Here is a 113020-nt window from a genome sequence, read left to right as displayed (position 1 = left end):
ATTTTGATACGGGTGCGTGGCATGCAATGTTTCCTTGTTAGAACCAGGGTAAGGCGCTGGTCGCTTCCAGCGGCAGTTCCCATTTGGGATCGTAGTCTATTTTAGCCAGATACAGGCCATCCGGCATGAACGTGGGCGCGGCGGCATGGCGGTCCTTGGTTTCCAGCAACTGGCCCAGCCATTCCGGCTTTTCGCGCCCGGTGCCGATGTAGACCAGCGAGCCGACCAGGTTGCGCACCATGTGGTGCAGGAAGGCGTTGGCGGTGATGGTGAACACCACCAGTTCGCCGACGCGCTTGATCTGGATGTCGTGCATTAGTTTGACCGGCGACTTGGCCTGGCACTGCGCGGCGCGGAAGGCGGTGAAGTCGTGCCAGCCGATCAGCGGCTGCACGGCTTGCTGCATCAGTGCCACGTCAAGCGGGCGGAAGCAGAAGCCGGCGCGGCCCTCCAGCAACGGCGAACGGGTCGGATTGTTGTACAGCACATAGTGATAGGTCCGGGCGCGGGCGCTGAAGCGGGCATGGAAGAAATCATCCACGGCCGGATCGCCGGGCAGCTCCTTGGCCCAGCGCACGGCGATCGACGGCGGCAGGAAGGCGTTGACGCCGCGCACCCAGGAATGGGCGTCGCGGGTCAGGTCGGTGTCGAAGTGGACCACTTGTTCAAGCGCATGCACGCCGGTGTCGGTGCGGCCGGCGCAGGTGGTTGCCAGGCGCACCGTGGCGAATTTTTCCAGCGCCTGTTCCAGCTTGTCCTGAACCGTGTGGCCGTCTTCCTGTTTCTGGTAGCCGTGCCAGGCGGTGCCGTCGTACTGGACGCCGATTGCTATCCGTTTCAATTGCTGCCCGAGGTGATGTTTAAGGCTGGCATTATATCGGACAACCAGACAGCGCTTACCCCAGCTGCGCTTTCATCGCGTTGGCCTTGACGATCTGGTCGTCGCTGCCGCCGCGCAGCACTTCGTCGAGCAGCTCGCGCGCGCCTTCCTTGTCGCCAATTTCCTGGTACGCGATCGCCAGGTCGAGCTTGGTGTCCATTTCCATGTGGTGCGCCGACAGCGTGTCGTCGCGGCCGGGCGTCGCCGCCGGCTCAGCTGCCGCTGCGCCGGCGCCTGCGCCAACTTCCGCGCCGGTGAACTTATCATCCAGATCGAGATTGATGTCCGACAGGTCGAACTCGGGAACCGGCGCCGGGGCGGCCGTGATCGATTCTGCGTCCTCCGGCAACTCCAGCGGCTCGTCGAAGTCCTCGGCCTGCGGCTCGACCTTAGGCGGCTCGGTCAGGGCCGGCACTTCCGGAATGTCGAAGCCGGTGATGTCCATGTCCAGCGGATCGCTGCTGGCCGTCGGCAACCGCTCCGCCGGTTTGGCGGCCTCGGCCGTGTCTTCCGGCAGATCCAGGCTGAAGTCCATGCTCGGATCGTCGGCCGGCGTCGGCGCCGCTTTCGATGCCGCAGGCGCGTCGAAGGCCAGATCGAACGGATCGTCGGCCGCCTCATCGCGGGACGGCGCCGGCATTTCGATCGCCGCCTTGTCGCTGGCGACCGGCTCGAAGTTCATGTCGCCGAGGTCGAAGTCCATCAGGTTGTCCGATTGCGCGGCCACCGAGGCCGGCGACACCGACGCGTCGGCCGGTTGCGGCAACGCCGTTTCCATATCGGTCAGATCGCTGTCGAAGTCCATGGCGTTATTGCGCGCGACCGACGTGGCCGGTGCCGGATCCTGACCCAGGTCGAAATCGAGGCTGCCGGCGCCAGGCGCGGCTGCCGGGCGCTCGGCGCCGAAATCATCGCCGGTGCCGAAGTCGTTGCCGAAATCGTTAGCCGAATACGCCGAGGCGGCTGCGGCGGCGGCCACCGCGCCGGCCGCGACCGGCACTGCGGCGGCCGACATGGCCACGCCGCCGGCACCATCCGGCGCCGCCGAATACAGCGGATTGGTCGGGTCGATGGACTGGCCCAAAGCGGCGGCTTGCGCCCACTCGTCGCCTTGGCCGCGCGTCAGCGAATACAGTTCCGAGGCCTGGCTTTCGAACGCGCGCGGGTCCTTGCGCGTGGCATAGATTTCCAGCAGCTTCAGGCGCACAGGATGGCGCTCCGGATGGGTGCGCAGCGCTTCCTTGAGGATGTCCTCGGCCTGCGCGTCGCGGCCATAGGCGATGTAGACGTCGGCTTCGGCGACCGGATCGACCTCATTGGTGTCGAGCTGGCTGGCCGATGGCGCGAAATTGGAATTGAATACGCTGTTGCTGGTGTCGACGTTCTGGCCGCCGGCGTCGGCGATGAACGGTTGCACCGGCGTGGTCGGGTCGGGCGGCAGCACGATCTCGCCCGGCACCACGACGAATTTCTTGCGGCGGCGCGTGACGATGATGCCGTAGACCAGCGCCAGCAAGGCGGCGACGCCCAGGCCGACCAACTGGATGTTCTCCATCATCACTTCGTACCAGCTCGGCTCGACAGGTTTCCTCGGCGGCACGGCCAGCGTGCGCTTCGGCTTGGGCGCGTCGGCCGTAGCAGCCGGAGCCGGCGTTGTTGCCGCCACCGGCGGCGTGACAGGCGCAGGCGTCGCAGGGGCCGCAGCGACGGGCGGCTTTTCGGCGACCGTCTTGTTCTTCACCGCCATCAACTTTTCAAGGTCGTTGACGTTCTTTTCCAGTTCCTTGACGCGGGCGGCGGCTTCGTCCACCTGCTTTTGCTTGGCGATGTTTTCTTCCGCAGCCACGCCCGTCTTGCCCGCGACCGGCGCGGTGGCGGTCGATTTGGACAAGGTCAGCTTGTCCTTGGCCTCGTTGACGGCGTTCGGCTTTTCCTCGACCTTGGCGGTGATCTTGCCCTTGACGTTTTGCGTCGTCTCCGCTTCCTTGGCCGGCGTGCTGTTGGCGACCTGGCCGGCCAGCTTGGCGCGGTAGGCGTTGAAATCGAGCGCATGCGCGACCACCACGCCGCGCGCCTCGCCGTCGGGCACGATGGAACGCGCCGCGCCCGAATCCGGCACTTTCAGGATCTGGCCGGACTTCAGGCGGTTCATGTTATTGCCCGAGAACGCCTCCGGGTTGGCGCGGTACAGCGCCACCAGCATCATGTCGAGCGAAATGTCGCCGGGTTTGAGCTGGGTGGCGATGCCGCTGAGCGTGTCGCCTTTTTTAACGGTGTATTGATCGGCGGACTTTTTGGCCGGCTGCGGCCGGGTTGGCGCGCCGCCCGAGGGCGCCTGATTCGCGCCCGCTGCCTGATTGGCGCCCGAAGCGGCCGGCGCGGTGGCCAGCGGCGCGTTCGGCGAGGCTGCGGCCGGGGCCGTGGCTTGGCGGCTCAGGTCGACCGGCGCGGCCACCTGCGGCGAATTGGCCGAGCGCACGTCCGGCGGGTCGAGCAGGAAGGTGTATTCGCGCACCATGCGGCCACCGTTCCACTTCAGCTCCAGCAGCATGTCCACGAAGGGTTCGTTGACCGGCTGGCTCGACGATACGCGGATCAGCTGCCGGCCGTTGCGCTGCTCGACCTCGAAACGCAGCGACGTCAGCGCCGGATTGAAATCGATATTGGCGGTGCGGAAGGCGTCGGCCGACGCCAGCTGGGCGACCAGCCCGCTGGCCTCCTCGGCGCTCACGGCGGTCAGTTCGATCTCCGCCCGCAGCGGCTGGCCCAGCGACGACAGGACGGTCAGCTTGCCAAGTCCGGCGGCGTTTGCGGTGGCGGACAACAGCACAGCACCGGCAACCGCGCTGGTGAGTGTTTTCAACGCGAACGAAACGATGCTGGTGCGATTGGTCAGGGGCATAGTGGGCTGCAGTAGGTTATCAGAGGGAAAATGTTACTTTCCCGGATATATCAACATATCATCATGCACATGAGCATGCAAGCTTTGCACGCGGTTTCTCAAGTGATACATGAGGAGTTGTCCGGTCTAACGTCACTTTAAACCAAAAAAAGGGGTTCTCCCTATGAAAGCTCATAGAGAAAACCCCTTCTGCTACCACGATTGCGTGGCCGGTTTTACTTGTCCAGCACGATGCGCAGCATGCGGCGCAGCGGTTCGGCCGCGCCCCACAGCAGCTGGTCGCCGACGGTGAACGCCGACAGGTAATCGTCGCCCATGCTCATCTTGCGCAGACGGCCGACCGGAATCGTCAGGCTGCCGGTGGCGGCCGCCGGCGACAGGTCCTTGACCGACGCTTCGCGCGTGTTCGGCACCACTTTGACCCACTGGTTGTTGGCGGCGATGATGTCGTGGATCTCGTCGATCGGCACGTCCTTCTTCAGCTTGATGGTGAGCGCCTGCGAGTGGCTGCGCATGGCGCCGATGCGCACGCACAGGCCGTCCACCGGAATCGCCTTCGAGCCGAAGTCCGCGCCCAGGCCGAGGATCTTGTTGGTCTCGGCGCCGCCCTTCCACTCTTCCTTCGACTGGCCGTTGCCCAGGTCCTTGTCGATCCACGGGATCAGGTTGCCGGCCAGCGGCGCGCCGAACTGCTTGGTTTCCTCGGCCGACAGGCCGTGTTGCGTCGCCAGCACCTGGCGGTCGATTTCCAGAATCGCGGAAGCCGGATTGTCCAGCAGCGCCTTGACCGACGAGTTGATCGTGCCGAACTGGGTCAGCAGCTCGCGCATGTGCTGCGCGCCGCCGCCCGATGCCGCCTGGTAGGTCATGGAGGTCATCCACTCGACCAGGTTGTGCTGGAACAGGCCGCCCAGGCCCATCAACATGCACGAGACGGTGCAATTGCCGCCGATGTAGTTCTTCACGCCCTTGCCCAGCGCGTCCTTGATGACGTGCAGGTTGACCGGGTCCAGCACGATGACGGCGTCCTTCTCCATGCGCAAGGTCGACGCGGCGTCGATCCAGTAGCCGTTCCAGCCGGCCGCGCGCAGCTTCGGGAAAACCTCGGTGGTGTAGTCGCCGCCCTGGCACGAGATGATGATCTCGCACTTTTTCAGTTCGTCGATGTCGGTCGCGCTTTTCAGTTTGGTTTCATTCTTCGCCATCTTCGGGGCGTCGCCGCCCGGGTTCGACGTCGTGAAGAACACCGGTTCGATGTGGGCGAAATCGCCCTCTTCCTGCATGCGCTGCATCAGGACCGAACCGACCATACCGCGCCAACCTACCAAGCCTACGAGTTTCATTTTTAATCCTTGTCTTGAGTTTTTATGCCAGAGCCTTGACGACCGCGTTGCCCATCTCCTCGGTGCCCACCTTGGTGGTGCCCGGCTCGAAGATGTCGGCGGTGCGCAGGCCCTGCGCCAGTACGGACTTGACGGCGGTTTCGATGCGGTCGGCCTGTTCGTTCTTGTTGAACGTGTAGCGCAGCATCATCGCGGCCGACAAAATCGTCGCCAGCGGATTGGCGATGCCCTGGCCGGCGATGTCCGGCGCCGAACCGTGCGACGGCTCGTACAGGCCCTTGTTGTTGGCGTCGAGCGAGGCCGACGGCAGCATGCCGATCGAGCCGGTCAGCATCGCCGCGCAATCGCTGAGGATGTCACCGAACATATTGCCGGTGACGATGACGTCGAATTTCTTCGGCGCGCGCACCAGTTGCATGGCGGCGTTGTCGACGTACATGTGGTCGAGCGCGACGTCCGGATATTCCTTGTGGACGTCGGTGACGATGTCCTTCCAGAACTGGAACGTCTCCAGCACGTTGGCCTTGTCGACGCTGGTCAGGCGCTTGTCGCGCTTTTGCGCGGCCTGGAACGCCACGTGGGCGATGCGGCGGATCTCGCCTTCGGCATAGCGCATGGTGTCGAAACCTTCGCGCTGCCCCTTGAACGGACCGTCCGGGCATTCGCGCACGCCGCGCGGCTGGCCGAAGTAGATGTCGCCGGTCAGTTCGCGCACGATCAGGATGTCGAGGCCGGAGACGACTTCAGGCTTCAGGGTCGATGCGCCGGCCAGTTCCGGATACAGGATCGCCGGACGCAGGTTGCCGAACAGGCCCAGGTTCTTGCGCAGGCCGAGGATGGCCTGCTCGGGACGCAGCGCGCGCTCCAGCTTGTCGTACTGGTAGTCGCCGACGGCGCCGAACAGCACCGCGTCGGCCGACTTGGCCAGCGCCAAGGTGGCTTCCGGCAGCGGATGGCCATGGGCCGCGTAGCCGGCGCCGCCGACGGGGGCGGTCTCCAGTTCGAACGATTCACCCAGCACATTGAGGACCTTGACGGCTTGGGCGATGATTTCCGGGCCGATACCGTCGCCCGGGAGGATTGCGATTTTCATGTGATTTTTCGAGATTAGATGACGTTAGCCAACCAGGGTTGGTTTGCCAGATGGCGCTCTTCGAATTCGCGGATGGTGTCGGCGTGGCGCAGGGTCAGGCCGATATCGTCGAGCCCGTTCATCAGGCAGTATTTGCGGAAGGCGTCGATCTCGAAGGGATAGGAGACGCTGCCATTGCTGGTGGAAATACGCTGCTGCTCAAGATCGACCACCAGACGGTATCCGGGGAAGGCCTTGACTTCGTTGAACAGATGATCGATCTGCGCTTCAGGAATCACGATGGGCAGCAAGCCGCTTTTGTAGCAGTTGTTGAAGAAGATGTCGGCAAACGACGGCGCGATGATGGCGCGGAAGCCGTATTGGTCCAGCGCCCACGGCGCGTGCTCGCGCGAGGAGCCGCAGCCGAAGTTTTTACGGGTCAGCAGGATCGAGGCGCCCTGGTAGCGCGGCTCGTTGAGGACGAAATCCGGATTGAGCGGACGCACGCTGTTGTCCATGCCGGGCTCGCCGTGGTCGAGATAACGCCACTCGTCGAACAGGTTGGGGCCGAAGCCGGTGCGATGGATGGACTTCAGGAATTGCTTCGGAATGATGGCGTCGGTGTCGACGTTGGCGCGGTCGAGCGGGGCCACCAGGCCTTCGTATATCGTAAATTTATCCATGATCTCGTTCGGGTTGTGCGACGGCGGACCGTCGCGGCCCGCCGTACTGCGGTTATTTTTTGGTCGAAGCGCCTTCCAGCGACTCACCGACTTTTTTCACGTCCTTGCCGAAGCCGTTGACTGTGTTGCAGCCGGTCAGGATCAGCGCAATGATGGACAAGGCGAATAGTTTTTTCATGTTGGTGTACTCGTGGTATCAAACAAAAAAATTAGCGCAGCGTGCGCACGTCGACGAAGTGGCCGGCGATACCGGCGGCGGCGGCCATCGCGGGCGACACCAGATGGGTGCGTCCGCCTTGTCCTTGGCGTCCTTCGAAATTACGGTTGGAGGTCGAAGCGCAGCGCTCGCCCGGTTCCAGGCGGTCGGCGTTCATCGCCAGGCACATCGAGCAACCCGGCTCGCGCCATTCGAAACCGGCGTCCTTGAAGATGCGGTCGAGGCCTTCGCGCTCGGCCTGGTCCTTGACCAGTCCGGAACCCGGCACCACCATCGCCAGCTTGACGTTCGAGGCGCGCTGCTTGCCGCGCACCACGGCCGCTGCCGCGCGCAAATCCTCGATGCGCGAATTGGTGCACGAACCGATAAAGACCTTGTCGATGCGGATGTCCTCGATGGCCGTGTTCGGCTTGAGGTTCATGTACACCAGCGCCTTTTCCATCGCGTCGCGCTTGACGCTGTCCTTTTCCTGGTCCGGATCGGGCACGCGGCCGTCGATCGACGTCACCATTTCGGGCGAGGTGCCCCAGGTCACCTGCGGCTTGACGTCGGCCGCGTCGAGCGTGACGACCAGGTCGAACCTGGCGCCGGCGTCCGAATGCAGCGTGCGCCAGTAGTCGACCGCGCGGTCCCAGTGCGGGCCCACGGGCGAGAACGGACGGCCCTTGACGTAGTTGATCGTGGTGTCGTCGACGCCGATGATGCCGGCGCGCGCGCCCGCCTCGATCGCCATGTTACAGACCGTCATGCGGCCTTCCATCGACAGCGCGCGGATGGTCGAGCCGCCGAACTCGATACAGTAGCCGGTGCCGCCGGCCGTGCCGATCTTGCCGATGATGGCCAGCACGATGTCCTTGGCGGTGACGCCGACCGGCAGCGGGCCGTCGACCTGCACCAGCATCGATTTGGATTTTTTTTGCAGCAGCGTTTGCGTGGCCAGCACGTGCTCGACCTCGGAGGTGCCGATGCCGTGCGCCAGCGCGCCGAACGCGCCGTGGGTCGACGTGTGGGAGTCGCCGCAGACGACCGTCATGCCCGGCAGGGTGGCGCCCTGCTCCGGCCCGATCACGTGGACGATGCCCTGGCGCTTGTCGTTCATGTTGAAATAGGTCAGGCCGTAGGACCTGGCGTTGTTGTCCAGGGTTTCAACCTGCAGCCGCGAGACCGGATCGGCGATGCCGTCGGCGCGCGAGGTGGTCGGCACGTTGTGGTCGGCCACGGCCAGGTTGGCCGACAGGCGCCACGGCTGGCGGTTGGCGGCGCGCAGGCCGTCGAAAGCCTGCGGGCTGGTCACTTCGTGCACCAGATGGCGGTCGATATAGAGGATGGTGGTGCCGTCTTCCTCGGCCTTGACCACGTGCGATTCCCAGAGTTTGTCGTAAAGCGTCTTCATCATGATGTGTGCTGACTGCTGCTGCCTGTGTGAGTGATCCACTTCGATTATGCCATATTGTGCAATGCGATAGCGACCGCCGCCATCTGGCCTCGTGAGCCGATGCGGTTCCGCCTACCGATACACGTTTTATGACTCCTTTAAAAATTCGGTACTGCAAATACGATTCGAACAAAACAACGCGCGAAAAAAAAGCCTGCGTGAACGCAGGCTTTTGGTGTCTGTGGCTTGGTCTGTCGACTAGGCCGCCATGCGTACACTTCCCCTGCATCCGTCCATCAGGAACGATAGGCCCACCACTAGCACCAGTTCGCCCTCGGCCGAGCGCGCGGTACCGGTGATGCCCTCGACGGTAATCGCGGTCATCGGCTTGATGACCAGGTCGGCGGTGCCGTCGACCGCTTCCACCGCCAGAATATACGGCTGTGGCGCTGCGACAACAATACCCACCTTCTCGCGGCAGCTCTCGTAGCCAAGCGCATCGGCCAGCGAACGCACCGGCAACGGACGGCCCTGGTCCTTGAGGACCGGGGCGCCGCCCACTTCCAGGAACACCTCCGGCAACTCGACCACGCGCTGCACCACGGCCATCGGCAGCGCCAGCGCGGCGCCCGAGGTCGACACCAGCATGGTCGGCACGATCGACAGTTCGATCGGCAGGCGGATGGCGAACTTGGTGCCCTTGCCCAGCGCCGATTCGATGTGGATGGCGCCGCGGTTCTTCTCCACGGCGGTCTTGACCACGTCCATGCCGACGCCGCGGCCGGATACGCTCGAGGCCACTTCCTTGGTCGAGAAGCCCGGCAGGAACACCAGCTGGAAGCACTCGTCGTTGGTCAGATTGGCCGACTCGCTGATCAACCCCTTCTGCTGGGCCTTGGCGCGCAACACCACCGGGTCCATACCCTTGCCGTCGTCCTGCAGCACGATCATGACGCTGTTGGCTTCCTGCCATGCCTTGAGCGAGATGAACGACTTGGCCGGCTTGCCCGCCGCCAGGCGGTCTTCCGGCGACTCGACGCCATGGTCCAGCGAGTTGCGCAGCATGTGCACCAGCGGATCGTACAGGCTGTCGACGACCACGCGGTCCACTTCGGTCTCGGCGCCCTCGATGGTCAGCTCGACGTCCTTGCCCAGGTCCTTGGCCAGCTCGCGCACCAGGCGCGGGAACTTCTGGAACAGGCGGCCGACCGGTTGCATGCGCGTCGCCAACGTGGCGCGCTGCAGTTCGGTCGAATAGCGCGACGCCCGCTCCAGCGTTTCCGCCAGGGTGGCCATCAGGGTCTGGGCCTGGCCCTCGAATTTGAACTGCAACAGGCGCTCGAGCAGCACGGCGGCCTGGTTGGCGGCCTGCACCGATTCGCCCGCCACTTCCAGCAAGGCATCCAGTTTAACAGCATCGACGCGGATCGACTCTTCTTTGGCCGGGGCCGCATGCGGACGCTCTTCGCGCTTTTCGGGCGCGTCGCGCCTGGCCGGGGTGGCCACGGCGGTGCCGGCGACGGGCGCGGCGGCGGCAGGGGCTGGCGCGGCGGCAGCAGCAGCAGCAGCAGCAGGCGCGGCGACCGCCGCAGCGGCGACCGGCGCTGCCGAGACGGCCGGACGGGTGTAGCTGCCGGCCGGCATCACGGTTTCATACATGCCTTCCCAGTCGAGGCCATCCTCGGACGTGATCGACACGGCGGCGACGGCGGCAGGCGCTGCGGCGGCGGCAGCGGCCGGGGCGGCGGCGACTGGCGACGGCGCAGCTGCGGGGGCGGGCGCGGCGGCGCCGGTCTTGCCCTCGATGGCGTCGGTCAGGATCACTTCCAGGTCGTGCGGCATCGGCGCCAGGCTGTGCGGCTCGGCACCGTTGTTCAGTTCGGCGAGCTGGTCGGCCACGAAGCCGGACGCCTGCAGCGCCGCTTCGATCGCGATCGGCGTCACCGGCGCGGCGCCGGTGCGCAGCGCGTCGAACAGGTTCTCGGTCAGGTGGCAGGCCGCGACCATCGCCGGCAGGCCCATGAAACCGGCGCCGCCCTTGATGGTATGGAAGGAGCGGAACACGGCGTTCAGCGTCTCTTTGTTGTCGGGGTCGCGTTCGAGCCGCAGCAAGTGCTCTTCAACGTTGACCGCCAGATCCATCGCCTCGACGACGAAATCCTTCAGCATATCGTCCATTAGAATCCCAGATCAGCAAGCAGGTCGTCGACATTGTCCTGGTTCAGCGCCACGGCCGGAGCCGACGGACCTGACATCAGGGACACTTCTTTTTGCGCGATTTTCTCGCGTACCGCCGGCGGCGCGTTGTCGCGCAGCAGTTCTGCCAGTTCGTGCTCCACCGTTTTGGTGATGTTCACGACCTTCTTGATCAGTTGACCGGTGATGTCCTGGAAGTCCTGGGCCATCATAATTTCCAGCAAGCGGGCTTTTTCGGCCTCGGTGGCGGCCGACACGGCCACGGCGAAGGCCTGCGAATCGCCGGCGAGTTGCTTGAACTGGTCAAGGCTGAGCTTGCCCGCGAACAGGTCGGCCCAGCGGTTTTCCATTTCCTTCGATTTCTTCGACAAGGTGTCCTGTTCGGGCATGCCCTCGTCGAGCGTGTTGAGCACCTTGTTGGCAGCCTGTTCGGTCAAGGTGGCGACATACTCCAGGCGGTCCTGGGCGTCGTTGATCTGCGACGAGGCCTCGGTGAGCGCCTTGTCGTAGCCCAGTTCGCGCAGCGAATCGTGCAACAGGCGCACGATGCCGCCCAGGCGCTCGAACATCGGCTTGTCGCCGCCCTCCTCGGCCTCGGCGCCGTCGGCGGCCGGGGCAGCCGCTGCCGGCGCCGCTACCGCAGCGGGCGCGGGCGCCGGCGCGGCGGCGGCCGGGCGCGACGAGGAGACCTCGTCGAACAGGCTCTCGAGGTCGTCTTCGGCGGCTGGTGCGGGGGCAGGCGCTGGAGCGGGCGCTGCGGTCTTGCTCTGAGCGGACACTTCTTCAAATAATGCGTCGAAATCATCAGCGGCGTTGGTCATAATCCCTGCTTCTCCATAATTTGTAAAATTGCTGCCCTCAACCCTGCGTAGTGATGACGCTCGGCAATAAAAAGCACTTATGCGAGTGTAGCAGGGCAACATGGAATTATTCAATCCCGGCGTCGGTCGACTGCCCTGTTCTCCGTCTCAAAGCCGCGTTTCGTTGTATTTGGAGATACTATCATCGGATACATGAGCAAAGGAGGCATTAAAGACACAAAGTGATGCCCATGTGCAAAAAAGCCGCAGAGCAACTGTGAACAAGTGTTACAGCGGCTGGCGGCCGGCGCGGAAACCGCGTTTATTCGCAGTTTTATTTGATAAACATCAAGTCTTTCCTTACTAACAATACCGCCAATCGCGACTACAATAAGAGGTAGGCCGCGTTGACAGAGGAGGCTCGCCATGTACCGCAAAATCCTGATCACCACCGATGGCTCCGCCGTGTCGAGCAAGACCGCCTGCGCCGGGGTGGCGCTGGCCGAGCAGCTCGGCGCCGAGGTGCTGGCCCTGTTTGTCGCGCCCGAGTACCAATATCCGATCTACGTGGAAATCATCCCGCCCAGCTACCCAAGCGAGGACGAGTACCGCGCGGCGATGCTGCGCGCCGGCAAGGAGCACACCAAGGACGTGGTCGAGTCGTGCGCGCGCCGCAACGTCCGCTGCGAGGCATTGACAACGTTCTCCGAAAGCGCGGCGCTGAAAATCGTCGATGTCGCGGAAAACCACGCGTGCGACCTGATCTTCATGGGCTCGCACGGGCGCAGCGGCTGGGGCCAACTATTGCTTGGCAGCGTGACCAACAAGGTCTTGTCGCACTCGCGCATTCCGGTGCTGGTGCATCGCTTGATCAAAGAGCCGGACCACAAATAAAATGCGGGCGGACCGCGATTTCTGTAGTAAGCTCACAAGGTTAATTCAAAAACAACAGTATTTACTTCAGGTCACTTGAGATAGCGTCTTTATGATTCGAATAGTTATTGCCGACGACCACACCATCATGCGCGAGGGTCTCAAGCGCATCCTCGACGGCGCCCCCGACATCGATATCGTGGGCGAGGCGATCGACGGCTTCGAAGTGCTCGGCCATGTGCGCCAGGGCGGCTTCGACCTGCTGCTGCTGGACCTGTCGATGCCGGGGCGCAGCGGCGTCGACCTGATCCGCCAGATCAAGGCCGAGGCGCCCAAGCTCGCCATCCTGATCCTCACCATGCACGAGGAGGAGCAATACGCCGTGCGCGCCATCCGCGCCGGCGCCCAGGGCTACCTGACCAAGGAGAGCGCCGGCACCCAGCTGGTCGGCGCGATCCGCAAGGTCGCCTCCGGCCGGCCTTACATCAGCACCGAGGTGGCCGAGCAATTGGCCCTCAACATCATGATGCCCAACGAGAGCCTGTTGCATAAACAGCTGTCGGACCGCGAGTTCGAGGTCTTTTCTTTGTTGGTCGCCGGAAAATCCATTACCGAGATCGCCAACAGCCTGCACCTGAGCGTGAAGACCGTCAGCACCCATAAAACCCGCATCATGCAGAAAATGGGCATGAACTCGCTCTCGGAGATGGTCCAATATGCCGTGGCGCATCGACTGTTGTCTCCCTTCAAGACCTGACGACCATACTGATCAGTAGGAGTCCTCCTACACCCGTGCGCTGACGCCTACTCCCATATTCAGCCATTGCTGATATCTATCTGCTCCCTCTGTTGGCATACTGAAACCACACGATTGATGCTGCAAGGCTACACGCAATGTTACGAGATGCCATACGGAACATTTGCTGTACAAGATGTCATGCAATCAAGCGTCCCCTGCCTAACGTACAGAGTCACCCGATCAGGAGATCAACATGCTGTCAACGCAAGCGTCTGAAATTCGCCCAGTCACCACCGCGACGGTGCAATCCTCGTCGATGGAAGCAGGCCGCCAGCGTCAGGGACGGCTCTGGTCGAACCTGAAAGAGGTCTGCGACCTGCTGCACATCCCGGCGGCCGTCTCGGTCTCGACCGAAGAACTGCTGTTCCAGCACGTGCAGTTCAAGACGGGCCAGCGCATCCACACGATCGGCCAGCCGTTCGACACGCTGTACATCGTCAACTCCGGCTTCCTCAAAACCGTGCTGATCGACGAGTTCGGCAACGAACAAGTACTCAGCTTCCCGATGAAGGGCGACATGCTCGGCGTCGACGGCATCCATACCCGCCACTACTCGTCGGAGGCGGTGGCGCTGTCGGACTGCGACCTGATTTTGCTGCCGTTCAAGAAGCTCACCGCGCTCGGCCGCGTGCACCTGGAGCTGGAAAACATGATGTACGGCGTCATGAGCCGCGAACTGGTGCGCGAACAGGCGATGATCGGCATGCTGGGCGCGCTCAGCGCCGAGGCCCGCGTGGCGCGTTTCCTGGTCTCGCTGGCGGACCGTTTCGCGCAGATGGGTTATTCCAGCAAGCTGTTCAACCTGCGCATGACGCGCCACGAGATCGGCAGCTACCTGGGCCTGACCTTGGAAACGGTCAGCCGCACGTTGTCGGCCTTTAACGAAATCGGCCTCATCAGCGTCGACCAGCGCACGATCGGCATCAAGGACCCGGAGGCGCTCAAAACCTTGCGGCGCCTGCCGCCGTCGCGCACCCGCGCCAAACAACTGGCCGCGGCCAAAAGCAAGGCGGGCGAGACGGTCACGCCCGGCCAGCTGCTGGCCGCGCTGTAGGCCCCGGCCGTTATCGGGCAATCACCCAGCCTTGGGCCCGGCCTCCCCGCCGGGCTTTTTTTCGTGCGTCACCCCGCAGTGGCACTCGGCAGTGTCACCCGCTTTCATTTCAAATAACGCTTGCATTCCATCCCGCCTTCCACAATAATGAATGCAAATACGAATCATTCTTATTTAAAGGAGAAACGACGATGACCACCACCCTGCCCATGCCCGTCTCGCAGCAAGCCCGCCCTTCCCCCGCCGTGGTGTCTTCGGCGGTGTCGCCCGTCAAGCGCATTAGCAGCGCCGGCCTGATGGAAGGCGGCCGCGAACTCGAAATCGAACACGCAGGCCGCGTCTACCGCCTGCGCGTCACCCAGCTCAACAAGCTGATTTTGACCGCCTGATCCGGCCCGATCACCGTCCTTTAACCTTGCTTGTCCCGGGCGCCGCCGCGCCCACTCCCCCCCGAGTCGCCAGTCACACCGCCAGCCGCACTCCCAACCGACCAGGAGCGTTTGATGGCCATAGACCGTAGCAACCCGATTTTTCTCGCCCCGCCGCAGGGACAGGGCGGACACAATCCAGAACTGATGCTGTCCGCCGTGCTGCATCTGATGTCGCACTACACGGCCGGCGGCGACGCGGCCGGCGGCTGCGTCAAGCTGGCCTCGGTGATCGAACGCCACCTGAAGGCGCTGGCCAGCCTGCCGGACCTGGCGCCGGTGCTCAGCGCTACCTGCCAGCAGTTGTCCGAGCAGTGGGCCACGGTGGTCGAACGCAATATGCACGAGCAGGAGAAGTCCAACTTTCTCAGCCGCATCATGGCACGCGCGCGCAACACGCCGGCCACCGCCTGAGGAGACCACCCGATGTGCGAGAAACACGATCCGCTGGCGGCCATCGTCGCCGCCGTCATGCCGCAACTGGGCACCGCCAACCCGGCGCCCGCCCAGTCCCAGGCCCCGATGCGGTTTGACGCCGACCAGCCGGCCCGGCAAGTCGTCAAACCGGTCATCAGCAACGTTGCGGCGATACTCGCCGGCGATCCGGAGGCGCAAACCTCGCGCCGCCGCCGCTTGTGGGAACTGGGCCACGCCTGCCACTGCCCGCTGGTCGGCGTCGGCTTCCCGCTGGGCGTGCTGCGCAAGCTGGTCGACAAGGTCACCAGCGGCAAGGTCGTGGCCGATGATTACGAGGTGCACGTGGGCGCGGTCACCGAATGCGCCAACCGCAACCGCCTGTCCGAAGCGCTGCAAAAGGAACTGGAACGCCGTTACGCGGCCGTGCTGCTGCGCTTTCGCGGCGCCAAAACGACCGAACAGGTCGGCGAGCTGTGGCGCACCGCCGTGGCCAATGGCGACGTCGCCGGCGCCTTTTGGGCCGGGCTGACGCATCCGCGCTGCAGCAGCGAGCTGGAGGAACAGATGTGCCGCGACCTGCACATGGTGCAGCACCAGGCCGGCGCCTGCGTGCGCGCCGACATCGGCAAGTTCAACGCCACCCTGGCCGAGAATGTGCGCCTGACGCACGACCTCGCCAAGGCCCAGCAGCGCGCCGCCGCGCTGCTGGCCGACAAGAGCGCCGACGCCGAGCGCCACGCGACGCAAGTGATGCAGCTGCGCGCGCAACTGGTGGGCAAGGACAGCATGATCGATTCGCTGCGTACCGAGCTGGAACAGTTGAAGGAGTCGATCCCCGGCCTGGAAACGCGCGCCAAGCTGGCCGAGCGGCTGGCCCAGATGGACGAGCGCGAGCGCGCGCTGCGCCAGCAGATCGCCGAGCTCAAGACCGAGGCGCTGCGCGCGGTCGAGCCGCCGGCGCCGATCCATGAGGAAACGCGTCAGGTGGTCGAGCATGTCATGAAGATGCCGCTGCGCCTGAGCGACCGGGCCGTGCTGTGCGTGGGCGGACGCTCGGGCAACGTTGCCACCTACCGCGAGCTCATCGAGCAACAGGGCGCGCAGTTCGCCCACCACGACGGCGGGCTGGAGGACAACGCCAACCGCCTCGACGCCAGCCTGGCGGCGGCCGACCTGGTGATCTGCCAGACCGGCTGCATCAGCCACAGCGCCTACTGGCGGGTCAAGGATTATTGCAAGCGCACGGGTACGCGTTGCGTGTTCATCGACAATCCCAGCATCTCGAGCCTGGCGCGCGGCCTGGAGCAGGCCGGCGCCGAACCGTAAAGGCCGGCATAAAAAAAGCCCCCACCCGCCTGAAACACGGTTTTGACCGTGTTCAGGTTGGTGGGGGCTTTTGCTTGCTAAGCGCTGAAGCGGCTTAGAAGGTGTAGTTGCCGGTCAGGTAGAACGTCCGGCCGATAGGATCGGCGTAACGTGCGTCGTAGCCGATCTGGTGGCCGGACGAAGCGCGCAGCGACAGCGGCGGATTGCGGTCGGCGATGTTTTTCACGCCGGCGCGCAGGCCGATAGCCTTGGTCGCCTGCCACTTACCCTGCCAGTCGAAGGTCAGGTGCGACGGCACTTCGATACGGAACGTTTCGTTCTTGTTCGTACCCAGGTTGTACGAGGTCGCCGAGGCGTCCGTGTAACCGTTGCGGAAGTTGGCGATGACCGAGTTCGAGAACGCGCCGGTGTCGAGCGTGGTGGCCAGACGGATCACATGGCGGAACGATACGGAATCATTGATACCGAAGAAGTTCATGCTGTTGACCCAGTCGTTGCTGGTGCCCGGACGGGTGTAGTCCGACTTGAGCAGGTAGGTGCCGTTCAGCGTGGTGCTCAGGTTGCCGAAACCGAAGCGGTGACGGTAGGTCGTTTCCCAGTCGATACCTTGGTTGTGGGTCTGGCCGATGTTAACCGACAGCGTTTTCTTGGCCCACAGCGTCTGGCCGCTGCCTGGTTCCACGAAGGTGGTGAACAGGTCGCGGAACTGCACCGGATCGGCGAAGATCTGCGCTTCCGACACGGCGGAAACCGCGTCACGGATCTTCACGTCCCACAGGTCGGCCTGGACGTAGAACGACGAGGTCGGCTCGAAACGGAAGCCCACGGTGAACTGCTTCGACTTCTCAGGCTTGAGGTTCTCGTTGCCGCCGGACAGCACGTTGTACTGGCTCTTGCCAACGCGGCAGTAGGCCGAGTTCTCGGCGGCCAGGTTGGCCGGGCATTCCCATGGCGAGGCGGTGAAGCCGGCCGCCACCAGTGGCTGGCCGATGTCGAGCATCGACGGCGCCTTGAAGCCGGTGCCGTACGAGCCGCGCACCAGGAACGACTGGGTCGGCTGCCAACGGGCCGAAACCTTGTAGGTGCTGGCCGATTCCTTGCTGCCCATTTCGCGGTTGGCGACGTGGTTCTTGACCGCTTCGATGGTGTCGTAACGCGCAGCGGCGGTCACTTCGATGCTCTTGATCACAGGGATGTTCAACTCGGCAAACGCGCCGTAGTTGTCGCGTTCCATGTCGTACTCAGGCGAAGCGCTGAAGCCGTAGATGTCCGACGAGCTCGCGTTCGGGGTCTGCTTGTAGTGGTAGTTGCGGTAGTCGCCGCCCAGGGCGACGTTGGCCGCGCCCGCCGGCAGCTGGATCAGTTCGCGCGAACCGCGGAAGTCGATACCCTTGAGCGTGGTCGACGCCTCGCGGATCGAACCGTGGAACACCGAGTTGGCGATCAGTTGCTTGGTCGAGGCGCTTTGCTCGCCGGCGGCCAGGAACGGGTTGAACTGGTTGTTCGACAGCATGCTGCGGAACTCGGCGTTCTTGACATAGCCGCCCACATAGCGCTCGTCGATCGCGTTCTCGGACCAGGTCAGGCCGGCGCCGACGCTCCATGCGCCGATCTCGCCCTCGGTACCCAGCACCAGGTGTTTCGCTTCGGTGATGGTCTGGCTGTCGCGGGTACCCCAGTCGTAGGTACGGTAGGTGGCGGTGGCGCTCGACAGGTTGGCGTCCTGCGCGGCGGTCAGGTATGGACGCACGTAGTTGTTGTACAGCTGCGAGCCTTTGGCCAGCGCGATCGACGCGGTGTTCGGCGCGATGCGGGCGGTCAGGTCCATGCGCGAATACGCGGCCTCGGCAAACACTTCGAAGGTCTCGCCGACCTTGACGGTACCCTTGGCGAATACGGTGTCGCGCTTGCTGGACGGCACGATCTCAACGGTGGAGGCCGAATCGAAGCCGCAGTTCTGCACGGTGGCCGTGTTGTTCTTGGACGGCTGGTTCATCGGGCCGCATTGGCCGTTGATGTTGCGGTACGGATTGAAGCCGATCGACGAGGTCGACGTTGGCGTACGGCCGTCGCGGTAGGCGACGGCGACGTTGGCCGGCACGGCCGAGGTGCTCGAACGGTCGTGGATGTAGTTCTGGCCGTTGTAGCTGAATGGCAGGAACGAGCTGTTGGCGAAGTCGCGGTCGGTGGCCTTGATGCGGCTGTTTTCGTCGTGGCGGGCCGACAGCAACACGTTGTAGCGGTTGGTGTCCAGATCGCCGAAGCCGTAGGTGCCGCTGAAATTGCTGGACTGGCCGGCGCGGCTTTGGCCGGGCTGGCTGGCGGTCGCTTCGAAGCTGCCGCCTTGCAGGTTTTTCTTCAGGATGAAGTTGATCACGCCGGCGATGGCGTCCGAACCGTACAGGGCCGAAGCGCCGTCGGTCAGGATCTCGACGCGTTCAACCGCGCTCATCGGGATGGCGTTCAGGTTGATTGCGGAGCCCGAGCCTTGCGGGGCGATGCGGCGGCCGTTCAGCAGCACCAGGGTATAGCTTTCGCCGATATCGTGGATGGACGCGGACACGCGGCCACCGGAGTTGGTGCCGGCCGCGATGGCGGCGATGGTGAAACCTTGCATCGAAGGCAGGGCCTGGATCAGTTCGGCAACCGAAGTAGCGCCGGTCTTGGCGATCTGTTCCGAGCTCAGGCGCTGCACTGGCAGTGCGCCTTCAACGTTGATGCGTTTGATCGCCGAGCCGGTGATTTCGACTTTCTGGATGGCTTGCTCTTGTGCCGAAGCTTGACCTGCGAACATCGTGGTGCCGGCCAGGACTGCGAGTGCCAGACGCACCGAACGGGCGCCGACTTTCTCTTGCAAAATCATTCACTACTCCCTGTAATGTGGTTATATAAACTACATGAGCAAGGTGGATGCGTGCGCTTCGCGCTCTGGCGGCCAAGACAGGCCTGGCGCGGAAATCGGCCACCGGGGGCCGCAACGCAGGACGGAAAAGGATCAGGCTAGGCGACGAGTACGTAGGAACTATCCTTGCTCATCAGCGGGGGATTATGTAACGGCTTTGTCACAAAATGGGGATGTTTTATGGCAATTTTACGAAACAATAAGATGAAGTAGCGATATATGTGGATTGTTCAGTAACGAACCACCGTGAATAAACTTTATTTTGCGAAATCCTCGTCCTGCCGTATGCAAGCGTGGCATTTTTACCACATCGTTATATATGTCCCACGGCCAATATGACGATTTTGGTCAATAAACATCGCGCTGGTAACGCTTTTCAGTCACCAATGTATCCAATTGTAGCCGTCCCAGTATCTGTTCCAGCGCATCGTCGACGCCGGCTGCCATGCCCGCCAGACTGCCGCAGACATAGATCGCGGCGCCGTCCGCCACCCAGGCCCGCAACTTGTCGGCGCGCGCCGGCAGCAGATCCTGGACGTAGCGCGGCGCGCCGTTGGCGGCATCGCGCGACCAGGCCAGGTCCAGCTCGAGCCACCCGGCCCGTTGCAGCGCCTCCAGCTCGTCGCGGTAATGGAAGTCGTGGGCGCTGTTGCGCTCGCCGAACAGCAACCAGTTGCGCCCCTGCCCGGCCAGCGCGCGCGCCCTGAGGTGGCCGCGCAGGCCGGCGATGCCGCTGCCGTTGCCGATCAGGATCAACGGCCGCGCGGCGTTGCCCTCGAGCCGGAAACGCCGGTGCTGGCGCAAGCGCAGCCGCACCGTCTGGCCGATGTCGGCCTGGCGCGTCAGCCAGCCGGAGGCCACGCCATGGCTGCCGTCGTCGTGCCGGTGCAAGCGCACCAGCAGGTGCACGCCGCCATCGGCCGGGATCGAGGCGATCGAGTATTCGCGCGGCCGCGCCGGTTCGCCCGGCGCGGCAATCTGCACCAGGTCGCCCGACTGCCAATCCGGCAACAGGCCGCCCAACGGCGTCAGCTCCAGATGGTAGACCGGCGCCCCGGCGCTGCCCGGGTTGAGCTCGGCGCGCGCGCGCAATTGCCAGTCCTCGAACGACGGCGCGCTCCAGTCCGGCGCGTCGCTGGTGCCGGCCAGGTGGCTCAGTTGCTGGCGCCATAGCGCGATGGCGGCGTCGGCGCTGCGGTCGACCTCGATGCGGGGGAACAGGCTGTGCGCGCCGCGCGCGGCCAACCAGGCGTCCAGCGCCCGGCCGAACCCGCAGAATTGCGCGTAGGCGCTGTCGCCCAGCGCCAGCACCGCGTAGTGCAGGTGCGCCAGCGGCAATGCGCTGGTCATCAGGCGGCCGGCGAAGGCGGCGGCGGCGTCCGGCGCGTCGCCTTCGCCATAGGTGCTGACCAGGAACAGAATGCGCTCGGCGCGGCGCAGATCGTCGGCTTGCAGTTCGGACAGCTCGCTCAGTTGGGCGGCAATGCCGGCCAGCCGCAACGTCGCCAGGGTTTGCTGCGCCAGCGCCTCGGCGTTGCCGGTCTGGCTGGCGTAGGCGACGATCCAGCCGGGCGACGGCGACGCGGCGGCCTCGGCCTTGGCGCGCAGCGCGGCCTGGCGCTTGCGGCGATGGCGCAGATACGGCAACAGGCACACCAGGCCATAGCTGGCGCCCAGTCCTGCCACCAGCATCAATCGGGTAGGGTCGTCGGTCCAGATCATTCGAATTATTCGTCCAGCATGCCGCGTAAATGGGAACTCATGTGTTCGGTGAAGCCGCCGTCGGCGTCGCGGACCACGAAGCGCGCCGCCAGCCCCTGGCGTTCGGCCAGCGCCAGCCCCTGTTCGGCGCCCAGCACCGTCAGCGCGGTCGACCAGGCGTCGGCCGCCATGCACTGGCCGTGCACAACGGTGACGGACGCCAGGTCGTTGGCGATCGGCATGCCGCTGCGCGGGTCGATGGTGTGCGAATAGCGCCGTCCGTCGAGCTCGAAGTAGCGGCGGTAGTCGCCCGACGTGGCCACCGCCAGACCGTGCAGCGCCAGCACCAGCGACGCGGGCTCCTCCGTGCCCTGGGCATCACCGACCTCCTCCAGCGCCACCCACCACGGCTGGCCGTCCGGCTTGACGCCGGCGCCGCGCAGCTCGCCGCCGACCTCGACCAGGTAATGATCGATGCCCTGGGTTTTCAGATAATAAGCCAGCCGGTCGACGCTGTAGCCCTTGGCCACGGCCGACAAATCGAGCTGCACGCCGCCCGGCTGCAAGGCCTTGCGCCCTTCGCGCTCGAGCCGCACGCCGGCGGCGGCCAGCTGGGTGCGCGCGACGGCGATCTCGTCGGCTGCGGGCGGAACGAATTCGGGCTGGTCGAAGCGGCCGTAAGGGCCGAAGCCCCACAGGTTGACCAGGGAGCCGGCGCATGGATCGTAGGCGCCGCCGGAATCGCGCGCCACGCCCATCGCAAACGCCAGCACGTCAAAAAACGCCGGCGGCAAAGCCTGCCAGCTGCCCGCCTCGGCGCGGTTGAAACGGCCCAGGTCGGAATCGGCTTCCCAATGGCTCATCTCGGCCACGATGGCATCGAGCTGCTGTTGCAAGCCGTACTGTAAATCGTCGAACAGGTCCGCCGGCGCCGCCACCAGCCGCACCGACCAGCTGGTGCCCATGCTGCGGCCAACGAAATCGCGGATGACGCCGCCCGCCGGCGCCGGGTCGTCGGAAATATGATGAGGCAGGAGAACCCGGCGCATGCGGACCTTGTCGATGTCGAGCGTGAAACAGCGGACCGGATTACTCCGGCAGGATTTCCACGGTCGCCGCGTAGCTGGCGCGGCGCGGCGCCATCTGCGGCGGCTGGCCCTGCACCTGCGGCGCGGCCGCCGGCCAGCTGCTGCTGACCATGTACATGCCGGCCGCCGGCAAGGTGAACGTCAGCTCGCCCTTGGCGTCGGTGTTCTGGCGGATCTCGCCCAAAGTGCCGCGATAACGCACGCCGCCCGGGATCAGGCTCACGCCCTGGTTGGCGGCCGGCTTGCCATCGAGCAGGAAACGCCAGGTCGCCTTCTCGCCCGCGCGCAGGTCGTTCGGATGGGTGACCGGCACCATCTCCAGGCCCACGCCGGTGGTCTTGAAGACCGCCATGTCCGGGTCGCCGGTGGTGACGAAGGTTTCCAGGCGGCTGTCGGTGCGGGTCAGCTTGACCTCGGTCGCGTCGGCCGGCACGTCCTTGGCCAGGGTTTCCTCGGTGCCACGGAAGCGCTTCATCTCGCCGGCCGCGTTCTTGTAGCTGCCGAACACGTTCTTCGACACCAGCTCGATTTTATAGGTGCCCGGCTTGGGCAGCTTGAGGTCGAAACTGTTGCGCATCTTGCCGTTGGCGACGTTCTGCTTCTCCAGCTTGGCGCCGTCCGGACCGGTGATGACGACGGTGTCGACTTTGAGCGGCTGGTGGTCGACGTCGAACAGGCCTTCGGAGATGGCGGCGTCGATCGTGACCCAGGCTTCCTTGCCCTCGACGATGGTCGAGGTCGGCAGCAGCCAAGGCTTGTGCGCGTGCGCGGTCAACGCGATGCCGGCCAGCGCCAGCGCGACCAGTGATTTGTTTAATGTAGACATGTCCCCTGCTTTCTTATGGTTTCAGTTGTACAACCACGGCGCCCAGTTCTTCCTTGCCCTGGCCTTTGAGGTCCTGCTTGGCCTTCGGCGGCCACTGCAACGGCACCTTGACCACTTCGCGTCCACCCGCTTCGCGCGCCGCTTCCACCAGCAAGGTGTAATTACCGGCCGGCAGCTTGTCCAGCGCAGCCTTGGCGCCCGGGAACGTCAGCGACACTTCGCCCGGCGCCTTGGTCGCGCCGCTGACGCCGTCCATCGGCATCTCGACGTCGCGCCCGCTCTTGCGCCACCACTGGCGCATGTCCTTGAGCCACTTGGTGCCGGCGTTGTCCTTCTTCTTGGTGTCGTACAGCACGGCCAGGTTGGTCACCACTTTCTGGTCGGCGTTCTCCAGCCAGGCGGCGATGTAGGGGCGGTGGTATTCGGCAACGTTCAATTGCGGCACGTCGAGTTTGAGGGCCAGATCGGCGCCCATGGCCGAGGCGCTGGCCAGCGGCAGGCTCAACGCGATGGAATAACGTAATTTCATGGAGTACCCGGAAGAGAAAGTTAATGGATGAACAGCAAAGCGATGACAAACGGAATCAAAATACCCAGACCGACCATCGGCCAGGTGAACGGACGGTTGGCGGCGTGGAACTTCAGGATCAGCAAGCCGGTGATACAAAACACCAGGCAAGCGCCGGCGAAAATGTCGATGAACCAGTTCCACGCGGCGCCGGTGTTGCGGCCCTTGTGGACGTCGTTGAGCCACGAAATCCAGCCACGGTCGGTCTTCTCGAATTCGGCCGCGCCATCCTCGAGCGCGATGCGCACCCAGGCGTCGCCGCCGGCCTTGGGCATCGGCAGGTAGACCTCGTCGGCGGCCCATTCGGCCGCGCGGCCGCCGGCCTGCACTTTCCACGTATCGCTCAACCATTGTTCGGCGGCGGCCGGCAACGGCTCCTTCGCGCCGTCGTGCTCGGCCGCGTAGGCGCGCAACTGCGCCGTCAGCGCCGCCGGCGCGGTGGCCTGCTGGCGCACCACGGTCGGCTTGGCCTCGATTTGCGAGGCGTGATTCAGGGTGATGCCGGTAATGCTGAACAAAAACATGCCGAGCAGGCATAAAGCCGAGCTGATCCAGTGCCACTGGTGCAGGTTCTTCAGCCACACCGCGCGGCTGGCATTGCTGGCTTGTTGAGCGCTCAATTCATGTCCTCTAATCCGTGAAATAGTCGCCTTTGAGCCAGGCACAAACACAAATGATAATTATTATCATTTACGTTGTCAACCTGTCCAATGTAACGCCTGTGTAAAGTTACCCGTGTAAGCTGGCTTGACCACCTTAGCGTGAGACCGCGTACAGAGTCCGAGCCCGGCGGCGGGTATGCTGGCCCGACATCATCCTTTTCGTCATGGAGGCGCATCATGCCGCTGTATTCGCAAGACCAGATCAACACCATCTCCGCCAAGATCAAGGATGTGCGCTTTGGCATGTTCACCACGTTCGACTCGGACCACGTGCTCACCAGCCGTCCGCTGACGACGCAGCAGATCGACAACGAGGGCAACCTGTGGTTCTTCGCCTCCGACGAGGCGGGCTTCGTGCTCGACCTGCCGAAGCACTCGGGCGTCAATATCAGCTACTCCGACCCGGAGCGCAACCTTTATCTGTCCATCTCCGGACGCGCTTACGTGCTCAAGGACCGCGCCAAGGCGCGCGAGCTGTGGAACGCGGCCGCGCGCAGCTGGTTCCCCGAGGGCGTCGACGATCCGCACCTGACGTTGATCCGCGTGCGCATCGAATCGGCCGAGTACTGGGACGCCGGCTCGACCAAGATGACACAGCTGGTGCAGATTGCCAAGGCGGCCATCACCGGCCGCTCGCCGATGCCGATCGGCCGCCACACCACCATCTGCCTGTAAGCGCCCGCGCAAACCGGACGCGCAAAAAAAAGGATCTGCGGACATGACATCCGCAGATCTTAAAACAGCTGGGTTCAGAGGAAAGCGCCCCAGCCGCACATCAACCGTATATCAGGACCTGGAGCCGGAACGGTTGCCACGGCCGGCCCTGCCGGTACCGCCGCCGCCTTCATCGTTCTGGTTCTCGTCACCGCCACCGCTCCGGTTGCCGCCACCGGAACCACCACGCGAACCGCTGCTGCTGCTTTGGCTGTTCTGATCGTTCTTGTGGCTCATCGCACCGGCGCGGCGCGCTTCTTCCGAAGTGAATTCGTGGGCCGTACCTTTTTGGTGGGCGGCACGGCCGCCCTGCGCAGCGATCATGCGCTGCTGTTCCGGGTCCATCGAAGCGAAGCCGCGTTTTTTCGGTGCGCTTTGCTCGTTGCCGGATGTGCCGCCCTGTTTGCTTCCTCGACTGCCGCCCTGATTACCGCTCCTACCGTTAGTGGCCATGTTGATCTCCTTGGATGAGTGTCTCGTTCCCGCTTGCTTCACAGGTGAGACCATCGTAGAGCACCGCCAAGTGACGCAATATAGGACTTGCGCAGTTGATAATGTAGGAGCATTCCCTGTACAGCCAGTCACGGACGACTTACTTGACTAGTTCGGCACAGGCTGCGGTTTGACCGGCACCTCGACCACCGTATCGCCGCTGGTGACGAAAAGGCGCTCGCCCGGCTCGGGCAGTACCGGGTGGCCGCCGGTGAAAGCGCCGAACGCGGGCAGCACCACCCGCCCCTGGCCGACCAGAAAGCACGGCAGCAGCAGCGAATCCCAGCCGGCGCGCAAGCGGTACACCGGATGCACGTGGCCGGCCATCAGATAGCCCGACACCAGCAGGTCGGGATGGTGGCAGAACGCGAACGGCGCCTGTTGCAGCGGCTCGTCGACCATGTCGATCGCCAGCCGTGCCGGCGGATCGCCTGCGTGGGCGTCGTGGTTGCCGCGCACCACCGTCAGCTTCAGCGCCGGCCGCGCCAGGCGCCAGCCGTGCAGCGCCGTCATCGTGGCCTCGGCGTGCGCCGCCTTCGCGTGCAGGAAGTCGCCCAGGAACAGGATTTCGCGCACCGCGTGGCGCGCCAGCAAACCGTCGAGCGCGCGCAGATTGGCCGCCGTCGTCCCGCCCGGCACCGGCACGCCCAGCGCGCGGAACGAGGCGGCCTTGCCGAAGTGGATATCGGCGATGATCAGCATTTTTTCGCGCGGCCAGTACATCGCTTTCTCCGGCAACAGCAGCACCTGCTCGCCGGCCAGGTCGATGGTCAGCGTGCCCGCCATGCCAGCGACGCCGGCTTCCTCCATCTGTTGCGCCTTGCTGATAGTGATCGTCATGGTCCGGCCGCCTTTTCAAGTTCGCGCACCAGCCTGGCGACGCGATCCGACAGTTTTTCGGTACTGAGCTTTTCGCGGAAGCGCTCGACCATCAGCGCGAAGCCGAACGGCGTGGCCCGCTTGGTTCCATGATAACTGACTTGGCGCGCTTGCAACGCCTCTAATGTGGCGCGCAGCCGGTTCAATTCCAGTTCCTGCTCGAGCACCTCGCGCTGGGCCTGGGTGAGTAGCATATTGCCAGCGTCGTGCTGACGGAACACGGCGAAAAACAGCTGCGACGACGCTTGCAGCTGGCGCGCGCTTTTGGGCTGGCCGGGATAGCCCTGGAACACCAGCCCGGCGATGCGGGCGATCTCGCGGAAGCGCCGCTGCGACAGCTCGGTCGCGTTCAGGCTGGCCAGCACGTCCTCGAGCAAGTGCTCGGTACTGAACAGGCCCACGTCCGCGCCGCTGCCGCCTTTGGTGCCGAGCAGCGCCGCCCAGTCGATCTCCTGCGGCGCCAGCAGCTCGAAACCGTAGTCGTTGACGGCGATCGAAAACGTCACCGGCGTCATGCGGCCGACCCGCCACGCCAGCAATGACGCCAGCCCGATGTGCACCGAGCGCCCGACGAACGGAAACATGAACAGGTGGCGGCCCTCGCGGCTCTGCATGCTCTCGACCACCGTGGTGTCCGGCGTGGGCAGCGCCGACCAGCGCTGCTGGATTTCCAGCAGCGGCTTGAGCGCCTGCATCTCCGGCCCCTCGTAGCGGTCCAGCGTGGCCAGGCGCAGCTGCTCGAGCGCCGCGTGCGCCAGCTCGGACGACATCGGCATCTTGCCGCCCTGCCAGCGCGGCACCGCGCCTTTCTTGACGCCGGTGGCGCGTCGGACGTAGGCGGTCATCTCGTGCAAGCGGACGAATTCGAGGATGCGCCCGCCGAACAGGAAATGGTCGCCCTTGCTCAGCCGCGAGATGAACGATTCCTCGACGCTGCCGATGCGGCCGCCGGTGAGGAACTTGACCTGCAGCGAACTGTCCGACACGATGGTGCCGATGCCCATGCGGTGGCGCCGTCCCAGCGCGACGTCCGGCACGCGGTAGACGCCCTCTTCGTCCGGCAGCACGCGCCGGTATTCCGGATACACGGCCAGGGTCTGGCCGCCGCGCGCGACGAAGTCCAGCGCCCACTGCCATTCGTCCGGCCCCAGGTCGCGGTACGACCACGCGGTGCGCACCTCGCGGTACAGCTCCTCCGAACGGAAGCCGCCGCCCAGCGCCATCGTCACCAGATGCTGCACCAGCACGTCGAGCGGCTTGTCCGGCACCGGACGCGCCTCGATGTCGCGCGCCGCCACCGCCTGGCGCGCGCCGGCCGCCTCCAGCAGCTCCATGCTTTGCGTCGGCACCAGGGTCAGGCGCGACACCCGGCCCGGCGCATGGCCGCTGCGGCCGGCCCGCTGCAGCAGCCGCGCGATGCCCTTGGCGCTGCCGATCTGCAGCACGCGCTCGACCGGCAGGAAGTCCACACCCAGGTCCAGGCTGGAGGTGCACACCACCGCCTTGAGCTGTCCCTGTTTCAAGCCCTGCTCGACCCAGTCGCGCACCTCCTTGTCGAGCGAGCCGTGATGCAGCGCGATCAGGCCGGCCCAATCAGGACGCGCCTCGAGCATATGCTGATACCACAGCTCCGCCTGCGAACGGGTGTTGGTGAACACCAGCGTGGTGGCGTGTTTTTCGATCTCCGCGATCACCGGTCCGAGCATCTGGATGCCCAGGTGTCCGCCCCACGGAAAGCGCGACGGATTGGCCGGGATCAGCGTGTCGACCTGGATCTCCTTGGCCACGTGGCCTTCGACGGTGACGCCGTCCGGCATCAACGCCTGTTTGGCCTGCTCCAGGTTGCCGAGCGTGGCCGACAGGCCCCACACCAGCAACGCCGGATTCCACATGCGCAGGCGCGCCAGCGCCAGCTGCGTCTGCACGCCGCGCTTGTTGCCCATCAACTCGTGCCACTCGTCGATGATGATCATGTCGAGCTGGGCGAACTGGGTGGCCGCCTCCGCCTTGCTGAGCAGCAGGGTCAGGCTCTCGGGCGTGGTGATCAGGGTGTCGGGCAGCTTCTTGTTTTGCCGCGCGCGCTGCGCCGAGCCGGTGTCGCCGGTGCGCGCCTCGACCTGCCACGCGGGCGCGAGCGCCACGGCCGACTCCTGCAAGGCGCGTAGGGTGTCGGCGGCCAACGCCCGCATCGGCGTGATCCACAGCACCTTGATGCCGGCCTTGGCACGACCCGGTTTCTCCACGGCGGCGCGCTGCAAGGCGGCGAACCATACCGCGTAAGTCTTGCCGGCGCCGGTGCTGGCGTGCAGCAGCCCGGAATAGCCGGCCGCCGCCGCCGCCCACACCTCGCGCTGGAACGGGAACACGCTCCAGCCGCGCGCCGCGAACCAGGCTTCCGCTGGCGTGGCCGGAGCCGGAGTTGGGGCTGGGACTGCGGCTGGGGCTGCGGCGGCTTTCCGTCTGGCCGGCGGGCGGCCTTCGCGGGCGTTCATGAGGTCGCCAACAGGCTTTTCAGCGTGTCGAGCGTGTCCGCTTCGTCGATCGATTTATCGTCGCGCTGGCGCAGGATGCGGGGAAAACGCACGGCGATGCCGGATTTGTGGCGCGGCGAGCTGGCGATGCCCTCAAAGCCGATCTCGAACACCATGCTGGGCGTGACGCTGCGCACCGGCCCGAATTTTTCCACCGTGGTCTTGCGGATGGCCTGGTCGACCTTGGCGATCTCGGCGTCGGTGAGACCCGAGTAGGCTTTGGCGAACGGCACCAGCTTGCGCTCGCCGCCCTCGCCTTCCTGTTCCCACACGGCAAAGGTGTAGTCGGTGTACAACGAGGCCCGCCGGCCATGGCCGCTTTGCGCGTAGATCAGCACCGCGTCCACGCTGTACGGATCGATCTTCCACTTCCACCAGGTGCCGACGTTCTTGGTGCGGCCGACGCCGTACTTGGCGTCGTTCGCCTTGAGCATCATGCCCTCGACGCCGCGCTCGCGCGATTCCTCGCGGATTTTCGCCAGATGCTCCCAGCTGTCGGCCACGATCAGCGGCGACAGCCGCAACTGCGGCGCCGCCTGCTGCGCGCGCAACATGCTCACCAGTTGTTCGAGCATGCGCCGGCGCTCGGACTGCGGCAGCTCGCGCAGGTCGCGGCCGTCCATTTCCAGCAAATCGTAGGCCACCAGCACGGCCGGCAATTCGCCCAGCAGGCGCGCCGACACCTGCTTGCGGCCCATGCGTTTTTGCAGGTCGGCGAAAGGCGCCGGCGCGCTGCCGCCATGCCAGATCAAGATTTCGCCGTCGATCACTACGCCGTCGGGCAGGTGCAGCGCGGCCAGCTCGGGGAAGCGTTCGGTGATCAAATCCTCGCCGCGCGACCACAGCCAGTTCTGGCCGTCGCGGCTGACCAGCTGCGCGCGCATGCCGTCGTATTTCCATTCGACCTGCCAGTCCGACAGCGGCCCCAGCGAGGCCGGCTCGCGGTCGAGCAGCGCGTGCGCCAGGAAGAACGGATACGGCTGGCCGCCGCGCTGCGCGTGTTCCTCCGGCGTGTGGGCGGCGATCAATTGCAGGAAGCCGGCCGCCGTGGGGCTGACGCTGCCGTCGGTCCAGCCCATCAGGCGCTGCGCGACCAGCTTGCTGTCAAGGTTGGCGATGGCGCTGAGCGCGCGCGTCACCAGCAGGCGCGACACGCCGACGCGGAAGCCGCCGCCGATCAGTTTTGTCAGCAGGAAGCGCTCGCGCGTGTCGAGTTGATCCCAGTACAGCAGCAGCGCCGAACGCACCGCTTCCGGCGCCGCGCCGCGCAACGGCGCTATGCCCAGCTCGATCCAGTCGGCCAGGCCGATGTCGCTCGGCTGGCTGGGCGGCGGCAGGATGTGGGCGATGGTCTCGGCCAGGTCGCCGACCGCGTGGTAGCACTCGTCGAACAACCAGTCGTCCAGGCCCGAATATTCGATCGCGAACTGGCGCAGCAGCTTGGTCGGCACCGCCTGGCGCGGCTTGCCGCCGGCCAGGAAGTACACGGCCCAGGCCGCATCCTGCGGGGCCGCGCTGGTGAAATAGGCTTGCAGCGCCGCCAGCTTGCGGCTGGTGGAGGTGGTCTCGTCGAGTTCCGCGTAAAGACGGGCGAAATCACGCATCGTCGGCTCCTTGCGTTTCCATCGCCTGGGCGGTGGCGGCGGTGGCGGCCGGGTCGGCAGCGACGCCGGCCGCTACCACTTCGTCGGCCTCGTCGTCGCCGTATTCGGTGTCGAAGCCGCTGGCCTGCAAGCCCTGCTGCTGCAACCAGCGCACCAGCACCGGGATCGAACCGTGGGTGACGATCACCCGCTCGGCGCCGGTGGCGGCAATCGCCTGCATCAGTCCCGGCCAGTCGGCATGGTCGGACAGCACGAAACCGCGATCGACGCCGCGCCGGCGGCGCGCGCCGCGCAGCTGCATCCAGCCGCTGGCGAAGGCGTCGCTGAAATCGCCGAAGCGCTTGACCCACGGAGAACCGGCGGCCGACGGCGGCGCGATAACCATGGCGCGGCCGATGTCCTGCTTGTCGACCTCGCCCACCATGACAGTCGGCGGCAACCACACGCCGCCGTCGCGGTAGACCTGGTTCAGGGTCTGCACCGCGCCATGGCAGATGATCGGGCCGATGTCCGGGTCCAGGCCGCTCAGGATGCGCTGCGCCTTGCCGAAGCTGTAGCACTGCATGACGCTGGCGCGCCCCTGCTCGGCGTTGGACCGCCACCAGTCGTTGATGTCGTCGTACACTTCCTGCTGCGGCTGCCACTGGTAAATCGGCAGGCCGAACGTCGATTCGGTGATGAAGGTATCGCAGCGCACCGGCTCGAACGGCGCGCAGGTGCTGTCCGCCTCGACCTTGTAGTCGCCGGACGCCACCCACACGCGGCCCTGGTACTCCATGCGCACCTGCGCCGACCCCAGCACGTGGCCGGCCGGGTGCAGCGAGATCGTCACACCGTTATGCACCACCCGCTCGCCGTAGGCCAGGCCCTCGATATGGATCGGTCCCAGGCGCGACTTGACCACGTTCACCCCGGTTTCGGCCGTCAGGTAGTGCTGATGGCCGCCGCGGGCGTGGTCGCCATGGGCGTGCGTGATCACGGCGCGTTCCACCGGGAGCCAGGGGTCGATGTAGAACTGGCCGGGCACGCAGTACAGGCCTTCCTTGCGGACGACCACCAGATCGGACGATGCGGACGCGGGTGTGGACATAGCGGATGTGGACATACTAGCTTTCAGAATCGGCACTCAGCCACGATGAGCCGATTCTGTCGCCGTCATATGCCCCCGTCTGTCAGGCAGCGCACCCTCATGAGGGATCGATAAACTCTGCCATAAAACAGAGGTTGTCGTCTTCCCCGGTGTCGACAACGATATGTTCGTCGCCGATCATCAGCATGGCGGCAAGGTCGAGGCTCCTGACAGTGGGGCTTGGCTGCGCAGCCCCGCCCTCGCTGCCGGTGTGTCGATGATGTTGCGATGTTTGTTGCTGTACTTGCTTGTCATTGTTTTTTGGCTTGCCCGGACGCTGTGAGTCGGCGTTCTTTTTTCTGGTCGACATAGATTTTCCGTTTGGATGGTCAAAGACGCGCCCCATGAAAGTCGTGACGCACTGCGACAAGAGTAGCCTGCATGGCAGGCGCGCGCCATCGGAGACTGCCTACATTTACCGTAGGAGGGACGTGGCCTTTGTCAGGCGTTCACGCCTTTCATGCCTTCCAGCGGATAGCGCGCGCCGGCCGCCATCCCGGCCGGCAACACCGAATCGATGCGCTCCAGCTCGGCCCGGGTCAGTTGAACCCGCAAGGCGCCGAGGTTCTCCAGCAAGTAAGCGCTACGCTTGGTGCCCGGGATCGGCACCACCGGGCAGCCGTGCGCGTCGCCCTGCGCCAGCAGCCAGGCCAGCGCCAGCTGGGCCGGTGTGCAACCTTTGTCGTCGGCGATGCGCTGCACAATATCGGCGATGCGCTGGTTGCCTGGGCGGTTCTCCTCGGCAAAGCGGGGACTGATTTTGCGGAAATCCCCATCTTGCAATTCGGCGACTTTACCGGTCAGAAAGCCGCGCCCCAGCGGGCTGTAGGCGCAAAACATGGTGCCGACATCGCGGCAGGCGCGCAACACGCCCTGCTCCGGATCGCGTGTCCACAGCGAATACTCGCTCTGCACGGCGGCGATCGGGTGGATGGCCGCCGCGCGGCGCAAGGTGTCCGGCGACACTTCGCACAGGCCGATGGCGCCGATCTTGCCTTGTCGGACCAGCTCGCCAAGCGCGCCGACCGACTCTTCCAGCGCGGTCTGCGCCAGGTTCAAACGATGCATATAGAATAAATCGATGTGCTCGACACCCAGGCGCGTCAGCGACGCCTCGCAGGCCTGGCGGATGTAGGCCGGGGAGTTGTCGACGCGCCGTTCATAGTTTCCCTTGGCGCGCACCAGGCCGAATTTGGTGGCGATGACGACCCGATCACGCTTTCCGCGCAGAAAGCGGCCCAGCAACTCCTCGTTGTGGCCGGCGCCATAGCTGTCGGCGGTATCGAACAGCGTGACGCCGTTGGCGAACGCGGTCTCCAGCGTCTGCATCGACTGCGCGTCGTCGGTGGCGCCGTAAAATTCGGACATGCCCATGCAGCCCAGTCCCATGCGCGAAGGTTGTTTCATGATGTGCTCCCGGTGGTTGATGGAAGCAGTCTAGCGACGCGGCGCGGCGGGCGGAATGTCCGAAATCGTGATACCTTTTCGGTATCATGAGACCACTCGACTCCCACGCGTTGCGGATTTTCGTTGCCGTCGCTCAATGCCTGAACTTCCGCCAGGCCGCCGAACAGCTGCACATGACGCAGCCGCCGCTCAGCCGCGCGGTGCGGCAACTCGAGCAGCGGCTGGGCGTCGAGTTGTTCGAGCGCGACACCCAGCACGTATCGCTGACGCCTGCCGCCGCCACGCTGCTGCCGCGCGCGCTGCGCATTCTGGCGCTGCTCGACGAGGCCGAGCAGGCCTTGAAGGCCGAGCGGCAAGAGCAGCGTCGTCCGTTGCGCCTGGGCCTGACCCGGTCGATGGAATCGGACCTGTTCCGCCGCTTCACCGACGCGCTGTCCGCGCAAGCCGGCGCGGCCCCGGACATCGTTGTCGACGACTCGCCACGGCTGGTTGCGCGGGTGCGCGCGCGCCGGCTGGACGCGGCCATTATCGCCTTGCCCACCAAGACCTTCGATCTGCAGGTGCAACCACTGGGCAGCCAGCCGATGCTGGTGGCCTTGTCCGCCCGCCATGCGCTGGCCAGGCGCCGGTCGCTGTCGCTGGCCGACCTGCAAGACCAGCCGGTGTACTGGTTTGAGCGGGCCCGCCAGCCGGCCTTTTTCGATCATTGCCACGCGGTGTTCCGCGCGTTCGGCTTCGCGCCGGCGTTCGTGCGCGAGCCGGCAGATCACCACGTGCTGCTGAGCGAAGTGGCGGCTGGCAACGGCATCGCACTGCTGCCGGCGTCGTTTGCCGCGATCGGCCGCCACGGCGTGGCCTACCGCAAGCTGGCCGAAGGCGAACGGCTGGCGACCGGACTGGGGCTGGTGGTGGCGGACGGCCATCCCGACGCCGCGCTGCTGGAGCGGCTGGCGGCCGAAACGCTGGCTTGAAACGGTGCGTGAGCGGCCCGCTTGGGCTACCATAGCGGCCAGGCCGAAGCCCACAAACGCTTCACATATCCTCAATCGACAAAATTGATTATCAGAATATTATGACTTTTACCCTCAGCGACACCGCCTACGGCACCGACACCCCGGAAGCTAAAATCGCCATGTTCGACGACCTGCGTTCGCAATTGACGGGTCTGGTGCACGGCGAGAGCGACTTGATCGCCAACACGGCCAACTTCAGCTCGCTGGTGTTCAACAGCATGCCGGGCCTGAACTGGGCCGGGTTCTATTTCCTCAAAGGTGACGAGCTGGTGCTCGGACCGTTCCAGGGCAAGCCGGCCTGCATCCGCATCAAGAAGGGGCGCGGGGTGTGCGGCACCACGGTGGTCGAGGGCAAGTCCATCGTCGTGCCGGATGTGCACGCGTTCCCCGGGCATATCGCCTGCGACGTCAATTCGCGCTCCGAGCTGGTGGTGCCGGTGCGCGGCGCCAACGGCGAGATCGTCGGCGTGTTCGATCTGGACAGCCCGCTGCCGAACCGCTTCGACCAGACCGACGCCGATGGCATCGAGGCGCTGGTGAAAGTGCTCGAAGCGACGCTGGCGGACGCACAGCAACCGTCACCGCAGGGATAGGTAGGGCGGACTAGCGCAGCGTAATCCGCCATGGTTGATCCGCTGGCGGCGCGCACTTTGGTGGATTACGGCGTTCCGCCTAATCCCCCCTACGTGTCTGGTGGACCGTGCGCAGTTGATTGGCTCTGGCCAGCAACAACGTCCGCTCGCGTTCATTCTGCGTCAATTGCGCGGCGCGCTCCAGCTCCGCCCTCGCCTCGTCGTTGCGCCCCAGCTTGGCCAGAAAATCCCCCCGTACGCTCGGCAGCAAATGGTAGTTCTTCAGCGCCGCCACATCCCGCAAACCGTCCACCACCTCCAGCCCCGCCTCCGGCCCGAACGCCATCGATACCGCCACCGCCCGGTTAAGCTCCACCACCGGCGACGGCGCCAGCTGCGCCAACGCGTCGTACAGCGCGGCGATCCTCCCCCAATCGGTGTCCGACGCCAGCCGCGCCCGCGCATGACACGCCGCGATCGCCGCCTGCACGCCATACGGCCCCAGCCCGCGCCCGGTGTTCTCGGCCCGCGCCAGCGCCGACAGGCCGCGCCGTATCAACAACTGATCCCACCGCGACCTGTCCTGCTCCAGCAACAATATCGGCTCGCCGCCCGGCCCGACCCTCGCGCGGGCGCGCGACGATTGGATTTCCATCAGCGCCACCAGGCCGTGCACCTCCGGCTCCTGCGGCGCCAGTTCGGCCAGGATGCGCCCCAGCCGCAGCGCATCCTCGCACAACGCCGGCCGCATCCAGTCGGCGCCGGCGCTGGCCGAGTAGCCTTCGTTATAGATCAGATAGACCACCTGCAACACCGACGCCAGACGCTCGCCCAGTTCGTGCGCGCGCGGCGCCTCGAACGGTACCTTGGCCTCCGCCAGGGTGCGCTTGGCGCGCACGATACGCTGCGCCACCGTCGCTTCCGGCACCAGGAAGGCCCGGGCGATCTCCTCGGTGCTCAGGCCGCCCAGCAGGCGCAACGTCAGCGCCACCCGGCCATCGGTCGGCAGCACCGGATGGCAGGCCACGAACACCAGCCGCAGCAGATCGTCACCGATGTCGTTTTCCAGCGCGTCGGCCACCGCCGCCTCCAGGTTCGGCGCGGCGTCCTGCAAGACGCCTTCGAGCTCGTAGCCGAGCGCGGCCTCCTTGTCCTGATGCAGCCGGCGCCGCCGCAGCGCGTCCAGCGCGCGGTTCTTGGCGACCGTGGTCAGCCAGGCAGCCGGCTGCTCGGGCACGCCGGTCTCCGGCCAGCGCTCGAGCGCCTGCACCAGCGCGTCCTGGGCCAGTTCCTCGGCCTGGCCGACGTCGCGCAACATGCGCGCAAGCACAGCGATGATCTTGGCGGACTCCATCCGCCACACCGCTTCGACGATGCGGGCGACGTCAGAGGCCACGGTTCTTCTTGTCGAACGCGCCGCGCAGGCCCGCCTCCAGTAACTCGGCGCGCAGGCGCTCCTCGGCCGCCCGCATCTCCGGCGTGAATTCCTGATGCTCGATGCGCTCGCACGCCTCGCGCAGCTCCAGGGTCAGGTCGCCCGGGTGCGGGTACGGATAGGCCTTGGCCCAGGCGATCGCCTCGTCGCGGGTGGCCGCCTGCACCATCCAGTAGCCGGCGATCAATTCCTTTACCTCCGTGAACGGGCCGTCGACCACCGTCGTCTTGGAATTGGCGAAATGCACGCGCGCGCCGGTGGCCGTGCCGCGCAGGCCGGCGCCGGCCAGCAGCACGCGCTCGCGCACGGCCGCCTCGTTGCTGTCGTTCATGCGGTCGATGACCTCGGCCGGCGGCATCAGGTCGGCCTCGGCCTCGACATCCGAACGCAGGAACACGACATAGCGCTTGAGCGCGACGTCGCGTTGCGGCATATTGCCCAGCACCGTACCGCGCTCGTCGATGCTGTGGCATCCGCCGACGCAACCGGGATCGCGGATTTCATAGACCGCGCCGCTGTCGAACAACGGCCACCAACGCACCTGCTCGATGACGTCCTCGCGCGAGGCCGCCTCCACCAACGTGAAGCCGGCGACCAGCTCCTTCGGCGAAAACGGCCCAACGCTCTGCAGCCACTCGCCGTCGCGGCGCGTCAGCCGCACCGCCTCGGTGCTGGGACGCAGAAAAACGCCCGGCTCCAACGCAGGCGGCTGCTCGCCGCGCTCCGTGCTCTGGTTGGCGCGGCGCAGTACCATGAATTCCATCGCTTGCTCCCGAAAAAGATTTAACGCAGGTATTTAGCGCTAAGGTAGCAGCTTCACAAGCGTGCGCGCAAGGCTTCTTCCCGGGCCGCGATCTCGGGTGTGGCGACCTCGCCGAAATCCTCCATCTCGAACACCTGGCGGATTTCGATCTCGGACGGGCCGTCGAACGGATTGGGACAGCGCTTCATCCACTCGATGGCTTCCTCCTTCGACTTGACCTGGATCAGCCAGAAGCCGGCGATCAGTTCCCTGGTCTCGGGGAACGGGCCGTCGATGACGGTGCGCTGGCTGCCGTCGTAGCGGATGCGCGCGCCCTTGGCGCTGGGCTGCAAACCCTCGCCGGCCAGCAACACGCCGGCGTTGACCAGTTCCTCGTTGAACTTGCCCATGGCCGTGAGCAACTCGGTGCTCGGCATCTTGCCCGCTTCCGAGTCCTCGGTGGCTTTGACGATGATCATGAACCTCATGATTGTGGCCCGATGTTGGCCTGGTCGGGCTGCATCTCTTCCATCGCCCGCACCATTTCGTCCGGCGCCATGTCCTTGACGTGCGTGGCGATCGACCAGTTGTGGCCGAACGGATCGACCACCTGCCCGTAACGGTCGCCCCAGAACTGGTCTTCAACCGGCATCCTGACGGTGGCGCCGGCGGCGACCGCCTGCTCGAACACCTGGTCGACATTCGGCACGTACACGTGCAAGGTAACCGGGCTGCCGTTGAGCTTTTTGGGGCCGACGCTGCCATAGTCCGGAAACTCGTCGACCAGCATGACGTTGGAGTCGCCGATACGCACGCTTGCGTGCGTGATCTTGCCGTCCGGCGTCTGCATGCGGGCCGTTTCCACGGCGTTGAAGGCTTTTTTATAGAATTCGATGGCGTCGGCCGCGCCGTCGCACACCAGGTGCGGGGTGACGGTGCGCATGCCTTCGGGGATGGGTTCTACTTGTGCGGTCATGGTGATCTCCTGAGTGTGGTTGAACCGAGTGAGAACGTCCCACTCTACCTCCACGACGAAGCAGCACGAACCGGATCGACACCTATTTTTAACTATTTTGCGTTTTTTCAAACGACAGGTAAAAAATCGTCTTGGCGCCCGGCACGCTATCGACCCGGATATTGCCTCTGTGTAATTCCATGATGGCGCGGACGATGGACAAGCCCAGTCCCGCCGAGTGCGCATGGTCCGAGCGCGCCGGATCCGCCCGGTAGTAGCGGTCGAAGATATGCGGCAAGTGTTCGGCGGCGATGCCGGGACCGGTGTTACTGACCGCCAATTCGACGCCGCCGGCGCCGTCCGTTTCGCGCGCGGACAAGGCCACCTCGCCACCGGCCGGCGTGTGGCGGATGGCGTTCGACACCAGGTTGCCGACCGCGCGCTGCAACAGCACCGGATCGACGTCGGCGCGCAGCGGCGGCGACTCGACCGTCAGCCGCACACCGACATCGTCAGCAAGGATCTCGAAATAATCGTGGATGCGTTGCAGCTCGGCGCGCAGGTCGACCGATTCCCGCCGCAAGCCCAGCTGGGCGTTGTCGACCCGCGCCAGGAACAGCGTGTTCTCGATCATGCGCGCCAGCCGCTCGTACTCCTCGGAATTGGAAGCCAGCAGCGTCTGGTATTCCTGCACGGTGCGCGGACGCGACAGCGCGACCTGGGTTTCCATCATCAGGGTGTTGACCGGCGTGCGCAGATCGTGCGCGAGGTCGGCGGCAAAGCCGGACAGGCGCTGTACGCCATCCTCCAGCCGGTCGAGCATGGCGTTGAAGGCCTGGCCCATCTCGCGCAATTCAACTGGCGCGTCCTCGACCGACAGGCGCGTGTTCAGGCGACTGGTGTTGATGTCGTTGGCCTTGCCAATGACCGAACGCAGGCGCCGCATGCTGTGGCGCACGATGGCATAGCCGAGCAAGGCGGCCAAGGTCGCGCCCACGCACAAGGCGACGAACAGGTCGACCGCGTAATTGCGCATGATGCGTAGCCGGTCCGAGCGCTCGCGCGCCAGCGTGATCTGCACCGGCTGGCCATCCGCGCCCACCAGCCCGACCGCGCTGACCATGCGGCCGGTGCCCATGGCAGGCGTCCAGTCGTGCACGTCGGCCAGGGTCAGCGCCTGCCTGGGCGGTACCCGCGCGACCTGCGGCAGCGGGCGGGAGGTGAGCGACGTGCGCAGCAAGGACGCGCCGTCGGCACCTTTAACGCTGAGCATGAAATCGTCGTGGCCGAACAACGCTTCGGTGAGCGGACGGGGATTTTGCACGATGGTCTGCGGCGACGGCAGCTCGGCCAGGATGCGGCGGATCTGCGCCACCTTGCCGATCAACTCGATGTCGTCGCGCTCGGCCATCTGGCTGGCCAAGGTCTGGTACAGATAGGCGCCGACCGCCAGGAAGGTCGCCACCGCCACCGCCGACAGCAGCAGCGCCACCCGCAACGTCAGCGACAGCGGACGCGGCTTGCGCGGCTTGGGAGCGTGGGGAGCCCGGGGCGGCGGCGTGGCCAGCGCTGCGTTCAAGCCCGCTCCTCGACCAGATAGCCGATGCCGCGCACCGTCTGGATCAGCTTGAGCGGATATGGATCGTCGATTTTGGCGCGCAGCCGGCGGATCGCCACGTCAACCACGTTGGTGTCCGAATCGAAGTTCATGTCCCACACCATCGAAGCGATCTGCGTGCGCGACAGCACCTCGCCCTGGCGCTTGGCCAGCAGATGCAGCAATGCGAATTCCTTGGCCGTCAGCTCGATGCGCTGGGCCTGGCGCGTGACGCGGCGGCGCAGCACGTCGATCTCCAGATCGGCCACGCGCACCACGTCGGCCTCGCGCACCGGCCCGCGCCGCAGCAAGGTTTTGATGCGGGCCAGCAGCTCGGCAAAGGCGAACGGCTTGACCAGGTAGTCGTCGGCGCCCAGCTCCAGCCCCTTGACGCGGTCGGCCACATCGTCGCGCGCGGTCAGGAACAGCACCGGCGTGTGCTTGCGCTCGCGCAGCTTGCCGAGCACCGCCCAGCCGTCCATTTGCGGCAGCATCACGTCCAGCACGATCAGGTCGTAGTCGTGCTCCAGCGCCAGCGCCAGGCCGTCGACGCCGTTGCGCGCCAGGTCCGCCACGTAGCCGGACTCCCGCAAACCCTTGATCAGGTAATCGCCCGCTTTGGGCTCGTCTTCCACCACCAGTATTTTCATGACGCCCATTGTCCGATGTCCGAAGGCGGATTTGGATTACAAATCCGTCATTTGCAGCCCTTGGCAAGGATACATCATGCCGGACCGGTCAGAACCCACGGGCCAGCGCCACGCCGTCGAGTCCGGGCGTGGCAGCGAAAACCCCGGCGATATGGTCGATGAAAACGCTGGCTCGCAGCGGCAGCAGCCGCGCCGCCGAATAGACGGCGTTGAGCGGCGAAAACGCCAGCGCCTGCCCGGCCAGCACCGGCACCAGCGTGCCGGAGCGCAGGTGGCCGACCACCATCCACATCGGCAGGTACCCGATGCCGATACCGTCGAGCGCCGCGCGGCGCACCGCCTCCACGCTGTTGACACGCAGCCGCCCGCGTACGTGGACCTCGCCATCGCTGAAGCGCCAGGCGCCGCCGCCGGTGATCAGCGTGTAGATGATGCACTCGTGTAGCGCCAGGTCGGCGGTCGTTGCCGGTACGCCATGGCGCGCGACGTAGCCGGGGCTGGCAACGCACAAGCGCTCCGAACTGCCCACGCGGCGGGCGCGCAGCGCGCTGTCCTTGAGCTCCCCGCCCCGGATGGCCACATCGACGCCCTCGGCCACCAGGTCGACAAAGGCGTCGCTCATGCGCAGCTCCAGCTCGACGTCCGGATAGCGCTCCAGGAAGGCCGGCAAGGTGCCGGCAATGATTTCCGTGCCCAGCGCGGGCGGGCAAGCCACCCGCAGCAAGCCGCGCGGATTGTGCTGGCCCAGCACGTCGGCCTCGGCCTGGGCGATCAGGTCGAGCGCCTGGCGCGCCTGCGCGTAGTAGCGCTGGCCCTCCGGCGTGACCGCCAGCTGGCGCGTCGAACGGTGCAGCAACAGCGCGCCCAGGTCCGCCTCCAGCGCGGCGATATGGCGGCTGACGTTCGGCTGGCCGATGTCGAGCTCGCGCGCGACCGCCGAAAAGCTGCCGGTCTCCACGACACGGACAAAACAGCGCATCCACAATAATTTATTCATTTGGCAAAGGCTCGATTATAGATTTATGTAATTAAAGCATAAATCATATGCGCGCGGCCTGTCTTATCGCGGACGCGTTTCGGCCGCACACTGGGTTCATGGTCTTCAGGACGATCTTCAAGACCCAACCATCGCAAAGGAAAACATCATGTCCAGGAAACTCGAAGGAAAAGTAGCGGTCGTCACCGGCGGCACCAGCGGCATCGGCCTCGCCATCGCCAAGCGTTTCGCCGCCGAGGGCGCCCGCGTCTATATCACCGGGCGCCGCCAGCCGGAACTCGATGCGGCGGCCGACGCCATCGGCGCGGCAGCCACCGGCGTGCGCGTCGATTCGGCCGACCCGGCGCAACTGCGGACGTTGTTCGACCGCGTCAAGGCCGAGCACGGCAAGCTGGACGTGCTGGTGGCCAACGCTGGCGGCGGCTCGATGGTGCCGTTGGGCCAGATCACCGAGGAGCACTTCGACGACACCTTCAACCGCAACGTCAAAGGCACTTTGTTCACGGTGCAGGCGGCGCTGCCGCTGCTGGGCGAAGGCTCGTCGGTGATCATGACCGGCTCGACCGCCGGCAGCGGCGGCACCGAGGCGTTCAGCGTGTACGCGGCGTCGAAGGCGGCGGTGCGCTCGTTCGCGCGCAACTGGATCCTCGATCTGAAGGGTCGCGGCATCCGGGTCAACACCATCAGCCCCGGTCCGATCAGAACGCCGGGACTGGTGGAACTGGCAGGGCCGGACCAAGCCCAGCAGCAGGGATTGCTCGACCACTTCGCCACGCTGATCCCGATGGGACGAGTCGGCGAGCCTGACGAGATCGCCAAGGCGGCCGTGTTCCTGGCGTCCGACGACGCCAGCTTCGTCAACGGCATCGAGCTGTTCGTCGATGGCGGCATGCAGCAGATTTAAGCGGCGGAAAACCCGCGCCAACCATCACATCGGCGGCGCGGGTTCCTGCCAATACGGCGCGGCGCCGTTCAGGCCGATCGACGGCGCCATGCCGGCGCGTTCGGCCAGGTCGTTGACGGCGGCGACGATCTGGTCCTGCCCCAGGTGCTGCATCATGTGGCCCAGCCCGGGCAACAGTGTCAGCTCGCTGTGCGGCACGTCTTTGTGCAGCCGCGCCGTGTGGCTTTCGGGATCGATGACGCGGTCGCCATCGCCTGCCATCAGCGATATGGGCATGCGCAGCTCGCCGTAGCGTTTCTCCAGTCCAGCGGCCGCCCCCACCATCAGCGCGGCCTCCTCGGCGGTGGCGCGCACCTGGCCCGGACGCAGCAGCATCCACGGATCCTCGCGGCGGAAGCTGTCGGTGACCTTGCTCGGGCTGAACATGCCCTTGGCGGCCAGCGGCCAGGCCAGCCGCCCCAGCAGCGGCGACACCGTGAACCGCATCAGGTCGCCCAGCACCGGGATCGCCGGCATGGCCGCGATCGGCACGTCAAGCCGCGTGCTCGGATAGTAGTAGCCCGACAGCAGCAACAGTCCGGCAATGGTGTCCGGCGCCTGCAGCGCCATCTCCAACGCCACCATCGTGCCCCAGGAGTGCCCGAGCACCAGCGCCTGGTCGGCGCCCAGATGGCGCAGCGCCAGCAGCATCAGCCGCGCCTGCTCCTGCGGCGTCCAGCTGGTGGCGCGCGGCCGGTCGCTGTAGCCGAAACCGGGCCGGTCGATGGCGATCACGCGGTACGACTGCGACAGCCGGTCGATCAGGCCGTTGGCGCGGAAGTCGTCGGCGGTGACCACGGTGCCGTGCAGCAGTAGCAAGGTCGGCCCCTCGCCCTGCTCCAGATAATGCAGACGCACACCTTCGACCTCGAGGAAACGGCCGGCCGGCGGGTTGTCGCGCTCGGCCTTGGCGGTGCGGTTGCGCACGGTCAGCCAGGACGCGGCCAGGGTCGCGACAGCGAGTGCGGCGATGGTGCGGGTGGGAAAGCCTCGGTGCTTTTCGCGGGAAGTATCTTGCATCGTATCCTCCATATAAATGTGTGTGACCCGGCGCAGTGCGCGCGGTTACGCAAATTCGCGCCTCGCCGCCAGGGTGTTTTTACGGCGTCAACGGCTGCGGCTCGCCCAACAAATAACCCTGGGCGTAGTCGACGCCGATCTCGGTCAATTTCGCCAACGTTTCATCGTCATTGACGAACTCGGCGATTGTGCGGCGCCCCATCAGGTGGCTGATGTCGTTGGTGAAGCGCACCATCTCGAAGTCCACGGTACTGCTGGTCATCATCTGGATAAACGAACCGTCGATCTTGACGTAATCGACCGGCAACTGCTTCAGGTAAGCGAACGACGCCATGCCCGTGCCAAAGTCGTCGAGGGCGAAGCGGCAGCCCAACCGCTGCAGCGCCAGCACGAACGACAGCGTGTTCTGCAGGTTGGCGAAGGCGCCGGTCTCGGTGATCTCGAAGCACAATTTATGGGTCGGCACCGTCACCTGCTGGATGCGCTCGACCGCGTACTGCTGGAAACCCGGATCGGCCAGCGCCCGCTGCGACAGGTTGATGGTGCACAGCTCGAGCCGTTCGACATGGCCGGGCTGGCTCTCGAGCCAGGCCAGGCTGTGGTCGAGCACCCAGCGGTCGACCTCCTGCATGATGTCGTAGCGCTCGGCCGCCGGCAGGAAGCTGGTCGGTCCGACGGGCGCGGCGCCGCCATCCTTCATGCGCAGCAGGATCTCGTAGTGCAGGCCGCCATTGCCGGCGCCGCCGAGCGCGCGGATCGGCTGGTGGTACAGCTGCAGCGCATCGTTGCGGAAGGCGTCGCCGAGCCGCTTGACCCAGTACATGTCGTTGCGCCGCTGCGCGATCTCGGCGCCGCCGCGCTGCTGCATGAACACCCGGTTGCGTCCGCTCTCCTTGGCGATGTAACAGGCGTGATCGGCCTGGCGCAGCGCCTCCTCGGTCGTGGTGGTGGCGCCGTCGAGCGGCGTCAGGCCGATGCTCACGCCCAGCCGGAACACCTGGTTGTGGCAGATGTAGCGGAAGTTGCGCGTGGTCTCGAGCAGCTTGTTGGCCACCACCTTGGCCTCCTCCACCGTGCAGTGCTCGACGATCAGCGCGAACTCGTCGCCGCCGATACGCGCCAGCGTGTCGCGCTCGCGCACATGGGCGCTGTAGGCCACCGACAGCTGGCGCAGCAGGTCGTCGCCGGCGCCGTGGCCGCAGGTGTCGTTGACGATCTTGAACTGGTCCAGGTCGAGGTACAGCAGCGCGCTGCTGCTGGCGCCGGGCTGGCCGGTACGGTCGAGCGCGCGCTGCAGACGCACGCCGAACTCGCGGCGGTTCACCAGTCCGGTGAGCACGTCGTGGCTGGCCTGGTAGCTCAGGTTCTTGAGCAGCCCGCGCGACTCGGTGACATCGTTGAGCACCAGCACGGCGCCGCCGCTGCGGTCGCCCGGCAATTGCAGCGGCGTGGCCGTGTATTCGATCACATGCCGGTTGTCGTTGCGCGAGCGCAGCACCGCCGGCGCGTCCGACGTCACCTGCCGGTTCTCGCGCATGCAGCGCGGCACGGGATCGGCGTCGGGCGCAAGGCCGGGGGCAACGGCGGGATCGGCCGGCTCCCGCTCCAGTTGCAGCACCTGCCCGAGCGGCAGGCCGCACGCCTGTTGCTGGCTCCAGCCGGTCAGCCGTTCGGCGGCCGTGTTCATGCTGTCGATGCGCCCGTCCAGGCCGGTGGTGATGACGCCGCTGCTAATGGCCCGCAAGGTCACCTCGGCCCGCTCTTTTTCCGCCCGCAGCGATTCCTGCATCCGCTTCAGGTCGTCGATGTCGTCGACCACGGCGACGGCCAGGCATTGGTCGTCGCCGTCGGCCCGCACCGGTGTGGCGCCGACCCGGAAATAGCGCGGCGCCGCGTCCGGCAAATGCCACACCAGCTCGCGCGCCGGCACCGGCTGCCCGGTGATGATGGCCTGGGCCAGCGGAAACTCGTGCGCCGCCAGGCGCCGCCCGTCCGGGTCGCGGACATCGATGCGCGCATAGTCGCGAAACGTGGCGATGGCGTCGAGCGCGGCGCCGAACAGGCCCTTGGCCCTCTGGTTCTGATAGATGAGTTTTCCCGACGGCGCCTCGGCAATGAACACGCCGGACGGCATCTGGTCGATGACGGCGCGAAAGCGCAGGCGCAGTCGTTGCAACTCGTTGAGCAGGCGCTCGCGCTCCTCGGCCAGCAAACGCATATCGTGGATGTCGACGCACACGCCGCTCAGCTCGCTCCTGCCGTCGGCGTGGCGGATCCGGTCGGCGCGCACAAAGAACCAGCGGCAATTGCCGTCCCGGCGGCACAGGCGCACTTCCAGGGTCAGCGGCTGCGCCGGCATGGCCGACGTCATGCCGCGCAACCTGGCGCACACGGCCGGCACGTCGCGCCGGTCGACCAGCGTGCGCCAGCCGGCGTCCGCCGGCGCGGCGCCGTCGGGGTAGTAGCCGAGCAATTGCTTGAGCGCGGGCGACAATTGCAGCCGGGCGCTGGCGGCGTCCCACCGCCAGGTGCCGGCGTTGGCGGCGGTCATGATGCGACGGTTTTCTTCTTTCTCGTCGAGGCACTGTTCCAGCATCTTGTGCCGCGTCAAGTCCATCGTGACCTTGGAGAAACCAATCAGTTGGTCGCGCTCATCGCGCAACCCGGTCAGCGCGATGTGCGCCCAGAACAGGCTGCCGTCCTTTTTCCGGCGCCAGGTTTCCTCGCTGTAGAACCCGTGCTTGGCCGCCTCGCCCAGATTGTGGTCGGCCCAGCCCCGCGCCCGGTCCTCTTCGCGGTACAGCAGCGACAAATGCTGGCCGATCGCCTCGTCGGCGCGGTAGCCCTTCATGACCTCGGCCGCGCGGTTCCAGCTGGTGATGAAGCCGCGCGTGTCCATCAGGAAGATGGCGCACTCCTTGATTTCCTCCGCCATCAGACGGAACATTTCAGCCGCCTGGTGTGGCAACGGTATCGACACGGTGGACGGTGGTGGCATGGGCAGCTCAGCCGGCTTGGCCCGGCTCGACAAAAAATGGAGCGACCATTTTGCCGGATTTTCGCGCCACCGTTTTGTGGCGTTTTCTAACGTGCCGCGCTTTTCCGCGAGCGGGCGGGGCCGAGCGGGCGGAACGGCGTGCCCGCCGATCCGCCCTGGAGGTTGCGGATAACCGCGCGGTCAGCGCGCCGAAGCGAGCCGTCGCACAACCGCGATCAAGCGGTCGATCTCATCGAAGGTGTTGTAGAACGCCAACGACGGCCGGACCGTGGTTTCCACACCGAAACGACGCAGAATTGGCTGTGCGCAATGGTGACCGGTGCGCACGGCGATGCCCTCCTCGTTGAGTGCGTGGCCGACCTCCTCCGTGGTGTAGCCGGCCAGCACGAACGACATCACGCTGGCCTTGTCGGCCGCCGTGCCGATCAGGCGCACGCCCTTGATCCGGCCCAGCTCCCGCATGCCGTACACCAGCAAGTCGTGCTCGTAGCGGGCGATGTTCTCGATGCCGATGCGGGTCACGTAATCGATCGCCGCGCCCAGCCCGACGGCGTCGGCGATGTTGCCGGTGCCGGCTTCGAACTTGTTGGGTATCGGCTGGAACACGGTTTTCTCGAACGTGACGTCGGCGATCATGTTGCCGCCGCCCTGCCATGGCGGCATGTCCTCGAGCACTTCCCGCTTGCCCCACAGCGCGCCGATGCCGGTCGGGCCGAACAGCTTGTGGCCAGAGAAGACAAAGAAATCGGCGCCGATGTCCTGCACGTCGATGCGCATGTGCGAGACCGACTGCGCGCCGTCGACCAGGGTCCGGGCGCCGGCGCGCTTGGCGAGCGCGACGATTTCCTTGACCGGCGTGACCGTGCCCAGCGCGTTCGACACTTGCGTGACGGCGACGATTTTGGTGCGGTCGTTGAGCAGCTTGCGGTACTCGTCGAGCAGCACCTGGCCCGAGTCGTCGACCGGGATCACGCGCAGGCGCGCGCCCTTGGCGGCCGCCAGCTGCTGCCACGGCACGATGTTGGCGTGGTGCTCGAGCTGCGAGACGATGATCTCGTCGCCCTCGCCCACGTGTTGCCCGCCCCAGCTCTTGGCCACCAGGTTGATGGCTTCGGTGGTGCCGCGTACGAAGATGACCTCGTTGACGTCCGGCGCGTTCAGGAACCGCCGCACGCGCTCGCGGGCGCCCTCGTAGGCATCGGTCGCGCGCGCGGCCAGTTCATGCGCCGCGCGGTGGATGTTCGAGTTTTCGTGCGCGTAAAAATACGCGATGCGGTCGATCACCGATTGCGGCTTGTGGGTGGTGGCGGCGTTGTCGAACCACACCAGCTGGCGGCCGTTGACCTTTTCCTGAAGGATCGGAAAGTCGCGCCGCACGGCGTGCACGTCGAACGGCGGATGGCGGTCGCCGCCGGCCAATGGCGCCGTCGCGTGCGGCGCCGGCTTGGCAGGCGTCACATAGCCGCTCGGCAGCACCACCGCGTCGACAAAGTAATACTGCGGCGCCGACGATGGCGCTGGCGCCGCCGGCGCGGAGGCGCCCGGCAAGCCGGTGACGGGCGGCGCCAGCGAAGGCTGCGCCGGCAAGGACGGCGTGGTCCACGAAGGATCCGGTTGCGGGCGGGATGGCGCTGCGGCCGGGACCGCGGCCGACGCTTGCGCCGGGGCCGGCTGGCCGTAGCGCTCGCTCAAAAAGTAGTAGGCCGACGCTTCGGCCGGCGGGCTCGCGTTCGATACCGCTTCCGGCACGCCAAGCACGGCGCCGCCGTTGCGCGGCTCGTACGCCGGAATCGCGCCGAACGCCTTGTCGGGCACGCCGTTGCCGGCCTGCGCCGCCGGCAACAGCGCCGGAGCGCGATTGCCCAGCGACAGCACCTGGGTCGGCGACGCCGGTATCAGGTTGGTGCCGGGAATCTGTCCCTGCGGGATCGGCGTGCCGGGCACGCTGGGACCGAGGCCGGCCGGACTGACCAGCGGCGAGCCGGGCGGCGCGATATTGCCCGGCGCCTGCACGCCGGGCACGCTCAACTGCCGGGCGAACGGCGGCGCCGAGAAGAACTCGTTGGCCAGGCGCGCCAGCGCGGCCGGATCGAACGGCGCGCCGGACGGTTCGGGAACGCCGGCGGCGCGGTCCGCCGGCAGGGAGATGGGGGGCGAAAGGAAGCTCACGGCGCGCGCTTACTTGTAGGTGTCCGGATAGTCGTGGTACTTGTTAATCTCGACGTCGTCCAGCACGGCCAGCGCGTCGGTGGTGAGCACCGCCAGCGAGCAGTACAGCGAGATCAGGTACGACGAGATCGCATGGTTGTTGATGCCCATGAAGCGCACCGACAGCCCCGGGCTTTGCTCGCCCGGCAGGCCCGGCTGGAACAGGCCGACCACGCCCTGGCGCTTGTCGCCCACGCGCAGCAGCAGGATCTTGCTCTTGCCGTCGGCCACAGGCACCTTGTCCGACGGAATCAGCGGAATGCCGCGCCACGTGATGAACTGCGAACCGAACAGGCTGATGGTCGGCGGCGGCGTGCCGCGACGGGTCGCCTCGCGGCCGAAGGCGGCAATCGCCAGCGGATGGGTCAGGAAGAAGGCCGGCTCTTTCCACACCTTGGTCAACAGCTCGTCGAGGTCGTCCGGCGTCGGCGCGCCCGTCAGCGGGAAGATGCGCTGCTCGTCGGTCACCTGGGCCAGCAGGCCGTAGTCCGGATTATTGATCAGCTCGCTTTCCTGGTTTTCCTTGATGGTCTCGATCGTCAGCCGCAGCTGCTCCTTGATCTGGTCGTGCGGGCTGCTGTAGAGGTCGGAGACGCGGGTGTGCACATCCAGCACGGTCGAGACGGCGTTGAGGAAGTACTCGCGCGGATTCTCTTCGTAGTCGACGTAGGTGCGCGGCAGCTGGTTCTCTTGCTCGCGGGCGGTGCAGGTGACCTTGATCGCCTCCGGATTTTTCACCTTGTTGAGCCGGTAGATGCCCGCCTCGACCGGCACCCATTGCAACAGGTGCGTCAGCCAGCGCGGGCTGATCGTCTCGAGCTGGGGAACGGTCTTGGTCGCGTTCGCTAATTGCCGTGCTGCGTTATCGCCCAGCGCCGTGGTACCGCCTACAGTTGCCGACATCGTGACTCCATTTCAGTAAGGTGAAAAAACAAATAAGGTTATGCAGAAAATAACCGGACCAGTATGGCCTTACTGATGAGTCAGCTCAACATGCTATCGCCATCAATCAGCCGTCTGGTGGCGCCGCATTTGGCGCCAGCGCATGGCCGACGGTCTCGCCGCGCGTCAGCAACGCCGACGGCGTCAGCTTGAGCGCCAGCGCCAGCTTCTCCACCGTCAGCAGCGACGCGATCACCCGGCCCCGCTCGATCTCGCCGACATAGGAGCGGTTCAGATTGGAATTTTCGGCCAGCTGTTCCTGCGACCAACCCTGCGCCTCGCGCAGTTGCCGCACGCCGATCCCGAAGCTGCGAACAAGGGTGTTCATCTGTCCGCCCAGCCGCTCATGCCGCCGCGATGCCGTTGGCGAAGGCGCCCACGCGCGACTCGGCCTGGGCGATGCGTCCGCCCGGCGGCACGTCGTGCGTCAGCCAGACATTGCCGCCGATGATGGCGCCCTTGCCGATCGTGATCAGCCCCAGCACGGTGGCGCCGGCATAGATGACGACGTCGTCCTCGACCACCGGATGGCGCGGCAAGCCCTTTTGCAGGTTGCCCTCGGCGTCGGTCGGGAAGCGCTTGGCGCCCAAGGTGACGGCCTGGTACAGCCGCACGCGGGCGCCGATGACGGCCGTCTCGCCGATCACCACGCCGGTGCCGTGGTCGATGAAGAAGCCGGCGCCGATGCGCGCGCCCGGATGGATGTCGATGCCGGTGGCGCCGTGCGCCAGCTCGGAGACGATGCGCGCCAGCAAGGTCAGGCCCAGCGTGTAGAGCTGGTGGGCGATGCGGTAATGAATCATCGCCAGCACGCCCGGATAGCACAGCAGCACCTCGTCGACGCTGCGCGCGGCCGGATCGCCCTGGTAGGCGGCCATGACGTCGCTGTCGAGCAGCGAGCGGATCGCCGGCAGCGCGGCGGCAAAGCTGCGCACCGCGCTCAGCGCCTCCTGGTCGATGTCGTGTTCGACGCTGGGATCGACGGCGCGCCCGGCGTCGTGCACCAGCTGGCCGCGCAGGCCGGCGTTATATTTCAGTTCGCGCCGCACCTGCTTGAGCAGCCCGTGCAGCACGCCGTCGAGCGCGTGGGCGACGTGGAAGTCCTCGCTTTCCTGGCGCAGGTCCGGCGGCCCCAGGCGCATCGGGAACAGCACGCCCTTCAGACTGTCGATGATCGCGGCCAGCGCGTTGCGCGACGGGAATTCCCGCCCGCCCGGTTCGCTGGCGCGGCTTTGCTCCTGGCGCCAGCGGTGGCGCGCCTCATGCAGCGATTGCACGATGGTGGTGATGTCGAAAGTAGCCACGCTGTCCTCGTCGGGAAATGGTTTAGTCCTGCACCCACGGCAAGCCGTGGAAGCGCCAGCCGTCGGCCTTGCCGCGCTGTTGGCGCTCGTCGATCTCGCCTTCGAAACCTTCCAGCACGTTAAAGACGTTGGTGAGCCCGGCCTTGGCGGCCGCTTCCGCCGCCAGGGCGGAGCGCTTGCCGCTGCGGCACAGCAGCAGCACCACGGTATCCTTGCCGCCGATTTTGCTTTCCAGTTCACGCGCGAAGCGCGGGTTGCGGGTCAGCGCGGTGCCGGTGGCCCACGGTACGTGCACGCTGTCGGGCACGTGGCCGACGAATTTGCGCTCCTCGCCGGTGCGCACGTCGACCAGCATTGCGTCCTGCGTGGAAATCAACTCCCAGGCGACAGCCGGGCGGACGCCGCCGGCATACGGCAATTGGGACGCGGCCGCCTCGGCCTTGATCGATGCCAGCACTGGAGGCAGTGCCGGCGAGAGGACGTCAACGGACATAAAAAGACCTTTTGATGGCTTGATTGGTAGGAAACCGCCGACCGTCTTGATGGCGATAGACGGCTTGCGAGATGAAATATACGTTTTGACGAAGTGAAATAAAACGAATTAAATCAACTTCATAAAGATGAAAACCGTATATGTAACGGGAAGTAGCGCTTTGCGGACGCCGGCCGGTGTTCGCTGGGCGGGAGAAGTCGGGAGGGAGCGGCCTTCGTCAGGCTTCGACGCAAGCCTGATATTGCAGGGACGGATGGCTTTCGGGCGCGCCCGCCGGGGACACGCGGTTGCGGCCCCGATGTTTGGCGTCGTACAGCGCGGCGTCGGCCGCTTCGATCAGCGGGCCGCTGCCGCTGCCCGGGACCGGTACGCTGGCGACCACTCCCGCGCTGATGGTGACGATGCCGAAGTCGCTACCGCGATGCGGCGCGTTGAGCGCGCGCACGGCCGCGCAGATGCTTGCGGCCACCGCGCGGGCGCCGTCCAGATCCGTATTGGCCAGGAAGACCACGAACTCTTCCCCGCCGAAGCGCGCGGCAATGTCGGTGCCGCGCTGCCCGGCCTTGCCGACGACGTCGCTGACCAGCTTGAGGCAGGCATCCCCGGCGAGGTGGCCGTAGGTGTCGTTGTAGCGCTTGAAAAAATCGATGTCGATCATGATCACCGCTACCGACTGGCCGCCGCGCGCGGCGCGCGCGAGCTCGCGCTCGAGCCGCTCGTTGAGGTAGCGGCGGTTCTTCAGGCCGGTCAGCGCGTCGGTGGTGGCGATCAGCTCGAGCTTGCCGACGCTGGCCTGCAGGGCGACCTGTGCATTGCGCAGTTCGACCTCCAGCCGGTCGCGCAGGCTGATCTGGCGGAACAGGCGCGCGCCCAGCCAGCCGAGGATGGCCAGCAGCAAGGCCAGCGCGCCGCATTGGCGCCAGGTATCGCTCCACCATTGGGCGAATATCTCATCCTTGGCAAGCGATGCCGCGATCACCAGCGGGTAGCCGTTGACGCGCCGGTAGCTGTACAGTCGCTCGATTTTGTCGACCTTGGCCACACGCATCGCGGTGCCGCTGTCGTGGCCCTCCGCCAGCAGCGTGAAGACGGCACCGCCGTTGAGGCTGGTGCCGATGACGTTGTTCAGCATCGGGCGGCGCGTGATCAGGGTGCCGTCGGCATGCGCGATGAAAATCGCGCCGGCCTTGCCGACATCAAACCCGTCGTAATACTCCTGGAAATAATCGATGCGGATGGTCGCGAGCACCACGCCGGCGAACGAGCCGTCCGGGTGGTTGATGCGGCGCGACACCGGCAGTATCCACAGGCCGGACGAGCGGCTGCGCACCGGCACGCCAATGTGCACGCCGCGATCGGCATGGGCCTGGTGATATTTAAAATAGGGACGGTCGGCGTTGTTGGCGTTGGGATCGACCTGCTCCAGCGACGTGATGACCCAGCGTCCCTTTTCGTCGTAGACGAAGATGCCCAGCATGCCGCGCGTCTGCGCGACGCGCGCCTTCAGCAGCCGGTGCAGGCGCGCAAAATTGGCCGGGCCGGTGCCGTCGACCTCCGCGCGCTCGACCACGCCGAACAGTACAGACGAGACGATATCGATGGTGCGCTCAGCGTGCTCGGCGGTGGCGCGGGCGATGTTGACCGTGGCGCGGGCGCTCTCGTCGAGTTGGGATTGGCGGGCGCTGGCCCGGTAGGCGAACTGCAGGCCGCAGATGGCGCAGATGACGAAAATCAGGAAAAACGACGCGGCCCGTCCGACCGGCCGCTTTTTGCCCTCCAGCAGCACCAGTTTCGACGCGCCCGCCCCGCCATCGGCGCCGGCGAGCGGCGGCGCGATGGGGTCGGAACCGTGAATGGTGGCGTGCGGCATACATCCCTTTAGCAATTTTTAGAGGCAAAAACGCGGCGGGGATTGGGCCTCGTCATGGAATCATAACAGATTACTTTCCTCAAAGTAATCTTTGTGTCTGATTTCCCACAGCCGATGTCACATCGCGTTCAGCGCCGCCAAGGTTTGCGCGTCCAGCTGCAAGGCGCCGGCGGCGACGTTGTCGCGCAGGTGCGCCACCGACGAGGTGCCAGGAATGACCAATATGTTGGGCGAGCGCTGCAGCAGCCAGGCCAGCGCCACCTGCATCGGCTGCGCGCCCAGGGCGGCGGCGGCGCTGCTCAGCGCGTCGGACTGCAACGGCGAGAAGCCGCCCAGCGGGAAGAACGGCACATAGGCGATGCCATCGGCAGCCAGAGTGTCGATCAGCGCGTCGTCGCCGCGATGGGCCAGGTTGTACTGGTTCTGCACGCAGACGATGCCGGTGATCGAGCGCGCCTCGGCCACCTGCTCCGCCGTGACGTTGCTCACGCCGATATGGCGTATCAATCCCTCCTCCTTCAGCCGCACCATCGCCGCGATCGCCTCGCCGATCGACGAACCATCCGGACCCTGGATGCCCGGCGCGCGGTAGTTGACCACGTCGAGCGCTTCCAATCCAAGGTTGCGCAGGTTGTCATGGACCGCGTCGCGCAACTGCTGCGGCGACGCCGCCGCCAGCCACGACTGGTCGGCGCCGCGCACGAAGCCGATCTTGGTGACGATGGTCAGACCGTCGCGATAGGGATGCAAGGCTTCGCGGATGATCTGGTTGGTGACGTGGGGACCGTAGAAATCCGACGTGTCGATGTGGTTGATGCCCAGCTCGATCACCTCGCGCAGCACGGCCACGGCGGCGCCGCGGTCTTTCGGCGGTCCCCACACGTGCGGGCCGGCCAGTTGCATGGCGCCATAACCGACGCGGTTGAAGCTGATGCCGCTGTTGGCGGGGGTGAACTGGTCGCTGGAAGGGGAATACGTATTCATGTGAGCTCCTGATGGATGGTTTGGGTTTCGGAAAAGCATGGACACATAGTAGCGACAGCAATGCTGTGTGATAATGGGGGCAATCCCGCACGGGCTGTACGAAATTCCGCACAATCGAGCACCATGACCACAGAAACCCCTTCCATGGCTGACTTGGCCACTTTCTCGCTGGTGGCCCAGCACGGCGGCTTTCGACAAGCGGCGCGCGCCGGCGGACAATCGGCATCGGCGCTGAGCGAGGCGCTGCGGCGGCTGGAGAACCAGCTCGGCATCCGGCTATTGCTGCGCACGACGCGCAGCGTGACGCCTACCGAGGCCGGCGCGCTGTTGCTGGCGCGCCTGCAACCGGCGTTGAGCCAGGTGGCCGGCGCGCTCGACGTGCTCAACGACCTGCGCGACAGCCCGCGCGGCACCTTGCGGCTCAACGTGCCGGTCAGCGCCGCCCGCTTCTTCCTGCAGCCGCTGGTCGACCGGTTCATGACGGCGTACCCGGAGATCGTGCTGGACGTGGTGATCGACAATAATTTCGTTGACGTCGTCGCCAGCGGCTGCGACGCCGGCATCCGCTACGGCGAGCGGCTGGAACAGGACATGATCGCCCTGCCCATCGGGCCGCGCGTGCAGCGCTTTGCCGTGGCGGCCTCGCCCGCCTATCTGGCGCGACGCGGCGTTCCCGAGCACCCGCGCGACCTGCTGGACCACGCCTGCCTGCGCGGCAAGTTTCTCAGCGGCGCCATCTATCCGTGGGAATTCGAGCGCGACGGCCAGACGTTGACCGTCGAACCGAGCGGGCCGCTGGTGGTCACGCCGACCGTGTTCGACCTGGCGGTGAACGCGGCCGTGGCCGGGCACGGCGTGATTTATCTGTTCGAGGAATGGCTGGAACCGTACATGGCATCGGGCCAGTTGCAACCGATCCTGCGCGACTGGTGGGCGGATTTTCCGGGACCGTTTTTATACTACTCGGGCCGGCGCCACCTGCCGGCGCCACTGCGCGCGTTCGTCGATTTCATCAGGTCGCACGATGCGGCGCAGCCCAAGGACAACCATCACAGCGACTTTGGCTAGCCTTCGGTGGCGGCCATGGCGCGCTGCCATGCCGGACGCGCCTTGATGGTGTCGACAAAAGCCTTCAGCTTGGGCCAGCGTTGCCCTTCAGGCTGCTGAGTGGCCAGGATCACGGGGAAGCTCAGCATGATGTCGGCGGCCGTCAAACTATCGCCGATGAAATAGCCCGACGGCTGCAAGATGCTCTCCAGATAATCAAAATAGCTGACGATCTCGCCGTCGATGCGCCCGTGCAGCGGCGCGCCGCCCTCGCCCAGGCGGGAAACGTAAATGCGCAACAGCAGCGGCAGCATCGCCGAGCCTTCCGCAAAATGCATCAGCTGCAAGTGCTTCAGCGCGGCCGACGAACCCGGCTCCGGTTGCAACCGGCCCTGGCCATAGCGGTCGCACAGGTACTGGACGATCGCGCCGGACTCCTCGATCAGTTCGCCGTCATCCTCCAACAAGGGGGACTTGCCCAAGGGATGAATTTTCTTCAGCTCCGGGGGCGCGAAGTTGGTTTTGGCATCGCGCTGGTAGCGGACGATGTCGTACGACAGGCCCAGCTCCTCGAGCAACCAGACGATCCGTTGCGAGCGGCTTTTGTTTAAATGATGGACACGGATAGTCATGTTTTCCTTTGAGCGTTGAGTGTTCGGAGCGTTAGATTTATAGCACAAGCAGTGTTCATTACGGAAAGTCCGATACACTTCCACCAAGGGTTTTAACCGCCATATGGAGCTGGGCAATGAAGAAAATCAAACTAGCATCACTTTATTGCGCGTTTGCGTTGACTGGATGTGTTGGCGCCACCGGCAGCTCGCTCGAGTCGGAGAGTGCCAGTGCGCAACCGCCTAACCAAGCCAAGTGGATTCAGCTATTCAACGGGAAAGACTTATCCGGATGGACCCCAAAGTTCAAGGGCTATCCGGTCGGCATCAACTACAAAAACACATTCAGGGTTGAAAACGGCATACTCAAAGTCGACTATAGCGAGTACGACAAATTCAACGGCGAATTCGGCCACCTGTTCTGGAAGCAGAAGCTGTCGCACTACCGCATTCGGGCGGAATATCGTTTTGTCGGCAAACAGCTCGCGGGCGCGCCGGACTGGGGCTTTCGCAATAACGGCATTATGATTTTTAGCGAACCGCCAGAGACCATGGAACTCGACCAGGACTTTCCCGCGTCGATCGAGGTGCAGATGCTGGGTGGAGGCGGCCCTGGCGACCAGAACAACGGATCGTTCTGCACTCCTCACACCAAAGCGGTATTCAACGGGCAGCTGACCACGACCCACCGCACCTCCGCCAATTCCAAAGTGTATATGGGCGACGATTGGGTCACCATCGAGGTGGAAGTGCGCGGTGGAAAATTAATCAAGCATATCCTGGACGGCGAGACCGTCATCAGCTATAGCCAGCCTCAGCTCAACCCGAGCGATCTCCATAGTCGGCAACTGCTGGCGAAAGGCTTCCCTCGCATGCTGGAAAGTGGCTACATCGCCATCCAGGCGGAGACGCATCCCACGGAATTTCGCCGCATCGAAATCCTGCCGTTGGATGAATGACGCTGGCCGCGGCGCCGATTGAAATCCTTGGGCTCAGCGCGAAAGCGGTAGAATGTCGGGTTACGCGCCGGGGTCGTTACGCCTCGGCAAAACCAGACTCATCGCACCGCCGAAAAAGAACCAATGACCACCGTCCCGAACGAAATCAACGCTGCCGCCGTCAAGAACAGTCCCACAGAAAAAGTCACGCCGATGATGCAGCAGTACCTGAGCATCAAGGCCGAGTATCCCGACATGTTGGTGTTCTACCGCATGGGCGATTTCTATGAGCTGTTCCACTCGGATGCGGAGAAAGCGGCGCGCGTGCTCGGCATCACGCTGACGGCGCGCGGCTCGTCGGGCGGACAACCGATCAAGATGTGCGGCGTGCCATTCCATTCGCTGGAAGGCTATCTGGCCAAGCTGGTCAAGATCGGCGAGTCGTGCGCGATCTGCGAGCAAATCGGCGATCCGGCCACCAGCAAAGGCCCGGTCGAGCGCAAGGTGATGCGCGTGGTCACGCCGGGCACGTTGACAGACGCCGACCTGCTGCCGGAAAAGGCCGAACGCCCGCTGCTGGCGATGTGCATCATCAGCCAGCGCAAGGTGTGCACCGCCGGCCTGGCGTGGTTGTCGCTGGCCAGCGGTTCGCTCAAACTGATGGAGTTTTCCGGCGACAGCCGCACCGTCAACACCCGCATGCAGCAGGAGCTCGAACGCATCGCGCCGGCCGAGATCCTGCGCGGCGATAACGCCGACCTGTTCGAGGAAGCGGTCAGCTGCCACGTCAACCGGGTGCCGGACTGGCACTTCGACGTCGTCACCGGCCACAAGTCGCTGCTCGATCAATTGAGCGTGGCGACGTTGACCGGCTTCGGCGCGGACGGCTTGGGCGCGGCGTTCGGCGCGGCCGGCGCGCTGCTACGCTACGCCCAGTCGACCCAGGGACGCGGCCTGCAGCACGTGCGCAGCCTGAGCACCGAGACCGAGAGCGAATTCATTGGCCTGGACGCGGCCACGCGCCGCAATCTGGAACTGACCGAGACCATACGCGGCCAGGAGTCCCCTACCCTGTTCTCGCTGCTGGACCACTGCCGCACGGCGATGGGTTCGCGCCTGCTGCGCTATTGGCTGCACCACGCGCGCCGCGACCAGGGCATCGCGCGCTCGCGCCACCAGGCCATCGCCGCGCTGGCGCAGGCCGATGCCACCGGCGGCCTATCGCACACCCTGGCGCAGGTGCCGGATATCGAACGCATCACCACGCGCATCGCGCTGCTGTCGGCGCGTCCGCGCGACCTGGCCAGCCTGCGCGACGGCGTCAAGCAACTGCCTGCGCTGCGCCACGGCTTGCAGCGCGCGCTGACCGATCCGAATGGTTTGCTCAACGCGATTTACAGCGACCTGTCGTCGCCCGAGGAATGCCTGGACCTGCTGGTGCGCGCGGTGGCGCCGGAGCCGGCCAACATGGTGCGCGACGGCGGCGTGTTCGCGCGCGGCTTCGACGCGGAGCTCGACGAGCTGCGCGCGCTGTCGGAGAACGCCGGCCAGTTCCTGGTCGACCTGGAGACGCGCGAGCGCGCCCGCACCGGCATCGCCAACCTGCGCGTGGAGTACAACAAGGTGCACGGCTTCTACATCGAGGTCACGCACGGCCAGACCACCAAGGTGCCGGACGATTACCGCCGCCGCCAGACCCTGAAGAACGCCGAGCGTTACATCACGCCGGAGCTGAAGGCGTTCGAGGACAAGGCGCTGTCGGCGCAGGACAAGGCGCTGGCGCGCGAGAAGATGCTTTACGATCAGCTGCTGGCCGATCTGGCGCCGTTCATCGGCTGCCTGCAAACGATCTCGAAGGCGCTGTCGCAGCTCGACGCGCTGGTGTCGCTGACCGACCACGCGCTGCGCCACAACTGGTGCGCGCCGCAGTTGGTCGACGGCCCGTGCATCAACATCGTCGAGGGCCGCCATCCGGTGGTGGAGAACCAGATCGAACGCTTCATCGCCAACGATTGCCGCTTCGTCGACGACCGCCGCCTGCTGCTGATCACCGGTCCGAACATGGGCGGTAAATCGACCTTCATGCGTCAGGTGGCGCTGATTACCCTGCTGGCCTACGTCGGCAGCTATGTACCGGCGACCAGCGCGACGATCGGCCCGATCGACCGCATCTTCACCCGTATCGGCGCGACCGACGATCTGGCCGGCGGCCGTTCGACCTTCATGGTGGAGATGACCGAGTCGGCGGCGATCCTCAACGGCGCCACCGAGCATTCGCTGGTGCTGATGGATGAAGTGGGACGCGGCACCTCGACCTTCGACGGCCTGGCGCTGGCGTGGGCGATCGCGCGTCACCTGATCGACACCAGCCGCAGCTTCTCGCTGTTCGCGACCCACTACTTCGAACTGACGCAGCTGCCGGAGAGCCATCCGACGGCGGCCAACGTGCACCTGTCGGCTGTCGAGCACAAGGACAGCATCGTGTTCCTGCACGCGGTGCAGGACGGCCCGGCGTCGCAGAGCTACGGTTTGCAGGTGGCGCAGCTGGCCGGCGTGCCGCAGACGGTGATCAAGGCCGCGCGCAAGCACCTGGCGCGGCTGGAAGCGCAGGCGCTCGACGCCACGCCGCAGCTGGATTTGTTCGCGGCGCCGACCGCCGACGCCAACGACGAGCCGCTGGACATTCCGCCGCCGACCGACGGCAACGCCACCCCAACGCCGGCCATGCGCGAGCTGCTCGACGCGCTCGACGACCTGGACCCGGATGCGCTGACGCCGCGCGAAGCGCTGGACCGCTTGTATCAGCTCAAGCGCCTGACGGAGAGCGCGCAGACATGATGCGCGCCGCGTCCGGGCTGCCGTTTGCGCGCGGCGTCACACTGACCGTCACGCTAACCGTCGCGCTGAGCGTGGCGGCGGCGCCCGCGCATGCCGCACCGGCCGGCAAGGGCTTCCAGTTCGCGGTCATCGGCCATCCGTTCAAGAACAGCGCCGACGAGGCGCCCCTCAAGCGCGCCATCGCAGCAGCCGTGCAGGCCAACCCGGCCTTCATCGTCGCCACCGGCATCAAGGGCGACAAGGAGCCTTGCAGCGACAGGCTGTACGCCGCGCGCCACGCGATCCTGGACGACGCGGCCGCGCCGGTGGTGGTGTCGCTGGCCGGCAGCGACTGGAGCGCCTGCCTCAATTCGGCCGGCCGCTCGAACGCGATCGAACGCCTGAACCGCCTGCGCGAGCTGTTTTATGGCGAACCCGAATCGCTGGGCGCGCAGCGCATGCAGCTGACGCGCCTGTCCAGCACCGCGAAATTCCGCAGCTACGCAGAGAACGCGCACTGGGAATACGGCAAGGTGCTGTTCGCAACCATCAATCTGCCGGCCAACAACAACCACTATCGGCCGGAGGCGGGCCGCAACAGCGAATACGAGGACCGGCTGGTGGCCAACCGCGCCTGGCTGCACCGGCTGTTCACGCTGGCCGCGCGCCAGAAGATGCAAGGTCTGGTGCTGTTTTCCGACGGCGCCGTCGGGCTGCAGGAGGAGGAAGGGTTTTCGCTGTTGCCGCGTTTCGAGTCGAAACAGGACGGCTTTGCCGAGCCACGGCGTCAGATCAATACGCTGGCTAAAAAATTCAAGGGGAAGGTGCTGCTGGTGGACACGCAGGTCCAGACCCATACTCAGGGTGGCGCCGCCGGCAAGGGCGAACCGGCCATCGATTGGCGCGGCAACGTGGGGCATCTGAGCGTGGTGGCCGAATCGGCCGAGGTGCGCGTCAATCCGGACGCCGCCGCCCTGTTCACCATCAAGGGCGGCGGCGCCGAGACGGCGCCTTGATCGACTAGATTAGTGGATCGGGTGGATGGCGACGTGGTCGCCCTCTTCGCCTTCGTCGTCCTCGTCACCGTGGTGGTGGCCGTGGGCGCCGTGCACGTGGCCGTGGGCGATTTCCTCGTCCGACGCTTCGCGCACTTCGGTGACGTTGAGCGAGAAGCGCAGCGCCATGCCGGCCAGCGGATGGTTGCCGTCCAAAACGACCTTGTCGTCGGCGATATCGGTGACGGTGAAGATCATCGCTTCGTCGGCGTCGTCGCCGTCCGGCATGCCTTCGAACTGCATGCCCACTTCCAGCGGCTCCGGCAGGCGGTTGCGCGGCTCGACCTTGACCAGCGCGGCGTCGTAGTCGCCAAACGCGTCTTCAGGCTCGATCTGGATGATCGACGAATAGCCGACTTCCTTGCCGTCCAGTTCTTCTTCGATTTTAGGCAGGGTGTTCTCGTAGCCACCGTGCAGGTAGACCATCGGTTGACGGCCGTCTTCGATCAGATTGTCCTGTGCATCGGACAGTTTGTAATTCACAGTCACGACCGTGTTCTTGGCAATCTTCATTTGAATTTCCTTTCTGTTATGAGCAGGCAGATTATACCTTTATTCGTCCGGCGGGCCGCGCCACGCCGGAGCGTGCATGCGCAATCCGCATAAGCATATGCGATTCGCTTCCGTCGCTTGCATGGCGCAAGGCCTACAATGTGTCCATGCAACCCGCCACCTCCGACAAACTCGCCCAATGGCTGCTCGGCAGTATCGAGCTCGACGCCGCCGCCCTGCACGTGGGCCGCTACTGCGGCCCGTGGCGCGCCTCGACCGCCGGCCGCGCCATGGCCAGCTTCCATCTGGTGCTGGAGGGCGCGTGCTACCTGCACATCGACGGCCAGCCGGCGCTGCGCCTGGACGCGCGCGACGGCGTGTTCCTGATGAGCGACGTGGCGCACTTTTTGAGCCCTTCGCCGGACCCCGCCGCCCCGTTCTCGCGCCAGCCGATGCTGCCGCTGGGCGGGGCGGACGACGGCGGCCAGCCCACCGTGGCCGGCGCCGGCCTGGCCTGCGGCTTTTTCCGCTTCAGCGGCGCCCTCAGTCCGATGGTCATCGGCTCCTTCCCCGACTATCTGGTGTGCCGCAGCGGCGACGCCGCCCTGGGCCACAGCGCGGCGCTGTTCGACATGATCCAGGCCGAGGCGGTCAACGGCAACGGCGGCGATCCCGAACGACCGTCGCCGCTGATCGCGCGCCTGGTCGAACTGCTGTTCTTCTATCTGATCCGCCACGCCAGCCAGCGCGAGGCGCTGACCGCCGGCCTGTTGGCGCTGGCCCGGCGCGGCGAGTTCATGGCGCTGCTCGAACGGATGCTCGACAGCCCGGGCGAGGACTGGAGCATCGCCCGCATGGCCGCTGCGGCAAACATGTCGCGCGCCGCCTTCTGCAAGCACTTCACCGGCGCCGGCGGCGTCACGCCGGCGCAATTCCTGCTGCACCTGCGCATGCGGCTGGCCACGCAGCGCCTCAACGCCGGCGATTCGGTCGAACAGGCGGCGAGCCATGTCGGCTACCAGTCCAACGCGGCATTCACGCGCGCCTTTAAACGCATCGTCGGCGAACAGCCGGGCGCCTACCGCCGCCAGCTGCGCGCCGCGTAAAAAGACGTTTGAACAAAAAACCGCGACTTTTGGGTATGGTGGAGATGGTGCGCGCACCTGATAATATGACGTCAATATTTAAGAAAGCCCGCCATGTCCCGTCTGACCCTGCACACGCTCGACACCGCCCCCGCCGATAGCCGCGCCTTCGTCGAAAAAGCCATCGCCAACAACGGCTATCTGCCCAACCTGATCGGCGTGCTGGCCAACGCGCCGGTGGCACTGGAAACCTACCTGACCGTCTCCGGCATCAACTCGCGCGCCAGCCTCACGCTGGCCGAGCGCGAAGTGGTGCAAATCACCGCCGCGCGCATCCACGGCTGCGATTTCTGCATCGCCGGCCACAGCGCCATCGCGCTGAAAAAGGCCGGCCAGAACGCCGACACCGTGCGCGCGCTGCAAACCGGCGCGGTCACCGGCGACGCGAAACTGGACGCGGTGGCCCGCTTCGCCACAGCCGTCATCGCCCGGCGCGGCGCCGTCACCGACGAGGAGCTGCAAGGCTTCATCGACGCCGGTTACAACCAGCAGCAGGCGCTGGAGGTGGTGCTCGGCATCAGCCTGGCGACCCTGTGCAACTTCGCCAACAGCCTGGCCGGCACGCCGGTCAATCCGCAGCTGCAGCCATATCTGCCGGGCGCGGTGTAAGGATGACAGGCCTCTACGACTGGCTGGCGCTGCACGCGGACTCCCTCGACCAATCCGAAGACCTGGCGGACCAGGTGATGCCGGCGCTGGCGGCGCAGGGCTGCTTCCTCGCCGGCGTGCCGACGAATCTGGGCGGCAGCGGCGGCGACGTGCGCGACGCCATCGAAGGCATCGCGGAGGTTGCGCGCCATTCGTTGACGGCGGCCTTTGTCTACTGGGGCCAGCGCAGCTTCATCGAATATCTGCTGCAAAGCCCGAACGCGGCGCTGCGCGAACGCCTGCTGCCGGAGCTGATGGCCGGCACCCTGGCCGGCGCCACCGGCTTGTCGAACGCGATGAAATTCCTGTCCGGGATGGAGCCGCTGCAGATCGACGCCAGCCCGCAAGGGGAAGGCTGGACCTTGAACGGCAAGCTGGCGTGGATCACCAATCTGCGGCCGCAGCGCTTTGTCGCGGCGGCCGCAGTGGCGCCCGTCAACGGCGCGCCGCCGGCGGTGGTCGCCTTCGCCAGCGACGCCGCCGGCGTGCAGCGCAGCGCCAATTTGCAGTTGATCGCCATGCGGGGCAGTAACACGGCCGCCGTGCGGCTCGAAGGCGTGGCGGTCGCGCCGGAGAACATCATCTCGTCGCAGGCGCCGAACTGGCTGCCGCGGGTGCGGCCGGCCTTCCTCGGTATGCAGTGCGGGATGTCGATCGGCCTGGCGCGCGCGAGTCTGGATCACGCGGCGCATACGCTCGACAGTGGCGCCAAGGGACGCGGCGAACTGGGCGCCCGCATCGCCGCCGCGCGCGACGCGCTGACGCTGCACACGCAGCACCTGCTCGAAGGCGTGGCCGACGGCCGCTTCGTGGCCGATGCGCCGACCTTGTTCCGGCTGCGCATCGCGCTGGCCGATCTGGTGCAGCATGCGCTGACGCTGGAACTGCACGCCAAGGGCGGCCACGCCTATCTGGAGGCGGAGCAGGACGGCTTCGCACGGCGCTGGCGCGAATCGGCGTTCATTCCGGTGATCACGCCAAGCGTCACGCAGTTGCAGACGGCGCTGGCCAAGCACGCGGCGTCGGCGAAATGAGCGAGGCCGCTGTGAGCGACCGCGCCGACAACGGCGCCGGACTGGCGCTGCAAGCCGAGGGCCTGGGCTTCGCCTATCCCGGCGCCGGTCCCACCTTCGACAACATCACGCTGGCGGTGCGTCCGCGCGAAATCGTCTGCCTGCTTGGCGGCAGCGGCTGCGGTAAATCGACCTTGCTGCGCGTGCTGGCGGGCCTGCAGCGGCCATCCAGCGGCAACGTCGCCTTCCTCGGCGCGGCGCTGACCGAACCGAGTCCGCGCAGCGCGCTGGTGTTCCAGCAAGCGAGCCTGCTGCCATGGCTGAACGTCGCCGCCAACGTCGGCTTCGGACTCGATTTCGCGCACCAGCCGAAGATTTCGAAACAAGCGCATGCCAGGCGCGTGCAGGATGCGATCGACGCGGTCGGCCTGGCCGGCAGCGAAAAACGCTATCCGAGCGCGCTGTCCGGCGGCATGGCGCAGCGCGTCGCGCTGGCGCGTGCGTTGGCGCGCCAGCCGGAGCTGCTGTTCGCCGACGAACCATTTTCCGCGCTCGACGCCATCACCCGGACCGAAATGCAAACCTTGCTGGTCGACGTGGTGCACCGCTGGCACAGCGCCGTGCTGCTGGTCACGCACGATATCGACGAGGCGATCCTGGTGGCCGACCGCATCGTGCTGATGGGCGGCCAGCCGGGCCGCATCGTGCATGAATGGCAGGTCGACCTGCCGCATCCGCGCCTGGCCGACACCGATGCCATCGGCGCGCTGCGCTTGCGCATCCTCGCCGCTTTGCAGGACGTGCGCGCGCCGGCCGCGCCGGCGACGGCATCGGCTACCTGACAACAATTCCAACTATCCGAAAGCTTCCATGACCGCAAACCCTTACCACATCTGCGCCGCCTCCGATTGCGACTGCGGCATGACGCGCCGCGACTTCCTGCGCGTGTCGGCGCTGGGCAGCGCCAGCGTCGCCGCGCCGCTGCTGTTCGCCGGCGACGCCATGGCGCAGCAAGGCCCGAAAGGCGACGACCAGCCGGTCAAGATCGGCTACCTGCCGATCACCGACGCCACGCCGCTGCTGGTGGCGCACGGCCGCAAGCTGTTCGAGGCCGAGGGTTTGCAGGCCGAGACGCCGCGCCTGTTCCGCAGCTGGGCGCAGATCATCGAGGCCTTCGTTTCCGGCCAGGTCAATGTGATCCACCTGCTGTCGCCGGCCACCATGTCGGTGCGCTACGGCGCCAAGTTCCCGGCCAAGGTGGTGGCGTGGAACCACGTCAACGGCTCGGCGCTGACGGTGGCCAAAGAGATCAACAGCGTCGCCGATCTGGGCGGACGCACGGTGGCGATTCCGTTCTGGTACTCGATCCATAACATCCTGCTGCAGCAAATCCTGTCCAAGGCCGGCCTGTCGGTGGTGGCCAAGGGCCGCGAAGGCGCCATCGGGCCGAAGGAAGTCAACCTGGTGGTGCTGGCGCCGGCGGAGATGGTCTCCGCGCTGGCCAGCAAGTCGATCGCCGGCTTTATCGTCGCCGAGCCGTTCAACGCGCTGGCCGAAACCAATGGCGTCGGCAAGGTGCTGCGCTTCTCCGGCGACGTGTGGAAGAACCACGCGTGCTGCGTCACCTTCCTGTCCGAACGCGATATCGCAGCCCGTCCCGAATGGGCGCAGCGCGTGACCAACGCCATCGTCAAGGCGCAGCTATGGACGCGCTCCAACCAGATCGACACCGCGCGCCTGCTGTCGAACGGCGACGCCCACCGCTACACCCCGCACGCGCTGCAGGTGCTGTCGAAGGTGCTGACCGTGACCGACTACGCCGACTACGAAAAGCGCGGCGTCATCCTGCACAAGGACTGGAACCAGCGCCGTATCGATTTCCAGCCCTTCCCGTTCGCGTCGTACACCGAGCAAATGGTCAAGGCGCTCAAGACCACGCGTCTCGAGGGCGACACCGGCTTCCTGCAAAAGCTGGAGCCGTCGTTTGTCGCGCGCGACCTGATCGACGACCGCTTCGTGCGCAAGGCGATTGCCGCCGTCGGCGGTCCGGGCGCGTTCGGCCTGCCGCCCAACCTGCTGCGCAACGAAGTATTGGCGGTCTGACGAATGGCGAATGTGGTCAATCGCGTCGGCCTGCCGCTGCTCGGTTTCGCGGTGGCGCTGCTGCTCTGGCAGATCGGCGTGGGCGCGCTGGAAAAGGACACGCCGATCGCGGCGTCCTTTGCGCCGCTGGAGGCCGGCCGCGCGCTGCTGCAATTGCTGCAAGGTCCGGATATCTGGCGCGACATCGGCCTGAGTCTGCGCCGGGTCGGCTACGGCCTGGGTGCGGCGGTGCTGATCGGCGTGCCGCTGGGGGTCCTGGTTGGCAGCTCGCGGCGCTTCGCGGCGGCGGCCATGCCGCTGTTCCAGCTGCTGCGCATGGTGTCGCCGTTGTCGTGGATGCCGCTGGCGGTGATGACGCTTGGCGTCGGCGACGCGCCCGTGTACTTTTTGCTGGCCTTTGCCGCCGTGTGGCCGATTTTGCTCAACACCGCCACCGGCGTCGCGCGGCTCGATCCGAACTGGCTGCTGCTGGCGCGCAGTTTGTCTGCCACGCGGACCGAGACCGTGCTGCGGGTGGTGCTGCCCGGGATCACGGCCGATATCCTGACCGGCGTGCGGCTGGCGATCGGCATCATCTGGATCGTGCTGGTGCCGGCGGAGATGCTGGGGGTGTCGGCGGGGCTGGGATATTTCATCCTCGACGCGCGCGACCGTCTGGCCTACAACGAGTTGATGGCGGCGATCGTGCTGATCGGCGTGCTGGGCTTCGCGCTGGATTATCTGGCGCGGTGGCTGCATGCGCGTTGGTTGCACGCGCGCTGAGCGCTCGCTTCACCCCGCACCGCGCGTATCGCCGGGGTTGGACCCCGCCGGGTTCACCACCCATCTGATTGGGGTGCGGGTTTATAATGCGGTATGAAAAAATTACCGCTCCTCGGCGACATCACGCCGGCGCAGTTTCTGCGCGACTATTGGCACAAAAAGCCTCTCCTGATCCGTAACGCCATCCCCGGTTTCAAGCCACTGCTGAGCCTGGATGCGCTGACTAAACTGGCCTCGACCAACCACGCCGAATCGCGCCTGATCACGGCTGTCGACGGCCAATGGTCGATGCAGCACGGCCCGCTCGAAACCTTGCCGCCGCTGACGCAAAAGGAATGGACCTTGCTGGTCCAGGGCATCAACCTGTTCGACGCCAAGGCCGACGCGCTGCTGCGCCAGTTCCGCTTCATTCCCGACGCCCGCCTCGACGACCTGATGGTCAGCTTCGCCACCGACGGCGGCGGCGTCGGCCCGCACTTCGATTCCTACGACGTGTTCCTGCTGCAGGCGCAGGGACAGCGCCGCTGGCGCATCGGCCCGCAAAAGGACCTGAGCCTGGTCGACGGCCTGCCGCTCAAGATCCTGGCCAACTTCAAGCCGAACGAGGAGTTCGTCCTCAATCCGGGCGACATGCTGTACCTGCCGCCGCACTACGCCCACGACGGCGTGGCCATCGGCGATTGCCAGACTTATTCGATCGGTTTCCGCTCGCCGTCATACCAGGAGCTGGGCGAGGCGTTCCTGCAATTCATGGCCGATTCGATCGACCTGCCCGGCCGCTACGCCGATCCGGAGCTGGAGGCGACCGCCAAGCCGGCCGAAATCCCGCGCCACATGCTGGACACGATCACCGAGGAAATCAACAAGGTCCGCTTCACCGAAGAGGACGTAACGATCTTCCTGGGCGAATACATGTCCGAGCCCAAGCACAACGTGTTCTTCACCGGGCCGGCCAAACCGCTGACGTTTGGCAAGTTCGGCGAGGCCGCCGCGAAAAAGGGCCTGTCGCTGTCGCGCAAGACGCAGATGCTGTATCGCGGCAAACACGTGTTCATCAACGGCGAATCGTTCGGCGTCGGCCGCGCCGACAAGGTGGCGCTGGAATTGCTGGCCAACAACCGCGCGCTGACCGGCGCCGAGCTGGCGACGGCGTCCGACGATGTCATGGATGCACTGTATACGTGGTACCAGGACGGCTGGGTCGAACTGGGCTGATCAACTTGGCGGAGGCCGGATGGAAAGGCAAGTATTTCCCTTTACGACGAGGGGCGGGTTTGTCGACCAACCGGCCGCCTGCCTGGCCCGCGCCGAACACACGCTGCGGCTATTCGATCCCGACTTCGCCATCTGGAACCTGGGCGGTAGTGCCACCGACGCGGTGCTGCGCGGCTTTCTAAAGGGCGGTGGCCGCCTGCAACTGGTGGCCCACGATGGCCGCCTGCTGGAACGGGAGGCGCCGCGTTTCTTGCGTTTGGTTAAGGATTATGGCCATGCGGTCGAGATTCGGCGTACTAATCAGTCGCTGCGGCAACTAACCGACTCGTTCTGCATTGCCGACGATCACCACATCGTCCGGCGTTATCATTCAGATCATTTCCGTGGTGAAGCAGTTTTCGATAGCCCGGCCGATATAAACACCCCTTTGGAACGTTTCCTTACAATTTGGGACGAATCCGGGCCAGGATTGTTAGCAAACTCAACAGGACTCTGAGCTGTTAGGGGGTAGAATGCGGTGTTCGAAGCGAACTCTGGTCGCTACCGGCTTCCCTAAACTGAAGTCGAAAGCGAAATGTTGCGATACCGCAAAATAGTTGTGAGAACGGCTCTTTGTCCTATTGCGACGCAGTAAAAATCGCTATAATATTCGGTTAGGAAGTTTCCGTTGTCTGGCAGGCACCATGTCAGGTACGAAAAGCCTTCGAAGACGACCTAATGAGCGATAATTACCGGTAATTATTAATCGCAACACTGTGTTCAATTTTGTATTAACTAAGGAAAATCCATGAAAAAATCCCTGCTGATCGTTTCCCTGCTGGCCGTTGCTGCTCTGACCGCTTGCTCGAAAAAAGAAGAAACCACCGTTACCCCAGCACCAGTAGTGGCTCCAGAAGCTGCTCCAGCTGCTGCTCCAGCTGCTCCAGCCGCTGACGCTGCTGCTCCAGCCGCTCCAGCCGCTGACGCTGCTGCTCCAGCCGCTCCTGCTGCTGACGCTGCTGCTCCAGCTGCTTCGGCACCTGCTGCTTCGAAGTAATCAGTAAGGAAGAACCCGCCAGCTCTTTTGGCGCCGGCGGGTTTTTTTTCGTCTGAAGCTTTTGCGCGAAATGAAAAATCTCCATTTCGCCGCGATATAAAAAAACCGGCGCCTGGCGCCGGTTTTTTTATATCCTGATAATCCCCGGATATTCAGGTGGCGACGCCAATTCGGCGCCACTACCCCACCTTCATTTATTTCAATTGCTCGTGCAGCAGCGTCAGGATCTTTTCGCCGACCGGGCCGGTTTCCGATTTGCCCGCATTGTTCATCACGGTCACGGTGCTGCTATTACCCGCACCGGCCTTGACCGAAATACGATAGCGCTGCGCTTCCTTATCGGCTTCCGACGACGAGCCCCAGCTGAACAGCTTGCTGAAGAAGCCTTTGGTTTCGGTAGCGTCGTCGATGTAGCGGACGAAGTAAGTGCCGCTGGTACGGTCGCGGTCCTCGACGGTGAAGCCGGCGCGATCCAGCGCCAGGCCGACACGGCGCCAGGCGCGGTCGAAGCCCTCGTCCACCTGCACGGCGCGCTCGGCGCCGGCGCCCACCAGCGACGCGTGCTGCGGCTGGACAATGGCCGATTCAACAGCGGTCTTGGCTGGCGAGGTGTCCTCGCCGCCGTTGCCCAGCTTGTTCATCATGCGTGCCAGGAATTCTGCTTCCAGGCCCGGATCGTTCGGGCGCGGCGTCCATACCGTCGATTCCTTCTGGGCGCCGGTGACCACTTCCTGGGCGCCGCGATGGCTGATGTAGATCTCGCTGGCGCCGTCGGCGCGGCGTTCGATGCGGGTGCGGAACTTGTCGCGCTCGCCGCTCGAATAGACCGAGTCGAATACCTTGCCGATGGTGTTACGGATGAAATCCTGCGGAATCTTGGCGCGGTTTTCGTTCCATTCGGTTTCCATAATGCCGGCGGTCGGCAGTTCCTGCGCCAAGGTGAAGCCCGAATCTTCCCAGAATTTCTTCAGCTGCGGCCACAGTTGCTCGGGCGTCTGCTTGATCACCAGCCAGCGCTGGTTGCCGTCGCGCTCGACCTTGATATCGCTGACGCTGGTCGGCACCACGGTGCCGGCGGCAGGCTGGCCCGGCACGACCACGCCGGGACCGACGCCTGCGGCCGCGGCAGCGCCCTTCGAGGCGTTATAGCCGGAAGCGGTGGCGACGCCGTTGTTCGAGTCCGGCAGCGAGTAGCGGTTATCCTTCTGCAATTGCGTCAGATCCGGCGGCACGTCCAGGGTGCTGGCCTTCTTGGCGGACTTGTAGTCCACCTTGTCGTTGCCGATGACGGAGCTGATCATGCCGCAACCGGTCAAACTGGCCATCAATGCGCCCAGTACCAGCACGCGCTGCGAGGAAATAGAAGCTGTCTTGCGAATAGTCATGTCGTTACTGTTATAAGAAGCTGGAGTGCAGCAAAATATGATCCGATCGAGTCGGGGCTTGTTGCTCAGGCAGCTGCCGCACCCGTGCCACCGCGCGGACGCCAGCCTGCCTGCCGGGGATTTACAGTACGCCGGCCTCTCGCAGGGCAGCGCGCACGGCGTCGTGGCAGTCGGCGCCCAGCGGCACCAGCGGCAGGCGGATGCCGGCCGGCATCTTGCCCATTTCCGCCAATGCCCACTTGACCGGCACCGGGTTCGGCTCGATGAACAGTTTCTGGTGCAGCGGGAACATTTTATTGTTCAGTTCCACCGCTTTCGGGATGTCGCCGGCGATCGCGGCCGCGCACATCCCGGCCATGGCGCGTGGCATGACGTTGGCGGTGACGGAGATATTGCCGGCGCCGCCAGCCAGCATCAGCGCCATCGCGGTCGGATCGTCGCCGGAATAGATGGCGAACGATTTCGGCGCCAGGCGCAGCAGGTCGTAGCCGCGGCCGATGTTGCCGGTCGCGTCCTTGACGCCGACGATGCCGGGCACGGCGGCCAGCCGCAGGATGGTGTCGTTGCTCATGTCGGCCACGGTGCGGCCGGGCACGTTATACAGAATCACTGGCAGGTCCACCGCTTCGGCAATGGCCTTGAAGTGCTGGAACATGCCTTCCTGGGTCGGGCGGTTGTAGTAGGGAACCACTTGCAGCGTGGCGTCGGCGCCCGCTTCCTTAGCAAAACGGGTCAGCTTGATCGCTTCGGCGGTCGAATTGGCGCCGGCGCCGGCAATGATCGGGATGCGGCCTTTGGCGTGGGCGACGGTTGCCTTGATCAGCGCGCAGTGTTCTTCGACACTGACGGTCGCCGATTCGCCGGTGGTGCCGGCGATGACGATGCTGTTCGTGCCCTCGGCGATATGCCAGTCGATCAGGCGGTTCAGGCCCTCGAAGTCCAGACTGCCGTCCGGGTGCATCGGAGTGACGATTGCTACTATGCTGCCCTTAATCATAGGAAACCACTGCATAAAGTATTAAAACGACGATTGTAGACGATGAGTCGCGGTTATGGTGCATTCAGGGCGACAAATCGGGTTTCAAAATGGCGGCAACAGGGCCGCCACGCGCGGGAAATCAGGCTTTACCGCGCAAATTCGTTGCACCATGGCAGCTTTTGGAGCATCGACCACGCCATCTTCGAAAGCCACCACGCGCAGGCCGTGCTCGCGCGCCCAATCCAGCAGTTCGCCCGGCTTGAGCAGGAAGTCCGGGTTCGATGGTTTGCCGAACTGGGCGTTGCCGTCGGAGAAGGTTTCGTAGATCAACACGCCGTCCGGCGCCAGGCTGGCGATCATCGCGGCGGTTAGGAGACGATGCAGGTAATTTGTGACCACGATGCCGGCAAATCGTGCCGGACCGAATGGCCACGCGGCGCCCTGCTCTTCCAGGTCGATGGCCGAGGTGGTGATGTCCGGCCCGGCCGCCAGCGCCAGCGCGTCGGGATCGCGGTCGACGGCGACCACCGAATGGCCGAGCGAGGCCAGATGACGGGTATGGCGACCGTTGCCGCAGGCCAGATCCAGCACGTCGCCGCCGGGGATCAGGGGGGCGTAGCGCCCCACCCAGGGAGAGATGTTATCGCTCATGATGTCTTTACCGGAATTTACGAAGGGTTACAAAGTCGCGCGTCAAAAAGCCTTCCAAACCAGACCAGTGATGGTCCGGACGGGGAGAAAACTCAGGCGAACAGATAGAAAAGCGGGCTGACCAGAACGTGGAAGATGCTACCGACCACCTGCATGCCGCCGATGAGGAAGCCGGTCAGGAAACCGAACTGCATCAGCAGGATCAGGGCAATGAAGACATAGATGCCGTAACGCTCGATCTGCGCGTACTTGCGCGCCAACGCCAGCGGCAGGATGCCGGTGACGATGCGGCCACCATCGAGCGGTGGCAACGGAATCAGGTTGAACACCATCATCGCGGAGTTCACCAGAATACCTGCCTCGACCATTTTGATGAAGAAATCGGACCGATCCAGGTGGAACACCAGCGTCAGCACCACGCCCAGCACCGTCCAGGCCAGACCCATGAGGAAGTTGGCGCCGGGTCCGGCGGCGGCGACAAACGCCATTTGCTTGCGCGGATTGCGCAGGCGGCAGTAATCGACCGGCACCGGCTTGGCGTAACCGAGCGCGGGCAGATGCAGCAGGCTGAGTATCAACGGCAGCAGCACCGTGCCGAACGGATCGATATGGCGCATCGGATTGATGCTCAACCGGCCCAGATCGGCGGCGGTGGAATCGCCGAAGTAACGGGCGACATAGCCGTGGGCGGCTTCGTGCAGCGAAATTGCAAAAAGAACCGGGATGGCGTAGACCGTGATGGTCTGGACGATGCTATCTATATCCATGATGGAGGGATTCTACCAGAGGCTGCTAAGTGATCTTGGGCGCCGTCGAAGGCCGGCGCGCTTGCCTTGTCGCAAAGGGAGAATCAGAGTCCGAACAAGGCGGCGTCGCCCCGGCCCTGGCGCACCAGTTCGGCGTCCGGTCCGGTCAGGTCGATCACGGTGGTCGGCTCCATGCTGCAGGCGCCGCCGTCGATGACCAGCTCGATCTGCTTGCCCAGCCGTTCGCAGATGGTGTCGGCGTCGTTGAGCGCGTCCTGCTCGCCCGGCATGATCAGGGTCGTGCCCAGCAGCGGCTGCTGCAACTGCTCCAGCAGCGCCAGCACGATCGGGTTCTCCGGCACGCGCAGGCCGATGGTCTTGCGCGACGGATGGCTGAGCCGGCGCGGCACGATTTTGGTCGCCTCGAGGATGAAGGTATACGGGCCCGGCGTGGCCGTCTTGAGCAGGCGGAACTGGCGGTTGTCCACGCGCGCGTAGACGCCGATCTCGCTCAGGTCGCGGCACAGCAAGGTCAGGTGGTGCTTCTCGTCGATGCCGCGAATGCGGCGCAGCCGCTCGACGGCGCCCTTGTCGTCCAGGTGGCAGACCAGCGCGTAGCAGCTATCGGTCGGCACGGCGACGATGCCGCCGCTGTCGATGATCTGCGCCGCCTGCTTGATCAGACGCGCTTGCGGGTTGACGGGATGGACCTGGAAAAATTGACTCATGGTTGGCTGGCAGGGCCCGGATTTAGCTGAAGTTTTCGATCACCGCAGTCGGCCCGGGCCGCTATTAATAACATCAGGATTGTACGCTACGCAGCGCGGCGATGCGCTGCTCGAAAGGCGGGTGGGTCGAGAACAGCGCACCCCAGCCGCCACGGTTGGTGATGCCGGCGGCCGCGATCGATTGCGGCAACGCGCCCGGTTCCATACCGTTCAGGCGGGCCAGCGCGTGCTGCATCGGCACGCTGCTGCCGAGCAGCTTGGCCGAGCCGGCGTCGGCGCGGAATTCACGCTGGCGCGAGAACCAGGCCACGATCAGCGAAGCGGCCAGGCCGAACACCAGTTCACAAACGAAGACCGTGGCCATGTAGCCGATGCCGGTGCCCTGGCGGTCGTTCTTGAGCAGCACCTTGTCGACGAAGAAGCCGACCACGCGCGCCAGGAACACCACGAAGGTGTTGACCACACCCTGGATCAGCGTCATGGTGACCATGTCGCCGTTGGCGATGTGGGCCACCTCGTGGGCGAGCACGGCCTCGACCTCGTCGCGGTTCATGTTTTCCAGCAAACCGGTCGACACGGCCACCATCGCCGAGTTTTTGAACGCGCCGGTGGCGAAAGCGTTCGGCTCGCCGTCGTAGACCGCGACGTCGGGCATGCCGATGCCGGCGCGCTCGGACAGCGCCTTGACGGTGTTGACCAGCCACAGCTCGGTCGACGACGACGGCGTTTCGATCACGCGCGCGCCGGTCGACCATTTGGCCATCGGCTTGCTGATCAGCAGCGAGAAGATCGCACCCGTGAAGCCGACCACCAGCGAGAACGCCAGCAGGCTGCCCATTTCAAGCGTGCCGCCGGCGCCCGGGCGGCCGATGCCCAGCAGCGACAGCACGATGGACAGCACCAGCATGACGGCGAGGTTGGTGGCGATAAACAGGACGATGCGTTTCATTGGTTGTTCTCCGGTACGGACAAGTTTGCCCAGATCATAAGGTATGACCGGCCTTACGCAAAATCAAGATGGCAATATTAATTACCGGCGGTAATCAGCGGAGAGAATTACCGTGGCTCAGCCGGCATGGCCGGCTAAAACCAGTCGTGCCAGACCGGTTTGACGTTGGCCGGCAATGGCGGCAGCAACGCAAAATCGACGCGCGATTCGCCCGGGGCATGGAAATCGGTCCCGCGCGACGCCAGAAAACCGTAACTGTTCGCCAACTGTGCGTACACCGGATACTGGTCCGGCGTGTGGCTGCCGGTGACGACCTCGATCGCCTCGCCGCCAAGTTGCTTGAACTCGTCGAACAATTGGCCCTGGGCCAGCTGGCTGAAGCGATAACGCCCCGGGTGGGCGATGACGGCGATGCCACCGGCCCCGCGTATCCATCCGACCGCATCAGCCAGGCTTGCCCAGCAATGCGGCACATAGCCCGGTTTGCCTTCGGACAGGTATTTCTTGAACACTTCCGGAATATTGGCGCAGGCGCCGATTTCCACCAGATAGCGGGCAAAGTGCGTACGCGACATCAGGTCCGGATTACCGACATAGGTCAGCGCGCCTTCGTAGGCGCCGTTGATACCGGCCGCTTCGAGCTGGCGGGCGATTTCCCGGCCGCGATTATCGCGGCCCGAGCGCGTGCACGCCAGGCCGTTGACCAGCGCGGCGTTGGTCTCGTCGATACGCAAGCCGACGATGTGCACCGTTTCATTCGCCCATGTAATCGAAATCTCGACGCCGGGGACAAATTGCATTCCCTGCTCTTGCGCAGCGGCGCGGGCGGCGGGAATGCCGCCCACTTCGTCGTGGTCGGTCAGCGCCCAGACATCGACGCCGGCCTTGCGCGCGTGGGCGGCCACGGCGGCGGGTGCGAGAACGCCGTCGGAAACATTGGAATGGCAGTGCAGATCGACTTTTAACATGCTGTCATTGTATCCCGGATGCGTGCGCCCCTGCACGGTCGGCGCGCAAGAGGGGCGCGGCCGATTCAGAGCCTCAGCTGGTCAAGAATTCCTCGATGTACCCGGCCAGTTCGACCGGCTGGTCGTGATGCAGCATATGCCCGGCATCGTGCACCATCTTGCGGGTGACGTCGCGCAAATGCCCGAGCCGGCGCTCCAGTTCTACCTGCCCGGCCGGCTTCGAACCGAGCCAGTCCCACATATTGGTCTGGTCGGCCTCGACCCACAGCACCGGCGCCGTGATCGCTTTCCAGCACGCCATCACCTCGTCGACGTTGTACGGCAGCGGGCCTTGCTGCTTGTGTACCGGATCGCCAAGGATCTCCCACTCGCCCTGCTCGTTCTGGGCCGACCAGTGTTTCGACAGGAACGCGGCGCGCTCGTCGCTCAGACGTGGATTGGTTTTCTGCAAGCGCGCGGCCACCGCCTGTTGCGACGGGTAGGCGCGCATTTCCGGCTTTTCCAGCAAACCATCCATCCACTTGGCGTAGCGGCCCGGGGCCTGCTCAGGCTTGGCGGCGCGCAGGCCGGCGCCTTCCAGGTTGACCAGCTTGCGGATGCGCTCCGGACGCGCGCCGGCGTACAGGCCGAGGATATTGCCGCCCATGCTGTGGCCGACGATGTCGACCGCCTTGTCCGGCGAGTAGTGGCGCAGGATGGCGTCGAGGTCGGCCAGGTAGTCGGGGAACCAGTAGGTGTCGTCGCCGCTGCGGTCGGACAGGCCGAAGCCGCGCCAGTCCGGTGCGATCACGTGCCAGTCGCCCTTCAACGCATCGACGACGAACTGGAACGAGGCGCCCACGTCCATCCAGCCGTGCAGCATGAAAATCTTGGGCGCGCCTTCCCTGCCCCAGTGATGCAAATGGCAACGCAATCCGCGTATGGTCAGGAATTCCGAGCGGGAAGGAGTCGGCGTCATGGTTCTGGTCCTCGTATAAGACGGAAGCTTGAAAACAGCGAAGTCAGCGCAATATCGGTACATTGCTGGCCGCAAAGCAAAATAATAGCACGACCGTTCGCTCGCTGTGCAAGCGTAAAATAGTGCCATCCCGCCGTTCCCATCATTCAACCGAAGGTTTCCAATGTCTATTTATCAACTGGGCGAATTCGCACCAGAGATCGATGCATCGTCATTTGTGGCCGATAGTGCGACCCTGGTGGGCAAAGTCAGCCTGCAGGCCAACACGTCGGTGTGGTTTGGCGCGACCTTGCGCGGCGATAACGAACGCATCACCATCGGCGAGAACAGCAACGTCCAGGAAGGCGCTGTGATGCACACGGACATGGGCTACCCGCTGAACGTGGGCAAGAACGTGACCATCGGCCACCAGGCCATGCTGCACGGCTGCACCATCGGCGACGGCGCCCTGATCGGCATCCAGGCGGTGATCCTGAATGGCGCCAAGATCGGCGCCGGTTGTCTGGTCGGGGCCGGCGCGCTGGTCACCGAGGGCAAGGAATTCCCGGACAACTCGCTGATCATCGGCTCGCCGGCCAAGGCCGTGCGCACCCTGACCGCCGAGGACACCGCGCGCCTGCTCGCCAGCGCCGACAGCTATGTGCAACGCGGCCAGCTGTTCAAGACGCAACTCAAAAAGATTGGATAAAACATGAGCATTACCCTGACTACGGACGTCCTGCAGAAATTCATCTTCGAGAACGCCGCCGTGCGCGGCGAGTTCATCGACATCTCGGCCACGTGGCGCGAGGTGTTGTCGCGTCACGACTACCCTCCTGCGGTCAAGAAGCTGCTGGGCCAGATGGTCGCCGCTGGCGCGCTGCTGTCAGCCAACCTGAAGTTCAACGGGTCGATCATCATGCAAATCCATGGCGACGGACCGGTGCAGTTGCTGGTGGTCGAGTGCGATGCCGACTTGCGTCTGCGCGCCACCGCCAAGCTGGCCGAGAACGCGGTCATCGCCGACGACGCCACGTTGCCGGCAATGCTCAACGCAAACGGCAAGGGCCGCTTCATCATCACGCTCGATCCGGCCGACAAGGTGCCGGGCCAGCAGCCCTACCAGGGCATCGTGCCGCTGGACGGCGACGATGTGGCGACCGTGATTGAAAACTACATGCTGCGTTCGGAACAGCTGGACACCAAGCTGTGGCTGGCTGCGGACGACAACGTTTCGCGCGGCTTGCTGCTGCAAAAGCTGCCGGACCATGGCGGCAAGGCCGGCGCCGAGCCGCTGACGCAGGAAGACGCGCTGGAAACGTGGAACCGGGCGGTGATTTTGGGCTCGACGTTGAAGGAGCAGGAGTTGCTGGAAACGACCGTGGACGTGCTGATGCAGCGCTTGTTCTGGGAAGAGACGATCCGCGTGTTCGATCCGTTGAGCCCGTCGTTCCATTGCACCTGCACGCGGGAGAAGGTGGGCAACATGCTCAAGATGCTCGGGCGCGAGGAAGTTGACAGCGTGCTCGAGGAACAGGGGCATGTGGGCGTCAACTGCGATTTCTGCGGGCAGCATTACGATTACGACAAGGTCGATTGCGCGCAGCTCTTCGCCAGTGACGAGCCGGTCGCGGCGTTGATACCGGCAAGCGACGTTAAGCATTGATTTGGTGGGCGGAGCCACGTGGGGCGGATGAGCCGGAACGGCGTAATCCGCCACCGTTCCGCCATCGGTTCATCCTTCCCCGCCCTCCTTGGCATACCGCTGCGCCAGCACCGCGCACACCATCAATTGCAACTGATGGAACAGCATCAACGGCAACACCACCGCGCCCAGCGCGCCGCCGGCGAACAACACCTTCGCCATCGGCACGCCGCTGGCCAAACTCTTTTTCGATCCGCAAAACACGATCGCGATCCGATCCTCGCGGTTGAATCCCAACCGTCGGCTCAACTGCGCGGCAATCAGCATCACCAACCCCAGCAGCACAACATCAATCAACATCAGCCCGCCCAGCGACGCCCACGACAGCTGATGCCATAGCCCCTGCCCGACCGCCTCGCTGAACGCCGTGTACACCACCAGCAAAATCGAGCCCTGATCGACCATCCGCGTCAGCGGCTTGTTGCGCTCGACCCAGGCGCCGATCCAGCGCCGCGCGACCTGGCCGGCGATGAACGGCAGCAGCAGTTGCAAGGCGATCTGCAACGCCGATTCCCACGGCGAGCCGCCCGTCATCTGCGCGGTCGTCAGCAACCCCACCATCAGCGGCGTCAGGAAAATTCCCAGCAAATTGGAAGCGGACGCGCTGCAAATCGCCGCCGGCACGTTGCCGCGCGCGGCCGCCGTGAACGCGATCGACGATTGCACCGTCGACGGCAGCATGCACAGGAACAGAATGCCCAGATACAGGTCGGGCGTCACCAGCGGCATCAGCACCGGCTTGAGCACAAACCCCAGCAGCGGAAACAGCGCGAACGTACACAGCAACACCAGCAGATGCAAGCGCCAGTGCGTGATGCCGGCCACCACCGCCTCGCGCGACAGCTTGGCGCCGTGCAGGAAAAACAGCAGACACACGGCGGCGTGCGTGACGCCGTTGAAGATGACGGCGCCCCGACCGGTGCATGGGAACAGGCTGGCGGCGCCGATGGTCACGATCATCGCCAGCGTAAAGTTATCGGGTAAGAATTTAGGACGGTTCATCGGTGACTTACCACATCTTGATCTTGGCGCATTGGACTTCCAGAATATCGACGGCGCCGAGCGTCGTGGCGGACGTCGTGCTGCGGATCAGATCGACACGTTCGACGCAGGCGCCGCGCATCAGCCGTTCCTGCGTGCGGGTGCAAACCGTCACCGTGCCGGCGCTGCTGGCGCTGCACGAAAAACCTTCGACGCGCATGCGCACGACCGCCTGCTCCAGCGGCATGCCGGGCTGGACGGTGTCGGTGACGAAGTTGCCCAGCCGGGCCTGATTGACCGTGTAACAGCCGGCCAGTGGCAACGCCAACGCCAGCATCAGAAGTATGCGCATCGTTTCTTCCCTCTTGTTTCCATACGGCAGTGTACCGCATGCCCGTCATCATCCGGTCACACACGGTCACTATCATGCGCAGCGTTGCTATTCCAATCACCATCATTTTAATCGGTCTTCAAGGCAGAACATGAACAAGAAATTATCCGCAGTGTGCTTCGCCGCGCTGAGCTTCCCGATGCTGGCCATGGCCGCCAACGTTGCCGCCGCCGTCGCTGAAATGGCCGCCCCGGCCAATGCCGCCGAAGCGCCCGCCGCCGCTGCCGATACCGTCGATACGGGGGCCGCCGGTGCCGTAGCCGCCCCAATGGCCACCGTGGAAATCGCCACCCGCAAGACGCGCTCCTCGGTCGCCATGACCAAGAGCGATATGCAGAAAATCCTGCCGGGTATCAATCCATTGAAAGCGCTGCAAACTCTGCCGGGCGTCAGTTTCCAGACCGCCGACCCGTGGGGCAACAACGAACAAAACCTGTCGCTGTTCATCCACGGCTTCAGCGGCCCGCAGCTGGGCTACACGATGGACGGCGTGCCGCTGGGCGACCAGCAGTACGGCAACTACAACGGCCTGTCGCCGCAGCGCGCCGTCATCAGCGAGAACGTCGGCAGCGTGATCCTGTCGTCGGGCGCCGGCGACCTGTCGACCGCGTCCACCAGCAACCTGGGCGGCACCATCGAGACCTTCTCCAGCGATCCGCTGCAGACGGCCAACCTGGCGCTGCAACAGACCGTCGGCAGCTACAAGACCTCGCGCACCTTCATGCGCTACGACACCGGCAGCTTCGGCAACGGCAACAGCGCCTATATTTCGGGCGTGCACCACGAGCAGCGCGCCTGGGACTTCAAGGGCCGCCAGGGCGGCGACCAGTTCAACGCCAAGTTCGTCAACCAGTCGAGCCTGGGCAAGCTGACCTTGTTCGTCAACTACTCGGACAAGATCGAACCGAACGAGGACAGCACCGTGCGCTCGGCCACCGAGAAATTCCAGCCGTACACCCGCCCGTTCCTGTATCCGAACTTCCAGCAGGCGCTGTCTTACCTGTCGCCAACCGGCGCCACCCCGGCCGCTGACGGCAACAACTACCGCAACTACTACAGCGACGCGCAGCGCACCGACTGGCTGACCTACGCCAAGTTCGACATGAACCTGGGCGAGTCGACGACCTGGTCGAATCAGATCTATTATCACAACGACGACGGCGTCGGCGTGGTGGCCGGTCCGATCGGCGTCGCCGGCCTGCCGGGCCTGTTCGCGGTGTACTTCCCGGGCCAGAATCTGAAGCAGGTGTTCGGCAACTCCGGCTACGCGACGCGCACCACCGAATACGTCATCAACCGCAGCGGTTATCTGTCGAGCCTGACCACCGAACTGGGCGACCACAAACTGCAAGCCAGTCTCTGGCTCGAGAGCAACCGCTCGTCGGCCTATCGCCGCTGGTACGCGCTGGACGTCAACAATCCAAGCTCGCCGTACGACCGCCCAAGCGATCCGCTGATCACCCAGTACGGCAGCAAGATCGACAACAAGGTCGCGCAAATTTCGCTGCAGGACGAGTGGCGCGTGCGCGACGACCTGGCCTTGCAGGCCGGCTTTAAATCGAGCCTGCAATGGGCCGACGGCCAGTTCCCGGTGCAGCCTAAAGTGGGCGCCATCGCCAACGGTTCGACCGCTCTGCCGGTCGGCAAGATCACCACCAAGAAATGGCTGCTGCCGCAGGTCGGCGCGCGCTGGGACATCACGCAGCAGGATCAGCTGTTCGTCAACGTGCAGAAGAACATGCGCCAGTTCGTCACCTACGGCGGTGGCGGCGCGTCGCCGTGGAGCCTGGCGAGCCAGCAAGCGTTCGACCTGTTCCGCGACACCGCCAGGCCGGAAACCTCGATCACCTACGAAGCCGGCCTGCGCACCAGCCACCAGCTCAACCTTGGCGCGCTGAGCGCCATCGACGGCCAGGTCAACGTCTACCACGTCAACTTCAAGGACCGTCTGCTGACGATCAGCCCGACGCCGGTGATCTCGTCCATCATCGGCGGCAATCCGGTGCTGGCCAACGTCGGCAGCGTCAAGACCGACGGTATCGACCTGTCCGGCACCTTGCACTTCGGCCGTACGTTCTCGCTCTACAACGCGCTGTCGTACAACCGTTCCGAATACCAGGACAACTACAGCAACGGCAAGGACATCGTGCCGACCGCCGGCAAGGCCGTGCCGGGCAGCCCGGAGTGGATGAACAAGACGGTTGCCACCCTGACTGTCGCCGACACCGAGTTCCAGCTGATTGGCGACTACGTGGGCAAGCGCTACGCGACCTACACCAACGATCTGTCGGTGCCGAGCTACTTCCTGATGAGCCTGGGCGTATCGGGCAAGCTGCCCTTCCTCAACGGCGGCTTGATCAAGAACGCGCGCTACCGCGTCAACATCACCAACCTGGCCGACCGCGAAGGCAGCCTGAACGTGGTGGTCGGCGCGGCCAGCGCGACTTACAATACCTTTCCGATCGCACCACGTCAGGGCTTCCTGACTTTGATGGCCGACTTCTGATGACCAGACTTTATTTGCCAAACCAGTTACCTTCGCGCCTGTCGCGCCGGGGCTTTATCCAGGCGGCGGCGCTGACCGCCGGCACCTCGCTGCTGTTGCCGGCATCGTCGGTGCTGGCGGCGGCTGGCCGCCTGGATGACCAGTCGGGCTTGCCGGGCGTCGCGCCGGTCGGCGCCGGCGGCATCGGCGGCGGCAAGAAGCCCTTGGTGTTCGCGCACCGTGGCGCCAGCGCGCTGCGTCCAGAGCACACGCTGGCGTCGTACGCCAAGGCCATCGCCGATGGCGCCGACTATGTCGAGCCGGACCTGTGCAGCACCAAGGACGGCGTGCTGGTGGCGCGGCACGAAGCCTATCTCAGCGAAACCACGGATGTGGCCAGCCATCCCGAGTTCGCCAGCCGCAAGACGCGCAAGACCATCGACGGCGAGCCGCACGACGGTTGGTTCGTCGACGACTTCACCCTGGCCGAACTGAAAACCTTGCGCGCGGTCGAACGGATTCCGGCCTACCGTCCGGGCAGCGCGCAGTACAACGGCATGTTCCAGGTGGCGACGTTCGAGGAGATCATCGACTTCGTCGCGGCCGAGGCGGCCGCGCGCGGGCGCATCATCGGCATCGTGCCGGAGTTGAAGCATTCGACGTATTTCGCCAGCGTCGGCTTGCCGCTCGAGGACCGCTTCCTGTCGATCCTGGATGCCCACGACTACACGCGCCGCAACCCGGTCGAGATCCAGTCATTCGAGGTGGCCAATCTCAAATACCTGCGCGGCAAGCTGGGACGGCGCGCCAACCTGCGCATCATGCAGCTGGTCATCGGCCAGGATGTGCGGCCGATGGACGTGGCGGCCGCCGGCGGCAAGCTGACCTTCGCTCAGATGTGCACGCCGGTCGGCATGCGCGACATCGCGCAATATGCCGACGTGGTGGCGCCGCCAACGCGCTCGATCATTCCGTTGAAGAAGGACGGCAGCCTGGACGCGCCAAGCTCCTTTGTTGACGATGCGCACAAGGCAGGGCTGCGGGTGGAACCGTGGACGTTCCGGCCGGAGAACCAGTTCCTGGCGGCCGACTTCCGCGACGGCGGCAGTTTGCAGGCGCGCAACGAGGCCGGCTCGATCGCCGAGATGAAGCGCTATATCGCCGTTGGCCTGGACGGCTTCTTCACCGACGATCCGGCGCTAGGCCGCGCCGCCGTCGGCGCCTAAAAGCCACTCCGGGGTCAAGTCTGTCATTCGGACACTAACTCATCCGTACAGCCATCGTAGCGTAGAGTCCGTGTCCGAATGACAGACTTGACCCCGGGGGTTTGGAACGGATTAGCGGCTGGCCTGGCGCGAGGTGTCGTCGGCTTTCGGTAAGGCGGCTGTCATGTCGATCCAGCTCGCTGGTTGCGGTTTTTTCGGCTCGCGTACGCCGAAGAAGCTGACCACCTGGTCGCCGTTGTTGTCGTAGAACTCGACCGAGGTGATGCCGGCGCGCTTGACCACCCAGCCGCTGGCGAAGGCGCTGTCACGCAGGTGCAAATTGAATTCCGGATCGAGCACGTTGAACCAGCCCGGCGAGGCGGCGACCTTGCCAACCTTGCCACTGAAGATCTGGATCGTCGAGCCATTGCCTAAAAAAACCATGATGTCGATCTTTTGCCTGGCCGTTTCTTCGAGCAGCTGGCGCACCGCTTGCGGCGTGATGCGCGTGGCGGCCCCGGCCGGGGCGAGGCGCATCGCTTGCTGGCGCGAGACGCCGAATTCCGTCAGCAGGCGGTTGAACTGGTGCACGTCGTTGATTTCGTTCCAGGCCAGCTGGAGTTCCTTGACGTCAATCTCGCTGTCCGGCTTTTCCTTGGCCTCGGCCGGTTGCGCGGCCACCCTCAGGTCGGCGCTTTGCGACGGCGCGCGGAAGTCGGCCACCAGCTGGTCGAACACCGGTACGCCGGCGTCGTTCTTGAGGTACAGCTTATGCACGGCGTTGCCGCTGGCGTCGAAGAATTGCAGGCTGCGCGAGACGGCGCCGTCCTTGCCCGGCTGCGTGACCGCGAACGCGTATTTCCATTTGTCGAACGTGAAGCGCAGGTCGATTTCGCCGCCCAGATAGCCGCCGGCGATGTTGCGCAGGCGCGCTTCGCGCTCTTTTTGCTTGTCTTCTTCGAGACCGGCGATGTCGTCCTGCGACTTGAGCTTGCTGGCGACGCCGGTGCGCTCGAGCACGCCGTTTTCGTTGCGCGTGAGCGCCAGCACCTTGCCCAGGTCGAGCGCGCGGCGCATGATTTCACGCGGCACGGTGTCCCCTTCCTTGAGGCGGACGACCGTCTTGCCGATGCCGGTCGCCAGCAAATCCGCTTCCGAGACGCTGAGCGTTTTGGCGGCGTCGCGCGCGGCCAGCTTCGGCTGTTCGGCGCGCAAGGTTTCCCAGCGTTCGGCCAGGCTGGCGGCGGCGCCGGGCAAGGCGGTGAACAGCAAGGCGCCGGTCAGCGCCAGGGTGAATCGGTGGTGAGGTTTCATGATGGCTCCTGGGTTGTTTAGTAGATGACTTTGAGATTGACCGCGAAGTTGCGGCCCGGACGCGCCTGGCGTTCGATGTCGGCCAAGGTGGCCGCCGTGGTGCCCGCGACCAGACTGCGCGACGAGGCGTAGTCCCAGTACTTGCGGTCGGCCAGGTTGTACAGGCCGCCGCTGAGGGTGGCGTGCTGGTTGATGTTCCAGTACGCGGTCAGGTCCATGACCGTGTAGCCGGGCACGGCAAACATGCCGGTCGTGGCGCTGGTGAGTACGTCGGCGCTGGCCCGTTTGCCGCGCACCGTGCTGACGATGAAGGCGCCTCCGCCGCGCTTGGCCGGGTCGTCGTAGGCGAAGGTGGCGTTGGCCTTGTATGGCTGCACCGACGCGAGTTCGGACTTCTTGCCGCTGTCCTTGTTTTCGGCCGTGCCGCGCGAGATGCCGCCGGCCAGCGCCAGGCTGTAGCCCTGCATCGGCCGCCACCATTGGCCCAGCGCGAAGCGGCTGCTCACCTCGCCGCCGCGTATCCTGGCCTTGCCGACATTCTCCGGACGGAACAGGCCCTGCGTGATGGTCGGGTAATTAACGGGATCGGCCGGCTGGGCGGCGTATTCGATGAAGTTGTCGTAGCTAGTGTGGAACAGCGAGAAGCTGAACTCAACGCCAGGCGTCGGCGCGCCCTTCAGGCCGACTTCGAAGGCGTTGCTGGTTTCCTTTTTCAGGTCGGGATTGCCGAGCACCGCGTAGCCGTTGCCGGCGCCGGTGTAGCTGAACGAGTCGTAGGTGCCGGTGCGCTCGGCCGCGCTTGGCAGTCGGGTGCCGCGCGTGTATTGCGCGTACGTGCTCAGTTGCGGCGTCAGCTCGACCGAGAAGTTCAGGCTCGGCGTGAGGAAGGTGTCCTTGTCTTCGCGGATTTCATTGGCGGCGCCGGGCACGGCGATGACGTAGTTTTGCAGGTTTTGCGGCGTGAGCTTGCGGCGCTCGGCGCGCAGACCGGGCGTCAACGTGGCCTGGTGGCCGGCCAGGTCGAAGCCGAACTCGCCGCGCACGTAGGCGGCCAGCTTGTCGGTGTCCGTGTCCGCCATGCGGTTTTTCATCGTGATCTGGTGGGCGCCGGTGCGTACCACCGTGCGGTTCTCGAGCCACGGGCGGCGGCTTTCGACCTCTTCGTACAGCACGCCGTAACCGAGCACCGTGGACGGGTTCAACTGCTTGACGGCGTCGAACGAGACGCCTTTGCTGTCGTTGAAGTAGCCGGTGGTGATGTTGCGGATGTAGGGCTGGCCGCCGCTGACATAGTCTGCGCTGGTGTCGTCCTCGACCGAGGCGGTCTGTTTGTAGAGCCGGGTTTCGAGCTTGTCGAACAGCAGGCCGTTGGCCGGCGTGTAGCGGTGCTCGACGCTGTAGCGCGTGCGCTCGGTGTTGGAGTTTTGCGTCGCGCCGGCGGGATACAGCGCGCCGGCCTTGTTGTTGTAGACGCGGTCGTGCTCGGCCTGGTAGTGGTCGATGGTGAAGCGCAGTTCCTGGTCGCGGGTCAGCTTCCAGTTGAGTTTAGCCAGCAAGGCGTCCGACGACCAGTCGTCCGGGTTGGGGACGGCGTCGCCTTCGGTCTTGATTTCGGCGCCGTCGCGGTGCACGGCGACGATCAGGGCTTGCAGGTTGTCGCCCAGCGCGGCGGCGGCCGTGATGGCGTGCACGCGCGACGCCTGTTCGGACGCGTAGCCGAACTTGTAGTCGGCGTAGAGCTTGCGGGTGCCGTCCAGGTACATTTCCGGTGATTTGGTGACGAACGAAACCGCTCCGCCCAGGCCGGGCGTGCCGCCGCCGGCCGGACTGGCGCCCGATCCGATGCTGACGTAGTGGAAGGTTTCCGGGTCGGTGTAGTCGCGGCCGATGCCGAACGAATTCATCGACGTGCTTTCCGGGCGTGGCGCGGCGTCCGGCAGCGAGATGCCGTCGACTTCGAGACTGACGCGGTTGCCTTCGACGCCGCGAATGTTGATGCCGGTGTTGCCGGCGCTGTCCCAGACGTTGGCGCCGCCGCTGGCTGCCGCCGGCACGCTGATCAGCGGCGAGTAGCGCGCGATCTTGGCCATGTCGATGGCGTTGTTTTGTTCCAGTTGCTCGGCTTTGATGACGGTTGTGGTGCCGTTGCGGGTGGAGGCGGCTTCGTCGCGCTTGGCCTGGACGACGATTTCGCCCAAGGCCGGGGCGCTAGCGGCGGCGGCGGCTTGAGCCTCGGCTTGCTGGGCGTGGGCCGGCAGCATGGCGGCAGCCATCAGGGCGATCATTGCGGAGTGCACGGCGACGCCCATCGGGCGTGGCCGCAGCATGTGCGGGTGGGAAGGCGCGGCCGGATGCCGGGCGCCCATGGTGGTGGCAGCCATAGAGTTCCAAGAGAGAGTTGTGGACGGCTGGCTCTCGGACCTACGGCGATTGCTGGCAAAAACGCATACTAACAATAATGATTCTCATTTACAAGTGGTGAACGTGTAAAGATTGATTATTGTCAAAGCGCCTATCGCGGGTAACGGTTGAAAATTTTTTCCAGCGGCTCGGCGTTTATTTCGGGCCGCTGGCCTGGGTTGCGTTGGCCTTCTTTTCGCTTTCCATGTGGTTGTTTTTAACGCGGACGTAGTGCTCGGCGGAGTATTTCAGGTAGGCGATTTCCTCTGCGCTCAAGGCTCTGACCTTTTTTACCGGTCGGCCGACGTACAGGTTGCCGCTTTCCAGCACCTTGCCCGGCGAGACGAGGCTGCCGGCGCCGATCATGACGCGGTCTTGCACCACGACGTCGTCCATGAGGATGGAGCCCATGCCGATCAGGCATTCGTTGCCGATGGTGCAGCCGTGCAGCAGTACCGAGTGGCCGATCGTGACGTAGTCGCCGATGACCAGCGGCGAGCCGTCCGGTTTGCCCGGGTGCCTGTGGGCGACGTGGCCCATCGCGAAGTCCTGCACGTTGCTGCACTCGCCGATGACGATGCGGTTGACATCGCCACGCAGCACGGTGTTGCACCAGATCGAGCTGTCGCGGCCGATGCGGACGTCGCCGATCACTTGCGCGGAAGCGTGCAGGTAGATGTTGTCGCCGAGGACGGGGCTGGTGTCGAGGTACGGGGAAATAGGCATGGGATTCCGGAAAAGTCAGTTGGAGGAATAGGTGCTGTCGCCGTACGGGGCGGCGACGAACTGCGGCAGCGCTTCGGCGCGGCGCGACAGCTCGTCCAGCATGGGATAATTTTCGGCGGCCACCAGCTCGGGCAGCATTTGCCGCATGAAGTGCCAGGTGACGGCGGTCATGACCGCGCCGTGCTCGGTGCCCGGGCCGTCGACAATCATCGGCCGCGGCCGGTGCTCGGCTTCCAGCGCGTCGAAGGCCGACAGCATTTGCAGGGTCACGCGTTCGACCCACGGCTGGTGCAGCTTTTCGGCCGGACGCACGTTGCGTTCGTAGACGATCTGCACGCATTTGTCGCAGGCGGCCAGCGCCAGCCCGAGCACGCGCAGCGAGCGCAGCAACGCGGCCGGTTCGGACGGCGTCAGGCGCCGCTCGGGGGTGGCCAGCGTTTCGGCGTATTGCAGTATCAACGTCGAGTCCATCAGCACGGTGCCGTCGCCGGTCACCAAGGTCGGCGCCTTGACCACCGGATTGATCTGGCGGAACTGGTCGAAGGTGCGGAACACCGACAACGACTGGTGTTCGAACGGTACGCCCAATAATTGCAGCGACACGGCAACGCGGCGGACATAGGGTGAGTCGAGCATGCCGATCAATTTCATTTTTTCTCCGTGGTTTCGAGTGGAAGGCCGAGCGCGAACTCGGCGGCCTTGCGGGCGTGGATGGCGGTGGTGTCGAACAGCGGCACGGCCGCGTCGGACTCGGCGATCAGCAGCGAGATCTCCGTGCAGCCGAGAATGATGGCTTGCGCGCCCCGCTCCACCAGCGTGGCGATGATGCGGCGATAGTCGTCGCGCGAGGCGTCGACGAGTTCGCCGAGGCACAGTTCCTCGTAGATGACGCGGTGGACGATGTCGCGCTCGGCCGGCTCGGGGACGATCACGTCGAGGCCGTGCAGCTCGCGCAGCCGGTCCTTGTAGAACGCCTGCTCCATCGTGAAGCGTGTGCCGAGCAGGCCGATCCTGGTGTGGCCGGCGGCCTTGATGACGCCAGCCGTGGAGTCGGCAATGTGGAACAGCGGGATGCCTGCCGCCGCCTCGATGGCCGGTGCGACCTTGTGCATGGTGTTGGTGCACAGAACGATGAAGTCGGCGCCGGCCGCTTGCAGCGAACGGGCGGCCCCGGCCAGCAGCGCGCCGGCAGCGTCCCAGTCGCCGGCCCGCTGCAACAGTTCGACGTCATGGAAGTCGACGCTGACCAGCACCACCTTGGCCGAGTGCAACCCACCCAGGTGCTGCTTGACCGTTTGATTCACATGCCGGTAGTACGGCACCGTCGATTCCCAGCTCATGCCGCCAATCAATCCGATGGTCTTCATTCGATGCGTCCTGGAATGAAACTGACGAAGGCGAATTCGGCCTCGAAGCCGGCCTCCTTGGGGCTGCAGGCATACAGGCCGCAGGCGACCGCGTCGGCGGCGGCGCGCTCGTGCAGGTGGGCCATGCGGAGTTGCGTCCATTGCTCGCCGTCGAGCGACGATTCGACGATGCAGTCGTGGGCCTCGGCGCGCACGCGCAGCCAGACGGTGTCGATGTGCTTGGCCAGCGGCTGGGTCGACCAGTCGGAATAATGGCCGTTGGTGACAACGACGCCGAGACGGTTGTCGCCGTCCGGTTCGAATTCGACCGAGGTCTTGAGCCAGCAGCCGGACGACAGGCGCACCATCAGACCGGCCTGGTCGTACTGGTGCGCCGGACGCGACGTGACCTTGGTCGTCAGTACGAAGTCGCCCTCGGCCCGCAGGTGCAGGAAGTGGCCGTTGTCGACCTGGAAGCCGTAATGCGTGCGCTGCCAGAAGTCGGTCGCAGCGTCGGTGTGGATGCGCAGGCGGTTGGCGGCGTAGTCGACCTGCCAGTGCGCCGGCTCGCAATGCCATTGCAGCCTTGGGCTGAGCATGGTGTCGGCGAAGGTTTCGTGCAGCGGGGTGTCACTCATCCGGTCTCCTTGTCTTTTGGAGGCCGTGCGTAGCCTCCCGCGCCCATTTTAAATTAACTTAGCGACAACAGGCGCGGAATGTCATTAACCCTGCAACAGCACCACGGCGCCGCGCGAGATGACCCGCGCCACCGTGCGCGCGTCCCAGTTCGTCAGCCGGATGCAGCCGTGCGACTGGGTCTTGCCGATCTTGCCCGGCTCCGGCGTGCCGTGGATGCCGTAGTGCGGCTTGCTCAGTTGAATCCAGACCGCGCCGACCGGATTGTTGGGCCCGGCCGGGATGCGGGCGCCGGTGTCGCCGGCCTTGGCGTCCCAGAACAGTTTGGGGTTGTAGCGGTATTCCGGGTTGAGCGCCACGCCGCGCACTTCCCAGCGCCCTTGCGGCAGCGGATCGTGGGCGCTGCCCGTGCTGGCCGGGAATTGGGCGATCGGCATGCCGCCGGCGTCCAGCAACGTCAAAGTGCCGTCGCTGGCGTCGACCAGGATCGACGTGGCCTTGGGCAGCGGCTTGGCCGACGCCACGTTGGGCACCAGCAGTTGCTCGCCGGCGCGGCCGAACGATTTGCCGGGATTGAGGCGGCGCAGCAGCTCGGGGCTGCTGTGGAATTTTTCGCCCAAGGCCTCGGCCATGTTCGCGTATCCCAACGCCGGCAGCTTGGCCTTGTCGGCCATCGTGGCAGGCAGCGGCCGGTAGGGACCGGCCGCGTCCTCGGCGGTAACGGTGTAGACGTCGAGCACGGGCGCGGTGTCGGCCGACAGCACGGCCCAGGTCGCCGGGTCGAGCACGCCGGTCAGCGGCAGCTGGTGCAGCTTCTGGAAGCCGGTGACGGCCTTGCGCAGGTTGCTGCCCCTGGCGCCGTCGATCTCGCCGGACGAAAAATGGGCACGGTCGAGCAGCACCTGCGCGCGCAGCAGGTCGTGGCCGCCGGCGGCGGGGTTGGCCGGGCTTGCCGGTGGCGCGGATGCGGCGGGTGTGGCGGGTGTCGCAGGTTTGGCGGCGGCGGCGCCGGCCAGCGCCAGCGCGATGGTTAACAACAGCGTTTTCAACAAATCAGGCCTGGGGACGGTTGATAGCCGCTTCGATGCGGTCGCTATCGGCAAAAAACAGGCCGGCGGGGCGCAGGTCGCGCACGCCGAAGGAGATGTGGTGGAGCATGTGGGTAGTCAATTCCGATGGTGGCGGTGAGGGACCCGGATTCTACCAAATCGGCCGCTCACTTCGCGCTTAATTCTGCTTGCGGTATTTCTGCATCACATAGCCGAGCCGATGGCGGTTGACATCCAACCAGGTCCACAGCGCTTCGACCTGGACCGGGTGGGCGCGGTAGAAGGTGTCGTTGAAGGCGAGCCAGACGCGCGTGTTGATCAATGGCTGCGGCAGTTGCACGAAAGCGCCCTTGTAGCGCGCCAGCGTGGCCTTCAGGTGCTCCGGCGAGACGGCCGCGACGACCACGCCGTCGACGCGCCCGAGCCGCAATTTCTCGAGATTGCGGTCGAGGTCGCGCCCGCCGTCGTCGATCGTCAGGCCGGCGTCGCGCAGGCGGGGCGAGTAGCTTTGGCCCTGCGCCGCGCCAAGCAGCTTGCCTTTGAAATATTGCATCGGCTGTGTGTTGGCCGGCAGCTTGTCGCTGGCGCGCACCAGCACGATCAGGGCGTTGTGCATGGCGCGGTCGAGGTCGATGTTGCCGGCCTTGTCGCGCGGTAGCGCTATCTCGGGCGGGTAAGACGGTAATTCACCCATCGGCGACATGTCGATGTCGCCGGTGGCCAGGGCCACGCGCAAGCGGGCGATCGGCAGGCGCACCCAGACCGGCGGGCAGCCGAAGCCGGCGCCCAGCACGGCGTCGTGCATCAGGTCGACGGCGGCCCCGGGCGGGTCCGGCACTTCGGCGCCCTCGCCCAGCCAGTATGGCGGACGGTGCTGGTCCATGTAGCCGACCCGCACCGGGATGCAGGCCGCTTCGGCGGCCAGGTGCGGCATCAGCACCGCTGCCAGTGCCAGGAAAAGTAAGCGCATAGGGGAAACGGCGGGCGGCGCCGAACTGACGGACAAGCGCCGATTATAAGCGCTGCGGCCGTGTCGGCCGGGCTGACTTGGGCCGATCGGCCCGGAGCGTCGCCGCCGCGCCACACGGGCGACGCGCCGGGAGCTGCCGGCGCCGGCACCGCCAGCATCGCGGCGGTGCCGGGTCCGCGCGTCAGTCGGCGCGCGATGCCAGCGCGGCGCGTGTGATACGGCTGGCCGGCAAGGCGCCGGTGACGAACTGGGCGGTGTCGATGTCGACCAGCGAGGCGCCCAGCCGCAGGCTGCCGTTGCTGTACTCGATGCCGCCCAGGTAGCGCGCGTTCGGCTTCAGGCCGGACCAGGTGTAACCGGCCGAGGCCGGGCGGTAGGCGAACACCGTCGCGGGCGCCAGCACCTTGAGCGCGCCGCTGCCGGTGGCGCCGGGGGCGACGATCCAGCTCGACAGCTTGGCGGTGGCGACGCCGCCGGCCGGTCCCCGGCCGACCACGCAGACGATGTACTCGCCCGGCTCGGGGTCGGTGGCGTCCAGTCCTTCTTCGGACGTGTAGGCGCGCACGCTGCCGGCGATCAGGTTGCCTTTGCCGTCAAGCAGCAGCAGGTCGAGGTCGTCCTGGTTGACACTGCTCGTGTCGGCGTCGTACAGCGCGAAGCGCGCGCCGAGCGTGCCGGGCGGGATCGTGAAGCGCTTGAAGCTGACGCTATCGCTGCCGCCGGCCGCGCATTCGGCCACGCCGTAGTCGGTGGCGTGGTTTTGGCGCACCGTGACGGTGTCCTTGAGCGCCTCGCGCAGCCCCGACGGCCTGGCCACGAGCTTGCCGCTGTAGCCGGTCTGCACGCGGAACGTCTTGTTGCCGGCCGTGCCTTCGGAGAAGTAATAGCCGGTGGCCGTGAACAGCGAGGTGCGCGCGGTCAGCGGGCTGCGCACGCGGTGGCTGCCGTCGCTCCACTCCAGGCTGCCGTACGACCAGACGTTGTTCTGGGCGTCGGCGCGGCGCAGCGTGACGGTGAAGTCGGCGCTGGCGCCGGGCTCCAGCGTGAGCGTGGCAGGGGCCACCGTCACCGTGTAGCCCGGCACGGCGGCGCTGGCGCGGTAGGTCGCGGCGGCGGCGCCGACGTTGGTCACGCGGCGCTTGATGGCGAGCGTGTCGGGCACGTTGGCGGCGGTGATCGAGGCCAGGTTGAGCTCGTAGTCGGCGATGGTGCCGAGTTCGGCGCACACGGACGCGGCGACGTTGGGCGAGCCGACCCCGCACAGGAAGCGCTGGTAGTCGGCCGCGCCGAGGTCGTAGACCAGGCCGGGATCGGCCGCGCTGGTGGGCCGCACGTTGCCGGCGCCGCGGCCGAAGGCGTTGGCGCTGTTGTTGTCGGCCGGCAGCGTGTCGGCGACGGTGGGGCCGGCGCTGGTCATCAACGCCGACTTGATGGCGGCCGGCGACCATGCCGGATGGCGCTGGCGCAGCAGCGCGGCCAGGCCGGCCACGTGCGGGGTGGCCATCGAGGTGCCGCTGGCGTAGGCCCAGGCGGTCTCTGTGACGGCGGCGCCGGCTTCGATGGCGTCGTGGCGATCGCGGTCGAGGTCGGGCGTGTAGCCGGCCAGCACGTTGACGCCGGGCGCGCTCAGGTCGGGCTTGAGGATGCTCGGCTGGGCCAGGTTGGGTCCGCGGCTGGAGAAGCCGGCCACCATCGGCGCCGGCTCGGGATTGGCGAACACGCCATAGGCGCTCAGGCCGATCTTGAGGCCGGGCGCAGCGGCCAGCGCGGCCTTGATGGCGGCGCCGTCCTTGAGCGTGACGTGGGCCGCCGGCAGCACGTGGGCGTCGACCGCGACGCCGGTGCCGTCGTCGATCAGGATCATGGCGGCGCCGCCGGCCTGCCGGACGGCGCGGCCCTTGTCGACGCGGGCGTTGGCGCCGCGCTGGCAGAGCACGACCTTGCCGGCCACCAGGGCCGGATCGAGCGCGCCGTTGACGCTGGCGCCGGCGGCGGCGCGGTCGGCCTCGGTGAAGCACTGGCGGCGGGCGTCGCGGTCGACCCCGGCCAGGTTGGCGTAGGCGATGGTGCCGGCGTTCTCGGCCAGGATGGCCGGCGCCGGCGCCAGTGCGGTCGCGTTGACGGAGGCGCCGACGTAGGTCTTGGCGCCAACGGTGACGGTGGCGCCGGCCAGGCGGTCGGTGCTCGAGGCGGCCACGGTGGTGAGCCATGGCGACGGGTGGTTGACGGCGTTGCCCGGCCCGGCGTTGCCGCCGGCGGCGGCGACGAACACGCCGGCGTTGGCGGCGCCAAGGAAAGCTTGCTCGACGATCTCGTCGACGGTGTCGGACGCGCCGCTGATCGAATAGCTCAGCACGTCGACGCCGTCAAACACCGCCTGTTCGATGGCGGCGGCCGAGCTCGACGAGGCGCAGCCGTTGCTGCCGACGAGGCCGTCTTCGGAGGCGACCCGCGTGAAGCAGACCTTGTAGGCGGCCACGCGCGCGCGCGGGGCCATGCCGGAGGTGGCGCCCAGCGCGACGCCGTTGATGCTGGCGGCCACGCCGGCGTTGCCGGCGGCGGTCGAGGCGGTGTGGGTGCCGTGGCCGCCGTGGCCGTACGGGCCGGCCAGCGAGTCGCGCGGCGAGTCGAATTCGGACTGGTGCATTTGCCAGCCCTGCGCCGGCAGGAAGTTATAGGCGCGCGCGCCGATCAGCTTGTTGTTGCAGGCGTCGGACCCGAACCCGACGCCCAGCTGGCAGAAGCCGCGCCAGCGGGCCGGCGGCGGACCGTAGGCCAGCGCGGCCGCCGGATCGCGGGTGGGTGCGCCGTTGGCGCCGACGCGGTCGGCAAAGGCCGGGTTCTCGGGCCACACGCCGGTGTCGATGACGCCGATGATGACGTCCTCGCCGGCGTGCTGCTTGCCGCCGAGCTGGCTCCACAGGCCGCCGGCCTGATCCAGGCCGAGGAAGCGCGGGGTGTCGTTGGTGGCCGGCTTGAAGTAGGCGTCCGGCTTGACCGAGAGCACGCCGGCCGTTTGCTTGAGCGCGAACGCCTCGGCGTCGGTCAGGCGGGCGGCAAAGCCGTTGAGGACGAGTTTGAAGTCGTGCAGCAGCGCGCCGGGCGGCAAGGCGGCGGTGACGCCATCCTGGCGTTGCCGCAAGTAACCGAGGTAGCGCTGCACGGCCACCGATTCTGGGTCGAGCAAGGTGCCGCGCGGCGGCTTGGTGGCGGCCAGGCCGGCGACGCCGCCGGTATAGGAGGCGGCCGGTTTGTCGCTGAGCTGGACGATGAAGGTGCGGCGCACGGGGTCGGCGGCATGGGCGGACGGCGCGGCCAGCGACAGCAAGGGCAGCAGCGGCAACATCAGCAGTGCGAGCGGGGACAGCGCGGGGACGCGGCGGGCGCGGTGGTGACGGTGGGTACGGGGGATCATGGGGTTTCCTGGTTGGGGTCAGAGCGCGGTGGCGCGGCGACGCGCGCGCCAGGACAGCAAGGCAAGGCCGGCGGCCAGCAGCGCGACGGCGGGCGGCTCGGGCACCACCGACAAGGCGATGTTGTCGACGGCGAACTGGGCCAGGTTGTAGCTGTCGGCGCCGTTGAGGCAGTTTTCGGCGGCGTCGAACACGCAGGCGCTGATGGTCAGGCTGCTCAATTGCGCGCCGCGGAAGGCGTCGTCGAGCTGCCAGGTGCCGAATATAAAGTTACCGTCCAAGAATTGTCCCGGCAAGTCCATGGCGCGGGTGATGGTGGCCGTCGAGCCGGACACCGTGGCGCTGAGCACCAGCATGCCGTAGCTGGCGTTGGCCATGTCGAAGCCGGGCGCGACAAACGCGAAGTCGAGCGCGCCGAGCGAGAAGGCCTGGTGGTCCTCGCGGGCCAGCGTCAGCGAACTGTCGTTGAGGCCGGCGTAGTAATGGGTCTGGTTGAAGAAACTGCCCGGGCAGGCCACCAGGTAGCAGGCCAGCCGGTCGGAATGGTCGATGATGGCGCCGGCCAGGCCGGGCGTGTAGTCGGGCTGGCTTTGCGCGTAGACGCTGTCGGCCACTGTGGCGACATAGCCGGCGGCCAGGAACTGGTCGTGGCCGGCGTAGAGGGTGTCGCCCGCCGCGAGCGCGTCGCTGGCGACGTTGGTGTGCGACTCGAAATCGATCGTGACGGCGCTGGCGGCCGGGGACGCCAGCAAGACGCCACAGGCCAGCAAGGCGCCAACGCCGGCGCCGACGGCACGCCGGGTCAGCCGGGTCAGCAGGCTGCCCCGCAGGGATAGGTAAGACAGGTTCATTGCGCAGTTCTCCTTAAAGTGAAGGTATCTTTCCGACAATTAAATTGCATCCAAATGATAGCGTTAACAAAATACTTTAGGTTAAAACTATGCCATTCTAAATTCGTTCATCAATAAATTCCTCAGAATATTGTTTCCATTACACTATGAGAAAAATACCAGGCGACTGCGAACATTCGTTGTTTTTTGGGCGATTTATCGGGAAAAAGCCTGAATTTTCCGAAGGAAATTTATGTTCTGCTGTGGAATTAACTGCAACCCATGTTGCCGCGCTCGCCTGCGGAATAGAAAACCGCCATGGTGGATATTCCAGCCATGAATAGCGTTCCGGTCACTTTTTGATAGCGCTAACAAACGCTAGCAACAGTGCTGCGCGAGGCTGACGGGATCAATCGACGGGTTTGGGAGCGCTGGTCAGCGGCACTGACGGGGCGGCTTGGCCCTTGCCGACGATCTGGATGAAGATTTCGTTTTGCTTGATCATGCTGAGCTCGTAGCGCGCGCGTTCCTCGACGGCGCCGGTGCCGTCCTTCAGGTCGCGCACTTCGGAGTCGAGCTTGGCGTTGCGGGCCAGCAGTTCGGCGTTCTTCTTGTGGGCGGTGCCGACCTGGGCTTCGAGATCGGCCACGCGCAGCCAGCCGCCCTTCCCCAGCCAGAGCGGGTACTGTATCAGCAGCAGCAACACTGCCAGGGCGAGGGTGATCAGGCGCATGGTCGATTCGGGTTCGAACGCGGCCGCCGGACGCCGGCGGCCGCTTGCTACATTACTTCAGATTATAGAACGCGTCGCGGCCAGGGTAGGAAGCGATGTCGCCCAGGTCTTCCTCGATGCGCAGCAGCTGGTTGTATTTCGCCATGCGGTCCGAACGCGACATCGAGCCGGTCTTGATCTGCAGCGCGTTCAGGCCGACGGCGATGTCGGCGATGGTCGAGTCCTCGGTCTCGCCCGAACGGTGCGAGATGACGGCCGTGTAGCCGGCGCGCTTGGCCATTTCAATGGCGGCGAAGGTTTCGGTCAAGGTGCCGATCTGGTTGATCTTGATCAGGATCGAGTTGGCGATGCCTTTCGAGATGCCTTCCTTGAGGATCTTGGTGTTGGTGACGTACAGGTCGTCGCCCACCAGCTGGATTTTCTTGCCCAGTTCCTTGGTCAGGATGGCCCAGCCGTCCCAGTCGCCTTCGTGCATCGCGTCTTCGATCGAGATGATCGGGTACTTGTCGCACCAGGTCGCCAGCAGGTTGGTGAACTCGGTGGCCGTCAGCGACAGGCCCTCGCCTTCCAGTTCGTACTTGCCGTTCTTGTAGAACTCGGAGGCGGCGCAGTCCAGGCCCAGCGCGATCTGGGTGCCCGGCTCGTAGCCGGCTTCCTCGATGGCCTGGATGATCAGCTTGATCGCTTCCTCATGGTTGGCCAAGGATGGCGCGAAACCGCCTTCGTCGCCGACGGCCGTGCTCAGGCCCTTCTTGTGCAGGATCTTTTTCAAGGTGTGGAACACCTCGGCGCCGTAGCGCACGGCTTCCTTGAACGACGGGGCGCCGACCGGGATGATCATGAATTCCTGGATGTCCAGGTTGTTGTCGGCGTGGGCGCCGCCGTTGATGACGTTCATCATCGGCACCGGCAGTTGCATCGCGCCCGAGCCGCCGAAGTAGCGGTACAGCGGCAGGCCGGCTTCTTCCGCGGCGGCCTTGGCCACGGCCATCGACACGGCCAGCATGGCGTTGGCGCCCAGGCGGCCTTTGTTTTCGGTGCCGTCCAGATCGATCAGGGTGCGGTCCAGGAAGGCTTGCTCATTGGCGTCGAGGCCCATGATCGCTTCCGAGATTTCGGTGTTGATATTTTCGCAGGCTTGCAGCACGCCCTTGCCGAAGTAACGCTTCGGATCGCCGTCGCGCAGTTCGATCGCTTCGCGCGAACCGGTCGAGGCGCCCGATGGCACGGCGGCGCGGCCCATGACGCCCGATTCGAGCAGGACGTCGCATTCGACGGTCGGATTGCCGCGCGAATCGATAATTTCACGGCCGATAATATCAACAATAGCACTCATGTCATTCTCCAAAGTTAGACGAAAACGTGTTTGCCCATCGTGTGTTGCATGATGGACAATTTAAGGATAACGGGAATATAACCCGGCACAGCTGTGTTTGCCAACGCGCGCCGGGTTTTTGCCTGCGATTGCTAGTTGAAGCTGTTTTCCAGGAAACCAGCTTTTTTGGTGATGCGGTCCAGCTCGATCAGGGTCGACAGCAGTTCCTTCATGCGGCCCAGCGGCACGGCGTTGGGGCCATCCGACAGCGCCTCCGCCGGGTTCGGGTGGGTTTCCATGAACAGGCCGGCCACGCCGACGGCGACGGCCGCGCGCGACAGCACCGGCACCATTTCGCGCATGCCGCCCGACGAGGTACCGTTACCACCCGGCAATTGCACCGAGTGGGTGGCGTCGAACACGACCGGGCAGTTCGATTCGCGCATGATGGCCAGCGAGCGCATGTCGGACACCAGGTTGTTGTAGCCGAACGAGGCGCCGCGTTCGCATGCCATGAAGACGTCGTCCGGCAAGCCCTTGGCCTTGGCGGCCGCGCGGGCTTTGTCGATGACGTTTTTCATGTCGTGCGGAGCCAGGAACTGGCCCTTCTTGATGTTCACCGGCAGGCCGGACTGCGCGCAGGCCGTGATGAAATCGGTCTGGCGGCACAGGAAGGCCGGTGTCTGCAACACGTCGACGACGGCCGATACTTCGGCGATCTCGTCGATCGAGTGGACGTCGGTCAGGACCGGCACGCCGAGCTCGCGCTTGACGTCGCCGAGGATCTCGAGGCCCTTGTCACGGCCGGGACCGCGATAGGACGTGCCCGACGAACGGTTGGCCTTGTCGAACGACGACTTGTAGATGAACGGAATGCCCAGCGCGGCCGTCATTTCCTTCAACGCGCCGGCGGTGTCGAACGCCATCTGGCGCGATTCGATCACGCAGGTGCCTGCGATCAGGAAGAACGGCTGGTCGAGGCCGGCTTCGAATCCACAGAGTTTCATGCCGCATCTCCTTGCAAAGCAGGCGATTCAGAGACGGCGTGCGGGCGGTTGCCGCCCGCGGCTTTGTGGGCCAGTGCCGCCTTGATGTAGGACGTGAACAGCGGATGGCCGTCACGCGGGGTCGATTTGAATTCCGGGTGGTACTGCACGCCCATGTACCACGGGTGCGAATTGTCGCCGGTACGCGGCAGTTCCATGATTTCGCACAGGTCTTCGGTTGGCGTGCGGGCCGCCACCACCAGGCCGGCCGCTTCGACGCGTGGCAGGTAGTGGTTGTTGGCCTCGTAGCGGTGACGGTGGCGCTCGGTCACGACCGGGCCGTAGATTTCCGCCGCCAGGGTGCCCGGCTTGATCGCGCAGGTTTGCGCGCCCAGGCGCATGGTGCCGCCCAGGTCGGAGTTGGCGTCGCGCGTTTCGACCTTGCCGTCCTGGCCCTGCCACTGGTCGATCAGGGCGACCACCGGTTGCGAGGTTTCCAGGTCGAACTCGGTCGAGTTGGCGGTGGTCAGGCCGGCCATGTGGCGCGCGTATTCGATCAGCGCGACCTGCATGCCCAGGCAGATGCCCAGGTACGGGATCTTGTTTTCGCGGGCGAACTGGGCCGCCATGATCTTGCCTTCGACGCCGCGCTTGCCGAAACCGCCCGGCACCAGGATGGCGTCGTACTTGGCCAGCGCGGAGCAGCCGGTCGTTTCGATCTCTTCCGAATCGATGTACTCGATGTTGACCTTCGATTCGTTGTGGATGCCGGCGTGGCGCAGCGCCTCGGTCAGCGACTTGTACGACTCGGTCAGATCGACGTACTTGCCGACCATGCCGATCGACACTTCGCTCTTCGGATGCTCGAGCGTGTAGATCAGGCGGCTCCAGACCGACAGGTCGGCCGGCGGCGGGTTGATGTCGAGCGCCTCGCAGATGATGGCGTCGAGGCCCTGGTCGTGCAGCATCTGCGGCACTTTGTAGATGGTGTCGACGTCCCACACGGAGATGACGGCCTGCTCTTCGATGTTCGAGAACAGCGAGATCTTGGCGCGTTCGTCGTCCGGGATCGGGCGGTCGGCGCGGCACAGCAGCGCGTTCGGCGAAATGCCGATCTCGCGCAGCTTCTGCACCGAGTGCTGGGTTGGCTTGGTTTTCAGTTCGCCGGCCGAGGCGATGTACGGCACCAGCGTCAGGTGGACGAAGGCGGTGTTCTTGCGGCCGGCGCGCAGGCTCAGCTGACGGGCGGCCTCGAGGAACGGCAGCGACTCGATGTCGCCGACGGTGCCGCCGATTTCGCACAGCGCCACGTCGTAGCCTTCGGCGCCGCGACGGATGTAGTCCTGGATTTCGTTGGTGATGTGCGGAATGACCTGCACGGTCTTGCCCAGGTATTCGCCGCGGCGTTCCTTGCGGATCACCGATTCGTAGATCTGGCCGGTGGTGAAGTTGTTCACCTTTTTCATGCGGGTCGAGATGAAGCGCTCGTAGTGGCCGAGGTCGAGATCGGTCTCGGCACCGTCGTCGGTGACGAACACTTCACCGTGCTGCATGGGGCTCATCGTGCCAGGGTCGACGTTGATGTAGGGGTCGAGCTTGAGCATGGTGACTTTGAGGCCGCGCGATTCGAGGATCGCGGCGAGGGAGGCGGCGGCAATCCCTTTACCAAGGGAAGACACGACGCCACCGGTGACGAAGACAAATTTGGTCATTGCAGATAGTGCCGAACGGCACGTGCGGGAAATTGAAATTATACCCTAAAACCGCTATTTCTTCAGCATCGCCCCGGGAAAAATCGGCTATGGCAGGGAAAACCGCTGTTGATTAATCGATAAAAATGGCCCATTTGGCAATCGATCCGACTGTGTCTCAGCGTACAGACCAGCTCCCGCGAGAAAGTCAGAATGGCAACTCATTCTTAGAGGAGAACATCATGAGCTACACAGAACGCGATGCTTACGGTATGTATGTCGACAACGGCAACAAGGGTCCAGGTCCAGAACTGATGGGCGCGGACACGCTGATCGGCGACCACGTTCACAATCTGAAGAACGAACACCTGGGCGAGATCAAGGAAATCATGCTCGACATGCGCACCGGCAAAATCGCCTACGCGGTCATGTCGTCGGGCGGCATCCTGAGCATCGGCGAAAAGCTGTTTGCCGTGCCGTGGGAAGCGCTGACCTTGGACACGGTCAACAAACGCTTCACCTTGAACATCGACAAGGAACGCATCGACAACGCGCCCGGCTTCGACACCGACCACTGGCCAAACATGGCCAACCAGACTTGGGCCAGCCAGATCCACAGCTATTACGGCACCCGCTACGACAACCTCGACAGCGGTCCGCTGTGATGTCGGCCGCCCTGCTGCTGGCCGGCGCGGCCGCACTGACCGCGACGTTAATGGTGCGCATCGCCCGCCGGCGCCAAGCGGCGGCGCGGCCCCGGGCCGGCGTCCCGGTGACGCTGGCAAGCTGGTCCGACGACCAGAAATATCAGTTGGCGGCGCATCTGCGGCGCGCAAAGCGATGACTTTGGCGGGATAGCCACCGCCCTGCTCATCGTTGCAGTACGGCTTCGGCCGCCCGTTTGCGCGGGCGGCCGAAGTCTTTTCAGTGGATGTCGTCCAGCTCATCATAATCCCGCCGGCTTTTCGGCACGCGGCGCTCCAGTGTGTTTCGCGACTGCAAATCGACGTGTTCGATCAGGACCAACGCGGCATTCAGCGCATTGCTCATCGTTTTCGCGGCGTTCGCCATGGCTTCGACCGGTGTCGGCGGCGCAGTGGCGGCACGCTTTTGCAGGCGGGCGCGTAGTTGTGCCGCACACACCCAATTCTTTTCCCCTGGGAAGCGTATCCACAGATCCCGCCAGGCATTGCGGCCATCGCCGGCGACGGCCTGCGTCATCTGATGCGGCGATACGGGCTCCCCTTCGTACATCAAGTCGTCGCCCATCACTTCGGCGCTGTACCAGCGTTCGTCATATTGCATGCGAACGCGCGTGCGCTCAGGCAAAAATAACAGTTTCCACTGATAGCCGCGCACGGGCTGCGCGGCGGTTTGCTCGTGTTTGATCCACAACTTGACGGCCGCCACGAGCGCCTCGGTCACCGATAAAGCGCTACCGCTTTTGCGCAGGAATTCCTGAAGCTGGAGTTCAGTAGCCGGCGGTAGTAAACGAGTCTGTGCGGGGTTCATACTCTTTCTCCTTGCGGTTACTGTCGGTTGTTGTCTCTTCCTGTCTCTTTAGACCGCGAGACCGGACTGGAGTTCAAAAACGACGAAAAGAGACAGAAACCGACAGCCAAAAGAGTACGGTTCCCGCACGGAGTGGCCGGAGCTCTCCACCCACACACACTTGCGGAACCGCCGGCAAGCGCATGCGCAATCCACATTCTTGCCCGGCGGTTTACGGGGCGGCTGGCACTACGACCTCAGCAAAAATCGCGGCTGATGGTCGGCAGGCGGCCCAGCAGGTGCGACATGTCGACCAGCCGCTTGGCCACCAGGTGGCGCACGATGCCGTCCTGCTGCCACACGCCGTACACGCCCAGCAGCGGCGCGCTCAGCACCTCGCGGCGCTGCTCCTCGACCAGCTTGGGCCAGACGATGACGTTGACGTTGCCGGTCTCGTCCTCAATGGTCAGGAACAGCACGCCCTTGGCCGTGCCGGGACGCTGCCGCACCGTCACCATGCCGCAGGCGCGCGCCAGCATGCCGTTGGTGTAGGTGTTCAACGTGGCAGCCGGCAGGAAGCGGTGCTCGAGCAGCTTGGCGCGCAGCAGCGCCAGCGGATGCCGGCCCAGCGTGAGACCGTGCGAGCGGTAGTCGCCGAGGATTTCCTCGCCCTCGGTCGGCGGCGTCAGCAACGGCGCTTCCTCGTCCGGCGCGGTCGGGCGCAGCAGGTCCTTGTCCGGCGCGGCGCCGACCGCCTGCCATAGCGCCTGCCGGCGATTGCCGGCCAGATTGGCCAGCGCGTTGCCGGCGGCCAGCACTTGCAGGTCATGGCGGTCGAGGTCGGCACGCCGCGCCAGATCGGCGACGCTGGCGAACGGCGCGACGGCGCGCGCCGCTTCGATGCGTGCGGCGGCGCCGTCGCGCATGCCTTTCATCATCGACAGGCCGAGCCGCACCGCCGGCTGGCCGAGCTTGCCCACCGGCTCCTCCAGCGACGAATCCCAGCCGCTGACGGTGACGTCGATCTCGCGCACCACCACGCCGTGGCGCTTGGCGTCCTGCACCAGTTGCGACGGACTGTAGAACCCCATCGGCTGGCTGTTGAGCAAGGCGCACAGGAAGGCGGCCGGTTCATGACATTTGAGCCACGAGCTGGCGTAGGTCAGCAGCGCGAAACTGGCCGCGTGCGATTCGGGAAAGCCGTATTCGCCGAAGCCCTGGATTTGCCGGAAGATCGATTCGGCGAACTCGGGCTCGTAGCCGCGCTCGGTCATGCCTTCGACGATGCGGGCGTGGTATTTGTCGACGCCGCCCTTGCGCTTCCAGGCCGCCATCGCGCGCCGCAATTGATCGGCCTCGCCCTCGCTGAAGCCGGCGGCGATGACGGCGATCTGCATCACCTGCTCCTGGAAGATCGGCACGCCCAAGGTGCGGCCGAGCGCTTCCTCCAGCCCGGCCGGATACTGGACCAGCCGCTTGTCCTGGCGCCGCTGCAGATACGGATGCACCATGCCGCCCTGGATCGGTCCCGGCCGCACCAGCGCCACTTCGATGACCAGGTCGTAGAACACTTGCGGCCGCAGCCGTGGCAGCATGCTCATCTGGGCGCGCGACTCGATCTGGAACACGCCGATGGTGTCGGCCTGGCACATCATCGCGTAGGTGGGCTTGTCCTCGGACGGAATGTCCTGCATGCGGAACGGTGCGCCACGGCGCTGGCCGACCATGTCGAGCGCGCGCCGCAGCGCCGACAACATGCCCAGCGCCAGCACATCGACCTTCATCAAGCCCAGTTCCTCGAGGTCATCCTTGTCCCACTGGATCACGCAGCGCCCTTCCATCGTGGCCGCCTCGATCGGCACCAGCCGCGACAACTTCTCGTGCGAGATCACGAAGCCACCAGGGTGCTGCGACAGGTGGCGCGGAAAGCCCAGCAACATCATCGCCAACGTCGCCCATTGCTGCGCCAGTTGCGAGTCCGGGTCCAGTCCGCACTCGGCCAGACGCCCGACCAGGTCGTGCCGGCTGTCGAACCAATGGTGCGACTTGGCGACCTTTTCGACGATGGCCAGGTCGACGCCAAGCGCCTTGCCGCTGTCGCGCAGTGCGCTCTTGGGCCGGTAGCTGATGACGACCGCAGCCAGCGCGGCGCGGTCGGCGCCGTATTTCTTGTAGATGTACTGGATCACCTCCTCGCGCCGCTGGTGCTCGAAGTCGACGTCGATATCGGGCGGCTCGTTGCGCTCGCGCGAAATGAAACGCCCGGTCAGCATGTTGCTGCGCTCGGGATCGACTTCGGTCACGCCGAGGCAGAAACACACCACCGAGTTGGCCGCCGAACCGCGTCCCTGGCACAGGATGCCCTGGCCGCGGGCAAAACGCACGATGTCGTAGACGGTCAGGAAATACGGCTCGTATTCGAGCTCGGCGATGAGTTCAAGCTCGCTCTCGATCTGGGCCCGCACCCTGGCCGACACACCGGCCGGAAAGCGCCGGTCCGCGCCCAGATAGACCTCCTGGCGCAGATAGCTGGCCGGCGTATGGCCGGCCGGCACCAGTTCGCGCGGATACTCGTAGCGCAGTTCGGTCAGCTTGAAGGTGCACTCCTGCATGATGCGCAGGGTTTCGAACAGCGCCGACGGCGGATACAGGTTCGCCAGCCGCAGGCGCGGTCGCAGATGCTGCTCGGCATTCTGCGCCAGCGCGTAGCCGCACTCCCCGACCGGTTTGCCTACCCGCACCGCCGTCAAGGTGTCGTGCAGCGGCTTGCGCGAGCGCACGTGCATGCACACCTGCCCCAGCGCCACCACCGCCATGCCGTGCTGCAAGGCCACCTCGTCGATGCTGAGGCGGTGCGCTTCGTCGAAGGCGCGCTGCAGCAGGGTCAGCCCCATCCACGCGCGCCCGGGAAAGGTCGCCTCCATCCACGCCGCCTGCGCGTGCAGCCGGTCGACATCGTCCGGCTGGTGCGCCGGATAGTGCGGCAACAGTATCATCAGGCAGTCCGGCAAGCCTTTCAAATGCGAGTAAGCCGGTGCCGGCGCGGCCAGGTCGGCCGGCGTGAGCAGATAGTCGCCCTTGGCCACGCGGTTGCGGGCGATCGTGATCAGCTCGCACAAATTGCCGTAGCCCTCGCGGTTTTTAGCCAGCGCAATGACCGACAGCGCCGCGCTGCCGTCCGGGTTTTTCAGGTGGAAATGGCTGCCGATGACCAGCGGCAGGCCGGCCTCCTTGGCCGCCGCGTGCGCGCGCACCACGCCGGCCAACGAGCACTCGTCGGTGATGGCCAAGCCGGCGTAATCGAGCTCGACGGCGCGCGCGACCAGCTCCTCGGGACGCGAGGCGCCCTGCAGGAAGGAAAAGTTACTCATGCAGAACAGCTCGGCGTAGGCCGGCAATCCTGGCGACGATGCTGGTGGTGACGGTAGCGGGCTCATGATGGATAACTGTATTTATGTACAGTATTTTACACCGTCACCGCACGGTATACTCAAGTCATGCTCATTCATCAACTTCTTTGCTTCGGCACCGCTCCCGGCGGCGGCAATGCCGCGCTCGTGGTCCAACACGACGATACTGACGCCGAGCAGCGCCAGCGCTTCGCCCGCGAGCGCGCCCTGCCCGCCTGCGTGTTCATCGACACCGCGCCCGACGGCGGCGTGGTTCTCGACTATTACTATCCGCACACGCGCAGCCCGCTGTGCCTGCACGCGACCCTGGCGGCGGCGCGCGTGCTACTGTCGCCGCAACGTCCGAGCTTGACCGTGCACACCGCCATGCGCGGCCAGCCGCTAACGCTCAAGTTGCCCGAGGATGGCGACGACATGTTCGTCGAACTTTCGCCGCAACCGGTCACGCAGCCGGCGATCGCCACCGACGTAGCGGCGCGCCTGCTGGCCGCGCCCGGGCTGGAATTGGCATCGGCGCCAGCCGTGGCGTCGGTCGGCAGCCCCAAATTGTTACTGGAGGTGGCCGACAGCGCCGCACTGCACGCGCTGCGTCCGGACTTGCAAGCCATCGCCGATTGGGGCCGCGAGCACCGCGTCAACGGCTGCTACGCTTGGTGCCGCCGGGCCGACGGCGCGCTCGAAGGCCGCAGCTTCAACCACCTCGATCCCGCGATGGAAGACGGCGCTACCGGCGTGGCCGCTGGCGCCCTCGCCGTCCACCTGGGCGCGGACGTGACCTTGTACCAGGGCGTGAATCTCGGCCAGCCGTGCCGCATCCGTGCAACTATCGGGGCGGGCAGAGGCGGCATGGTCCTGATCGGCGGCGCGACGCGCTCCGCCACCGGGGACAACCGATGAGCAAGTCCAGGCGCAAACGCAAATACAAGTACACACTGCTGCACAAACACGTCCCCAAGCCCGCGCGCATACGTAAACCGCCGATGTCGGACAGGGTGTTTCTCGCACTAGTTTTGCTGGTCCTGGCCACCATCTATTTAGCGTACACGGAGGTCTACCGTCCATTCATCGGGGGACCGAGACTGAACGAGCAAGCCGAGGGCGTCGCTTTTTATGCCACGTTCCGGGGTAGGAAGCCGATGCCGGCGGGAGCGCTGTCGCCGTCCATCCTGACACCCGAGTCGCGAGCCTGGGCAACCGCGCGCAAGCTCAGGCAAATGCCCGATGCAGCGGTTAGCCGCATGGTCCGCATGCCGCATAAAAGCCGCTTCGACCCGAACACACCGAATTATTACGCCGTGTTCAGGCGCCTCGATCCCGAGCCGGATCGCGTGCAGAACGAATGGGGCGGGACGATCCAGGTCTTCATCGGCGAACAAGGCGTGCTGGTCGCCTACGACGAGGTGCCGCGCCGCCTGTGCGAGCGCGATTTCGAGCCCCCGCCGTTCAAGTTCGGCTTCCAGTGCAACGGCAAGTTCCAGTACAGACATTAATCACATTCGCGTGACTCACTCCGTAGCACTACGTAGACGCGAACCCGGCCGGGACGCCGGTTGGCGCGTCAAAACAACACTAAATAGTGTTTAAACGCAAAATTGGCAGAAAACCCATATCAATATAAATTATTTGAATAAAATCAAATTTTTCATGGGAGCCTCAACGTGCCAGCCAACACCACCTTACGCAACGCCGTCCTGTTCACCCTCTACGGCGCCGCCGCGCTGACCCTGAGCCCCGCCGCCCACGCCCAAACCGTGGTGCCGACCGACCCCGCCGCCGCTCCCATGCAAACGGTCACGCTGGTCGGCTCGCGGCGCGCCACCTCGTCGGCCACCGACACCGTGGTGCCGGTCGATATCATCCCGATGAACAAGGTGTCCGAACAAGGTGGCCAGTTCGACCTGGCGCAATCGCTGACCTATATCTCGCCGTCGTTCAACTCGACCCGCCAAAGCGGCTCGGACGGCGCCGACCTGGTCGACTCGGCCGCGCTGCGCGGCCTGGGCTCGGACCAGACCCTGGTGTTGGTCAACGGCAAGCGCCGCCACACCACCGCGCTGGTCAACCTGTTCGGCGCGCGCAACCGCGGCAACACCGGCACCGACCTCAACGCCATCCCGATGCTGGCCATCAAGGACGTGCAGGTGCTGCGCGACGGCGCCGCCGCCCAGTACGGCTCGGACGCGATCGCCGGCGTCATGGACATCGGCCTCAAGAAGAGCCTCGGCTGCGAAGCCGTCGCCGGCTACAGCCAGTACTCGGCCGGCGACGGCGAGAACTGGCTCGGCTCGGCGTACTGCGGCTTTAGCATCGGCAACGGCGGCGTGGTCGGCATCACCGGCGAATACCTCGACCGTGGCCGCTCGAACCGCGCCGAGGCCGACAACCCGCGCATCATCGGCGACACCAAGACCGAGAACCAGACCATCTATGTGAACGGCGAACTGCCGACCACCGGCACGGGCAAGCTGTACTTCACCGCCGGCGCCCAGAAGCGCGACGGCTCGTCGGCCGCGTTCGCGCGCGGCGGCGTCGGCTCGGACGACATCCCGAGCCGCAACTCGGCAGCGATGTACCCGAACGGCTTCGTGCCCTTCATCAACGCCAAGATCGATGACCGCTACGCCACCGTCGGCCACCGCATCAAGCTGGGCGAATGGAACACCGACTTGTCGCAGACCTACGGCTACAACAAGATGATGTACAACATCAGCAACACGATCAACGCCTCGATCGCCAACCAGGACCTGCTCGGCGGCGGCCGCGGCGTCAGCGCCAGCGCGTTCGACGCCGGCGGCTTCTCGTTCCAGCAACTGACCACCAACGTCGACCTGTCGCGCTACTATGACGGCGTGCTCGGCGGCGGCTTGAACGTCGCCTTCGGCGGCGAATACCGCAGCGAGGAATTCAAGATCTTCGCCGGCGAACGCGGCTCCTACATCGACGCCGACGGCGTCGGCAACGGCGGCAACGCCGGCAGCCAGGGTTTCCCGGGCTTCCAGCCTGGCGACGAAACCAAGGCCAAGCGCCACAGCAACGCCGCCTACCTCGACCTCGAGGCCGACCTGACCGACGCCGTCAAGGCCCAGGCGGCGGTGCGCTACGAGAAATTCAGCGACTTCGGCTCGACCGTGACGGGCAAGCTGGCCGGCTCGGTGCGCGTGGCGCCAAGCACCTTGCTGCGCGGCTCGGCCAGCACCGGCTTCCGCGCGCCGTCGCTGCAGCAAAGCCACCTGTCGACCACCTTCACCGACTTCATCGGCGGCGTGCCGAAGGAAGTGGTGCTGGCGCCGAACGGCGGCGTGGTCGCCAACGCGGCCGGCATCCCGAAACTGAAGGAAGAAAAGTCGACCAGTTTCACCTTGGGCACGACCTGGACGCCAAGCGAGGCGATTTCCGTCACGGCCGACCTGTACCGCATCAAGATCAAGGACCGCATCGTGCTGTCGGGCCGCTTCAACGCCGACAACTACCCCGACCTGGCCGACCGCCTGGCGTCGCTGGGCGTGGGCGAGGCGCAATTCTTCGTCAACTCGGTCGACACCAAGACCCAGGGCGTGGACTTGACCGCCTCGCACAAGGCCAACTTCGGCGCCAACCGCCTGACCACCTACCTGGCGCTCAACGCCAGCAAGACCGAGGTCACCGGCATCCATGCGCCGGCCGCGCTGCAAGGCTTCGAGGACGTGCTGCTGTCGGAGAAGGAACGCCTGTACATCGAACAGGGCGCGCCGAAATCGAAGGTCACCCTGGGCTTCGACTTCGTCACCGGCGCGCTGGAGACGGACTTCAAGATCATCCACTTCGGCCCGCAGACGCTGGGCACCTTCGACGGCACCGCCAACGGCGTGGCCAACCAGCGCTACGAGTCGAAAACCTCGGCCGACCTGAGCTTCACGTACACGATCAACAAGAACATGAAGTTCACCCTGGGCGGCAACAATATCTTCAACGTCAAGCCGACGTCGCAGGATGCCGACCAGACCGACAACGGCTTCAAGTATGAGAGCGTGCAGTTCGGCCTGAACGGCGCCTCGTACTTCGGCCGCCTGTGGGTGCGCTTCTAATCCGATTCGTACGGACGAACGACGGCGCCTGCGGGCGCCGTTTTTTTATTGGCAAAGGCATCACCTTTACGTTTGCTTACATTTCACTAACGCATTTCAACCCGATCGCGCCCTACACTGGTATTTATTCCAGGCAACGGAGCACACCATGCGCCACGCGATCGCACTCATGTTATTTCTCACGCTGCTGCAGGGCGCGCTGGCCTACGCCGCGCTGGGCGGTTCGCCGTCCGACTTCGGCGGCTTGCCGATCACGGCACGGCGGCTGACGGCGGCAGCCGCCGCGTCCACCGGCGCCACGGGCGCAACCGCGGCGGCCAATACCGCCGCAGACGCCGTCTACACGGTCACCCAGAGCACGCTCGACAGCGGCACCGTGGTGCGCGAATACAGCGACACCGCCGGCAAGGTGTTTGCCGTCAGCTGGCGCGGTCCGAGCCTGCCGGACCTGCGCACCCTGCTGGGCGACAAGTTCGCGGTCATGACCAACTCGGCCGGCAAGCGCGCCCAGGCCGGCCACTCGCAACTGGCGCTGGACCAATCGGACGTGGTGCTCGTCTCGAACGGCCACATGCGCTCGTTCGCCGGCCACGCCTGGCTGCCCGCCGCGCTGCCGGCCGGCTTCGACACCACCACCATCGACTAGGACCACCGCATGCCCCGCCTGCCCCGCCCGCCCCGCCCCGGCCTCACGCCGACCTGGATCGCCGCCCTGGGCTGTGCCCTGCTGAGCCTGGCACTGACCGCCTGCGGCGGCGGTGGCGGCAACAGCGCGGCCGCAGCCAGCACTACCACGACGACGACCATCACCGCCGACGCCGGCGCCACGCCGGTGGTCAGCATCAGCGCCACGCCGACCGCCACCACCAGCGGCCAGGTCGTCACGCTGAGCTGGAGCGTCAGCAACCCGCCGGCCGCCGGCTGCACCGCGTCGGGCGCCTGGAGCGGCGCGCGCGGCGCCAGCGGCACGCAAACGGTCACCACCGGGGCCGCCGGCACCGCCAACTACACGCTCACCTGCGGCGGCGCCAGCGGCACCGCCGCGGTGGTTGTGAGCACACCGCCGCCGTCGCCCACCACCAGCCTGACCCTGGCGCCGGCCAACATCAGCACCGCGCAAACGTCGGTGCTAAGCTGGTCGTCGGCCAACGCCACCAGCTGCACCGCCAGCGGTGCCTGGACCGGCATCAAGGCCACCTCCGGGTCGGTCACGGTTGCCTCGACGAGCGCCGGCAACTTCACCTACAGCCTCACCTGCAGCGGCGACGGCGGCAGCGCCAGCGCCAGCGCCGCGCTGAGCGTGACGGCGGCGCTGTCGAACAGCACCACCATCAGCGTCGACAGCGGCCCGGCCGGCGTGGGCGGCGTCATCAACGTGCCTTACGTCAACGTCACCGTATGCCGGCCCGGCACCACCACCTGCCAGACGGTCGACCACGTCATGCTCGACACCGGCTCCTACGGCCTGCGCCTGCTGGCGTCCGCGCTCGACACCAGCCTGGCGCTGCCGGTCGTGCAAGCGCCGTCCGGCGCCGACGCCGCCGAATGCGGCAAGTTCATCAGCGGCTACACCTGGGGCGCGGTGCGCCGGGCCGACGTCAAGATGGCCGACGAAGTGGCCGCCGGCATCCCGATCCAGGTCATCGGCGACGCCGGCGCCAACTACGCCACCACGCCGGCCAGCTGCAGCAGCGCCGGCAACAACCTCGGCACGTTGGCGGCGATGGGCGCCAAGGGCATCCTCGGCGTCGGCCTGTTCCAGCACGACTGCGGCAGCGCCTGCGCGCGCGCGGCCATCAGCGGCGTCTACTACGCCTGCACCGGCGGCGCCTGCACGGCCACTGCCATGCCGCTGGCGTCGCAGATCAGCAATCCGGTGGCCGGGTTCGCGGTCAACAATAACGGCGTGCTGGTGAGCTTGCCGGCGGTGGGCACGGCCGGCCTGACATCGGTCAGCGGCACGTTGATCTTCGGCGTCAACACGCAAGCCAACAACACGATCGCCGGCGAAACGATGTTCAACACCGACACCAGCGGCGACTTCAGCACCACCTACAAGGGCAAAACGTACGCCTCGAGCTTCATCGACAGCGGCTCGAACGGCTACTTTTTCAGCGACGCCACGATCCGCACCTGCTCCGGCGGCGACTTCTTCTGCCCGGCCGCGACGCTGGCGCTGAGCGCGACCAACAGCGCCGCCGACGGCAGCGCCAGCGGCACGGTCGCCTTCAACGTCGTCAACCTGGTGCAACTGGCCTCGACGGTGCAAGCGGCCCACGTCGGCGGCACGCTGACCAGCACGGCCACGGCCAGCAACACCGACTACTTCGACTGGGGCCTGCCGTTCTTCTACGGCCGCCGCGTGTTTGTCGTCATGGAGGGCGCCACGGTCAACGGCAAAACCGGCCCGCTGTGGGCCTACTGACACAACACCGGGGTCAAGTCTGTCATTCGGACACGGGCTGATCCTTGGTGCAGCTGTGCTCGTGTCCGAATGACAGACTTGACCCCGGGGTTAGTGTTGAAATTTGTCACGGCGCTGTCATCTGAATTGGCTAAAATCAACACCTTGATATTTTACATTTCGAGGGTGCGATGAGGATGAATTCGGTGATGGTGGCGGCGCTGGCGGCGGCGGGCGTGATCGGTTTGGCGGGCTGCGGCGGCGAGTCCAATCCGGTCCCGGCGATTCCGGAGGGCACCACCGTGACCCTGGCGTTGATGGAGACCACCGACATCCACGCCAACGTGATGAGCTATAACTATTATTCGCTGTCCGAGGACACCAGCCTGGGCCTCGAACGCACGTCGACCCTGGTGCAGGCCGCGCGCGCCGAGACGCCTAACAACGTGCTGCTCGACGACGGCGATACCATCCAGGGCACGCTGCTGGGCGACTTGCAGGCCGTGACCAAACCGATTCCGTGTTCCGAGACGATGGCCGTGCACAAGGCCATGAACGCGATGAAGTACGACGGCGGCGGCTTCGGCAACCATGAATTCAACTACGGTTTGCCGCTGCTGAGCCAGATCACCAACACCGACTTCGGCATTCCCGGCGTGGCCAAGCCCAGTGGCACCTGCGGCGCGCCGGCGTTCCCGCTGACGTTGAGCAACGTTACCGGCGTGGCCAGCGGCAAGCCGATCGTGCAACCGTATGTGGTGTTGCCGCGCACGTTTTCGGCCACCACGCCCGACGGCGGCAAGCTCGACGTCAAAGTCAACATCGGCCTGCTGAGCTTTGTGCCGCCGCAGATCCTCGAGTGGGACCAGAAGAACCTGGCCGGCAAGGTCGCCGTGACCGGCGTGCAGGAGGCGGCCAAGCAATACGTGCCCGAGCTGCGCGCCAACGGCGCCGACCTGGTCGTGGCGCTGTCGCACGGCGGCCTCGATCCAAGCCCGTACAGCCCGAAAATGGAAAACGGCAGCTATCACCTGACCACCACCGGCATCGACGCCCTGCTGATCGGCCATTCGCACCTGATCTTCCCGAAAGGCAAAGAGCCGGGCGCGGCCGCGCTGGACGCCTCGTTTGCGGCTTTCCCGGCCAGCGCCAAGATCGATGCCGTCAACGGCTTCGTCAACGGCGTGCCGACCGTGATGGCGCAAAGCTGGGGCCGGCGCCTGGGCATCATCAGGATGACCCTGGCCTACACCGGCGGCAAGTGGGTGGTGCAGCCGGCCAAGACGACGGTCGAGTCGCGCGGCTTCAAGTACGCCGACGGCACGACCATCGTCAAGGCCGATCCGGCCATCGCGCCGCTGGTGGCCGCCGAGCATGCCGCGACCATCGCCTACGCCAGGCAGCCGCTGGGCGTGGCCACCGACTTCGAGATGTCGGCCTATTTCGCGCTGGCCGGCGACGTCAGCGCGATCCAGCTGGTCAACCAGGCGCAGCTCGATTACGTCAAGAAATTCATCGCCAGCAGCACCGACGCCACCCTCGCCAGCTACAAGAATATTCCGGTGATCTCGTGCAGCGCGCCGTTCAAGGCCGGCCGCAACGGGCCGTCGGACTTCACCGACGTGGCGCCGGGCGCCAGCGCCGCCGCGCCAATCGGAT

General features: G+C 65.4%; 102 protein-coding genes (2 of these 102 only partly in view). 35 read left to right on the top strand and 67 right to left on the bottom strand.

The window, feature by feature from the left end; all coding sequences use genetic code 11:
- From ACZ0BA_RS01000 to ACZ0BA_RS00955, 10 genes are all read right to left on the bottom strand, one after another.
- Positions 1-23 carry the start of a phosphoribosylanthranilate isomerase gene (locus ACZ0BA_RS01000; RefSeq protein ID WP_463449513.1) on the bottom strand. The gene continues 670 nt to the left of window position 1, outside the view, so 23 of the gene's 693 nt are visible here — the first part of the coding sequence; its start codon is at positions 21-23; its stop codon lies beyond the left edge, outside the window.
- Between the two features lie 14 nt (positions 24-37).
- Complete coding sequence (gene truA / locus ACZ0BA_RS00995) at positions 38-841, bottom strand: tRNA pseudouridine(38-40) synthase TruA (RefSeq protein ID WP_463449512.1); 804 nt, start codon at positions 839-841, stop codon at positions 38-40.
- A 55-nt stretch (positions 842-896) separates the two neighbouring features.
- On the bottom strand, positions 897-3782 hold the full coding sequence (locus ACZ0BA_RS00990; RefSeq protein ID WP_463449511.1) for a motility hub landmark protein FimV: 2886 nt from the start codon (positions 3780-3782) through the stop codon (positions 897-899).
- A gap of 215 nt (positions 3783-3997) precedes the next feature.
- Complete coding sequence (gene asd / locus ACZ0BA_RS00985; protein ID WP_463449510.1) at positions 3998-5125, bottom strand: aspartate-semialdehyde dehydrogenase; 1128 nt, start codon at positions 5123-5125, stop codon at positions 3998-4000.
- 22 nt (positions 5126-5147) lie between these two features.
- Complete coding sequence (gene leuB, locus ACZ0BA_RS00980; protein ID WP_463449509.1) at positions 5148-6218, bottom strand: 3-isopropylmalate dehydrogenase; 1071 nt, start codon at positions 6216-6218, stop codon at positions 5148-5150.
- Positions 6219-6232: 14 nt separating this feature from the next.
- Positions 6233-6880, bottom strand: a complete 648-nt coding sequence (gene leuD, locus ACZ0BA_RS00975) for a 3-isopropylmalate dehydratase small subunit (protein WP_463449508.1) — start codon at positions 6878-6880, stop codon at positions 6233-6235.
- Between the two features lie 52 nt (positions 6881-6932).
- Positions 6933-7058: an entericidin A/B family lipoprotein gene (locus ACZ0BA_RS00970; protein ID WP_008450980.1), complete on the bottom strand. Its 126-nt coding sequence runs from the start codon at positions 7056-7058 to the stop codon at positions 6933-6935.
- A gap of 31 nt (positions 7059-7089) precedes the next feature.
- Complete coding sequence (gene leuC, locus ACZ0BA_RS00965; RefSeq protein ID WP_463449507.1) at positions 7090-8493, bottom strand: 3-isopropylmalate dehydratase large subunit; 1404 nt, start codon at positions 8491-8493, stop codon at positions 7090-7092.
- 237 nt (positions 8494-8730) lie between these two features.
- A complete protein-coding gene (locus tag ACZ0BA_RS00960; protein ID WP_463449506.1) occupies positions 8731-10650 on the bottom strand; it encodes a chemotaxis protein CheA in 1920 nt (639 codons plus the stop codon).
- A complete protein-coding gene (locus ACZ0BA_RS00955; protein ID WP_463449505.1) occupies positions 10650-11489 on the bottom strand; it encodes a protein phosphatase CheZ in 840 nt (279 codons plus the stop codon). Before ACZ0BA_RS00955 ends, ACZ0BA_RS00960 begins: the two co-directional genes overlap by 1 nt.
- Before the next feature lie 405 nt (positions 11490-11894).
- On the opposite strand from ACZ0BA_RS00955, the gene ACZ0BA_RS00950 reads away from it, so the two are divergent.
- The 6 genes from ACZ0BA_RS00950 to ACZ0BA_RS00925 all read left to right on the top strand — a co-directional run bounded on the left by ACZ0BA_RS00950 (position 11895) and on the right by ACZ0BA_RS00925 (position 16365).
- A complete protein-coding gene (locus ACZ0BA_RS00950; protein WP_463449504.1) occupies positions 11895-12362 on the top strand; it encodes a universal stress protein in 468 nt (155 codons plus the stop codon).
- Between the two features lie 91 nt (positions 12363-12453).
- Positions 12454-13098, top strand: a complete 645-nt coding sequence (locus tag ACZ0BA_RS00945; RefSeq protein WP_090314830.1) for a response regulator — start codon at positions 12454-12456, stop codon at positions 13096-13098.
- A 298-nt stretch (positions 13099-13396) separates the two neighbouring features.
- Positions 13397-14194, top strand: coding sequence for a Crp/Fnr family transcriptional regulator (locus ACZ0BA_RS00940; RefSeq protein WP_463454688.1), 798 nt, complete (start codon positions 13397-13399; stop codon positions 14192-14194).
- Positions 14195-14385: 191 nt separating this feature from the next.
- Complete coding sequence (gene hemP, locus ACZ0BA_RS00935) at positions 14386-14583, top strand: hemin uptake protein HemP (protein WP_463449503.1); 198 nt, start codon at positions 14386-14388, stop codon at positions 14581-14583.
- A gap of 114 nt (positions 14584-14697) precedes the next feature.
- Entirely contained in the window at positions 14698-15036 is a 339-nt protein-coding gene (locus ACZ0BA_RS00930) for a hypothetical protein (protein WP_463449502.1), read from the top strand.
- Between the two features lie 12 nt (positions 15037-15048).
- Complete coding sequence (locus tag ACZ0BA_RS00925; protein ID WP_463449501.1) at positions 15049-16365, top strand: DUF2325 domain-containing protein; 1317 nt, start codon at positions 15049-15051, stop codon at positions 16363-16365.
- A 94-nt stretch (positions 16366-16459) separates the two neighbouring features.
- Here the strand turns inward: ACZ0BA_RS00925 and ACZ0BA_RS00920 are convergent, their stop codons facing one another.
- The 6 genes from ACZ0BA_RS00920 to ACZ0BA_RS00895 form a co-directional block, all read right to left on the bottom strand.
- Positions 16460-19228 (bottom strand): TonB-dependent receptor, encoded by a 2769-nt coding sequence (locus ACZ0BA_RS00920; RefSeq protein ID WP_463449500.1) that lies wholly within the window; start codon positions 19226-19228, stop codon positions 16460-16462.
- 387 nt (positions 19229-19615) lie between these two features.
- Complete coding sequence (locus tag ACZ0BA_RS00915; protein ID WP_463449499.1) at positions 19616-20989, bottom strand: sulfite reductase subunit alpha; 1374 nt, start codon at positions 20987-20989, stop codon at positions 19616-19618.
- Between the two features lie 5 nt (positions 20990-20994).
- Positions 20995-22017: an FAD:protein FMN transferase gene (locus ACZ0BA_RS00910; protein WP_463449498.1), complete on the bottom strand. Its 1023-nt coding sequence runs from the start codon at positions 22015-22017 to the stop codon at positions 20995-20997.
- Positions 22018-22057: 40 nt separating this feature from the next.
- The gene (locus ACZ0BA_RS00905) at positions 22058-22882 is read right to left on the bottom strand and encodes a DUF4198 domain-containing protein (protein WP_463449497.1); all 825 of its coding nucleotides are present in this window, start codon (positions 22880-22882) and stop codon (positions 22058-22060) included.
- A 13-nt stretch (positions 22883-22895) separates the two neighbouring features.
- Positions 22896-23411 carry a DUF2271 domain-containing protein gene (locus tag ACZ0BA_RS00900; protein ID WP_090314843.1) on the bottom strand — a complete coding sequence of 172 codons (516 nt, stop codon included), beginning with the start codon at positions 23409-23411 and terminating at the stop codon, positions 22896-22898.
- A 20-nt stretch (positions 23412-23431) separates the two neighbouring features.
- Positions 23432-24070 (bottom strand): PepSY-associated TM helix domain-containing protein, encoded by a 639-nt coding sequence (locus ACZ0BA_RS00895; RefSeq protein WP_463449496.1) that lies wholly within the window; start codon positions 24068-24070, stop codon positions 23432-23434.
- 219 nt (positions 24071-24289) lie between these two features.
- Here ACZ0BA_RS00895 and ACZ0BA_RS00890 point away from each other — a divergent pair, with 219 nt between their 5' ends.
- On the top strand, positions 24290-24787 hold the full coding sequence (locus ACZ0BA_RS00890) for a pyridoxamine 5'-phosphate oxidase family protein (protein ID WP_463449495.1): 498 nt from the start codon (positions 24290-24292) through the stop codon (positions 24785-24787).
- A gap of 111 nt (positions 24788-24898) precedes the next feature.
- On the opposite strand, the gene ACZ0BA_RS00885 is transcribed toward ACZ0BA_RS00890, so the two are convergent.
- The 7 genes from ACZ0BA_RS00885 to ACZ0BA_RS00855 all read right to left on the bottom strand — a co-directional run bounded on the left by ACZ0BA_RS00885 (position 24899) and on the right by ACZ0BA_RS00855 (position 32868).
- Positions 24899-25279 carry a KGG domain-containing protein gene (locus ACZ0BA_RS00885; RefSeq protein ID WP_463449494.1) on the bottom strand — a complete coding sequence of 127 codons (381 nt, stop codon included), beginning with the start codon at positions 25277-25279 and terminating at the stop codon, positions 24899-24901.
- A 147-nt stretch (positions 25280-25426) separates the two neighbouring features.
- Complete coding sequence (pdeM, locus tag ACZ0BA_RS00880; protein ID WP_463454687.1) at positions 25427-26104, bottom strand: ligase-associated DNA damage response endonuclease PdeM; 678 nt, start codon at positions 26102-26104, stop codon at positions 25427-25429.
- 50 nt (positions 26105-26154) lie between these two features.
- Positions 26155-28689 (bottom strand): ligase-associated DNA damage response DEXH box helicase, encoded by a 2535-nt coding sequence (locus tag ACZ0BA_RS00875; RefSeq protein ID WP_463449493.1) that lies wholly within the window; start codon positions 28687-28689, stop codon positions 26155-26157.
- A complete protein-coding gene (locus ACZ0BA_RS00870) occupies positions 28686-30332 on the bottom strand; it encodes an ATP-dependent DNA ligase (RefSeq protein WP_463449492.1) in 1647 nt (548 codons plus the stop codon). The genes ACZ0BA_RS00875 and ACZ0BA_RS00870 overlap by 4 nt, the downstream gene beginning before the upstream one ends.
- Positions 30325-31437, bottom strand: a complete 1113-nt coding sequence (locus tag ACZ0BA_RS00865; RefSeq protein WP_463449491.1) for a ligase-associated DNA damage response exonuclease — start codon at positions 31435-31437, stop codon at positions 30325-30327. Before ACZ0BA_RS00865 ends, ACZ0BA_RS00870 begins: the two co-directional genes overlap by 8 nt.
- An 82-nt stretch (positions 31438-31519) precedes the next feature.
- Positions 31520-31771: a hypothetical protein gene (locus ACZ0BA_RS00860; RefSeq protein ID WP_463449490.1), complete on the bottom strand. Its 252-nt coding sequence runs from the start codon at positions 31769-31771 to the stop codon at positions 31520-31522.
- Between the two features lie 131 nt (positions 31772-31902).
- On the bottom strand, positions 31903-32868 hold the full coding sequence (locus tag ACZ0BA_RS00855; RefSeq protein ID WP_463449489.1) for an aldo/keto reductase: 966 nt from the start codon (positions 32866-32868) through the stop codon (positions 31903-31905).
- An 86-nt stretch (positions 32869-32954) separates the two neighbouring features.
- Between ACZ0BA_RS00855 and ACZ0BA_RS00850 the strand changes: the two genes are divergently transcribed.
- Together ACZ0BA_RS00850 and ACZ0BA_RS00845 are read left to right on the top strand one after the other, a co-directional pair.
- On the top strand, positions 32955-33839 hold the full coding sequence (locus ACZ0BA_RS00850) for a LysR family transcriptional regulator (RefSeq protein ID WP_463449488.1): 885 nt from the start codon (positions 32955-32957) through the stop codon (positions 33837-33839).
- A gap of 101 nt (positions 33840-33940) precedes the next feature.
- Positions 33941-34474 (top strand): GAF domain-containing protein, encoded by a 534-nt coding sequence (locus tag ACZ0BA_RS00845; protein ID WP_463449487.1) that lies wholly within the window; start codon positions 33941-33943, stop codon positions 34472-34474.
- Between the two features lie 79 nt (positions 34475-34553).
- On the opposite strand, the gene ACZ0BA_RS00840 is transcribed toward ACZ0BA_RS00845, so the two are convergent.
- The 7 genes from ACZ0BA_RS00840 to ACZ0BA_RS00810 form a co-directional block, all read right to left on the bottom strand.
- On the bottom strand, positions 34554-35807 hold the full coding sequence (locus tag ACZ0BA_RS00840; protein WP_463454686.1) for an RNA polymerase sigma factor: 1254 nt from the start codon (positions 35805-35807) through the stop codon (positions 34554-34556).
- A gap of 31 nt (positions 35808-35838) precedes the next feature.
- Positions 35839-36651, bottom strand: coding sequence for a YciI family protein (locus tag ACZ0BA_RS00835; protein WP_463449486.1), 813 nt, complete (start codon positions 36649-36651; stop codon positions 35839-35841).
- Between the two features lie 53 nt (positions 36652-36704).
- Positions 36705-37118: a YciI family protein gene (locus ACZ0BA_RS00830; RefSeq protein WP_463449485.1), complete on the bottom strand. Its 414-nt coding sequence runs from the start codon at positions 37116-37118 to the stop codon at positions 36705-36707.
- The gene (locus ACZ0BA_RS00825) at positions 37115-37606 is read right to left on the bottom strand and encodes a VOC family protein (RefSeq protein ID WP_463449484.1); all 492 of its coding nucleotides are present in this window, start codon (positions 37604-37606) and stop codon (positions 37115-37117) included. Before ACZ0BA_RS00825 ends, ACZ0BA_RS00830 begins: the two co-directional genes overlap by 4 nt.
- Before the next feature lie 88 nt (positions 37607-37694).
- A complete protein-coding gene (locus ACZ0BA_RS00820; protein WP_463449483.1) occupies positions 37695-39164 on the bottom strand; it encodes a heavy metal sensor histidine kinase in 1470 nt (489 codons plus the stop codon).
- Entirely contained in the window at positions 39161-39832 is a 672-nt protein-coding gene (locus tag ACZ0BA_RS00815; protein ID WP_463454685.1) for a heavy metal response regulator transcription factor, read from the bottom strand. The genes ACZ0BA_RS00820 and ACZ0BA_RS00815 overlap by 4 nt, the downstream gene beginning before the upstream one ends.
- A gap of 88 nt (positions 39833-39920) precedes the next feature.
- The gene (locus ACZ0BA_RS00810) at positions 39921-40829 is read right to left on the bottom strand and encodes a LysR family transcriptional regulator (RefSeq protein WP_463449482.1); all 909 of its coding nucleotides are present in this window, start codon (positions 40827-40829) and stop codon (positions 39921-39923) included.
- 148 nt (positions 40830-40977) lie between these two features.
- Here ACZ0BA_RS00810 and ACZ0BA_RS00805 point away from each other — a divergent pair, with 148 nt between their 5' ends.
- A complete protein-coding gene (locus ACZ0BA_RS00805; RefSeq protein WP_463449481.1) occupies positions 40978-41733 on the top strand; it encodes an SDR family NAD(P)-dependent oxidoreductase in 756 nt (251 codons plus the stop codon).
- Between the two features lie 24 nt (positions 41734-41757).
- Here ACZ0BA_RS00805 and ACZ0BA_RS00800 read toward each other — a convergent pair whose 3' ends face one another.
- The 9 genes from ACZ0BA_RS00800 to ACZ0BA_RS00760 all read right to left on the bottom strand — a co-directional run bounded on the left by ACZ0BA_RS00800 (position 41758) and on the right by ACZ0BA_RS00760 (position 53591).
- Positions 41758-42792: an alpha/beta fold hydrolase gene (locus ACZ0BA_RS00800; protein ID WP_463449480.1), complete on the bottom strand. Its 1035-nt coding sequence runs from the start codon at positions 42790-42792 to the stop codon at positions 41758-41760.
- Positions 42793-42871: 79 nt separating this feature from the next.
- Positions 42872-45790 carry an EAL domain-containing protein gene (locus ACZ0BA_RS00795; protein WP_463449479.1) on the bottom strand — a complete coding sequence of 973 codons (2919 nt, stop codon included), beginning with the start codon at positions 45788-45790 and terminating at the stop codon, positions 42872-42874.
- Positions 45791-45970: 180 nt separating this feature from the next.
- Entirely contained in the window at positions 45971-47959 is a 1989-nt protein-coding gene (locus tag ACZ0BA_RS00790) for a family 2A encapsulin nanocompartment cargo protein cysteine desulfurase (RefSeq protein WP_463449478.1), read from the bottom strand.
- 9 nt (positions 47960-47968) lie between these two features.
- Positions 47969-48901, bottom strand: coding sequence for a family 2A encapsulin nanocompartment shell protein (locus ACZ0BA_RS00785; protein WP_463449477.1), 933 nt, complete (start codon positions 48899-48901; stop codon positions 47969-47971).
- Between the two features lie 106 nt (positions 48902-49007).
- Positions 49008-49268 (bottom strand): helix-turn-helix domain-containing protein, encoded by a 261-nt coding sequence (locus ACZ0BA_RS00780; RefSeq protein WP_463449476.1) that lies wholly within the window; start codon positions 49266-49268, stop codon positions 49008-49010.
- A gap of 16 nt (positions 49269-49284) precedes the next feature.
- Positions 49285-50244, bottom strand: coding sequence for a serine O-acetyltransferase EpsC (epsC, locus tag ACZ0BA_RS00775; protein WP_463449475.1), 960 nt, complete (start codon positions 50242-50244; stop codon positions 49285-49287).
- A gap of 22 nt (positions 50245-50266) precedes the next feature.
- Complete coding sequence (locus ACZ0BA_RS00770; protein WP_463449474.1) at positions 50267-50737, bottom strand: rhodanese-like domain-containing protein; 471 nt, start codon at positions 50735-50737, stop codon at positions 50267-50269.
- 217 nt (positions 50738-50954) lie between these two features.
- On the bottom strand, positions 50955-52607 hold the full coding sequence (locus tag ACZ0BA_RS00765) for a sensor domain-containing diguanylate cyclase (RefSeq protein ID WP_463449473.1): 1653 nt from the start codon (positions 52605-52607) through the stop codon (positions 50955-50957).
- Positions 52608-52724: 117 nt separating this feature from the next.
- Positions 52725-53591 carry an oxidoreductase gene (locus ACZ0BA_RS00760; RefSeq protein WP_463449472.1) on the bottom strand — a complete coding sequence of 289 codons (867 nt, stop codon included), beginning with the start codon at positions 53589-53591 and terminating at the stop codon, positions 52725-52727.
- 144 nt (positions 53592-53735) lie between these two features.
- On the opposite strand from ACZ0BA_RS00760, the gene ACZ0BA_RS00755 reads away from it, so the two are divergent.
- A complete protein-coding gene (locus ACZ0BA_RS00755; RefSeq protein ID WP_463449471.1) occupies positions 53736-54659 on the top strand; it encodes a LysR family transcriptional regulator in 924 nt (307 codons plus the stop codon).
- Here the strand turns inward: ACZ0BA_RS00755 and ACZ0BA_RS00750 are convergent.
- Complete coding sequence (locus ACZ0BA_RS00750) at positions 54656-55270, bottom strand: glutathione S-transferase family protein (RefSeq protein WP_463449470.1); 615 nt, start codon at positions 55268-55270, stop codon at positions 54656-54658. The two genes, ACZ0BA_RS00755 and ACZ0BA_RS00750, sit on opposite strands and share 4 nt — an antisense overlap.
- A 116-nt stretch (positions 55271-55386) precedes the next feature.
- On the opposite strand from ACZ0BA_RS00750, the gene ACZ0BA_RS00745 reads away from it, so the two are divergent.
- The 3 genes from ACZ0BA_RS00745 to ACZ0BA_RS00735 all read left to right on the top strand — a co-directional run bounded on the left by ACZ0BA_RS00745 (position 55387) and on the right by ACZ0BA_RS00735 (position 60020).
- A complete protein-coding gene (locus ACZ0BA_RS00745) occupies positions 55387-56208 on the top strand; it encodes a 3-keto-disaccharide hydrolase (protein ID WP_463449469.1) in 822 nt (273 codons plus the stop codon).
- 123 nt (positions 56209-56331) lie between these two features.
- A complete protein-coding gene (gene mutS / locus ACZ0BA_RS00740; protein ID WP_463449468.1) occupies positions 56332-59025 on the top strand; it encodes a DNA mismatch repair protein MutS in 2694 nt (897 codons plus the stop codon).
- A complete protein-coding gene (locus tag ACZ0BA_RS00735; protein WP_463449467.1) occupies positions 59022-60020 on the top strand; it encodes a hypothetical protein in 999 nt (332 codons plus the stop codon). The genes mutS and ACZ0BA_RS00735 overlap by 4 nt, the downstream gene beginning before the upstream one ends.
- Before the next feature lie 9 nt (positions 60021-60029).
- Here ACZ0BA_RS00735 and ACZ0BA_RS00730 read toward each other — a convergent pair whose 3' ends face one another.
- Positions 60030-60572: an FKBP-type peptidyl-prolyl cis-trans isomerase gene (locus tag ACZ0BA_RS00730; RefSeq protein WP_315219230.1), complete on the bottom strand. Its 543-nt coding sequence runs from the start codon at positions 60570-60572 to the stop codon at positions 60030-60032.
- Positions 60573-60718: 146 nt separating this feature from the next.
- Here ACZ0BA_RS00730 and ACZ0BA_RS00725 point away from each other — a divergent pair, with 146 nt between their 5' ends.
- The 9 genes from ACZ0BA_RS00725 to ACZ0BA_RS00685 all read left to right on the top strand — a co-directional run bounded on the left by ACZ0BA_RS00725 (position 60719) and on the right by ACZ0BA_RS00685 (position 68473).
- Positions 60719-61657, top strand: a complete 939-nt coding sequence (locus ACZ0BA_RS00725; protein ID WP_463449466.1) for an AraC family transcriptional regulator — start codon at positions 60719-60721, stop codon at positions 61655-61657.
- Between the two features lie 93 nt (positions 61658-61750).
- The gene (locus tag ACZ0BA_RS00720) at positions 61751-62305 is read left to right on the top strand and encodes a carboxymuconolactone decarboxylase family protein (protein ID WP_463449465.1); all 555 of its coding nucleotides are present in this window, start codon (positions 61751-61753) and stop codon (positions 62303-62305) included.
- Positions 62306-62307: 2 nt separating this feature from the next.
- A complete protein-coding gene (locus ACZ0BA_RS00715) occupies positions 62308-63378 on the top strand; it encodes an acyl-CoA dehydrogenase family protein (protein ID WP_463449464.1) in 1071 nt (356 codons plus the stop codon).
- The gene (locus tag ACZ0BA_RS00710; RefSeq protein ID WP_463449463.1) at positions 63375-64199 is read left to right on the top strand and encodes an ABC transporter ATP-binding protein; all 825 of its coding nucleotides are present in this window, start codon (positions 63375-63377) and stop codon (positions 64197-64199) included. Before ACZ0BA_RS00715 ends, ACZ0BA_RS00710 begins: the two co-directional genes overlap by 4 nt.
- Positions 64200-64227: 28 nt before the next feature.
- Positions 64228-65460 carry an ABC transporter substrate-binding protein gene (locus ACZ0BA_RS00705; protein ID WP_463449462.1) on the top strand — a complete coding sequence of 411 codons (1233 nt, stop codon included), beginning with the start codon at positions 64228-64230 and terminating at the stop codon, positions 65458-65460.
- A 3-nt stretch (positions 65461-65463) separates the two neighbouring features.
- Positions 65464-66222, top strand: a complete 759-nt coding sequence (locus ACZ0BA_RS00700; RefSeq protein ID WP_463449461.1) for an ABC transporter permease — start codon at positions 65464-65466, stop codon at positions 66220-66222.
- A 93-nt stretch (positions 66223-66315) separates the two neighbouring features.
- The gene (locus tag ACZ0BA_RS00695) at positions 66316-67437 is read left to right on the top strand and encodes a JmjC domain-containing protein (RefSeq protein ID WP_463449460.1); all 1122 of its coding nucleotides are present in this window, start codon (positions 66316-66318) and stop codon (positions 67435-67437) included.
- A 19-nt stretch (positions 67438-67456) separates the two neighbouring features.
- Positions 67457-67933: a DUF7931 domain-containing protein gene (locus tag ACZ0BA_RS00690; protein WP_463449459.1), complete on the top strand. Its 477-nt coding sequence runs from the start codon at positions 67457-67459 to the stop codon at positions 67931-67933.
- A 291-nt stretch (positions 67934-68224) separates the two neighbouring features.
- Positions 68225-68473 (top strand): hypothetical protein, encoded by a 249-nt coding sequence (locus ACZ0BA_RS00685; RefSeq protein ID WP_315219227.1) that lies wholly within the window; start codon positions 68225-68227, stop codon positions 68471-68473.
- Between the two features lie 194 nt (positions 68474-68667).
- Here ACZ0BA_RS00685 and bamC read toward each other — a convergent pair whose 3' ends face one another.
- From bamC to ACZ0BA_RS00645, 8 genes are all read right to left on the bottom strand, one after another.
- On the bottom strand, positions 68668-69858 hold the full coding sequence (bamC, locus tag ACZ0BA_RS00680; RefSeq protein ID WP_463449458.1) for an outer membrane protein assembly factor BamC: 1191 nt from the start codon (positions 69856-69858) through the stop codon (positions 68668-68670).
- A 121-nt stretch (positions 69859-69979) separates the two neighbouring features.
- A complete protein-coding gene (gene dapA, locus ACZ0BA_RS00675) occupies positions 69980-70855 on the bottom strand; it encodes a 4-hydroxy-tetrahydrodipicolinate synthase (RefSeq protein ID WP_463449457.1) in 876 nt (291 codons plus the stop codon).
- Between the two features lie 84 nt (positions 70856-70939).
- Positions 70940-71488, bottom strand: coding sequence for a class I SAM-dependent methyltransferase (locus ACZ0BA_RS00670; protein ID WP_463449456.1), 549 nt, complete (start codon positions 71486-71488; stop codon positions 70940-70942).
- A gap of 92 nt (positions 71489-71580) precedes the next feature.
- Positions 71581-72258, bottom strand: a complete 678-nt coding sequence (locus ACZ0BA_RS00665; protein ID WP_463454684.1) for a site-2 protease family protein — start codon at positions 72256-72258, stop codon at positions 71581-71583.
- 80 nt (positions 72259-72338) lie between these two features.
- Positions 72339-72962 (bottom strand): L-threonylcarbamoyladenylate synthase, encoded by a 624-nt coding sequence (locus ACZ0BA_RS00660; RefSeq protein WP_463449455.1) that lies wholly within the window; start codon positions 72960-72962, stop codon positions 72339-72341.
- 73 nt (positions 72963-73035) lie between these two features.
- Complete coding sequence (gene htpX, locus ACZ0BA_RS00655; protein ID WP_463449454.1) at positions 73036-73911, bottom strand: protease HtpX; 876 nt, start codon at positions 73909-73911, stop codon at positions 73036-73038.
- 134 nt (positions 73912-74045) lie between these two features.
- Positions 74046-74879: a 3',5'-nucleoside bisphosphate phosphatase gene (locus tag ACZ0BA_RS00650; RefSeq protein ID WP_463449453.1), complete on the bottom strand. Its 834-nt coding sequence runs from the start codon at positions 74877-74879 to the stop codon at positions 74046-74048.
- A gap of 73 nt (positions 74880-74952) precedes the next feature.
- Positions 74953-75837, bottom strand: coding sequence for an alpha/beta fold hydrolase (locus tag ACZ0BA_RS00645; protein WP_463449452.1), 885 nt, complete (start codon positions 75835-75837; stop codon positions 74953-74955).
- Between the two features lie 163 nt (positions 75838-76000).
- Here ACZ0BA_RS00645 and ACZ0BA_RS00640 point away from each other — a divergent pair, with 163 nt between their 5' ends.
- Positions 76001-76525: a gamma carbonic anhydrase family protein gene (locus ACZ0BA_RS00640; protein ID WP_463449451.1), complete on the top strand. Its 525-nt coding sequence runs from the start codon at positions 76001-76003 to the stop codon at positions 76523-76525.
- Positions 76526-76528: 3 nt separating this feature from the next.
- Positions 76529-77482 (top strand): Hsp33 family molecular chaperone HslO, encoded by a 954-nt coding sequence (gene hslO / locus ACZ0BA_RS00635; RefSeq protein WP_463449450.1) that lies wholly within the window; start codon positions 76529-76531, stop codon positions 77480-77482.
- A gap of 69 nt (positions 77483-77551) precedes the next feature.
- Here the strand turns inward: hslO and ACZ0BA_RS00630 are convergent, their stop codons facing one another.
- Both ACZ0BA_RS00630 and ACZ0BA_RS00625 read right to left on the bottom strand, forming a co-directional pair.
- On the bottom strand, positions 77552-78523 hold the full coding sequence (locus ACZ0BA_RS00630; protein ID WP_463449449.1) for a bile acid:sodium symporter family protein: 972 nt from the start codon (positions 78521-78523) through the stop codon (positions 77552-77554).
- A gap of 7 nt (positions 78524-78530) precedes the next feature.
- Positions 78531-78854, bottom strand: a complete 324-nt coding sequence (locus ACZ0BA_RS00625) for a hypothetical protein (RefSeq protein ID WP_463449448.1) — start codon at positions 78852-78854, stop codon at positions 78531-78533.
- A gap of 130 nt (positions 78855-78984) precedes the next feature.
- Here ACZ0BA_RS00625 and ACZ0BA_RS00620 point away from each other — a divergent pair, with 130 nt between their 5' ends.
- Entirely contained in the window at positions 78985-81399 is a 2415-nt protein-coding gene (locus ACZ0BA_RS00620; RefSeq protein ID WP_463449447.1) for a TonB-dependent receptor, read from the top strand.
- On the top strand, positions 81399-82604 hold the full coding sequence (locus ACZ0BA_RS00615) for a glycerophosphodiester phosphodiesterase (RefSeq protein ID WP_463449446.1): 1206 nt from the start codon (positions 81399-81401) through the stop codon (positions 82602-82604). The genes ACZ0BA_RS00620 and ACZ0BA_RS00615 overlap by 1 nt, the downstream gene beginning before the upstream one ends.
- Positions 82605-82715: 111 nt before the next feature.
- On the opposite strand, the gene ACZ0BA_RS00610 is transcribed toward ACZ0BA_RS00615, so the two are convergent.
- The 14 genes from ACZ0BA_RS00610 to ACZ0BA_RS00545 all read right to left on the bottom strand — a co-directional run bounded on the left by ACZ0BA_RS00610 (position 82716) and on the right by ACZ0BA_RS00545 (position 100013).
- The gene (locus tag ACZ0BA_RS00610; RefSeq protein ID WP_463449445.1) at positions 82716-83897 is read right to left on the bottom strand and encodes a hemin-degrading factor; all 1182 of its coding nucleotides are present in this window, start codon (positions 83895-83897) and stop codon (positions 82716-82718) included.
- A 17-nt stretch (positions 83898-83914) separates the two neighbouring features.
- Positions 83915-86278, bottom strand: coding sequence for a TonB-dependent receptor domain-containing protein (locus ACZ0BA_RS00605; RefSeq protein ID WP_463449444.1), 2364 nt, complete (start codon positions 86276-86278; stop codon positions 83915-83917).
- 175 nt (positions 86279-86453) lie between these two features.
- The gene (locus ACZ0BA_RS00600; protein WP_463449443.1) at positions 86454-87023 is read right to left on the bottom strand and encodes a gamma carbonic anhydrase family protein; all 570 of its coding nucleotides are present in this window, start codon (positions 87021-87023) and stop codon (positions 86454-86456) included.
- 15 nt (positions 87024-87038) lie between these two features.
- Positions 87039-87674 (bottom strand): glutathione S-transferase, encoded by a 636-nt coding sequence (locus ACZ0BA_RS00595; RefSeq protein ID WP_463449442.1) that lies wholly within the window; start codon positions 87672-87674, stop codon positions 87039-87041.
- Entirely contained in the window at positions 87671-88390 is a 720-nt protein-coding gene (locus ACZ0BA_RS00590; RefSeq protein ID WP_463449441.1) for an aspartate/glutamate racemase family protein, read from the bottom strand. Before ACZ0BA_RS00590 ends, ACZ0BA_RS00595 begins: the two co-directional genes overlap by 4 nt.
- Positions 88387-89007 (bottom strand): DUF1349 domain-containing protein, encoded by a 621-nt coding sequence (locus ACZ0BA_RS00585; protein WP_463449440.1) that lies wholly within the window; start codon positions 89005-89007, stop codon positions 88387-88389. Before ACZ0BA_RS00585 ends, ACZ0BA_RS00590 begins: the two co-directional genes overlap by 4 nt.
- Positions 89008-89091: 84 nt before the next feature.
- Positions 89092-90033 (bottom strand): L,D-transpeptidase family protein, encoded by a 942-nt coding sequence (locus tag ACZ0BA_RS00580; protein ID WP_463454683.1) that lies wholly within the window; start codon positions 90031-90033, stop codon positions 89092-89094.
- 199 nt (positions 90034-90232) lie between these two features.
- Positions 90233-91024 carry a hypothetical protein gene (locus ACZ0BA_RS00575; protein ID WP_463449439.1) on the bottom strand — a complete coding sequence of 264 codons (792 nt, stop codon included), beginning with the start codon at positions 91022-91024 and terminating at the stop codon, positions 90233-90235.
- A gap of 181 nt (positions 91025-91205) precedes the next feature.
- Entirely contained in the window at positions 91206-94439 is a 3234-nt protein-coding gene (locus ACZ0BA_RS00570; RefSeq protein WP_463449438.1) for a S8 family serine peptidase, read from the bottom strand.
- Between the two features lie 18 nt (positions 94440-94457).
- Entirely contained in the window at positions 94458-95288 is an 831-nt protein-coding gene (locus ACZ0BA_RS00565) for an NF038120 family PEP-CTERM protein (RefSeq protein ID WP_463449437.1), read from the bottom strand.
- Positions 95289-95676: 388 nt separating this feature from the next.
- Positions 95677-96000, bottom strand: coding sequence for a cell division protein FtsB (ftsB, locus tag ACZ0BA_RS00560; protein WP_463449436.1), 324 nt, complete (start codon positions 95998-96000; stop codon positions 95677-95679).
- 52 nt (positions 96001-96052) lie between these two features.
- Positions 96053-97336 carry a phosphopyruvate hydratase gene (gene eno, locus ACZ0BA_RS00555; RefSeq protein WP_463449435.1) on the bottom strand — a complete coding sequence of 428 codons (1284 nt, stop codon included), beginning with the start codon at positions 97334-97336 and terminating at the stop codon, positions 96053-96055.
- Between the two features lie 131 nt (positions 97337-97467).
- On the bottom strand, positions 97468-98322 hold the full coding sequence (gene kdsA / locus ACZ0BA_RS00550) for a 3-deoxy-8-phosphooctulonate synthase (protein ID WP_090314954.1): 855 nt from the start codon (positions 98320-98322) through the stop codon (positions 97468-97470).
- Positions 98319-100013 (bottom strand): CTP synthase, encoded by a 1695-nt coding sequence (locus tag ACZ0BA_RS00545; RefSeq protein WP_463449434.1) that lies wholly within the window; start codon positions 100011-100013, stop codon positions 98319-98321. The genes kdsA and ACZ0BA_RS00545 overlap by 4 nt, the downstream gene beginning before the upstream one ends.
- 221 nt (positions 100014-100234) lie before the next feature.
- Here ACZ0BA_RS00545 and ACZ0BA_RS00540 point away from each other — a divergent pair, with 221 nt between their 5' ends.
- Entirely contained in the window at positions 100235-100657 is a 423-nt protein-coding gene (locus tag ACZ0BA_RS00540) for a PRC-barrel domain-containing protein (protein ID WP_463449433.1), read from the top strand.
- Complete coding sequence (locus ACZ0BA_RS00535; RefSeq protein WP_463449432.1) at positions 100657-100836, top strand: hypothetical protein; 180 nt, start codon at positions 100657-100659, stop codon at positions 100834-100836. Before ACZ0BA_RS00540 ends, ACZ0BA_RS00535 begins: the two co-directional genes overlap by 1 nt.
- An 80-nt stretch (positions 100837-100916) precedes the next feature.
- Here ACZ0BA_RS00535 and ACZ0BA_RS00530 read toward each other — a convergent pair whose 3' ends face one another.
- Together ACZ0BA_RS00530 and ACZ0BA_RS00525 are read right to left on the bottom strand one after the other, a co-directional pair.
- A complete protein-coding gene (locus ACZ0BA_RS00530; protein ID WP_463449431.1) occupies positions 100917-101504 on the bottom strand; it encodes a hypothetical protein in 588 nt (195 codons plus the stop codon).
- 236 nt (positions 101505-101740) lie between these two features.
- Positions 101741-104920, bottom strand: coding sequence for an error-prone DNA polymerase (locus ACZ0BA_RS00525; RefSeq protein ID WP_463449430.1), 3180 nt, complete (start codon positions 104918-104920; stop codon positions 101741-101743).
- Positions 104921-104980: 60 nt separating this feature from the next.
- Here ACZ0BA_RS00525 and ACZ0BA_RS00520 point away from each other — a divergent pair, with 60 nt between their 5' ends.
- The 6 genes from ACZ0BA_RS00520 to ACZ0BA_RS00495 all read left to right on the top strand — a co-directional run.
- A complete protein-coding gene (locus ACZ0BA_RS00520) occupies positions 104981-105790 on the top strand; it encodes a PhzF family phenazine biosynthesis protein (protein ID WP_463449429.1) in 810 nt (269 codons plus the stop codon).
- Positions 105787-106383, top strand: a complete 597-nt coding sequence (locus tag ACZ0BA_RS00515) for a hypothetical protein (protein WP_463449428.1) — start codon at positions 105787-105789, stop codon at positions 106381-106383. Before ACZ0BA_RS00520 ends, ACZ0BA_RS00515 begins: the two co-directional genes overlap by 4 nt.
- Positions 106384-106551: 168 nt before the next feature.
- Positions 106552-108957: a TonB-dependent receptor plug domain-containing protein gene (locus tag ACZ0BA_RS00510; RefSeq protein ID WP_463449427.1), complete on the top strand. Its 2406-nt coding sequence runs from the start codon at positions 106552-106554 to the stop codon at positions 108955-108957.
- A 148-nt stretch (positions 108958-109105) separates the two neighbouring features.
- Positions 109106-109603, top strand: a complete 498-nt coding sequence (locus ACZ0BA_RS00505) for a DUF2844 domain-containing protein (protein ID WP_463449426.1) — start codon at positions 109106-109108, stop codon at positions 109601-109603.
- Between the two features lie 9 nt (positions 109604-109612).
- Positions 109613-111382 (top strand): DUF3443 domain-containing protein, encoded by a 1770-nt coding sequence (locus ACZ0BA_RS00500; protein ID WP_463449425.1) that lies wholly within the window; start codon positions 109613-109615, stop codon positions 111380-111382.
- 170 nt (positions 111383-111552) lie between these two features.
- Positions 111553-113020: the 5' portion of a bifunctional 2',3'-cyclic-nucleotide 2'-phosphodiesterase/3'-nucleotidase gene (locus tag ACZ0BA_RS00495; protein ID WP_463449424.1), read on the top strand. The gene runs 638 nt beyond the window's last position; the window shows 1468 of its 2106 coding nt (coding positions 1-1468); it begins with the start codon at positions 111553-111555; its stop codon lies off the right edge, out of view.

Source organism: Duganella sp. AC917 (assembly GCF_979258245.1).
This window is presented reverse-complemented; position numbering and strand designations above follow the sequence as displayed.

What these genes read in the sequence shown, in the direction of transcription:
- ACZ0BA_RS00990 (WP_463449511.1), bottom strand. Translation starts at nt 3,782, where the DNA reads ATGCCCCTGACCAATCGCACCAGCATCGTTTCGTTCGCGTTGAAAACA.
- asd (WP_463449510.1), bottom strand. Translation starts at nt 5,125, where the DNA reads ATGAAACTCGTAGGCTTGGTAGGTTGGCGCGGTATGGTCGGTTCGGTC.
- leuB (WP_463449509.1), bottom strand. Translation starts at nt 6,218, where the DNA reads ATGAAAATCGCAATCCTCCCGGGCGACGGTATCGGCCCGGAAATCATC.
- leuD (WP_463449508.1), bottom strand. Translation starts at nt 6,880, where the DNA reads ATGGATAAATTTACGATATACGAAGGCCTGGTGGCCCCGCTCGACCGC.
- ACZ0BA_RS00970 (WP_008450980.1), bottom strand. Translation starts at nt 7,058, where the DNA reads ATGAAAAAACTATTCGCCTTGTCCATCATTGCGCTGATCCTGACCGGC.
- leuC (WP_463449507.1), bottom strand. Translation starts at nt 8,493, where the DNA reads ATGATGAAGACGCTTTACGACAAACTCTGGGAATCGCACGTGGTCAAG.
- ACZ0BA_RS00960 (WP_463449506.1), bottom strand. Translation starts at nt 10,650, where the DNA reads ATGGACGATATGCTGAAGGATTTCGTCGTCGAGGCGATGGATCTGGCG.
- ACZ0BA_RS00955 (WP_463449505.1), bottom strand. Translation starts at nt 11,489, where the DNA reads ATGACCAACGCCGCTGATGATTTCGACGCATTATTTGAAGAAGTGTCC.
- ACZ0BA_RS00950 (WP_463449504.1), top strand. Translation starts at nt 11,895, where the DNA reads ATGTACCGCAAAATCCTGATCACCACCGATGGCTCCGCCGTGTCGAGC.
- ACZ0BA_RS00945 (WP_090314830.1), top strand. Translation starts at nt 12,454, where the DNA reads ATGATTCGAATAGTTATTGCCGACGACCACACCATCATGCGCGAGGGT.
- ACZ0BA_RS00940 (WP_463454688.1), top strand. Translation starts at nt 13,397, where the DNA reads ATGGAAGCAGGCCGCCAGCGTCAGGGACGGCTCTGGTCGAACCTGAAA.
- hemP (WP_463449503.1), top strand. Translation starts at nt 14,386, where the DNA reads ATGACCACCACCCTGCCCATGCCCGTCTCGCAGCAAGCCCGCCCTTCC.
- ACZ0BA_RS00930 (WP_463449502.1), top strand. Translation starts at nt 14,698, where the DNA reads ATGGCCATAGACCGTAGCAACCCGATTTTTCTCGCCCCGCCGCAGGGA.
- ACZ0BA_RS00925 (WP_463449501.1), top strand. Translation starts at nt 15,049, where the DNA reads ATGTGCGAGAAACACGATCCGCTGGCGGCCATCGTCGCCGCCGTCATG.
- ACZ0BA_RS00920 (WP_463449500.1), bottom strand. Translation starts at nt 19,228, where the DNA reads ATGATTTTGCAAGAGAAAGTCGGCGCCCGTTCGGTGCGTCTGGCACTC.
- ACZ0BA_RS00915 (WP_463449499.1), bottom strand. Translation starts at nt 20,989, where the DNA reads ATGATCTGGACCGACGACCCTACCCGATTGATGCTGGTGGCAGGACTG.
- ACZ0BA_RS00910 (WP_463449498.1), bottom strand. Translation starts at nt 22,017, where the DNA reads ATGCGCCGGGTTCTCCTGCCTCATCATATTTCCGACGACCCGGCGCCG.
- ACZ0BA_RS00905 (WP_463449497.1), bottom strand. Translation starts at nt 22,882, where the DNA reads ATGTCTACATTAAACAAATCACTGGTCGCGCTGGCGCTGGCCGGCATC.
- ACZ0BA_RS00900 (WP_090314843.1), bottom strand. Translation starts at nt 23,411, where the DNA reads ATGAAATTACGTTATTCCATCGCGTTGAGCCTGCCGCTGGCCAGCGCC.
- ACZ0BA_RS00890 (WP_463449495.1), top strand. Translation starts at nt 24,290, where the DNA reads ATGCCGCTGTATTCGCAAGACCAGATCAACACCATCTCCGCCAAGATC.
- ACZ0BA_RS00885 (WP_463449494.1), bottom strand. Translation starts at nt 25,279, where the DNA reads ATGGCCACTAACGGTAGGAGCGGTAATCAGGGCGGCAGTCGAGGAAGC.
- pdeM (WP_463454687.1), bottom strand. Translation starts at nt 26,104, where the DNA reads ATGGCGGGCACGCTGACCATCGACCTGGCCGGCGAGCAGGTGCTGCTG.
- ACZ0BA_RS00875 (WP_463449493.1), bottom strand. Translation starts at nt 28,689, where the DNA reads ATGAACGCCCGCGAAGGCCGCCCGCCGGCCAGACGGAAAGCCGCCGCA.
- ACZ0BA_RS00870 (WP_463449492.1), bottom strand. Translation starts at nt 30,332, where the DNA reads ATGCGTGATTTCGCCCGTCTTTACGCGGAACTCGACGAGACCACCTCC.
- ACZ0BA_RS00865 (WP_463449491.1), bottom strand. Translation starts at nt 31,437, where the DNA reads ATGTCCACATCCGCTATGTCCACACCCGCGTCCGCATCGTCCGATCTG.
- ACZ0BA_RS00860 (WP_463449490.1), bottom strand. Translation starts at nt 31,771, where the DNA reads ATGTCGACCAGAAAAAAGAACGCCGACTCACAGCGTCCGGGCAAGCCA.
- ACZ0BA_RS00855 (WP_463449489.1), bottom strand. Translation starts at nt 32,868, where the DNA reads ATGAAACAACCTTCGCGCATGGGACTGGGCTGCATGGGCATGTCCGAA.
- ACZ0BA_RS00850 (WP_463449488.1), top strand. Translation starts at nt 32,955, where the DNA reads ATGAGACCACTCGACTCCCACGCGTTGCGGATTTTCGTTGCCGTCGCT.
- ACZ0BA_RS00845 (WP_463449487.1), top strand. Translation starts at nt 33,941, where the DNA reads ATGACTTTTACCCTCAGCGACACCGCCTACGGCACCGACACCCCGGAA.
- ACZ0BA_RS00840 (WP_463454686.1), bottom strand. Translation starts at nt 35,807, where the DNA reads ATGGAGTCCGCCAAGATCATCGCTGTGCTTGCGCGCATGTTGCGCGAC.
- ACZ0BA_RS00835 (WP_463449486.1), bottom strand. Translation starts at nt 36,651, where the DNA reads ATGGAATTCATGGTACTGCGCCGCGCCAACCAGAGCACGGAGCGCGGC.
- ACZ0BA_RS00830 (WP_463449485.1), bottom strand. Translation starts at nt 37,118, where the DNA reads ATGAGGTTCATGATCATCGTCAAAGCCACCGAGGACTCGGAAGCGGGC.
- ACZ0BA_RS00825 (WP_463449484.1), bottom strand. Translation starts at nt 37,606, where the DNA reads ATGACCGCACAAGTAGAACCCATCCCCGAAGGCATGCGCACCGTCACC.
- ACZ0BA_RS00815 (WP_463454685.1), bottom strand. Translation starts at nt 39,832, where the DNA reads ATGAAAATACTGGTGGTGGAAGACGAGCCCAAAGCGGGCGATTACCTG.
- ACZ0BA_RS00810 (WP_463449482.1), bottom strand. Translation starts at nt 40,829, where the DNA reads ATGAATAAATTATTGTGGATGCGCTGTTTTGTCCGTGTCGTGGAGACC.
- ACZ0BA_RS00805 (WP_463449481.1), top strand. Translation starts at nt 40,978, where the DNA reads ATGTCCAGGAAACTCGAAGGAAAAGTAGCGGTCGTCACCGGCGGCACC.
- ACZ0BA_RS00800 (WP_463449480.1), bottom strand. Translation starts at nt 42,792, where the DNA reads ATGCAAGATACTTCCCGCGAAAAGCACCGAGGCTTTCCCACCCGCACC.
- ACZ0BA_RS00795 (WP_463449479.1), bottom strand. Translation starts at nt 45,790, where the DNA reads ATGCCACCACCGTCCACCGTGTCGATACCGTTGCCACACCAGGCGGCT.
- ACZ0BA_RS00785 (WP_463449477.1), bottom strand. Translation starts at nt 48,901, where the DNA reads ATGTCGGCAACTGTAGGCGGTACCACGGCGCTGGGCGATAACGCAGCA.
- ACZ0BA_RS00780 (WP_463449476.1), bottom strand. Translation starts at nt 49,268, where the DNA reads ATGAACACCCTTGTTCGCAGCTTCGGGATCGGCGTGCGGCAACTGCGC.
- ACZ0BA_RS00770 (WP_463449474.1), bottom strand. Translation starts at nt 50,737, where the DNA reads ATGTCCGTTGACGTCCTCTCGCCGGCACTGCCTCCAGTGCTGGCATCG.
- ACZ0BA_RS00765 (WP_463449473.1), bottom strand. Translation starts at nt 52,607, where the DNA reads ATGCCGCACGCCACCATTCACGGTTCCGACCCCATCGCGCCGCCGCTC.
- ACZ0BA_RS00760 (WP_463449472.1), bottom strand. Translation starts at nt 53,591, where the DNA reads ATGAATACGTATTCCCCTTCCAGCGACCAGTTCACCCCCGCCAACAGC.
- ACZ0BA_RS00755 (WP_463449471.1), top strand. Translation starts at nt 53,736, where the DNA reads ATGGCTGACTTGGCCACTTTCTCGCTGGTGGCCCAGCACGGCGGCTTT.
- ACZ0BA_RS00750 (WP_463449470.1), bottom strand. Translation starts at nt 55,270, where the DNA reads ATGACTATCCGTGTCCATCATTTAAACAAAAGCCGCTCGCAACGGATC.
- ACZ0BA_RS00745 (WP_463449469.1), top strand. Translation starts at nt 55,387, where the DNA reads ATGAAGAAAATCAAACTAGCATCACTTTATTGCGCGTTTGCGTTGACT.
- mutS (WP_463449468.1), top strand. Translation starts at nt 56,332, where the DNA reads ATGACCACCGTCCCGAACGAAATCAACGCTGCCGCCGTCAAGAACAGT.
- ACZ0BA_RS00735 (WP_463449467.1), top strand. Translation starts at nt 59,022, where the DNA reads ATGATGCGCGCCGCGTCCGGGCTGCCGTTTGCGCGCGGCGTCACACTG.
- ACZ0BA_RS00730 (WP_315219230.1), bottom strand. Translation starts at nt 60,572, where the DNA reads ATGAAGATTGCCAAGAACACGGTCGTGACTGTGAATTACAAACTGTCC.
- ACZ0BA_RS00725 (WP_463449466.1), top strand. Translation starts at nt 60,719, where the DNA reads ATGCAACCCGCCACCTCCGACAAACTCGCCCAATGGCTGCTCGGCAGT.
- ACZ0BA_RS00720 (WP_463449465.1), top strand. Translation starts at nt 61,751, where the DNA reads ATGTCCCGTCTGACCCTGCACACGCTCGACACCGCCCCCGCCGATAGC.
- ACZ0BA_RS00715 (WP_463449464.1), top strand. Translation starts at nt 62,308, where the DNA reads ATGACAGGCCTCTACGACTGGCTGGCGCTGCACGCGGACTCCCTCGAC.
- ACZ0BA_RS00710 (WP_463449463.1), top strand. Translation starts at nt 63,375, where the DNA reads ATGAGCGAGGCCGCTGTGAGCGACCGCGCCGACAACGGCGCCGGACTG.
- ACZ0BA_RS00705 (WP_463449462.1), top strand. Translation starts at nt 64,228, where the DNA reads ATGACCGCAAACCCTTACCACATCTGCGCCGCCTCCGATTGCGACTGC.
- ACZ0BA_RS00700 (WP_463449461.1), top strand. Translation starts at nt 65,464, where the DNA reads ATGGCGAATGTGGTCAATCGCGTCGGCCTGCCGCTGCTCGGTTTCGCG.
- ACZ0BA_RS00695 (WP_463449460.1), top strand. Translation starts at nt 66,316, where the DNA reads ATGAAAAAATTACCGCTCCTCGGCGACATCACGCCGGCGCAGTTTCTG.
- ACZ0BA_RS00690 (WP_463449459.1), top strand. Translation starts at nt 67,457, where the DNA reads ATGGAAAGGCAAGTATTTCCCTTTACGACGAGGGGCGGGTTTGTCGAC.
- ACZ0BA_RS00685 (WP_315219227.1), top strand. Translation starts at nt 68,225, where the DNA reads ATGAAAAAATCCCTGCTGATCGTTTCCCTGCTGGCCGTTGCTGCTCTG.
- bamC (WP_463449458.1), bottom strand. Translation starts at nt 69,858, where the DNA reads ATGACTATTCGCAAGACAGCTTCTATTTCCTCGCAGCGCGTGCTGGTA.
- dapA (WP_463449457.1), bottom strand. Translation starts at nt 70,855, where the DNA reads ATGATTAAGGGCAGCATAGTAGCAATCGTCACTCCGATGCACCCGGAC.
- ACZ0BA_RS00670 (WP_463449456.1), bottom strand. Translation starts at nt 71,488, where the DNA reads ATGAGCGATAACATCTCTCCCTGGGTGGGGCGCTACGCCCCCCTGATC.
- ACZ0BA_RS00660 (WP_463449455.1), bottom strand. Translation starts at nt 72,962, where the DNA reads ATGAGTCAATTTTTCCAGGTCCATCCCGTCAACCCGCAAGCGCGTCTG.
- htpX (WP_463449454.1), bottom strand. Translation starts at nt 73,911, where the DNA reads ATGAAACGCATCGTCCTGTTTATCGCCACCAACCTCGCCGTCATGCTG.
- ACZ0BA_RS00650 (WP_463449453.1), bottom strand. Translation starts at nt 74,879, where the DNA reads ATGTTAAAAGTCGATCTGCACTGCCATTCCAATGTTTCCGACGGCGTT.
- ACZ0BA_RS00645 (WP_463449452.1), bottom strand. Translation starts at nt 75,837, where the DNA reads ATGACGCCGACTCCTTCCCGCTCGGAATTCCTGACCATACGCGGATTG.
- ACZ0BA_RS00640 (WP_463449451.1), top strand. Translation starts at nt 76,001, where the DNA reads ATGTCTATTTATCAACTGGGCGAATTCGCACCAGAGATCGATGCATCG.
- hslO (WP_463449450.1), top strand. Translation starts at nt 76,529, where the DNA reads ATGAGCATTACCCTGACTACGGACGTCCTGCAGAAATTCATCTTCGAG.
- ACZ0BA_RS00630 (WP_463449449.1), bottom strand. Translation starts at nt 78,523, where the DNA reads ATGAACCGTCCTAAATTCTTACCCGATAACTTTACGCTGGCGATGATC.
- ACZ0BA_RS00625 (WP_463449448.1), bottom strand. Translation starts at nt 78,854, where the DNA reads ATGCGCATACTTCTGATGCTGGCGTTGGCGTTGCCACTGGCCGGCTGT.
- ACZ0BA_RS00620 (WP_463449447.1), top strand. Translation starts at nt 78,985, where the DNA reads ATGAACAAGAAATTATCCGCAGTGTGCTTCGCCGCGCTGAGCTTCCCG.
- ACZ0BA_RS00615 (WP_463449446.1), top strand. Translation starts at nt 81,399, where the DNA reads ATGACCAGACTTTATTTGCCAAACCAGTTACCTTCGCGCCTGTCGCGC.
- ACZ0BA_RS00610 (WP_463449445.1), bottom strand. Translation starts at nt 83,897, where the DNA reads ATGAAACCTCACCACCGATTCACCCTGGCGCTGACCGGCGCCTTGCTG.
- ACZ0BA_RS00605 (WP_463449444.1), bottom strand. Translation starts at nt 86,278, where the DNA reads ATGGCTGCCACCACCATGGGCGCCCGGCATCCGGCCGCGCCTTCCCAC.
- ACZ0BA_RS00600 (WP_463449443.1), bottom strand. Translation starts at nt 87,023, where the DNA reads ATGCCTATTTCCCCGTACCTCGACACCAGCCCCGTCCTCGGCGACAAC.
- ACZ0BA_RS00595 (WP_463449442.1), bottom strand. Translation starts at nt 87,674, where the DNA reads ATGAAATTGATCGGCATGCTCGACTCACCCTATGTCCGCCGCGTTGCC.
- ACZ0BA_RS00590 (WP_463449441.1), bottom strand. Translation starts at nt 88,390, where the DNA reads ATGAAGACCATCGGATTGATTGGCGGCATGAGCTGGGAATCGACGGTG.
- ACZ0BA_RS00585 (WP_463449440.1), bottom strand. Translation starts at nt 89,007, where the DNA reads ATGAGTGACACCCCGCTGCACGAAACCTTCGCCGACACCATGCTCAGC.
- ACZ0BA_RS00575 (WP_463449439.1), bottom strand. Translation starts at nt 91,024, where the DNA reads ATGCGCTTACTTTTCCTGGCACTGGCAGCGGTGCTGATGCCGCACCTG.
- ACZ0BA_RS00570 (WP_463449438.1), bottom strand. Translation starts at nt 94,439, where the DNA reads ATGATCCCCCGTACCCACCGTCACCACCGCGCCCGCCGCGTCCCCGCG.
- ACZ0BA_RS00565 (WP_463449437.1), bottom strand. Translation starts at nt 95,288, where the DNA reads ATGAACCTGTCTTACCTATCCCTGCGGGGCAGCCTGCTGACCCGGCTG.
- ftsB (WP_463449436.1), bottom strand. Translation starts at nt 96,000, where the DNA reads ATGCGCCTGATCACCCTCGCCCTGGCAGTGTTGCTGCTGCTGATACAG.
- eno (WP_463449435.1), bottom strand. Translation starts at nt 97,336, where the DNA reads ATGAGTGCTATTGTTGATATTATCGGCCGTGAAATTATCGATTCGCGC.
- kdsA (WP_090314954.1), bottom strand. Translation starts at nt 98,322, where the DNA reads ATGAAACTCTGTGGATTCGAAGCCGGCCTCGACCAGCCGTTCTTCCTG.
- ACZ0BA_RS00545 (WP_463449434.1), bottom strand. Translation starts at nt 100,013, where the DNA reads ATGACCAAATTTGTCTTCGTCACCGGTGGCGTCGTGTCTTCCCTTGGT.
- ACZ0BA_RS00540 (WP_463449433.1), top strand. Translation starts at nt 100,235, where the DNA reads ATGAGCTACACAGAACGCGATGCTTACGGTATGTATGTCGACAACGGC.
- ACZ0BA_RS00535 (WP_463449432.1), top strand. Translation starts at nt 100,657, where the DNA reads ATGTCGGCCGCCCTGCTGCTGGCCGGCGCGGCCGCACTGACCGCGACG.
- ACZ0BA_RS00530 (WP_463449431.1), bottom strand. Translation starts at nt 101,504, where the DNA reads ATGAACCCCGCACAGACTCGTTTACTACCGCCGGCTACTGAACTCCAG.
- ACZ0BA_RS00525 (WP_463449430.1), bottom strand. Translation starts at nt 104,920, where the DNA reads ATGAGCCCGCTACCGTCACCACCAGCATCGTCGCCAGGATTGCCGGCC.
- ACZ0BA_RS00520 (WP_463449429.1), top strand. Translation starts at nt 104,981, where the DNA reads ATGCTCATTCATCAACTTCTTTGCTTCGGCACCGCTCCCGGCGGCGGC.
- ACZ0BA_RS00515 (WP_463449428.1), top strand. Translation starts at nt 105,787, where the DNA reads ATGAGCAAGTCCAGGCGCAAACGCAAATACAAGTACACACTGCTGCAC.
- ACZ0BA_RS00505 (WP_463449426.1), top strand. Translation starts at nt 109,106, where the DNA reads ATGCGCCACGCGATCGCACTCATGTTATTTCTCACGCTGCTGCAGGGC.
- ACZ0BA_RS00500 (WP_463449425.1), top strand. Translation starts at nt 109,613, where the DNA reads ATGCCCCGCCTGCCCCGCCCGCCCCGCCCCGGCCTCACGCCGACCTGG.